Origin of the sequence: Sphingobium agri, assembly GCF_023051225.1 — a bacterium.
In the GTDB taxonomy this organism is placed as follows: Bacteria; Pseudomonadota; Alphaproteobacteria; order Sphingomonadales; family Sphingomonadaceae; genus Sphingobium; species Sphingobium agri.
In genome coordinates this window covers 566,170-674,939 of the sequence record NZ_JALKHS010000006.1, presented here as the reverse complement: position 1 = coordinate 674,939, position 108,770 = coordinate 566,170, and the positions used below count along the sequence as shown (strand labels likewise).

The following is a 108,770-nucleotide window of genomic DNA, read 5'->3' as shown; positions in this document are numbered from 1 at the left end:
GGCTTGAGGGTTTGTTCAGCACGATGGAAAACTAACCTGCCGTCATCCTGAACTTGTTTCAGGATTTATCTCGCTATCGGCCGGAGCTGAGTGCGGGGCACGATAGATCCTCAGCCAAAGGCCAGCACAGCTAACGAGGTCAGTATGACAAGGGTTTGTAAGGAGCCACGCAGCGTGTCCCTCTCTAACCCCTTTTCGTCTCGCGGTGCAGCATGAACGGGGTGGGCATTGTAGCTTCAGTGCGTTAGTCGTCGGGCAGCGGCTATCCCCACGCTCGTCATCCTGAACTCGTTTCAGGATCCATCTCGCCTTCGGCTCCGCCTGAGTGTGGAGGCACCATGGATCCTGAAACAAGTTCAGGATGACGGAGGATGAACGCCCGATTCTGTCAGAGGAAATCCTATTCTATGAGCGAAAAGCCCACGGTTCTGGTCACGGGTGGTGCCGGTTATATTGGAAGCCATGCGGTGCTGGCCCTGCGCGATGCGGGATATGGCGTCGTGGTGATCGACAATCTGGTGACGGGTTTTCGCTGGGCGGTGCCGGACGATGTGGCTTTCGTCGAAGGCGATATCGCCGATCAGCCGCTGGTGCAGAAGGCTCTGCGCGATCATGACGTCAAGGCGATCATGCACTTTGCCGGGTCGGTGGTGGTGCCGGAATCGGTGGAGAACCCGCTCAAATATTATCACAACAACAGCGCCAAGACCCGCGACCTGATCGAAAGCGCGGTGACGGTCGGCGTGCCGCATTTCATCTTTTCCTCCACCGCCGCGACCTACGGCATTCCGGAGGAAAGCCCGGTCAAGGAGACGACGCCGCAGCGGCCGATCAATCCCTATGGCATGTCCAAGCTGATGACCGAATATATGCTGCGTGACGTCAGCGCGGCGCATCCGATGAATTTCTGTGCGCTGCGCTATTTCAACGTCGCTGGCGCCGATCCGCAGGGGCGGACGGGGCAGTCGACGGCCGGCGCGACGCACCTTATCAAGGTGGCAGTCGAGGCCGCGCTTGGGAAGCGGGAGTTTGTGTCGGTGTTCGGGACGGATTTCGATACGCCTGACGGCACGGGCGTGCGCGACTATATTCATGTCACTGATCTGGCGGCGGCCCATGTTCTGGCGCTGGACTCGCTGATGGCGCAGCCGGAACAGAATTATCTGCTGAATTGCGGCTATGGGCGCGGTTTTTCGGTGCTGGAAGTGCTGGATGCGGTCGATCGGGTGACGAACATCAAAATCGAGCGGCGGATGGAAGGACGGCGCGCGGGCGATCCGGACTCGCTGATCTCCGACAATCGCGCGATCATGGCGGAATTCCCGTGGCAGCCGCGCCATGCCGATCTGGACCAGATCGTCGCGCATGCGCTGGCATGGGAGCGTAAGTTGACCGACATACGGGGCGACCGCGATGCCCACTGAGCATCTTTTCGTTGATGGCGCGCTTGCCGCTGCCGACATGGCGCGGCGGATCGCCGTGGTGCTGGGCGATGCAATCGCGGCGCGGGGCGTGGCGACGATTGCGCTGTCGGGCGGGCGGTCGCCCCGGCCGGTGCTGGAGGCACTGTCGGGCGCTGCGCTGGAGTGGGACAAGGTCGTCGTGACGCTGGTCGATGAGCGATGGGTGGCGGCGGATCATGCGGACAGCAACGAGCGGCTGGTGCGTGAGACGCTGTTGCAGGGCGCGGCGGCGAAGGCGCGGTTTGTTGGCATGAAGAATGACGCGGCGGATGCCTATGCCGGGCAGGCCGCTTGCGAGACGGCGCTGGCGGAGTTGCCCTGGCCGCTTGATATCGTGCTGTTGGGGATGGGCGAGGATGGGCATACGGCTTCGCTGTTTCCGGAGGCGAAGGAATTGGCAGAGGGTCTTTCCACCCATGCGCTGACGGTGGCGGTCACGCCGCCTGCCGCGCCGCATCAGCGCATGTCTTTGAGCGCCAGGGCGATCCTGAAGAGCCGACATATCTTCTTGCAGATTGGCGGGGCGGCGAAGAAGGCGGTCTATGACCGGGCGCTGGCTGGCGGGCCGGTCGAGGAGCTGCCGATCCGGGTGGCGCTGTGCCAGCATGGTGTGTCGGTCGAGGTCTGGATTTCGGAGTGAGCCAGCGCATGATTGCGCAGATCGATCCTTTTCATGCCATCGCGATCGGGGTGGAGGCGCATCGGCTGGAGGCCGAGGGGCGCTCGATCCTGCATATGGAATTCGGGCAGCCTTCTACCGGCGCACCTGCCGCTGCGATAGCGGAGGCGCATCGGGTGCTGGACAGCGACCCGATGGGCTATTGGGAGAGCCCGGCGCTGAAAGAGCGGATCGCGCTGCTGTATCGGGAACGCTATGGCGTGGCGGTGACGGCGGAGCAGATATTGCTGACTTGTGGCGCTTCTCCGGGGCTGGTGCTGGCGCTCAGTTGTCTGTTCGCGCCGGGCGCGCGGGTGGCGACGGCGCGGCCGGGCTATGTGGCTTATCGCAATACGTTGAAAGCGCTGTATCTGGAGCCGGTGGAGGTCGATTGCGGGCCTGCCGAGCGATATCAGATCAGCGCGGCGGCGCTGGAGGCGATGGAGCCCGCGCCTGATGGCGTGATCATTGCGAGCCCGGCCAATCCTACGGGCACGATCATCCCTGCCGACGAGATGGCGCGAATCGCGGAGGTCTGCGCGCGGCGCGGGATCAGGATGGTGTCGGACGAGATTTATCACGGCCTTTCCTATGGCGAGGCGGCGCATTCGATGCTGGAATTCGCGCCCGATGCGGTGGTGGTGAACAGCTTTTCCAAATATTTTTCGATGGCCGGGTGGCGGCTTGGCTGGGTCGTGTTTCCAAGGACGCTGGTCGAGGCGGCGCGGGCGCGGATGGGGAATTTGTTCCTGACGCCCCCTTCCCTCGCGCAGCATGCGGGGTTGAAGGCGTTCGACTGCCTCGACGAGCTGGAGGGGCATGTCGCGAACTACCGGCGGAACCGGGAATTGCTGTTGGCGGCGCTGCCAGCGCTTGGCCTCAAGGAAATCGCGCCGCCGGATGGGGCCTTCTACATCTATGCGGATGTGGGGCATTTGACGGATGACAGCCTGGGCTTTTGCCAGAAGTTGCTGGAGGAGACCGGCGTCGCGACCGCGCCGGGGATCGATTTTGATCCGGTGGATGGGCGCCGGCATATCCGGATCAGCTTTGCCGTGTCGACAGACCGGGTGGAGGAAGCGATCCGGCGGCTGGTGCCGTGGTTCGAGGCGCAGCGGCGGGTGGTTTAGGATTTCACGCGGAGGCGCGGAGACGCGGAGGAAATTGAGAAAGATTCATGTCATCGCAGCGAAGGCTGGGATCTCGTGAGGTTAGGCCGTGCCCTATCGCCTGAGATGCCAGCTTTCGCTGGCATGACGTGGAGTTCTTTTAGTTCTGCTCGGAAAACGGCAATGTGAATGTTGACCGGCCATCCGACGCTGTTTGATCCATTACGGATCGACCGCCGCCGATTAACTGGAATTGTCATCTTTTTACGCTAGGGAAGCCGCGCGACCCGAGGCTTTTACCTGGTGAAAGCCCCCCTTGGCCCGGCGGCTTCATGCTGCCGGGTCTTTCTTTTCCACTATATGGAGAGTGGTGCGGGCGGTCGGAATCGAACCGACACTCCTTTCGGAACCGGATTTTGAGTCCGGCGCGTCTACCAGTTTCACCACGCCCGCATGCATGGCCTGCCCGCGCCAAATGGCAAAATCAGCTGCCAGCGTCCAGACAAAAATCAGACCAGGTGCAGGATAAGTCTGCCGGGCGGTTGCAGGGGCGGCTGTGCGCCGATAGCCTGCTTGCGTAACGAAACCGGACCGCTATAGGACCGTTTCGTGCAGACCTGAACATTTCCTCCAAACGGAAAAGGGCATCCTTTGACCGATCCGTCTGCCACATTCCTGCTTTTTGGTGCCACCGGCGATCTGGCGCACCGCATGATCTTTCCCTCGCTCTACAATCTGCTGAGCGACGGCTTGCTGCCCGATGACTTCATGATCGTCGCGTCAGGCCGCACGGAGATGGATGACGAGGCGTTCCGGGCCGACATCGACAAGGCGCTGCAAAAGTTCGTCGGCGCTGATCGCTATGACGCGGAAGTCGCGGCGCGGCTGAAGGCGATGATCGGCTATCAGCCGGTCGAGGCAGGGAAGCCGGAGCAATTCAGGAAGCTGGCGGAGCGGCTCGATGGACGGGCGGAGCGCGGGCTGTCGGTCTATCTGTCGACGCCCCCTTCCCTCTTCGCGCCCACCGCGCAGGGGCTGGCCGAAGCGGGGCTGATCACGCCGACGACGCGGATCGCGATGGAAAAGCCGATCGGCAAGGATTTGGCCTCTTCCAAGGAAGTCAATGACGGCATCGGTGCGCTGTTCGACGAGAGCCAGATTTTCCGGGTCGACCATTATCTGGGCAAGGAAACGGTGCAGAATTTGCTCGCCCTGCGATTTGGCAATGTGATGTTCGAGCCGCTGTGGAACGCGACGGCGATCGACCATGTGCAGATCACCGTGGGCGAAACGGTGGGACTGGAAGGTCGGGTTTCCTATTATGACGGCGTGGGCGCGCTGCGTGACATGGTGCAGAACCATGTGCTGCAAATCCTGTCGATTATCGCGATGGAGCCCCCTGCCCGCATGGACCCGACCGCCGTGCGCGACGAGAAGGTGAAGGTGCTGCGGTCGCTGCGCCCAATGACGGCGGAGACGGTGAAGACCAACAGCGTGCGCGGGCAATATTCGCCGGGCGCGGTCGGCGGCGAGATCGTGACCGGATATAGTGACGAATTGGGGCAGCCGTCCGACACCGAAACCTTTGTGGCGCTGAAAGCTCATATCGACAATTGGCGCTGGCAGGGCGTGCCCTTCTATCTGCGCACAGGCAAGCGGATGCCTGCGCGCCAGTCGGAAATCCAAATCCAGTTCAAGCCGGTGCGCCATTCGATCTTTGGCCGCGCTGGCGGACTGGAGCCCAATACGTTGATCATCCGCCTTCAGCCCGAGGAATATATCCGCCTGCTGATCATGAGCAAAAGGCCGGGGCTGGAGCGCGAAGTGCATCTGGAGGAGGTTACGCTGGACGTGTCGCTGACCGCTGCCTTTGCCGGACAGCGGCGGCGTATCGCCTATGAGCGTCTGATCCTGGACCTGCTGGCGGGAGACCAGACGCTGTTCGTGCGCCGGGACGAGGTCGAAGCGCAGTGGACATGGATCGATTCCATCATCGACGGCTGGAAGGAAGCAGGGGTGAAGCCATCGCCCTATGCTTCGGGGAACTGGGGGCCGTCTTCGGCCATTGCCCTGATTGAACGAGACGGAGCCAGCTGGCATGACTGACCTTCATCCGGTGATCGCCAAGGTCACCGAACGCATCGTGAAGCGGAGCGCGCCGCGCCGCCGCCAATATCTTGACCTGATCGAACGTGGCCGTGACGCCGGGACCAACCGCGCGCAACTGTCATGCGGCAACCTTGCCCATGGCTTTGCGGCGAGCGGCGAGGACAAGCCGGTGATCCGCACGGGCGCGGCGATGAACATCGGCATCGTCACCGCTTACAATGACATGCTGTCGGCGCATCAGCCCTATGGCCGCTATCCCGAAGCGATCAAGATCGCGGCGCGCGAGGTCGGCGCGACGGCGCAGGTAGCAGGTGGCGTCCCCGCCATGTGCGACGGCGTGACGCAGGGTCAGGCAGGCATGGACCTGTCGCTATTTTCCCGCGACACGATCGCGCTGGCAACGGCGGTGTCGCTGAGCCACGCGATGTTCGAGGGCGCGGCGCTGCTGGGCATATGCGACAAGATCGTGCCGGGCCTGCTGATCGGGGCGCTGCGTTTCGGGCATCTGCCGACGATCCTGATCCCCGCCGGGCCCATGCCATCGGGCCTTGCCAACAAGGAAAAGGTGCGCATCCGCCAGCTTTATGCCGAGGGCAAGGTCGGCAAGGAGGAGCTGCTGGAATCGGAAAGCGCCAGCTATCATGGCGCGGGCACCTGCACATTCTACGGCACGGCCAACAGCAACCAGATGATGATGGAAGTGATGGGGCTGCACATGCCTTGCGCATCCTTCGTCAATCCGGGCACCAAGCTGCGCAGTGAATTGACGCGGGCGGCGGTGCATCGGCTTGCCAGCATCGGATGGGATGGCGATGATTACCGGCCGCTTGGCCATTGCGTCGATGAGAAGGCGATCGTCAATGCCATCATCGGCCTGATGGCGACGGGCGGATCGACCAACCATGCCATCCACCTACCCGCGATCGCGCGCGCGGCGGGGATCAGCATCGACTGGACCGATTTCGCGGAGATTTCCGATGTGGTGCCGCTGCTGGCGCGGGTCTATCCCAATGGCGCGGGCGACGTGAACAATTTCCATACCGCTGGCGGCATGTCTTTCATCATCCGCGAGTTGTTGGATAATGGACTGCTGCACCGGGACATCATGACGGTGGCGCGTGCAGACCTCACCGATTATGGCAAGGAGCCGGTGCTGGAGGACGAGGCGCTGCAGTGGCGCGACGTGCCGGTGTCGCGCGATGAATCGATCCTGCGGCCGGTATCCAGCGCGTTCAATCCCGATGGCGGCATGCGCCTGCTGGCGGGCAACCTCGGCCGCTGCGTCATGAAGGTGAGCGCGGTGGACAAGGAACGTTGGACCATCGAGGCTCCGGCGGCCGTCTTCCATGATCAGGATGATGTGCTGCGCGCGTTTAAGGCGGGAGAGCTGGAGCGGGATGTCGTCGTGGTGGTCCGTTTCCAGGGGCCGCGCGCGAATGGCATGCCGGAATTGCACAAGCTGACCCCGGCGCTCGGCGTGTTGCAGGATCGGGGTTTTCGCGTCGCGCTGGTGACCGACGGGCGCATGTCGGGGGCTTCGGGCAAGGTGCCTGCGGCCATCCATCTTTCGCCTGAAGCGCTGGGCGGCGGGCCGATCGCCAAGCTGCGCGATGGGGACATGGTGCGGGTGTGCGCGGACAAGGGTGTGATCGAAGCGCTGGTCGATGCGGCGGAGTGGGATGCGCGGGACATGCCCGTGCCGCCGCCCCCGCCCTATGACACAGGCCGCGAGCTGTTCGCGCTGTTCCGCCATCATAGCGATCTGGCGGAAAGTGGCGCTTCGCCCATCCTGGCGGCGATGGAAACTGAACTTTGACTAGCCGTCATCCCGGCGAAAGCTGGGATCTCGTGAGGCTGGGCCGCGCCCCCTCGCCTGAGATGCCAGCCTTCGCTGGCATGACGTAGAATATGGGATGCCTCGAATGACCGACATCATCGCTGCCGATATCGGCGGCACAAATGCCCGTTTCGCCCGTGCGAAGCTCGATGCGCGCAACGTGCCTACATTGGGCAAGGTGCGGAAGTACAAGGTCGCCGACTTTCAAAGCCTGCAGGCCTGCTGGGCCGCATTCGTGCGGGACGAGGGCGGCGACCTGCCCAAGGCGGCTTCCATCGCCTTTGCCACCGCGATCGGGCGCGACGTCATCAAGCTGACCAACAGCAGCTGGATGATCAGGCCCGAGACGCTGGACGAAGAACTGGGCCTCAAGCAGATGCGGCTCGTCAATGATTTCGAGGCCGTGGCCCATGCCGTCGCGCGCCTGCCCGACGACAATCTGCCGCTGCTCTTCGGGCAGGACCGGCCTTTCCCGCGCGACGGCGGCGTGACGGTGGTGGGTCCGGGCACGGGCCTGGGCGTCGCGATGATCGCGTTCGATGATGGCGAGCCGCATGTGATCGCGACCGAGGGCGGCCATCTCGACTTCGCGCCGCTCGACACGCTGGAGGAAAAGATCCTCGCCTATCTGCGCGACAAGTTCCTGCGCGTGTCGACTGAGCGGGTGGTGTCGGGGCCGGGGCTCAACAATATCTACAAGGCGATGGCGACCATCGGCCATGAACGCGTGATGCTGATGGAAGATGCCGAATTGTGGCAGGCGGCGATCGACGGGACGGACGAGTTCGCCCGCGCGGCGTTCGACCGCTTCTGCCTTTGCTATGGATCGGTCGTCGGCGACCTGGCGTTGGCGCAGGGGCCGAACGCGGTCGTGCTGGCCGGGGGACTGACGCAGCGAATGCGCGCATTGCTGCCCCAGAGCGGCTTTCACCGGCGCTTTACCGCCAAGGGGCGGTTCGAAAGCCTGATGGCGACGGTGCCCATTCGTCTCGCCGTGCATGAAGAGATTGGACTTTACGGGGCGGCCGCCGCCTTTCGGGAGAAGAAATGATGTCGCTCAGCGTTGAACAAGTGATGGAGCTGGCGCCGGTCATCCCGGTGCTGGTGGTGGAGCGAGTGGAGGATGCGCTGCCGATCGCGCAGGCTTTGGTGAAGGGCGGGCTGCCCGCGCTGGAAGTGACGCTGCGCACGCCCGCCGCGCTGGATGTGATCCGCGAGATGGCGAAGGTCGAGGGTGCGGTCGTCGGTGCTGGAACGGTGCTGAACCCGTCGCAGCTGGACGCGGCGATGGAGGCAGGCGCGCGCTTCATCGTCAGCCCGGGCCTTACCGAGCCGCTGGGCAAGGCGGCGGTCGCGGCGCGCGTGCCTTTCCTTCCGGGAACGGCGACGGCGGGCGACATCATGCGCGGGCTGGAGCTGGGCCTCACGCACTTCAAATTTTTCCCGGCGGAGACTTCGGGTGGACTGCCTGCGTTGAAGGCGCTGGCGGCGCCGTTGCATGTCGCACGCTTCTGCCCGACCGGGGGGATCACGGCGGAAAATGCGCCGAAATGGCTGGCCGAACCCTTTGTGAAATGCGTCGGCGGCAGCTGGGTCGTGCCCAAGGGGCCGGTCGATGGGGCGAAGATCGAGGCGCTGGCGCGCGAGGCGGCGGCGCTGGCCCGCTGACGAGGATGGTTGACGCCATTGCGCGGCGGGATTTCCCGTCCTAGATCAACCCCATGATCCTGCGCCGGCTGCTGCCCTCCCTCGCCCTGTTCCTCTCCGGCTGTGCGGAGACGCTGACGGGCTATCCTTCGCTCGCCAAGCGGGCGGTGGAGAATGCGCCGGTTGCGGAGCCCGTGGCTGCTCCCGCTCCGGTCGAGGCCGATCCGGCGTTGCAGGCGCAGGTCGATCGGCTTGCTGCGCAGGCGCAGACGGGAAGCGCGGCTTTCGATAGGGCCTGGCCTGCGGCGGACCGCGCGACAAGGTCGGCTGCGGGCGCGGCGGTATCGAGCGAGGCGTGGGTTGCGGCGCAACTTGCGATCAGTGCATTGGAGGCGGCGCGGAACGATAGCGTGTCGGCGCTGGCCAGCCTCGACACGCTCTATGTCGAGCGAAGCAATGCGGTGGCCGAGGGCAAGGCTCGGGGCGGCGTGGAGCAGATCGACGTGGCGCGCAAGGCGGCGCTGGAGATCGTGGATTCGCAGAATGACCGGATCGACGCAGTGAAGGCGCGCCTGGCGCAGCCTTGATATCAGCCCCGCCCGGCAGGAGTTAGCCGTCGGCCTTCAGCGCGCCCTTGTGGGCTTTTGCATTGTGGACATAGCGGTCAACGCCCTCCCGCATGCGGATGAGCGCTTCGTCGGTGAGATCGCGGACATATTTGGCGGGGCGGCCGGTCCAGAGCTGGCGGTGAGGCACCGTGCGATTGGGGGATAGCAGCGCCCCGGCGGCCAGCATGGCGTCACTCTCGATAACGCAGCCGTTCATCACCACGGCGCCAAGGCCTACAAAGGCGCGGTCCTTGAGGTCGCAACCGTGGATCATCGCCATATGGCCGATCAGAACATCCTCGCCGATGATGGTGGGCCAGCCTTCCGGCTCTGATGGATCGGGGCCGTCGCAATGGATGACGCTGCCATCCTGAATATTCGTGCGCGCGCCGATTCGGATCGCGTTCACGTCTCCGCGCACGACGCAATTATACCAGATGCTGCTGTCCGGCCCGATCTCCACATCGCCGATGATCCGCGCGCCCGGCGCGATGAAGGCGCTGGGATGGATGACCGGGGTCTTGCCGCCAAAGCTCAGGATGGTGGCACCCGGATGATCGGCATGCGCGGCGTGCGGATGGTCGGGCATGGCGTCAGGCTCCCAGCAGGCGCGCGGCGTGGAGCGCATGATAGGTGAGGACGCCCGAGCAACCGGCACGCTTGAACGCAAGCAGCGTTTCCAGCACCAGCGCGTCGCGATTCCCAACTCCCGCTGCGACGGCGGCTTCGATCATCGCATATTCGCCCGACACCTGATAGGCGAATACGGGCACTTCGAACCGGTCCTTCACCCGGGCGATGATGTCGAGATAGGGGAGACCCGGCTTCACCATGACGCTGTCCGCGCCCTCGGCCAGGTCGAGCGCGACTTCACGCAGGGCTTCCTCGCTATTGGCGGGGTCCATCTGATAGCTTTTCTTGTCGCCCTTCAGCAGGCCGCTGGAGCCTACCGCGTCGCGGAACGGGCCGTAGAAGGCGCTCGCATATTTGGCGGCATAGGCCATGATCTGGACATTGGCGTGGCCCTCTTCCTCCAGCGCCTCGCGGATCGCGCCGACGCGTCCGTCCATCATGTCGCTGGGGGCGATGATGTCCGCGCCCGCCGCGGCCTGATTGAGGGACTGGCCGATCAGCACGTCGATGGTGGCGTCGTTGATGACATAGCCTTGCTCGTCGAGCAGGCCGTCCTGCCCATGGGCTGTATAGGGATCGAGCGCCACGTCGGTAAGGATGCCGATGTCCGGCACGGCGTCCTTGATCGCGCGGATGGCGCGGCACATGAGATTGTCGGGGTTGAGGGCCTCTTCCCCATCATCGCTGCGGCGGTCGGCCTGCGTATTGGGGAAGAGGGCAAGGCAGGGAATGCCTGCGTCGCGCGCTTCCCGGGCGCGGGCGACGATGCCGTCTACCGACCAGCGCGAGACGCCGGGAAGCGACGAGATCGGTTCCTCCTCCCCCTGCCCTTCGGTGACGAACAGCGGCCAGATGAGGTCGCTCGGGTGCAGGCGATTTTCGGCGTGGAGCGCGCGGGTCCAGGCGGCGGCGCGGGTGCGGCGCAGACGGAGCGCCGGATAGGAAGCATGGGTCATGGACGGGGTTTAGGCCGCGGAGCCGAGGGGATCAAGGTTCCGGCGGCCGGTGCAACATGCTAGTGCACGCTCCATGCGGGGCATCCACCATATCGCCATCATCTGTTCCGACTATCAGCGATCGCGGCGCTTTTACACGGAGATACTGGGCTTTCCTGTCGTGCGTGAAGTGTGGCGCGAAGAACGGCAATCGTGGAAATGCGACCTGGACGCCGGAAATGCGCAGATCGAGCTTTTCTCGTTTCCCGCCCCTCCCCGCCGTCCGACGCGTCCAGAGGCGTGCGGGCTGCGGCACCTGGCCTTTTGCGTGCAAGACCTGGACGATGAAGTCGCGCGGCTTGAAGCGGCAGGGATCGAGTGCGAGCCTGTCAGGGTCGATCCTTATACGGAACGGCGCTTTACCTTCTTCGCTGATCCCGATGCGCTGCCGTTGGAGTTATATGAGGACGCGCGCTGACCGGAAGCTGGCCTTTTTGGCAAGGCTCCATTGACCATCATCGCGATAATGCCACGCCGCAAGACCCGCTATCCGGAGGGGGCGGGGCCGAAACCCGGCCTTCAACTGATCGGCGAGGGCACGGGCGACAGGTGGTTCAACCTTGTTCTGGATCGTGATGTGCAGGCGAGGGCGCGCTTGGTCCTGTGGGGTGAGCAGCCCTCTAAAAGCATCGGCCAGTTCGTCGCGGATGGCGAGCAGGCCGTCACTGCGCAGGTCGAAGGCGACGCCACGGCCGAGCAGCCTGATCCCGGTTATCAGGCCAAGCGGCGGTGGACCGGCGCATGACGCTTTCAAGCGGTCGCTGAGTTCAGGGAGCAGAGACGGCGGCAGATGGTGGAAGAGCGAAATATGCGCCGGGACCTTGTTGCGTTCCGGCGGAAAATGGGCGCGGCGGAGGCCATCCGCCCAAGCGAAGTCCTCCGCCCCCATGAGCGCCGTCACGACGATCGGCGCGCCGCCTGCGGCATCAGGCAGCCGGATGTTCCTTCAGCCATTCCAGCACCGGCTCCGGGCTTGATTGGCCGTAGGGATCATCGTCCTCGCCAATATCATTTATGCCGGGCTCTTCGAACCAGGCGACCACCTGACCATCATCGACGACCATGGCATAGCGCCAGCTGCGATCGCCAAAGCCGAGATGATCCTTCTTCACGAGCATGCCCATGCGCCGCGTGAAGTCACCCGAACCATCTGGCAGCAGCTTCACATTCTTGACGCCAAGATGCTTGCCCCATTGGTACATGACGAAAGCGTCATTGACCGAGATGCAATAGACATCGTCCACTCCCAGTGCCTTAAACTCGTCGTAGAAGCGTTCGAAGGCGGGGCATTGTTCGGTGGAACAGGTGGGCGTGAAAGCGCCGGGCAGCGAGAACACGACCACCCGCTTCCCCTTGAACAGGTCGCCGGTCTGGATGTCCTGCCAACGGAAAGGATTGGGGCCGCCGACGCTTTCATCGCGCACACGCGTTTTCAGCGTCACATCAGGTACGGAACGTCCGAGCATCTCTTCGTCTCCCGGTCAGCATGCTTTCCCACGGTCGGGTGCATCTATAAGGTCGCCCTGCCGCGTGGCAAAGATTTGAGAGAGGGGAAACTCCTATGGGCGCGTCGCGATCCTTCAAAATCATCGCAATCGGCCTGCTGATCTGGAATCTGATCGGCGTGGCGGCTTTTGGCATGCAATATGGAGCCGATCTGGCGGTTCTGGCGAAAAGCGATCCTTATACGGCGCGCCTCTTTGCAGAAATGCCGGGATGGGCCTGGGCTGCTTACGCGGTCGCAGTGGGTGCAGGGACGGTCGGCGCGCTGCTGTTGTTGCTGAGGAAGGCGGCGGCGGTGGCGTTGTTCGCGCTGTCGCTGGCCGCCGTCGTGGTGCAGTTCGGCTACAGCTTTCTGGGAACGGATTTGTGGGCCGTCAAGGGCGCGGGGGCGGCGGTGTTTCCGGCGGTGATCGTCGCCATTGCAGTGGGGCAGCTGCTCTATGCCGCGCGGTTGCATGCCAAGGGCGTTTTGCGGTGAAGTGAGTGTACTAAGCCTGGCGGACGAGATCCCAGCTTCCGCTGGGATGACGAGAAATCAGGTTTAAATCGCCTTAGAGTTCTCCGCGCGCGCGGCGGATTTCGAACCATTTGCGGACATTCTCATTATGCTGCTGGAGCGTGTCGGCAAAGATATGGCCGCCCTTCCCGTCAGCGACGAAATAGAGCGCCTTCGTTTCGGCGGGATGCAGAACAGCGAGGATCGACAGTCTGCCGGGGTTGGCGATCGGGCCCTTGGGCAGGCCGGTCATGGCATAGGTGTTATAATCATTGACCGCGGCGATCTCCGACTTCTTGATGCGGCGGCCGAGCGGTTTGCCCTTGGTGATGGGGTAGATGATCGTCGGGTCGGCCTGAAGCATCATCCCGGCTTTCAGGCGGTTGCCATAGACCCCCGCGACCGTGGGCCGTTCAGCGGGCACGGCGGTTTCCTTTTCGACGATGCTGGCGAGGATGATGGCCTCCCTGGGCGACTTCGCCACGCTGTTGGGCGCGCGTTCGGCCCATAGCTTGGCGAGAGCGCGGGTCATGGCGTCCTGCATGCGCTTCAGCACAGCGGCGCGGCTTTCGCCTTTGTCGAATGCATAGCTGTCCGGCAGTACGCTGCCCTCGGCAGGGACTGGCACATCGCCAGTCAACTCTTCATTCGCCATCAGCCGTTCGTGGACCATGATGGAAGGCATGCCTTCGGGTATGGTCACCAGTCGGGTCAGCGTCTTTCCGCCCTGAAGGATCGAGAAAATGTCGGCGTTGCTCGCGCCTTTGGGAATCAGGAACTCGCCCGCCTTGATCGACTTTCCACGCCCGAACACCTTGGTGCGGGTGAGGAATGCGTCTGCGGAACGCACCGCGCCCGCCTGTTTCAGGAGGACGGCGGCATCGGCAACGGTGGCGCCATCGGGCACGACGACGCTTATGTCGCGTGGCGCAGGCCCCGCTTCGGTCCAGCCATAGACGAAGCGAAACGCCACGAAGGCGGCGACGGCCAGGCCGATCGCTAGGATAACCAGCCCGAACCGCCGCATGGCCCTGTCCTTAGATCGCCTTCATGATGAGCGAGGCGTTGGTGCCGCCGAAGCCGAAGCTGTTGTTGAGGACGGCACGCACCTTCCGCTCCTTCGCCACATGCGGGACGAGGTCGACGCCCGCGCAGCTTTCGCTTGGTTCGTCGAGGTTGAGCGTGGGCGGTACGATCTGGTCACGGATGGCGAGGATGCAGAAGATACTTTCCACAGCGCCCGCGCCGCCCAGCAAGTGGCCGATGGCCGACTTGGTGCTGCTCATCGACATGGTCGAGATATTGTCGCCGAACAAGCGCTTGACCGCGCCCAGTTCCAGTTCGTCGCCGAGCGGGGTCGAGGTGCCGTGCGCGTTCACATAGTCTATGTCGGCGAGGCTGAGGCCCGACTTCTTGAGCGCCATTTCCATCGAGCGGTAGCCGCCATTGCCCTCCGGATGGGGGGCGGTGACGTGGTAAGCGTCGCCCGAGAGGCCGTAGCCGATGACCTCTGCATAGATATGCGCGCCGCGCTTCTTGGCATGCTCATATTCTTCGAGCACGACGACGCCTGCGCCTTCGCCCATGACGAAGCCGTCACGGTTGATGTCATAGGGGCGGCTCGCCTTTTCCGGCGTGTCGTTGAAGGCGGTCGAAAGAGCGCGCGCCTGGGCGAAACCGGCGATGCCGATCGGGCAGATCGCGCTTTCCGCGCCGCCCGCCAGCATGACATCAGCATCGTCCATCGCGATCATGCGCGCGGCGTCTCCGATCGAGTGCGCGCCGGTCGAGCAGGCGGTGACGACGGCGTGGTTCGGACCCATGAGGCCGTATTTGATCGAAACCTGACCCGAAATCAGGTTGATGAGGCGTCCATGGACGAAGTGGGGCGACACGCGGCCGGGGCCTTTGTTCGCCAGCACCAGCGATTCGCTCTCAATGCCCGGCAGGCCGCCGATGCCCGAACCGATGGAGCAACCGGCGCGCAGACGCTCTTCCTCGCTCATATTGTCGAGGCCCGCGTCGCGCAGCGCCTGGCTGGCGGCGGAAATGCCGTAGACGATGAAAGGATCGACCTGACGCTGAATCTTGTGATCGACGTCCAGGTTGGGATCATAGCCATATTCATGGTCCGCGGGCTTCACTTCGCAGGCGATGCGGCACTTATATTCGCTGGCGTCGAAGCGCGCGATCGTCGCCGCGCCGGACTTCGACGCGAGGATGTTCTTCCAGGTGGTTTCGACATCCCCGCCAAGCGGGCTCACCATGCCGAGGCCGGTTACGACTACGCGACGCATATATCTGCTCCGAAAATCTTCATAGGTTTGGGCCGCTCCTTAGCTGCTTCGAGAGCGCTTGTGAACGGTAGGCCAGATACGAAAAGGCTCCCCAAGACCGGATTCGCCGGACAGGAGGAGCCATTTCCTTCAAAAACGTCAGGCAGCCAACCCCCTGGTCAGCCGCGCGACATTCTTACTGCTTGCTGTCGATATAATCGATCGCGTCCTTGACGGTGCCGATCTTCTCAGCCGCGTCGTCGGGAATTTCCACGCCGAATTCTTCTTCGAACGCCATCACCAGCTCAACGATGTCGAGGCTGTCTGCGCCCAGATCATCGATGAAGCTTGCATCCTCGGTCACCTTTTCGGCTTCGACGCCCAGATGTTCGACGACGATTTTCTTAACGCGATCCGCGGTCTCACTCATGAGTGGTCCTTTTTACTGGGTATCGTTGAGGTTGTGAATATTTGTTAAGGCATGCCCTAGAGGCAAGCCCCGGCAGAGGCAAGAGGCAAGAAAAGATCGAAACGCATGATTTACGCCCTTCCCTGCGCCTGAATGGCACAGGCCGTCCAATTGCAATGAACGAGCGTCCGCTTCCGAGCCCCTCCGGGTTCAGATCATCGCCATGCCGCCATTAACATGCAGCGTCTGGCCAGTGACGTAACCCGCTTCACGGCTGGCGAGATAGACGACGGCGGCGCCGATATCTTCGCCATTGCCGAGGTCGCCTGCGGGGATCTTCTGCAGGATGGCGCCCTTCTGCGCGTCATTGAGCGCGTCGGTCATGGCGGACCGGATGAAGCCGGGCGCCACGCAGTTGACGGTGATGCCCCGGCTCGCCAGTTCTTGGCCAAGCGACTTGGACATGCCGATAATGCCTGCCTTAGACGCGGCATAATTGGCTTGGCCGGGATTACCGGTGACGCCGACGACCGACGTGATCGAGATGATGCGGCCGAAGCGTGCCTTCATCATCGGCTTGGCGGCGGCGCGGGCAAGGCGGAATGCAGCTTCCAGATTGACCGAGATGACATCGGACCATTCGTCATCCTTCATCCGCATGATGAGGTTGTCGCGGGTGATGCCCGCATTGTTGACGAGAATGTCGATTTTGCCGCCCAGCGCTTCCACCGCCTGCGCTACGAGGCCGTCCACTGCCGCGGGATCGGACAGGTTGCAGACCAGTGTCTTATGATCCCCGCCCAGCTCCGCCGCGAAAGCCTTGAGCTTTTCCTCATTGCTGCCGGAAAGCGCGAGCGTCGCGCCCTGAGTCGCCAGCGACCGGGCGATCGCGGACCCGATACCACCCGAAGCGCCCGTCACCAGCGCGGTCATGCCTGTCAGATCGAACATAGCTTTTATCCTTATCTTCAGAATGTCGCGAGCGCGGCTTCGATGTCGTCCATGGTGACGACGCTGCGCACGGTGGCGTCGGGGGCGATCCGCTTGGCCATCGGGCCGAGCACCTTGCCGCCCAGTTCGACGAAATCGGTGACGCCTGCTTCCCACATGGCGGCGACGGATTCGCGCCAGCGGACGCGGCCGGTCACCTGTTCGACCAGGCGGCGCTTGATCTCTTCGGGGTCTGCGATGGGAGCAGCGAGGACATTGGCGTAGACCGGAAGCAGCGGCGTATTGATCGCTGCCTTGGCCAGCGCCTCTTCCATCGCTTCGGCGGCGGGCTGCATCAGTGGGCAGTGGAACGGGGCGGAGACGGGCAGCAGCACGCCGCGCTTGATGCCATGGTCCTTCACCAGGGCGACTGCGCGCTCGATCGCGCCGCGATGTCCGGAAATCACCACCTGGGTCGGATCATTATCGTTCGCGACAGTGCAGACTTCACCTTCCGCGGCTGCATTGGCCAGTGCCTGCGCCTTTTCGATGTCGGCGCCAAGCAAGGCCGCCATCGCACCCTCCCCCACGGGAACCGCAGCCTGCATTGCCTGGCCGCGTAGCTTGAGGAGGCGCGCGGTCGTGCCGATGTCGAACGCTTCGACGGCACACAGTGCGCTATATTCGCCAAGGCTGTGGCCAGCCACGAAATAGCCCTTTTCCGCCAGCGAGAAGCCGCCTTCCTTCTGCATCACGCGCAGCGTTGCCAAGGCGTTCGCCATGATTGCGGGCTGCGCGTTTTCCGTGAGGGTGAGGTCGCTTTCCGGACCTTCCACCATGATGCGGAACAAATGCTGCGACAGGGCGTCATCGACCTCCTGAAACAGTTCCTTCGCCGCCGGGCTCGCTTCGGCCAACGCCTTGCCCATGCCAACCGACTGGCTACCCTGCCCCGGAAACAGAAATGCCCTCATCATTCACCTTCTGACGCAAGGACGCCCACAAAAGCGCCGTTTTTCAACATCGTTACACTTTGAGACACAAATGCCGTTGAGACATCCGGTCCCTTTCGGCAGTTTCCCCGACCGGACCGCCTCAACCCCCAAGGTGGCGTCCCTTTAACGACGACGGAGTGCAAGGAAAAGGTGCGATATCGCATTGGCTGGATCAGCGGGACGGCGTTGACGCTCTCGGCTTGCGCGGCGGGGCCTGACTATCGGGCGCCGCAACCGGCTGCATTGGGGGTGCCGGGCAGCTATTATGCGGCATCGACGAGTGGCGCATTGAGCGAGGCGGAGCTTGCGCGTTGGTGGACGCGGTTCAATGATCCGGCGCTTACAGGACTGATCGACCAGGCGGTGGCCAGCAACCTCGACATCGTGCAGGCCCAGGCGCGACTGCGGCAGGCGCGGGAGTCGCTGGTGCAGGCGCGGGCGGCGTTCCTGCCACAGGTCAACGCGTCGGGTTCGGGCGGGCGCAACTATTCCAATCGGGGCGGCGGTACGCGCGTCATCGACGGCAATGTCGTGTCAACCGGATCGGACCGCTGGAGCAGCAGCTATTCGCTGGGCGCCAATGCAAGCTGGCAGATCGACCTGTTCGGCGAATTGTCCAGATCCGCCGAGGCAGCGCGCGCGGATCTCGCCGCATCCGGCTATGACCTCGCCAATGTGCGCATGACCATCATCGCCGAACTGGTCACCAACTATGTTCAGGCCCGGCAGGCGCAGGAGCAGCTGCGCATCGCCCGCGAAACGCAGGCGATCCAGCAGGATAATTACAACATCGCGAACTGGCGGCTTCAGGCGGGGCTGGTTTCATCGCTCGACGAGCAGCAGGCGCGTGCCCAGTTGGCCCAGACGAATGCAACGATCCCGCAGCTGGAGGCGAGCCTGCGCGGCAGCCTGAACCGCATTGCCGTGCTGACCGGGCAAGCGCCGGGCGAAGCCACCCGCTCGCTGGAGGTCCCTGTTCCTATACCGGCCGCTTCGACGGCGATCGCTGCCGGAATCCCCGCCGACACCCTGCGCCAGCGGCCCGACGTACGGGCGGCGGAGCGGGCTCTGGTTGCGGCAACGGCGCGGATTGGCGTTGCGCAGGCTCAGCTTTACCCCTCGCTCGGGATCAGCGGGAATATCGGCACCAACGCCACCAGCATCAAAAGCCTGTTCGACATTATTACAGGCGGCGTCTTCGCCAATGTCGCGCAGGTCATCTTCGATGGGGGACGGCTCGCGTCGCAGGTGCGGTCGCAAAGGGCGGCGACGGATGCCGCCTTCGCCGCATACAAGCAGAGCGTGCTGACCGCGCTGGAAGATGTGGAAAATGCGATGGCGTCCCTGAACAGCGCGCGACAGCGCAAAGCCGAGTTCGCCACCGCGTTCGATGCGTCCAACAATGCCGCCCTGCTGGCGCGCAGCCAGTATCAGTCGGGGCTCATAGATTTCCAGACGCTTTCCAACACCGAAACCACGCTGTTGAACGCGCGCAACAGCCTTGCCTCCGCGCAAGCCGACGAGGTCCTCGCCATCGCCCAGCTGTACAATGCGCTGGGTGGCGGCTGGCAGAATATGGACAACCGCCCCAATGAGTGAAGATGTGAGCACGGATAAGGACCTGGACGAATTTCTCGGCGCGCGCCCTGAACGCCCGTGGCGCAAATGGCTGGTGCGCGGCGCTGTCGGGCTGGCGCTGCTGATCCTGATCCTGCTGCTCGCGCGTTGTTTTTCTGGCGAGGACAAGCCGAACTTCGCCACGCGAGAGGTGCGGCGCGGCGACCTGACGGTGACGGTATCGGCAACCGGCAATCTGAAGCCGATCAATCAGGTGGATGTGGGCTCTGAACAATCGGGGAAGATCACGCGCGTCTATGTCGATGTGAACGATCGCGTGACGAAAGGGCAGCGGCTGGCGGAACTCGACACGCGGCGCTTGGTGGATTCGGTCACCCAGAACCGGGCGCAAGTAGCGGCCTCTCAGGCCAGCGTCACACAGGCGCAGGCGCAAGTTGCGCTGGCCAAGGCGACGCTCGACCGGCAACTGAACGTCTTCCGTCTGTCGGGCGGCCGCGTGCCTGCCAAGACGGAGCTGGACGCGGCCCGTGCCGATTATCAGTCCGCGATCGGCAATTTGCGAGCGCAGCAGGCGCAGGTCAGCGTGTCGCGGGCTCAGCTTGCGACGGCGCAGACCAACCTGTCGATTGCTCAGATCGTGTCGCCGGTGACCGGCGTCGTCCTGTCGCGCGATATCGAGCCCGGGCAGACGGTGGCGGCTTCCTTCAATGCCCCGGTGCTGTTCACCATCGCCGAAGACCTGACCAAGATGGAGGTGGAAGTCGCGGTGGACGAGGCCGATGTCGGCCAGGTGAAGGAAGGCCAGGCGGCGACTTTCGCCGTCGATGCCTTTCCGGGCCGCAGCTTCCCCGCTCGGGTGACGCGGGTCAATGTCGGCTCCAATGCTTCGAGCAGTTCCTCCTCATCCTCCTCTTCGGGTAGCAGCACGGCCGCCAGCGCCACTGGGACCGTGGTGGCGTACACGGCGGTGCTTGCCGTTGATAACAAGGGGGAGACGCTGCGCCCCGGCATGACCGCGACTGCCGACATCGTGACGCAGCAGCTGAGCAACGTCCTGCTGGTGCCAAACGCGGCGCTCCGGTTCAAGCCGAACACAGGCGCTGGTCAGGGCGGTGGCATCACCAGCCAGATCGTACCCGGCCCTCGCCGCTTCCGCCGTGGCGGCGCCAACCGGCAGGTCAGCTTCGGCATCGGCAGCAGCCAGACCGTCTATGTCGTGGGCGAAGACGGCAATCCCAAGCCTTTGCAGGTGACCGTCGGCGCCAGTGACGGCGCGCGCACGGCGATCACGGGCGGCGCGTTGAAGCCCGGCATGCGGGTCATCACGGGCCAACTGGCAGCCGGGCAGGAACAGCCTGCCGAGGAGAGCACAAATGGCGGGGGTCAGCGGCGCGACCGCTCCGGCGGCGGTGAGCCGCGCGGCACCGGGCGGCAGAATGGAACCTGACGCAGTGGCTGATCCGATCATTTCCCTGCGCGGCGTGACCAAGATCTATGGTTCGGGCGCTACCGCCTTTCAGGCGCTGAAGGGCATCGACCTCGACATCAAGGAAGGGGATTTCGTCGCGGTCATGGGGCCTTCGGGGTCGGGCAAGTCGACGACGATGAACATCCTTGGTTGCCTTGATGTACCGAGCGGCGGCGAGTTCCTGTTCAAGGGGCGCCATGTCGAAAGGCTGGATCGTGATCAGCGGGCCCTGCTTCGCCGCCGCTATCTTGGCTTCGTGTTTCAGGGCTTCAACCTCTTGTCCCGAACAAGCGCGCTGGAGAATGTGGAACTGCCGCTGCTCTATCGGGGCGAGGACAAGAAGAGCCGTTATGATGCGGGGATGGCGGCGCTCGACAAGGTGGGGCTCAAGCAATGGTGGGACCATACGCCTGCTGAATTGTCCGGCGGGCAGCAGCAGCGCGTCGCCATCGCGCGGGCGATCGTGACGCAGCCTGCCGTGCTGCTGGCCGACGAACCGACCGGCAATCTCGATTCGGAACGGTCGGTGGAGATCATGGAGTTGCTGACCGATCTCAACAAAAATAGCGGCATCACCGTGCTGATGGTGACGCATGAGCCCGACATGGCCGCCTATGCGCGGACGGTGGTGCACTTCAAGGATGGGCTGGTGGAACGGATCGACGCGGGGGCGGAGGCGTGAGAGGGGCCTCTTTCAAACCTTCGCCCCTCCGGGGAGAAGGATACGCAGCCTTGGCGACGAAGGCGCCTAGGCGGAGTTGGATGAGGGGGTGTTGCGTATCCCCTCCCCCTCTCCGAGTCCGCCTAGCTGCTGAAGCATCAAGGCTCCCTATCCTCTCCCCTGAAGGGGTGAGGAGACTGGGATGCTAGGCACCACTGTCATCCTCGCCTTCCGGGCGATCAACCGGCACAAGCTGCGCAGCTTCCTGACGACGCTGGGCATCATCATAGGCGTGGCGGCGGTGGTCACCATGGTGACGCTGGGCAATGGCGCGACGGCGGCGGTGCGGGAGCAGATCAGTTCGCTGGGCGCCAATGTGTTGCAGCTGCGGCCGGGGCAAGGCTTTGGCCGGGGCGGCGGCGGGCCGAGGCCCCCCGACTTCAAGCCAGCGGATGTGACGGCCATCGAGAACCAGCTGACGGGCGTGCGCGCCGTCGCGCCGCTGGTCCAGTCGAGCGGGACCGCCATCTATGAGGGCAGCAACTGGTCGACGACCGTCTATGGCACGACCGCTGCCTATTTTGAGGTGCAGAGCTGGAAGGCAGATGCCGGCCGCCTCTTCATGCCGGAGGAGGAAGAGGCCGGGAAAGCCGTCTGCATCATCGGCAATACGGTGCGCACGAACCTCTTCCAGGGAACCGATCCGACTGGCAAGCGGCTGCGCATCAAGGGTGTTTCCTGTCAGGTGATCGGCGCGCTCGCAACGCGCGGCCAAGGCGGCTTTGGTGATCAGGATGACGTCGTCGTCATGCCAATCAAGTTCGTCCAACGCCGCTTCACCGGGGATCGCGACATAAGCCAGATCATGGTCGCGGTGGACGATGCCTATGACACCTCGACCGTGCAGGCGAGCCTGGAAGAATTGATGCGCGAGCGGCGCAAGGTGAAGCCGGGGGCGGACGATAATTTCAACGTCTTCGATACGAAGCAGATCAGCGACACGCTGACCGGGACGACCACCATCCTGACGCAGATCGTGGCGGCGGTCGCGGCCATTTCTCTGCTGGTGGGCGGGATCGGCATCATGAACATCATGCTTGTGTCGGTGACGGAGCGTACCCGCGAGATCGGCATCCGCCTTGCCATCGGGGCGGTCGCGCGTGAGGTGCTGATGCAATTCCTGGTCGAGGCGATCGTTTTGTCCTGTCTGGGCGGGCTGATCGGGCTGGGCCTGGCGTTGATCGCGTCGGTAGCGATAGCGCCGTTGATGCAGGTGCCCTTCATCTTCGACGTGAAGGTGAACATGATCGCCTTCCTCTTTTCCGCGGCGATCGGGGTGGTGTTCGGCTATTTCCCGGCGCGGCGCGCGGCGGCGCTCAATCCCATCGACGCGCTGCGGCACGAATAGAGGCTGTTACAATTTCGGACAGTTGACCCGTCTCACCGGCACAAGCTTGCGACAAGTCCGCCTTAAATCTGTCTTCAACGCCGAAGCAAAGGCGCGACAGATAAAGGAGCAAGTGAGATGATCAAGAAACTGCTGATGAGCCTGGCCGCAACGACGATGGTCGCAAGCCCGATGGTCGCAGCGCAGGCGCAGGCCGCCCCGCATCGCGAAGTCACCCGCGTCGTGCATCAGGGCCCGCATGGCCGCACTGTGGTCAAGCAGAAGACGGTCGTGCGCAAGAACGACTATCACCGTTGGGGCAAGGGTCAGCGCTTCGACCGCCGCTATGCCCGCGATTATCGCGTGATCAACAATTATCGCGACTATCGCCTGAACGCCCCGCCGCGCGGCTATCACTGGGTGCGCTCGGGAAATGACGCGGTGCTGGTCGCGATAACAAGCGGGATCATCGGCGCGGTGATCGGCAGCGTGATACGCTGATATCCCACTTCTTGCAGAACAGAATTGCCCCGGCGGAGCGTCGCTCTTCCGGGGCTTTCCATGATCCATGTCAAATACGATATATAAAGTGTTGGACGTTAAAATGGCTGGTTGGGGGTCAGTCATCCAGGAAGCACCATGTCCTTGTACCAGATCATGTATATCAGCAGCGCGACGGGCGACGTTTCGTACAGCCAGTGCGCAACGATCGCGCAGACAGCAGCGCAGAAGAACAGCAGCGAGGACGTCACTGGCCTGCTGCTCTACAATGGCAAGCGTTTCCTCCAGGTCCTCGAAGGACCCAGGGAAAATGTCGAGCGGGTCTATGAGCGGATAGGCCGGGACGGCAGGCACCGCGCACTGGTCATGCTGCGCAAGCAGGAAATCGACGCCCGCGAGTTCGGCAATTGGGGCATGGCCTATGATGATCCGGCACGGCCATCATCGAACCTGAAGAGCAAGGTGGCAGCCCTGCTCGAACAGGCGGGACCTTCCACGCGGGCGCACTTCATCGGCACGGCCGAGATGCACCGCAACTGAAGAAGTCTCCCTTGCCAAGCTGGCGCATTTCCGCCATAGGCGCCGCTTCGCGTGGGCCGGGGTGACTCGGCGGCCGCGCGGATGAATGCTTGAGACGACAGCCGGAGGGGCGTTCCACATGGGGTGGGCGTCAGCGATCGGCCAACAGATGAGGCAATACCCATGGCTCTTTACGAGCATGTGTTCCTTGCGCGCCAGGACCTGGCACAGGCGCAGGTGGACGCGCTGGCGGAAACCGCCACCAAGATCGTCGAGGATAATGCTGGCAAGGTGACCAAGGTGGAAACCTGGGGCCTGCGCAGCCTCGCCTACAAGATCGCCAAGAACCGCAAGGCTCACTATGTGATGCTGAACATCGACGCCCCTGCTGGTGTCGTCGCGGAACTGGAGCGCCAGACGCAGATCAACGAAGACATCATCCGCTACATGACCGTCAAGGTTGACGAGCTGGAAACCGGCCCGTCGGTGATGATGCGCAAGCAGGAACGCGCCGAGCGTGGTCCGCGCGGTGATCGTGGCGACCGTGGCCCGCGCCGCGAGCGCGAAGAAGCCCCGGCTGGCGAATAAGGAGATCTGAACAATGGCACGCCCGTTTTTCCGCCGCCGCAAGAGCTGCCCCTTCGCCGCCAAGGATGCGCCGAAGATCGATTACAAGGACGTCCGTCTGCTGCAGGGCTTCGTGTCCGAACGCGGCAAGATCGTCCCCAGCCGCATCACGGCTGTATCCGCAAAGAAGCAGCGTGAGCTGGCCCAAGCCATCAAACGCGCCCGTCACCTGGGCCTGCTGCCCTACATCGTGAAGTAAGGGAGAAAGACCCATGGAAATCATTCTCCTTGAGCGCATCGAAAAGCTGGGCGCCATCGGTGACGTCGTCACCGTGAAGGACGGTTACGCCCGTAACTTCCTGCTGCCCAACAAGAAGGCGCTGCGTTCGAACGCCGCCAACAAGAAGGTCTTCGAGGCCAACCGCGCGAAGATCGAGGCCGACAACGCCGCCCGCCGTGGCGACGCTGAAAAGTCTGCCGAAGGCGTCAACGGCAAGCAGATCGTCCTGATCCGCCAGTCGTCCAACGCTGGCCACCTCTATGGTTCGGTCGCCGTCCGTGACGTCGTCGAAGCGCTGCAGGCCGAAGGCATCACCAACGTCACCAAGGCGATGGTCGTGCTGGAACGCCCGATCAAGACGCTCGGCCTGTTCGACGTCAAGGTCGCGCTGCACCCCGAAGTCGCTGTCACCATCCAGGTGAACGTCGCCCGTTCGCCTGAAGAGGCCGAACTGCAGGCGCAGGGCGTGGACGTGATGGCCGACCTGTTCGAAAAGGACGAGAGCGGCTTCACCGAAGATTATGATCCGAACGCTGAACCCGGCGAAATCGCCGCTGAAGCAGAAGAAGCTCCGGCTGAAGAAGCCTGAGTTTTCGCTCCGGACAAAACAAGAAAGCCGCCCCTCACCGGGCGGCTTTTTTGTTGGCGTAGTTATGATTGCTGGCACCTTGGTTTGCCTGAACTACTTGCCCTCATCTACATCCCTAATGGTCGTTCGGGCCGAGCCTCAATTGAGAGGTTCGCGATGGGTATCGACACCACCTCCCATTCCGTTCGCCCTGAACCTGTCGAAGCCTGTCTTGAGCGCCTGTCCGCAAGCAGCAGTTGAACGAGGCTCTTTTCAGAAAGACATGGGCTTCGACAAGCTCAGCCCGAACGGGTTGAGGATCTAAGATCGAGGCGCGCCGCTCTGAAGAGAGATAAGGGTCGGCAAATGGTCTCCTGCCTTCACAAAGGCAGAACTCATGTCATCACGCCAGAGAAGCTCATCACATAGGTGGAGATTAAAACTGCACCCACACGCGGTGCTTCAATAATCGATGCGGATTTGCACCTGCGAGACATCGACGCCTGCATGTTTGGCGATTTCACGCTTGGCCGAGTCGATCACGTCATGAAGCTGCTGCCCCGGACGGGCCGTGCCTGTTATTGCGGGATCATGTGACGCAACCGGGGGCTCACCAACGAGCAACTGCTGCTCTGTCAGGCCGAAAGCCTGTGCAAGCGCAACCAGGCTTCTGCGCCGGGGCATGGTCTTGCCCACTTCCCAGGCCCATAGCGATGGTTTGCTGAAACCGGTGAGCTGAGACAGTGCCTCTCGGCTAAGGCCGCGTTCACGGCGCAGCCGGCGGAGGCGCGCCGGGAGCATCTCCGGTCCCTTGGCATTGGCCACATGATCGACCGGCCTGCCATCGCCGCGCATCGTGCTGCGAAGGCGGGTCGCACTGACGGCGGCTTGCGGCAGCGGCTCGTCAAAGCGGCATCCAAAGAGCGGCTCATCTTGCCACACCACATGAGCGGAAACGGAGCCAGCTTCAGGCAGGGACAGCAGCAGCGCCTGCCCCAGTTTCAGCTGCGAGCTGGTTTCTATCAGCATCCCCGCCGTGGAGATATCGTGGACCACAACGTCAGTGGCACCTTCGCCAACCGACCCGGGCGCCTCAAGACGGATGGGCCAGCGGACATCGGCGCGCTTGTCGCCACGTTCCTGAGTTTGCTCCAAAATTGGTTCGATAGCCATGGCACCATACTCGCATTGAGGGGTTTCCAGCGCGTTAATAGCATCAGGTGAGATCAGCCAATCCGGCTCATTCCCACCCTGAACCCCATTTTGTTCAGCCATCATCCAAAACCTGCGCCAAAATGATAGCCCCCTTTCCTCCTTACCCTATCCTGCTCTATGGCGAAGGCCATATTTCCGAAGGGGAGCTACAATTTGATCCTTGACCTTGCCGCCGCGGCTGCGGGCGCAATTCGCTTCGATCAGCTGGGGCTCAGCCCGGTCGCGCTCGACCTCGGCTTCTTCACGCTCAAATGGTACAGCCTCGCCTATCTCGCGGGCATTTTGATCGGCTACTGGTATCTGCTGAAGCTGATCGCCCAGCCCGGTTCACCGATGGCGCGGCGGCATGCCGACGACATGATCTTCTACGCGACGCTCGGCATCATCATCGGCGGGCGGCTGGCCTATGTCTTCTTCTACCAGCCGGAAATCCTGCGCAATCCGCTCGACATCTTCAAGCTGTGGAACGGCGGCATGTCCTTCCATGGAGGAGCGATCGGCGTGTCGCTCGGCATCCTCTACATGGCGCGCAAGGAAAAGCTTTCCTGGCTACGCATCCATGACTTCGTCGCCTGCTGCGTACCCTTTGGCCTGTTCTTCGGCCGCCTCGCCAATTTCGTGAATGGGGAATTGTGGGGCAAGGAAACGGACGTGCCCTGGGGGATCATCTTCCCGACCGGCGGCCCCTTCCCACGCCATCCGAGCCAGCTTTACGAAGCCTTTTTCGAAGGCATCATCTTGTTCCTGATCCTGGCCTTCGCCTTCTGGAAGACGCGGGCGCGCTACAAGCCCGGCATGCTCGTGGGCCTATTCCTGTTCTTCTACGGCATCTTCCGTTTCGGTATCGAATATTATCGCGAGGCGGACGCGCAGCTGATGGAATTTGCCGCGCGAACCGGCCTGCACATGGGGCAGTGGCTGTGCATTCCGATGATCCTGGGCGGGCTTTACCTGATCATGACCGCCAGGGGCCGCAGGGTGCGGGTGGAGCCGATCGCGGGCAGCGCGAGTGTCAGCTGAACCACTGACCCTCGCCCAGCGCCTCGCGCGGCAGATCGATGCCGGCGGCCCGATTTCGGTCGCCCATTATATGGCCGAAGCGAACCAGCATTATTATGGCACGCGCGATCCGCTGGGCGCGGCAGGCGATTTCACGACAGCACCCGAGATCAGCCAGATGTTCGGCGAATTGATCGGCCTTTGCCTCGCTGACGTGTGGATGCGATCGGGTAGCCGGCAAAATGCCGTTTATGCAGAGTTGGGGCCGGGGCGCGGCACGCTGGCTTCAGACGCGTTGCGGGCGATGGGGAGCACAGGCTTTGCGCCCCAATCCTATTTCGTGGAAACCAGCCCGACGCTGCAGGAGCGGCAGCGCGCGCTCATCCCCAATGTCTTCCACCGCGACAGTGTCGGCGGGCTGCCGGACAATGCGCCGTTGCTGGTGGTCGCCAACGAGTTTTTCGACGCCCTGCCCGTTCGCCAGATCGTCCGTTCTGGCGATGAATGGCGTGAGCGTGTGGTGATCTGCCCCGACGAAGATCAGCCGGACCGGTTCGAAGCCTTGCCCGGATACCGGCGGGTCGAATCGGGCATACCGGCCATCGCCGACGATGCGCCTGACGGAGCGATCCTTGAAATACCACTGGCGGGCACGGCCATCGCGCTCGACCTGGCGCAGCGCATTGCTCGACAGGGCGGCGCTGCGATCATCATCGACTATGGCTATGAGGGTCCCGCGATCGGCGACACGTTGCAGGCCGTGCGCGAGCACCGATTTGCCGACCCCTTTCTGGAACCGGGGGAAAGCGACCTGACCACCCATGTCGATTTCACGATGATCGGCAATATGGCGCGGCAGGCTGGGCTGCGGGTGATGGGCCCGATAGGCCAGGGCGAATTTCTCCGGCAACTGGGCATCGATGCGCGGGCGGATCAGCTGGTCCGCACCACTCCCGCGCGCGCTGCGGAAGTGGAGGCGGCACGGCTGCGGCTGACTGATGGCAATGCCATGGGGACGCTGTTCAAGGCGATGGCCTGGGTGCATCCGGACTGGGCGGAACCGGCGGGATTTGAGAGATAAGCTCAACCTCTCTCGAACAACCCTGATTGAGAAGACAGCGGCTTCTTCAATCTTCCTGATAATAGCGGCTCAACCGGCGGATGAAACCGATGAGGCCAGTCTGGCGGCTGCGCTTCATGCGTTCGGCATGCAGGATCGTCTGGACTCGCTGGAAACAATCCTCGGCATCGACATTGCAGAGCACATAATCATAGCCGTCCCAATGCGCGATTTCATTGGCGGCACGGGACATTCGGCCCTGAATCACTTCCTCGCTGTCGGTCGCCCTGCCACGCAGGCGGCGCTCCAGCTCCTCCATCGAGGGTGGCAGGATGAACACGCGCACGACATCGCCCCCTGCGATCTGGTGCAGCTGCTGCGCGCCTTGCCAGTCGATGTCGAACAGGACATCGCGTCCGCTCTTCAGCATCGCTTCCACAGGCGCGCGCGGCGTGCCGTAGCGTTGGCCGAAGACATGCGCCCATTCGAGGAATTCATGGTCCGCCGTCATCCGGCGAAACTCCTCCAGATCGACGAAATGATAATCCTTGCCCTCTACCTCACCCGGACGCATCGGCCGCGTGGTCGCGGACACCGACATGGCAAGGTCGGGCTCTGCGGCCAGAAGCTTGCGCGCGATGGTGGATTTGCCCGCGCCCGATGGCGAGGAGAGAACGAAGAGCACGCCACGCCGCTTGAAATCGGGCGTCTCAATGGGGATGCTGTCGGCCATGGCCGCTAGTGACGCCGTGGAACGCGTTTGGCAAGAGGGGTGACAAGGGCGACGATAGTTGAGACGCAAGGCATTACGCAATCGCCGGGGCTTCGTGGCCGCCGGGATCATCGTGCTGCTGACCTGTGCGCTGCTGTTCCTGATGGCGCGGCCGCCGATCTGCACGTGCGGCCATGTCGATCTGTGGCATGGAGCGCTGGACAGCGGCAACAGCCAGCATATCGCCGACTGGTACAGCCTCAGCCATGTGATCCACGGCTTCATCTTCTATGCGGGCGCCTTGGCGCTGATGCGGCGGCAACCGCTTGGGCCACGCTTCGCACTTGCCGTGCTGGTCGAGTCTATCTGGGAAATATTAGAGAATTCGCCGATCATCATAGACCGCTATCGGGCCGCGACCATTGCCTTGGGCTATAGCGGCGACAGCATCCTCAACTCCATGAGCGACATCGGCATGATGGCGCTTGGCTTCCTGATCGCTGCCCGTGCTCCAGTGGCGGTGACGGTTTGCCTCGGCTTGGCGCTCGAACTCATCGCGCTCCTAGCGATACGAGACAATCTAACGCTGAACGTGCTGATGCTTGCCTGGCCGATCGAGGCGGTAAAAAGCTGGCAGTCGGCCGTTTAAACCTTCTTGGCGCGCGCTTCGCGGGCTTCAGTGATGGGGACAGGTTCGTTGCTGAGGTCGGGGAGCGCCTTCACCGCGCGCTTGCGGTCGACCTCGCGCTTGGTTTCATAGGCCTTGCCCGCGAGATAAGCGCCAGTGACGAACAGCGCGCCCAGCGGATAGCGCATGATCAACCGCTTTGCGCCTAGGCCAGCGACGAGGCCGACAGCACCTTTCTTGCCCGTCGCCGCAGCGACACGAGCGGCCACCACGGCCGCGCCCAGACGCGCCGTCTTTCGCAACAGCCCCGCCTTGCGCGGCGGGCGGATGGTGACGAGCGGCTGATTGGAAGTGATCTTCTTCATGAAGCCTTAATGTATCGCAAGAGCGGCGGTTCCGCCAGTTCACACCATATTTTCAGGCCGAACGAGCCGGTCGAAGCTTTCTTCATCGACAAGGCCAAGAGCGAGGCCCGCTTGCCTCAGCGTCAGCCCGTGGGCATGCGCATGTTTCGCGATCTTGGCGGCATTGTCATAGCCGATCTCGGGCGCAAGGGCGGTGACCAGCATCAATGACCTGTCGACCAGTTCGGCAATGCGTTTTTCATTCGCTTCCAGCCCCTCGACACAGCGCTCGGCGAAGCTTTGCATGCCGACGCTGAGCAGATGGATCGAGCGCAGCACGGCCGCACCGATCATCGGTTTAAAGACGTTCAGCTCCAGATGACCCTGAAGACCGCCGACGCTCACCGCCTGGTGATTGCCGATCACCTGGCCCCCGACCATGGTCAGCATCTCGCACTGGGTTGGGTTGACCTTGCCCGGCATGATGGAACTGCCCGGTTCGTTGGCGGGAAGGTCCAACTCGCCAAGTCCCGAACGCGGCCCGCTGCCCAGCAGGCGGATATCGTTGGCGATCTTGGTCAGTGCCACCGCCAGTGTGGCGAGGGTCGAAGAAAGATGGACGAGCGGATCGTTGGAGGCGAGCGCTTCGAATTTATTATCGGCGGTCCGGAACGGCAGGCCGGTAATGGCCGCGATCTCCCTTGCCATGGCGATGCCGAAGCCCTCCGGCGCGTTGAGCCCCGTCCCCACCGCCGTTCCACCCTGAGCCAGCGCCATCATGCCGTGCATCACGGCTGGCTCTATCCGATGACGGCAGCGGTAGAGCTGGTGCGCATAGCCGGAAAATTCCTGACCCAACGTCAGCGGCGTTGCGTCCTGTAGATGCGTGCGGCCGATCTTCACGATATCGCCCCAGGCCTGCGCCTTGTCATCCAGCGCCTTGTGCAGGCGATCGAGCGCCGGGAAGAGCTGCTCCGTCGCGGCACGCGCGGCGGCGATGTGGAGGGCGGTCGGGAAGCTGTCGTTGGACGACTGGCCCATATTCACATGATCATTGGGATGGACGGGCGACTTGCCTCCCCGCTTGCCCGTCAACGCTTCGTTGGCGATGCCCGCGATCACCTCATTGACGTTCATGTTGGACTGGGTGCCGCTGCCCGTCTGCCAGATGACGAGGGGGAACTGGTCGTCATGAGCGCCAGCGATCACTTGACCGGCGGCAGCATCAATCGCTTCGGCGAGTTCCGGCGCCAGTCCCTCCGTGCGATTGACCCGAGCCGCAGCCTGTTTGACGATAGCGAGCGCGTGAACGATACCGATCGGCATGCGCTCCATCGCACCGAAGGGGAAATTTTCGATACTGCGTTGGGTCTGCGCGCCCCAATAGGCGCTGGCGGGCACCTCTATGGCGCCGATGCTGTCGGTTTCGGTGCGGCTTTCCATGCGAAGGCTCCCAGGACATGAGGTCCGGGAACCAATCTGGTAATAGCGGCGGCTATCCGCCAGCCATTATTTCTTCTTGCCGAAATCCACGGTGACGACGTTGGAGCCGTCTTCGGTCGTTACCTGTGGCGCGTCATTCTCCGCTTCCTCATGCGGTTCGGGCGGAACGTCCGACTGCACCTGGAACTGGAGCGCGAAATTCACGGCCGGATCGACAAAGGCGGTGATCGCAGCGAAGGGAATCGAAAGATGCGCTGCAACCTGGTTGAAGGTCAGGCTGACGCCAAAGCCATCGTCCCTCACCTTCAGGTCCCAGAATTTATTCTGGAGGACGATGGTCATCTCGTCAGGGAAACGCTCGACAAGCTGCTTGGGGATCTCGACACCCGGTGCCTGCGTCTTGAAGGTGATGTAGAAATGATGCGTGCCCGGCAGGCCGCCTGAATGCTCCACTTCACCCAGCACCCGGCCGACCACCGCGCGCAGGGCCTCCTGCACGATTTCGTCGTAGGGAATCAGGCTGTCAGGCAAGTCATCGCTCATCCCCCACTGTCCTAACGGCGCGGCGCGGCTGGTCAAGAGCAGGCCACACATGCAACGCCACATTGCAAGGTGCCCCCACTTCGGTATAGGGCGCAGCCATGCGCACGGGCGAAATTCACCGCAACACTGCGGAAACGCAGATCGACGTTACCGTCAACCTCGACGGCACGGGGGTCTATACCGTCTCCACCGGAATCGGCTTCCTCGATCACATGATCGAGCAGCTGTCGCGGCACTCGCTGATCGACATGGAAGTGAAGACGGTCGGCGACCTGCATGTCGACCAGCATCACACGACCGAAGACACCGCGATCGCCATTGGCGAGGCTGTGGCAAAGGCGCTGGGCGACAAGCGCGGCATCACCCGCTACGGCAGCGTCTATTCGCCGATGGACGAGACGCTCACCCGCGTGTCGCTCGACATTTCCGGCCGCCCCTGGTTGGTGTTCAAGGCGCCCTTCACCGTGCAGCGGCTGGGCGAATGGGATACCGAGATGATCGAGCACTGGTTCCACAGCTTCGCACAGGCTGCCGGGATTACGCTGCATGTCGAAAATCTCTATGGCAGCAACAATCACCATATCGTCGAAAGCTGCTTCAAGGGGCTTGCCCGCGCGCTGCGCCAGGCAGTGGAGATCGACCCGCGCAAGGCGGATGCGATCCCGTCGACCAAGGGGATGTTGTGACCACCCTCGCCCTCATCGATTACGGTGCAGGCAACCTTCATTCCGTCCATAATGCCCTGCGCAAGGCGGGAGCGGAGGATGCGGTCATCACCGCTGATCCTGCACTGGTGGCGAAGGCCGATCGCATCGTCCTGCCGGGCGTCGGAGCTTTTCGCGCGTGCATGGATGCGCTTTCCGCCATCCCCGGCATGATCGACGCGATGAACGAAGCTGTGGGCGAGCGCGGCACGCCCTTCCTGGGCGTGTGCGTCGGCATGCAGTTGCTCGCGGACGCGGGCGAGGAGTTCGGCCGGCATGAAGGTCTGGGTTGGGTGCCCGGCACGGTAAGGCGGATCGAGCCGACTGATCCCACGATCAAAGTGCCGCACATGGGCTGGAACAAGGTGACGCTGAATGGAGCGCCGCCGCTACTGGAAACGGGCGAGGCCTATTTCCTGCACAGCTATCATTTCGAAGCCGATGATCCTGCTCATGTCGCTGCGGTCACCGATCATGGCGGCCCGCTGGTGGCAGCGGTTGCCCGCGACACGATCATCGGTTGCCAGTTCCATCCGGAAAAGAGCCAGACCTATGGCATCTCCTTCCTGTCCCGTTTCCTGAAGTGGCGGCCGTGACCCCCCTTCGCCCGTTCGGATATTGATAATGAGCCTGATCGTTTTTCCTGCAATCGACCTTAAAGGTGGACAGGTCGTTCGCCTGGCCGAAGGAGACATGAACCGAGCCACCGTCTATGGCGACGATCCCGCCGCGCAGGCGCTGATCTTCGCTGAAGCGGGCGCGGAGCATCTGCATGTCGTGGATCTGGACGGCAGCTTTGCGGGCCGTGCGGTCAATGCCGAGGCGGTGGAGCGCATTGTCGAGGCCTTCCCCGGCCATGTCCAACTTGGCGGCGGCATTCGCAATCGTGAGGCGGTGGAGCGCTGGTTCGACCTTGGCGTGTCGCGCATCGTCATCGGTACGGCTGCATTGAAGGATCCGGCTTTCGTGAAGGCGGCGGCGCGCGACTTTCCCGGCGGGATCGTCGTTGCCGTCGATGCGCGGGACGGGTTCGTCGCGACTGACGGCTGGGCCGAAAAGTCCGACATGCCGGTCGCGGACCTCGCCCGCCGGTTCGAGGATGCGGGCGTCGCAAGCCTGCTCTTCACGGATGTCGGCCGCGATGGCTTGCTCAAGGGTTGCAATATCGACGCAACCGTCGAGTTGGCGCGCGGAACGGACATTCCCGTGATCGCCAGCGGCGGCGTGGCAGGGATCGCGGACATTCGCGTGCTCAGCCTGCATGCCGATGAAGGCATTGAGGGTGTTATCACGGGACGCGCGCTATATGACGGACGGCTGGATTTGAAGGCGGCGCTGGCGATTGCAAAGGCGGCGGCGTGACCGTCTGCACCCGCGTCATCCCTTGCCTGGACGTCGCAAATGGCCGCGTGGTCAAGGGCGTGAACTTCGTCGATCTGCGCGACGCGGGCGATCCCGTCGAACAGGCCCGGGTCTATGACGCGGCTGGCGCGGACGAGCTGTGCTTCCTTGACATCACCGCGACCCATGAGGCGCGCGGCACCATATTGGACGTGGTGCGCCGCACGGCCGAGGTCTGCTTCATGCCCGTCACCGTCGGCGGCGGCGTACGCAGCCCGGAAGATGCGCGGGCGCTGTTGCTCGCAGGCGCGGACAAGGTGGCCGTCAATAGTGCCGCAGTGGCGCGCCCTGAGGTGGTGGCCGATATAGCCGATCGCTTCGGCAGCCAGTGCATCGTCGGGTCGGTCGATGCCCGGCGCGTCGGGGACAAGCGCTGGGAAATCTTCACCCATGGCGGCCGCAAGCCCACCGGCATCGATGCGGTCGAACATGCTGTAAGGCTGGCCGAACTCGGTGCTGGCGAGTTGCTCGTCACGTCGATGGATGGCGACGGCACGAAGCAAGGCTATGACCTCGCCCTAACCCGCACCATTGCCGACGCGGTATCCGTGCCCGTCATCGCGAGCGGCGGCGTGGGCACCTTGCAGCATCTGGTCGAAGGCGTGCTCGAAGGTCATGCGAGCGCCGTGCTGGCCGCGTCCATCTTCCACTTTGGCCAGCATACTGTCGCCGAGGCGCACCAGGCGTTGGCCGCTGCCGGCGTGCCGGTGCGTTCGCGGTGAGCAACTTTTCATTGACGGGCCGTGCGGTGAAGGCTTGATGGACCCCATGCGCTCGACCTTCCACGATCTTGAAAAGACCATCCGGCGGCGGCGGACGGCTGACCCCTCGCAATCCTATGTGGCCAAGCTGACGGCTCGGGGCCGGGGAAAGATCGCGCAGAAAGTGGGCGAGGAAGCGGTGGAAACCGTGATCGCCGCCATGGCCTCCGACCGGGAAGGTGTAGTTGGCGAGAGCGCTGATCTGATCTTCCACCTGATGGTCTTACTCGCGGATCTCGACATCCCGCTCGACGCCGTGCTGGATGAGTTGGACCGCCGGGAGGGTGTGTCGGGCATCGCCGAAAAGGCGGCCCGGCCAAAGGACTGACCGGCTGCCGGAAAGAAATCTGCCCATCCGCGTTTCCTGATCTGCTTTAAGCCGAACAGGGAGACCACGGCATGGTAAGAACGATCGCGGGCGGCATATTGGGCGGCTTCGCTCTTTTCGTGATCCGCTTCCTATTCTGGCAGACGCCGCTGAGCGCCCTTGCCCTCCATCGCGCGGGTGAAGCGCCCGGCGCCAACCTCCAGGCAGCGCTGGCCCAATCACTGACGCAGACCGGAACGGGCGTCTACATCGTCCCTGACCCGGCCACCGCGCAAGGCACGATCCTGTACGGAAAGGGTCCGATCGCGACCATCTTCTACAACAATAGCGGCTTTCCAGTGACCGACAGCGCCGCGCTGATCGGTGGCCTGGTCCTCGCCCTGATCGCAGGCGTCGTCATTGCACTGGCGCTGAGGTTCGCGGCGGTGGACTTTGGCAGCCGCGCGCGCATCGCCCTGCTTTCGGCACTGGCCGCGGTGTTATGGCTGGACATCGGGCAGGCCGTGTTCAACCACGCGCATTGGGGCTACATCCTCTACCTCGCCTTCAGCGATTTTATCGCGCTGGCCGCAGCCGGGCTTATCGCCGCCCGGCTGATCGCTACGGCTCCGGTTGCTTCGCCCAACGCTACAACGATGCACTGAAGCCGCTACCCGCCTCCTCAGCAAGCCGGATCATGCAGGCGGCATGACGCTCCGCCACCGCCATCCTGTCCTCGCCATAACCGCCGCCCATGGTGCTGGCGAGCGGGATGCCGCGGCGGCGGGCTTCCCGCATGACGGCGCGGTCGCGCGCATCCAGCCCCGCATCGCTGAGCGCCAACCTTCCCAGCCGGTCGTCGGCATGGGGGTCGACACCCGCCTGGTACAGGATCAGGTCGGGGCCGAAGCTATCGAGCGCCTGCGGCAACACCTCCATCAGCGTCGCGAGATAATCCGCGTCACCCACGCCGTCAGGCAATGCGACGTCGAGCGAGGAACGCATCTTGCGTGCGGGGAAGTTCTTCTCCGCGTGGATCGAGAGGGTGAAGACATCATCCCGCCCAGCCATCAACTGCGCGGTGCCGTCCCCCTGATGAACGTCAAGATCAAGGATGAGCACGCGCTGCGCGTCCCCTTCCCTGATCAAACGATTCGCAGCGATGGCGAGATCGTTGAACACGCAATAGCCCGCGCCGCTGTCATAAAGCGCATGATGGCTGCCGCCTGCCGCATTGGCGGCATAGCCATGCGCCATCGCCAGCTTCGCCGCCGCCCAGGTTCCGCCAGGCGAAAGCATCGACCGCCGCATGGTCCGTTCATTGACGGCAAAGCCGATCCGCCGCTGCTTGTCGGGCGGAACCGTCAGGCTCGCGACCTCTGCGACATAGGCGGGGTCGTGCACCGCCTCTATCCAGAGACGGGGCATGGGCGCGGGTTCATGGAGCGTAAAGGCAGCGCCGCTTAGCCTAAGTGTTTCCATAACCAGCCCATATTTATCAAAATGAAAGCGGCTGCCTGCTGTTGCAGGAGAAACATAGGCAGGATGGTGAACAACGTGGAGCATCATCTTTTTTCCGCGATGATAAGTTTGAACGATGAGGGCTTTGCGCTATCTGGTCCAGCATGAACCGTCCCGATTTGATCCGTTTTTGCCTCAGCCCCCTCATCGGCCTCGCCGCCGCGCCTGCGATTGCGCAGCCGCCTGCGGTTGTGCCGACGCTGCCACCCTCCGCGCCGCCGGTCATCGCGCCGCCCGCTGTGGTGACGCCGCCCGTGCCCATCCCGCCGCTGTCGGCCGCGCAGCAGGCCTGGCTCAACAACTGGCTGAAGGGCGGCGCCGAGCAGGGCCTGATGGCCCGCAGCAAGGCGACGGCATCGCTTTCCGGCGATGCCCTGGTGTCCGCTGTGCTGGACCGGGCGAAGGCGCTCAGCACGGGAAGGGTGGATACCGCAGACTTTCTCGACATCTGGGCGCTTCGCCCGGCCGCTTTTGATCCGCGCCCCGGGCTCGCGCGCGCGATTGCCGAAGACCGCCTGCCCCAATGGGCGTCCAGCCTGACGCCGCCTTATTCCGGCTATGATGGCCTGCGCCGTGGGCTTGCCGCCTATGAACGGATTCGCGATGCGGGCGGCTGGCCTGTCCTGAATGCCAAGTCCACGCCCGACGCGGTGCGCAAGCGTCTCGCGATCGAGGACAAGAGCGTGCAGCCGGGCGAAGCGCTGACCGACGTGCTGCAACGGGCACAGCGGCGCTATGGGTTGAACCCGACTGGCCTGCTCGATGCGCGTACGCTCAAGGAACTTAATGTTCCGGTCGAGGACCGTATTGCCGCCATCATGGCGAACATGGAACGCTGGCGCTGGATGCCGCGCCAACTGCCGGTCAATCGCGTTCAGGTGAACATCGCCGCTGCCGTACTCACCGTCTTCGAAGGCGATCAGCCGGTCACCTCCATGCGCGCCGTCACCGGGTCGCCCGACAATGCGACGCCGATGCTGACGTCCAGCATCCATTCCATCGTCGTCAATCCGCCATGGAATGTCCCGTCTTCCATCGCGAAGAAGGAATTGTGGCCAAAGGGGCGCGCGGCGTTGCTGCGGCAGGGCTACAAGATCGTGGGCACGCCGGAAAGCGGGGAGCGGATCGTTCAGCCCGCAGGGCCCAGCAGCGCGCTTGGCCGGTTGAAGTTCGACTTCAACAATCCCTTCGCCGTATACCTGCATGACACGCCCGCCCGCGCGAAATTCTCCAGTTATGACCGGCTCGCCAGCCATGGCTGCATCCGGCTTGAAAAGCCGGTGCCGCTCGCGGAACTGATGGTGCAGAGCGATCCCAAGCTGGCGGGCAAGGTCCAGTCGCTGATCGACACCGGCAAGACGCAGCGCGTGCAATTGCCCAAGGAAGTGGCGGTCTATCTGCTTTACTGGACCGCCTTTGCCAGCAGTAACGGCACCATGAATTTCCGGTCCGATCCCTATGGCTGGGACAAGCTTCTCGCCCGGAAGATCGAAGCATCCAGCCGCCGCCTTGATCCCACCGCCGCACCTGCGCCAACCATCGCATCGAAGGACTAAGACCCCATGCGCAAGATTGCCCTCGCCGCCCTTGCTGGCGCGCTCGCCCTGTCCGCTTGCGGGAAGAAGGAAGAGCAGGCGCCCGCGACCAACAACATGGTCGAACCCCCGGTTGAAAATGTGATCATCGAGGAACCGGAAGCGCCGCTGCCGCCAGCCAATAATGCCGTGGCCGCGCCGGAACCTGCGCCGCCGCCAAGCATTTCCGAGCAGCAGCAAATCCAGGATGACGCCGAAGCGACCGGCATGACCGCACGGTTGGACCAGTCGTCCGAGGCGAGCAACTCGACCGATTGAGCCGAAGGATGGCCGCCTTCGGACGAGTGGCGGCCGCCTGTCTTCGCCCCGCCCTTTAAGCGAGCGCGGAGCTTTGCTATATTGCGATTCATGGATCGCCGCAGTTTTACGAAGGCCGCTTTGAGCGGACTTGCCTTTTCTTTTCTGGCAGATAGCGCGGGTCGCGCGGCTTTGACGGCCAACCTACAGCCCGCCGCGCCTGTGCCGCCACCCGTTACGCCTCACCCGGTAACGCCATTGGCGCGGCAGCCCTATGCGCGGCTGCTCGATCGGGCGAAAGCGGCACTGGACGAACATGCGCATATGTTCGAACTGCGCGACCGTATCGCGCTGGCCGATTTCAACGCCCCCTCGCGCGAGTTGCGCTTCCACATCGTCGATCTGCTGGGCGGGCACGCCAGTTCCTACCTTGTGTCTCATGGCCGGGGATCCGATCCGGGGCATTCGGGTTGGCTGCAAACATTTTCCAACGAACCGAATTCGCTCGCCAGTTCGGCGGGCGCGTACAAGACGGGCCAGATTTACGAGGGTCAGCATGGCCGGGCCATGCGGCTCGCGGGTCTGGACGCGCAAAACAACAATGCCGAAATGCGGGCGATCGTGATCCACGGCGCGGATTATGTCAGCGAAGACCATATCGCGACATGGGGCAAGATCGGCCGGAGCGAAGGTTGCTTTGCCGTTGCCCGGCATATGCTGCCGCAGTTGCTGGGCCTGCTCGGGCCGGGCCGCATGATCTACGCGAACAAGCTCACCGCAATGGGGGCTTGAGGTCGGGCGTACCCCGCCAAGCGCAATTACCGCCCTTTCTCAAGCAGAATGTGCTTAATCCTACACACGCGACCGTTCAGGCGAACGGGGTCAGAGGTTATGCCAGTTTAGGGTGATCCAGCTCTAAACCTATTGCGCCACCAACTCGCAGAATTGGCGGGCCATTGCGAACTCTTCCCGCCGCCGTGCTGCCCGGGCCGCAGCTTCGGCGTCCTCGCCCCATTGCTCGACTTCCCAAGCCTCGTCGATTTCCGAAGCGGTCCAGATCGCGTCGGCGTCATGCCCGCCTTCGACGATCGCCAGGCCACAGACCAGCGATCCAGACAGCGTCACCAAAGTCGACAAGCCTGCCAGCGTGAAGGGATCATAGGCTTTCACCGCTGCGTCCAGCCGCTCCAGAGTCTCTGGCGGCTGATCGACGGGAATAATCCCCTGCGTCACCCGGAAAGTGACGTCATAACGCTGCCGCGCCCAATCCAGCAACGGGTCCCAGGCCGCCGCTTCCCGCGAAACCAGTTCCGCCGGTCCTTCGGCGCGGTAGCAGAGGAGGTCGCTGGTCCCGTAATTGGCTATACCCGCCGCGAAGCTTTCGCGATTGGGCGCGATCTGATCGATCGCACCGTTGGCGAGGCCGGTAAAGGGCATGGAACGCGGATCGACGGCATCACCCTGCCGCCGCCATTCATCCGCCACCGCCTCCGCCAGCCCCACCGTCGGCAATGCCAGGGCAGCGCGCGCAGGCGTGCGTACCGGGCGGCCATCAAGCTGGATCTCATGCCCGGCCCCGCCGGAAATCACCGCGACATCCTTGTAAAAGCGTTTCATTGCGGCGGTCTCCGGAACAGGCTCAGCAACAGGCGCGGCACGATGACGAACTGAAACAGGCCGACCAGCACGAAGATCATGCCCATCGCCTTCGCCTTGCCGCCTTGAACCCAGCTGAAACGCTCCATCAGGATCAGGAAGCCGAACATCACGAGCAAGGCGCCCGAGAGGCGGAATATGCCGAGCGCGAAGTGACGCTGGCGTGCGACCTTTTCAGGATCGACGGGAGGCGGAGGAGGAAAGTCGGTCATGCTGCGCGGATATGGGCATTGAGTTCGTCACTGTCCATCGCCACGCCATGCGCGCCCGCCGCGATCAGGTCAGCGGGCGGATGATAGCCCCAGCCAACGCCCAGCGCCCTTGTGCCAGCGTTAAGCGCCATGTCGATGTCATAGCTGGTGTCGCCGATCATCACCGTCGTCTCCGGAACCGCCCCTGCATCCGCCATCGCAGTCAGCAACATGGAAGGATGCGGTTTCGACGGATGCCGATCAGCGGTTTGCAACGTCACGAAATGCGCATGAATGCCATGATGCGACAGGCAGAGGTTCAGCCCGCGATCCGACTTGCCAGTCGCCACCCCCAGCAGCCATCCATCCGCATCCAGTTGCCGGATCAACTCCGCGATGCCGGGATAGAGCGGTTCCGACACGGCATTGTCCCTGCGCATCTGCTGAAAAGCGCGCTTGTAGCTTTCCGAAAGATGGTCGTGGAAATCAGCCTCCGCTTCGGGCAGCAGGCGCGCGATCGCCAGCGGCAGCGACAGACCGACCACGGACAATATAGTTGTGCGGTCGGGCACCGCCAGCTTCTCGCCCTCGAACGCCAGCGTCATTGCCGTGCAGATGCTGTGCTGGCTGTCGACCAGAGTGCCGTCGCAATCGAAGACGGCCAGGCGATTGCTCATTTCTTGCGCGGCCCGCCCGCCCCTCTGGACCGCCGCTCGCCCCGCCGCCCCTTTCGCAGCTGCTTGGCGTGAGCGCGCGCGGCCTTCTTCTCATCCTCGCGGGTGGGCGCGCGCGCGATTTCCTCGTCCAGCGGCAGGTCGCCTGCGTTGATGTCGAAACCGAGCGAGACTAGGCTCGTCGCGAAATGCTCGGGTAGTTCGGCGCGCACGTCGACCCGGCCGCCATCGGGATGATCAACCCGAATGCGGCGCGCGTGCAGATGCATCTTCCGGCTGATCGTGCCCGACAGAAAGGCTTCCTTGCCGCCATATTTGCCATCGCCGACGATCGGATGGCCGATCGCCGCCATATGCACACGCAACTGATGCGTGCGGCCGGTATGGGGTTGCAGCTCTACCCAGGCGGCGCGGTTGCCCGCGCGTTCGATGACGCGATAACGCGAGCGGGCGGGCAAGCCCTCCTCCTCATCGACATGCATCTTCTCGCCACCCGTGCCCGGCTGCTTGGCGATCGGCAGTTCGATCATGCCGTCCTCGATCGACGGCACGCCCATGACGATCGCCCAATAGACCTTGCGCGCGGTGCGGCTGGAAAAGGCCTTCGCAAAATAGGCGGCTGACCGGGCCGTGCGGGCGATCAGCAGCGCGCCGGACGTATCCTTGTCCAGCCGGTGGACAAGCTTCGGGCGCTGGTCCAGTTCGAACTCCAGAGCGTCGAGCAAACCGTCGACATGGTCGTCGGTCTTGGTCCCGCCCTGCGTCGCGAGGCCCGGCGGCTTGTTGATGACGATCGCCTGCGCGTCGCGATGGATCACCATATTCTGTGCGAAGCTGATCTGGTCTTCGCTAAGCTCCGGCCTCACCCTGCGGGGCTTGGCGGTCTCGGCAGCTTTGGGCTCGGCGGGGGGAACGCGGATCAGCTGGCCTTCAGTCACGCGGTCGCCCGGCGCAGCGCGTGCGCCATCGACCCGCAACTGGCCGGTGCGTGCCCAGCGAGACACGCTGTTGAAGCCGATGTCGGGCAGGTGGCGCTGGAACCAACGATCCAGCCGAATGCCGTCGTCATCTGCCCCAACACGGAATTGACGCACGTCCAGCGAGACGCCCTTGGGCGCAGCAGTCTTGGGCGTCGCGGTCTTTGGAGCAGCGGTTTTGGCGGCAGCAGGCTTGGAGGCAGGCTTTGCAGGTGACTTGGGCCCATCCGGCTTGCGGGCGCGCGCCGCCTTCGCACCACCACGGGCGCGACCGGGCGCGCCGCCACCGGGCTTGCCCCCGCGCGACGGACCGGAAGGCTTGCTGGGAGGACGACCCTTCATGCCACGCTCCGCATCATGCCAAGGCCAAGGACCAGCGCGCCGACGGCCGCGATGACGGACAGGACGGTATAGCTCATGGCCATGACGAATTGTCCGCGCTCGATCATCAGCACGGTTTCCAGGCTGAAGGAAGAAAAGGTGGTGAAGCCGCCAAGCAGACCAACGGCCAGCAACAGCCGCAAGGCCTCGCCCGACGCGCTGCCGAACCGCGCCAGCCATCCGGCGAGCAGTCCCATGGCAAAGCCGCCGAGCACATTGGCGGCAAAGGTTCCCCAGGGCCACAGCGCACCCGGCAGCATGTGACCGGCAAAGCGGCCCAGCTGATAGCGCGCCAGCGCGCCCACCGCGCCGCCGCCCATGACTAGGAGGATATTGTTCATCCCGCCCGCCCTAGAGGCAAATCGCGGTAAAGAAAATGGCAGCGCGTGCCTTTCTGCGCGCTTACTGCCCCTTGTCGGCGATTATATCGACGTTCGTGCGTCCGCCAGGCGCTGCGGTGAAGATCATGAGGTAGGCTGCGCCATCATCCTTGCGCGTGCCGCCCAGCACATGATCACCACCCATGATCCGATATTCTGCGTCGAAGCCGGAACGGCGCGCCTGGGTGTAATAATAGTCCATGACGTTCTGGCGCGGCACTGGCGTGACGAAAGTCGCAGCCCGGAGCGTACAGCCATTCTTGTCCGCGCCCGCAGCTTCCTTCAACTGAGCGCCGGGATAGACGCCGAAAGGATCGGGCATGCGGCTTGCCCATTGCATGCCGTAGGCCAGTTGCTTGCGGCAGAAGATGTTGCCGCCGGGCTTATCCTGATCCTTCGCCATCGCAGCGAGCATGGCGGGGTTTTCCTTCCCGGGACCTTCCACAGCAGCAGGCGTCGCGAGCAGCTTGCCGCCCGCGAGCTTCACCGATTCGGCAAACGCCTTGGCTGCCTCGCCGCTCAGTTTCGGCGCATTCGCACTGGCGGGTTGCCCGGACTGATCGGCATATTTGGGATCAACCCTGATCTTCCCATCCAATGCCTCCTGCAGGCCCGGATCGATGGCATTGTTGGTCAGCTGAGCGTCAAGCGCGTTCAGATCAGCGTCCTTGTCCCCTTTCCCACAGGCCGCGAGCGGCAGCGCGAGCAATAGGGCAGTGGCATAAACTGAACGGAAAGGCGGCATGACTTCACTCCTTCGTAAACAAGGGGTGAATGTCAGGAGTTAATTTTTCGTTAGGGGTTGTGGTAAATCGCTAAATATTCCCATGCCATTCAGACGCGAATGGCATCCGCCGCCATCTTGCGCCAAGCGGCTACAAGGTCCATTTCAGGGCGATGCTGAACGTCCTCTCTGTCCTTATCGGCCTCTTCGCCTTCCTGCTGATGATCCCGGCATTCCTGCCGCTTTTGGGGATCGCCAATTGGCTTTTGGTGCCGATCGCCCTGTTCGGCGCCCTGATCGGCATCTTATCCACCCGCAACAGCGGCCGCAACCTGTGCCTGATTGTTGCGGCGATCGGCGCATTCCGGCTGTTCCTGGGCGGAGGCATTTTCTGAATCCGCATGATCAGCAGGTCAGGGCCGGACTGTTCGCCGCGCTCGGCGCCTATGGCGTCTGGGGCCTGCTGCCTATTTTCTTCAAGCTGCTCCACAGCGTCAATGCGGTGGAGGTCGTGTCGCAGCGCGTCCTCTGGTCGCTGGCGCTGATCCTTGGCGTACTTGCCGCACGGCGCAGCCTTGGGCAACTGGCGGCGGCGTTGCGCGAGAGGCGGATCGTGCTGCCTCTCATGGCCTCGGCGGCCTTCATTGCGGTCAACTGGCTGGTCTATGTGTGGGCGGTGAATGATGGCCATGTCATCGCCGCCAGCCTTGGCTACTTCCTCAATCCGCTGGTCAACGTCGCGCTCGGCGTGCTGGTGTTGAAGGAAAGGCTGCGGCGGGGGCAGGCCATCGCTATCGCGATCGCAGCCGTCGGCGTGGCGATCATGGCGGCGGCCGCCTTCACCACCTTGTGGATCAGCGTGGGCCTCGCCGTCAGCTTCGCACTCTATGGCCTCATCCGCAAATTGACCCCGGTGGCGCCCATGGTCGGATTGGGCGCGGAAACGCTACTGCTCGCCCCCCTCGCCCTTGTCTCGCTGCTATGGCTGTGGGGGCATGGCGCCCTCAGCTTTGGACAGGATGGCTATATAAGCAGCCTGCTCATCCTCTCGGGCGGATTGACCACCATTCCGCTGATCCTGTTCGCCATGGCGGCACAGCGCCTGCCGCTCACGGTGCTGGGCCTGATCCAGTATATCGCGCCCACGCTGCAATTCCTGTGTGGCGTGCTGCTTTATGGCGAGAAGCTGGCGCAGGGCCAGATGATCAGCTTCGCCTTCATCTGGCTTGGTCTTCTCCTGTTCGCGACCGACAGCCTCGCCGCCGCGCGCAAGAACAGGCTTGCGACGGCGTAAGGCTTACGGCGTCAGGCGAACTCGGTCGCTTCGAAGCGCACCGCCTCACCCACGGCCTCATTGGCAAGTGCGTCTTCCCACATGACCCTGTTGCCGCGCACGATGGTGCCCACCGCCTTGCCGGTCAGTTCCATGTCCTCGAACGGCGACCAGTTGCAGCGCGACGCCAGCCAGTCGCTGCCCACCGTCCACCGCTTCTTGAGATCGACGACAGTGAAGTCCGCATCATAGCCGAGCGCGATCCGGCCCTTGCCGACCAAGCCGAACACGCGCTGCGGCCCGGATGATGTCAGTTCGATGAACCGGCGCAGCGACAAACGCCCCTCCGCTACATGGTTGAGCAGCAACGGCACCAGCGTCTGGACGCCGGGCATGCCGCTGGGCGACGCCGGATAGGCCTTCGCCTTCTCCTCCACCGTATGCGGGGCATGGTCGCTGCCCAGCACATCGGGCACGCCCTGATTGAGCCAGTGCCAGAGCCCCTCGCGATGCGCTGCCGACCGGATCGGCGGGTTCATCTGCGCATAGGTGCCAAGCCGGGGATAGGCATCCTCGGCGGCGAGCGTCAGATGCTGCGGCGTCACTTCGCAGGTCGCGATATCCTTGTGTCCCGCAATATATTCCAGTTCCGCCGGAGTTGTAACGTGCAGGATATGGATGCGCCGCCGCGCCCGGCGGGCAAGGCCAATGATGCGCTTCGTGGCGATCATCGCGCTTTCATCGTCGCGCCAGACGGGGTGAGACGAAGGGTCGCCCTCGACCCGCAAATCCTTGCGAGCGTTCATCCGCGCCTCGTCCTCGGCATGGATGGCAACGCGCCGGGTGCCGCTCGCCAGCACGCGGGAGAGAGCCGCGTCATCGTCCACCAGCAGGCTGCCGGTCGACGCGCCCATGAAGATCTTCACGCCCGCCGTGCCGGGAATACGCTCCAGTTCCTTCAGCGCTTCGGCATTGTCCGCCGTCGCGCCGACATAGAAGGCATGGTCGCACCACATGCGGTGATGGGCGCGGGCCAGCTTGTCATGAACGCGCTCGGCACTGTCCGTATTCGGGTTCGTGTTCGGCATCTCGAACACGGCCGTGATCCCGCCCAGCACGGCGGCGCGGCTTCCGGATTCAAGATCTTCCTTATGCTCAAGGCCCGGCTCGCGGAAATGCACCTGGCTGTCGATGCAGCCGGGCAGCACGTCCAGCCCCGTACAGTCGATGACATCGCCCGCATCGCCCAGCGACGATCCGATCGCCACGACCTTGCCGCCGCGGACGCCGACATCGGTCTGTTCAGCGCCTCCAGGCGTGTGGACGGTGCCGTTCTTCAGGATCAGGTCGAAATTCTGGGACATGATTGCTCGCCGCTTGGATATGATCGGCGTCTGTCCTACCTAAAGCCGATGACCGGCACCACCCTAACCGACCGCGCACTCATCAGAATTTCAGGCGAAGAGGCGCGGCCCTTCCTTCAGGGCCTCTTCACCCGCGACGTCCTGACGCTCAGGGCAGGCGAACCGCGCTGGACGGGCCTGCTCACGCCGCAAGGCAAGGCGCTCTACGACTTCATCCTCTGGGCGGATGGCGACGATGTGCTGATCGATGGCGAGGCGGCGCAGGCCGAAGCGCTGGCCAAGCGGCTCACCCTCTACCGCCTCCGCCGCAAGGTGGTGATTGAACGGGAGGATGCGCTCGCCGTCCACTGGTCTCTTGAAGCCCCCGGAAAGCCCGCCGATCCGCGCCTCGCCGCCCTCGGCCATCGCTGGCTCGCTCCGCCAGCACCCGGCGACGCCGCTGCTGCTTTCCGCGCACACCGCCTGTCGCTCGGCATCTTCGAAGGGGCGGGCGAGCTCGGTCAGGACCAGACACTATGGCTGGAGACCAATGCGGGCGAACTGCACGGCGTGGACTTCGACAAGGGTTGCTATGTCGGTCAGGAAAACACGGCCCGCATGCATTATCGCAGCAAGGTGAACCGCCGCCTCGTCGCTGTGCCCTTGACGCAAGCCGACGAGAAGCGCCAACGCGCCACCCTTCCCGAACTTGGCCTGTCGATCGAACTGCGCCGGGTCGAGGACATTGATCCTGCAACGCTCCCCCCATGGCTCGCTGCGGCGATCGCGGAGCATGCCGCCGGATGAAGGGCCTACTGCTCGCCCTGCTCGGGGCCCTCAGCATTGCCGCCCCCGCATGGGCCGACACCCCCTGGACGCTGGTCAAGGCCTACCCCCATGACCCGAAAGCCTTCACCGAAGGCCTCTTCTTCCATGACGGCATGCTTTACGAGAGCACCGGCCTTGAGGGCCGGTCCGACATCCGCAAGGTCTCGCTCGAAGACGGCAAGGTGCTCGAAAGCCGCACCCTCGCTCCGCAATATTTCGGCGAGGGGATCGTCAACTGGAAGGATCGCCTGATCAGCCTCACCTGGCGTCATCGTCAAGGTTTCGTCTGGAAGCTCAACGGCTTCAAGCCGCTGTCGCAGTTCCGCTATGAAGGCGAGGGCTGGGGCCTGACCCAGGATGGCCGCAACCTCATCATGAGCGACGGCACATCGCAGCTGCGCTTCCTCGACCCCGACACGCTGCGCGAAGCCCGCCGCATCACCGTGACCTTCAACGGCCGCCCGGTCGATCGCCTGAACGAACTGGAATATGTGAAGGGAGAGCTGTGGGCGAACATCTGGTACGACACACGCATTGCCCGCATTGACCCTGCGACCGGCCAGGTGATCGACTGGATCAATATCGCCCCATTGATGCGCGAAAGCGGCGTCACGGATAGTGAGGGCGTGCCCAACGGCATCGCCTATGACCAGAAACGCGACCGCATTTTCGTCACCGGCAAATATTGGCCCAAGCTGTTCGAGATCCGCCTGAACCCCAAGGGGAGCGCGTCGACGGGGAAGTAAGAGCCCGGGGGCTCAGCTCGCCGCCCTTTTGCGCCGCGTTTCCCATCCCTTCTTCGCCGCAGCGGACCGATCAGCCGCAGACCGCCGCGCCGACGCCGCACCACCTTTCCGGCCACCCTTGCGCGAAGACACATGCGTGTCTGGCTTCCCGCGTCCTGACCCCGACTTGTTGCCGCCGCCCGACTCCTTGTTCACCGTCGCCCAGGCTCGCCGTTCGGCTTCCTTGCGCGAAACGCCACGCTCCTCATAGCCTTCCTCGATATGTTCGGCCTTGCGCTTCTGCTTGTCGGTATAGCTGCTCTTGTCGCCACGCGGCATGATTGACCTCCTGTCAGCATCTTCTCCTGCCCTACCAACGATCGCCAGCCGATCCCGTTCACTGCCGCATGAGTTCGGCGGAACGGAAGGCAAGCAGCACGCGTTCCCCGGCCATGGAAGAGCGCACCCTTATAGAACGGCTCGCCCGTCACCTCGCCGTCGACGATCCGGATCAGTGGCACGCGCGGGTCGCCGACGCCGCCAGCATCCTTGCCATCATAAAGGATCCTGATCCTGCCATGCGGGAGGCCGGCGATCAGGCGCAATGGCGCGCGATGATCAATGCAGCGCTGCGGGAGCGGTGGGTCGTCGCGACGCATCCCGGCGGCGACCATGCCGAACCCGGCACCGACGAAGAAGGCGAATTTTCGCTTCACCCGCACGAAGTGACCCGCGACCGTGCCGACTGGTATCATGTGCATGACAGGCAGGAGAAATCATCATGAAGGGGTTGTTGAAGCTCGCATTCATCGGCGGGCTGAGCGCCGTCGCATGGCGCGCCTGGCAGGACCGGCATGCTCCAGCGCCCGCGGATGACCGCGGCCCCGTCGGATCGTCGGGGATCGTCAGGGATGCAGGGCCCGAGGAACAGCATATCGACGCCAGCGACTGGGACATGGTCGATGAGCAGGTCGACGAGTCCTTCCCCGCAAGCGATCCGCCGGGCAACTATTGAGGCATCAGCTGATCGGTCCTGACGTGCGGGTCATTGCCCCTGCCCCGCCCCGTCTCTATGAGCCTGGGCGGTAACGGCTCGCGCTTGTGCCTAGGGCCTGAAACAGGGGAAATCTAGCCAATGCCTTCGGGTCTCATCGCGCTGCTCGACGATGTAGCGGGAATAGCCAAGCTCACTGCCACCTCGCTGGACGATGTTGCCGCCGCCGCGGGCAAGGCCGGGTCAAAGGCGGCGGGTGTCGTGATCGATGACGCGGCAGTGACCCCGCGCTATGTCGTTGGCCTGACGCCCGATCGCGAACTGCCCATCATCTGGAAGATCGCGCGCGGTTCGCTGCGCAACAAGCTGCTTTTCCTGTTGCCCGCCGCACTGCTGATGAGTGCCTTTGCGCCGTGGCTTCTCCCGCCGCTGCTGATGCTGGGCGGTGCATTTCTCTGCTTCGAAGCGGTCGAAAAGCTGCTGGAAGCGGTGCAAGGCGGCCATGACGTGGCGGAGGAAGCGCTGGCCACGCACAGTTCGCAGGAATTAGAGGATCAGAAGGTGTCCGGCGCCATCCGCACCGACTTCATCCTTTCCGGTGAGATCATGGCGATCGCGCTCGGCACCGTTGCGGCGGAACCGCTCTGGGAACAGGCGCTGATTCTGGTCGTCGTGGCGGTCCTCATCACGGCGGGCGTCTATGGGGTCGTCGGCTTCATCGTGAAGATGGACGATATCGGCTTGCACCTGGCCGAGCGTTCTTCATCGGTGGCGCGCGCCGTGGGACGCGGGCTGGTCCATGCCATGCCTGTCCTGATGAAGATCCTCTCGGTGGTGGGCACCGCGGCCATGCTGTGGGTCGGCGGCGGCCTGATCGTCCATGGCCTGCATGAATTTCACTGGGACTTGATCCCCGGCGCCATCCACCACGCTGCTGAGAGCGTGGCAGCGGCCGCGCCTGCGATCGGGCCCTTCCTTGATTGGACCGTGAATGCAATCGGGGGGGCCATCGTCGGCCTGGTGATCGGCGGGATCATCGTCGCGGTGCTGCACTTGTTCAAAAGACATTAAGCACGCGACTGCGTTCGAAGCTTGGTTGCCTGCCAGGTAAACCTTACCTCAGTTTGGTTCGCCGAACTCGGGGCGAACGGCGCAAAGCCTGCCGAACAAGGCGAACTGAAGATGGAAATGCTCCAACCTCCGTCCCCTTGGCGCGTCGAAGCAAGCGCCCTGCTCGCGCTTGCCCTACCTATGATCGCGGGCAACGTAGCGTGGGCAGGAATTGCCGCAACCGACCTTCTGCTGATCGGCCGCCTGGGCGCAAAGGGCGTGGCGGCGGGCGCGCTTGCCATCAACCTATTCCATGCCCTGCTCATCTTCGGCATGGGCCTTGTCACAGCCGCCGCGCCGCTCATCGCCAACGAGCGAGGCCGCCGCCGCCATTCCGTTCGCGATGTTCGCCGCACGGTTCAGCAAACCCTGCGGGCCGCCTTTTTCTTTGTCCTCCCCGCCTGGCTCCTCCTCTGGCAGAGCGAGGCCATCCTGCTCGCCATGGGCCAGCAGCCGGACCTCGCCCATCAGGCAGGCCTGATGATGCGCGGCCTGCAATGGGCCCTGCTCCCGTTCCTGGCCTTCACGACGTTGCGCAACTTCATATCCGCGCTGGAACGGCCGATCTGGGCCGTTGTCATCATGCTGCTCGCCATCCCCTTCAACGTCCTCGCGGGATGGGCGCTCATCTTCGGCAATTTCGGTTTGCCGGCGCTCGGCCTTTTGGGCGCGGGACTAGCCAGCACCCTTTCCTCCTGCTTTCTGTTCCTCAGCCTGCTTGGCGTCATACTGATCGACCGCCGCTTTCGTCGTTATCGGGTGATGGGCCGCTTCTGGACCCGCGACCGCGAGCGGCATCGTGCCGTCTGGGCCTTAGGCCTGCCGATCGCCATCACCGTGGGGTTTGAAACCACCGTGTTCAACGCCTCGGCTTTGCTCATGGGCCTCATCGGTCAGGCTTCCCTCGCCGCCCATGCTGTCGCCATCCAGATCGCCGCGCTGCTGTTCATGGTGCCGATGGGCATCGGGCAGGCAGCGACCGTGCGCGTCGGCCTTGCCTACGGGCGCGGCGATTCAGCGGCGATCGGACGCGCGGGGTGGCTCGCGCTTCTTCTCGGCTTCGGCTTTGCGCTGGGTGCCGCCATCCTGCTCATCACCGTTCCCCGCCGGCTGATCGGCGCTTTTCTCGACCTGACCGATCCTGCCAACAGCCAGACAGCAGCGCTTGCAGTGAGCTTCCTCGCGGTCGCTGCGCTGTTCCAGCTGGTCGACGCCACCCAGGCCGTGGCTGCAGGCGTCTTGCGCGGCCTGCACGACACGAAAGTGCCCATGATCTTTGCGCTCGTCGGCTATTGGATCATCGGCGTCGGCGTGGGGACCATCCTTGCCTTCCCGCTCGGCATGAAGGGCCTGGGCATCTGGTTCGGGCTAGCGAGCGGCCTTGGAGTGGTAGCGGTGCTGCTGCTCGCGCGATGGATGATGCGCTACCGGCTGGGCCTCGTCGGCTCACCCTGAAAAGCGCCCGGATGCACTTTAGGAGCATGCTGCGGCGCACAAAGCAATTGAAGACAGCCTGCGAATCGGTAATGACGACAATCATGACTGCCCCAACGACCATTTTCGAAGCCATCGCGCTCCAGAAATGCCTCAAGGCGACCTATAACAAGATGGTCGTCAAGCTGGCGCCCCACATCCTCTACACGCGCCATGATGAGATGTTCATCGACGCTGTCACCGTGGAGCGTGAAGGCGGCCCACCGCGCGAATTGAAGCTCGGAACGTTCAAGCTCGCGGGCCTCAACGACGTCTCCATCCTCGATGAGCCGTTCGAGGCCATGTACGGCCTCTACAATGAGGATGACGACAAATATAAGGGCGTGACCCTGTTCGCCGTCGCGCCTGAAAGCGCAGCCGCCTGACAATTTAAGGAGCGGCCAGGCGGCGCCGCTCCGGTCATTTCTTCAGCCGGTAACCTGTCCGGAAAACCCATCCGATGGCGGTCAGACACACTGCCAGCATCGCGGCGATGAAGAGCAGGCTGAACTCGATCCCCACATCGCCCCGACCGAAGAAGGTCCAGCGGAAACCCGACACCAGATAGACGATCGGGTTGAACAAGGTGATCGTACGCCAGGGCTCGGCCAGCATATGGACAGAGTAGAAGGCGCCGCCCAGGAACGTCATCGGCATGATCAGCAGCATCGGGATGACCTGCAACTGCTCGAAGCTTTGCGCCCAGATGCCCAGGATAAATCCGAACAGGCAGAAACTGACCGCGATCAGCACCATGAACGCCGCCATGGCGACAGGATGTTCGACATGGACGTCGACAAACAGATGGGCCGTCACGAAGATGATCGTTCCGACGCTCAATGACTTGGTGGCCGCCGCGCCTACATAGGCGATGACGGTCTCGGTCGCCGACACAGGCGCGGAAAGCAGCTCATAGATGGTGCCCGCGAATTTCGGCATGTAGATACCGAAGCTCGCATTGAAGATGCTCTCGGTGAACATCGACATCATGATCAGACCAGGCACGATGAAGGCGGCATAGTCGATGCCGTCGATCTGCGTCATCCGCGATCCGATCGCCCCGCCGAACACGACGAAATAGAGCGATGTGGTAATCACCGGCACCAGCAAGCCGGTCAGCAGGGTACGGCTGAACCTGTGCAACTCGAACTTGTAGATCGACCAGATGGCCCGATAGTTGAACCCGCTCATGCCGCCTTCTCCTGATGGACCAGGCTGACGAAGATATCTTCCAGGCTGCTCTGCTGCGTGTTGAGATCCTTGTAGCCAATGCCAAGGTCGCCAAGCCTGCGCAGCAGCGACGATACGCCAGTCCGCTCCGCCCGCGTATCGAATACATATTCGATCTCGCTTCCATCGGACTTGAGCGCCAAAACCCATTCGCCAAGTTCCGGCGGGATCTGCGTCAGCGGCTGGGCCAGCGTTACCGTGAGGCTCTTCTTCCCCAGCTTCTTCATAAGCGCGGTCTTCTCTTCGACCAGGATCAGCTCGCCCTTGTTGATCACGCCCACCCGGTCGGCCATTTCCTCGGCTTCCTCGATATAGTGGGTCGTGAGAATGATGGTGACGCCGGTTTGCCGCAACTCACCGATCAGCTTCCACATGTCGCGGCGCAGTTCGACGTCGACGCCAGCCGTCGGCTCATCCAGGAACAGCACGCGCGGCTCATGGCTGAGCGCCTTGGCGATCATCACGCGCCGTTTCATGCCACCCGACAGTTCAAGCATCTTGTTGTTGCGCTTGTCCCACAAGGACAGGTCGCGAAGCACCTTCTCGATATAGGTGTCGTCGCGCGGCTTGCCGAACAGCCCACGGGAAAAGCGCACGGTGTCGATCACCCGCTCGAACGCATCGGTGTGCAGTTCCTGCGGCACCAACCCGATGGCTGAGCGCGACCCACGATAGCTGCGCACGATGTCATGCCCGGCGACCGTCACCGTGCCTCCGGTTGGCCGCACATTGCCGCAGATGATGGAGATCATCGTCGTCTTGCCCGCGCCATTGGGGCCCAGCAGGGCGAATATCTCGCCCTCCTCAATTTCCAGATCGATGCCCTTGAGTGCTTGATATCCCGAAGCGTAGCTTTTCTTCAGCCCGGACACGGTAATGATGGACGCCATGCGCGCGAATGCCCCTCTTTATCTGCACGCCTAGATAAGGTCGCACGGCCTGTGCGCAACCGGACTATTCGCCGCGGCGGTGAAAGCGGAAGACGGTGGCGGGCGGAAAGTTGCGCACGGTCTGTCCCACGCGCGCGACCTCAAGGTCCAGCGCGTGCAGCACGTCGCGGCTGACAGGCGGGCGTGTCGAATAGGTGAACTGGATGAAATTGCCGCCCGGGCGCAGCATGCGGAAAGCCTCGGACAAAATGTCAGCGTGCATATGCCGGTCCATCGCCAGCAAGGGCAAGCCGCTCACCACCGTCTGATATTGGCCCGGTTCACCGGCCGCCGCCGTCGAAACGATCTGGGCGGGCGTTTCCAGCACCGACACATGAGGAAAGTGCCGCCGCAGGCCGCGCGCAAAGGCCGGATTGATTTCCACCACTTCAAGCTTCTCAGGCGCCAGGCCCGTTTGCAGGATCGCGCGGGTGAACACGCCGGTGCCGCCGCCCAGCTCCATCACCCGGCCATCCGACGGATCGATATGGGCCACCATCAACCGCGCGAGGTAGCGGCTGCTCGGCACCACTGACGCGGTCTGGCGCGGCTTCTTTACCCAGGCCGCGAGGAAATCGAGATACTCCGTCGCCCGCGCGCGAAATTCGCTTCGGGGCATGGTGATGGCCCGGCCACGTTTGGACTTGTCATGCATGGGCGATAGTTGACCGGGAACATGTCATCGCGACTCCCCTTAGCGAGCCCGGCGGGCGCCGTCGATTGGCTTTAACATGTCTGTAGATCGCAAATTTTTCACTTGCGCGGCACCCGTCGCATTTTTCGTGAAAGTCGTCGGGTAAACTCCCTTAATAAGAGCATCGGACCAGACACGCAGGCGCTGAACTCCACTATCCAGCCGATTTATGGCTCCCGATCGCCGCATTGCGCTCAACCAGCCACATTTATCCGAAAAATTTCATTTCTATTTCAGCAGTTTAGCTCGTTGCCGCAGGTTCATGCAACCTCGTCCACTATCAGCGGGTTCAACAGCAAATCATTGTTTCGGAGGAGAATTATGCGCAAAGCCATTATCGCCCTGTCGGCCCTTTCGATGGCCATCCCCGTGTCCATGGCTATCCCCACGGATGGCGCCAGCGCCCGCGACGGTTACCGCTATCGCGAATGGCGTGGCCGTGACGGACGCATGTATTGCCGCAAGTCGAACGGCACGACTGGCCTGATCGTCGGCGGCGTGGGCGGCGCGCTGCTCGGCCGCGCCATCGATACCCGTGGCGATCGTGCGACCGGCACGATCCTCGGCGCTGCCGGTGGCGCGCTGCTGGGCAAGGAAATCGACAGCAAGCGCCGCTGCCGCTAATCTATTAATGCACAGCAAAGGGCGGTTCCCCGACCGGGAGCCGCCCTTTTCATATATGGTAAGGATGGGCGCTTATTTTGAAGCGGCGCCGCGGGCTTCTTCAACCTTGAAGGCAACCGGCTGGCCGCCGGACACGCCAGACACCTTGCCCTTGCGAACCGCCAGGTTGAACGCCACGGCATCGGGATAGCGGCGGCCGGAAATCTGCTGCCCGGTCTTGGTATCCTTCACCTCATACACATAGGTGTAGCCTTCGTGGGTGAAGCGCTGCTTGGCTTCTTCAGCTTGAGCGGGTGCCAGAGCGGCAGCGATGGTGGCAACTGCACCGGTAAGAATGAATTTCGACAGCATTCGCATAGGTTTTCTCCTTGTGAATGCCGATCAAACACCTCTGCATCTTCTTGTTCTGTTGGCCGCCAGCCTATGCGCAAGCCACAGCCCTGCAATCGCAAAAAACGGATCACCAGTTGCGGTTGACGCAACCGGCGGGACTTCACGCCTCGGACAGGGAAAGGATGTGACGGAACTGAGCTTCGGTGAGGGGAGCAACCGACAGACGCGATTGGCGTAGCATTACCATATCGGCCAGCGCCGGGTCGGCCTTCATCGTCTTCAACGTCACGGGCTTGTTGAGCTTCCGCTCCGGCGCGACATGTACGGCGATCCACTTGCCGCTGTCATCGGTACTGTCGGGAGCCGCTTCCTCGACGATCTTCATGATGCCGACCGCTTCCACGCCGATATTACTGTGGTAAAAGATCGAAAGATCGCCCTTGCGCATCGCCTTCATGTTCAGCTGCGCCGCATGGTTGCGCACGCCATCCCACTCGGCCTTTCCTTTCTCGACTAGGTCGTCATAGGAAAAGACATCGGGTTCAGATTTCATGAGCCAGTAGTTCATGACCGCCTCCTTGCCTCAGCCGAAGGGGACGATCAAGGATCGGACCGTCATTCGAAGGGAAAGTCGAAACTTGCCGCACGCAACCCTGGACCAGGTCCCGCTGCTGTCGATGACAGCCATGACGAAGCAGGATTTTGCGGCGGCGCTCGGCGATTCGTTTCGGGAGTTCGGCTTTGCCATGGTGAAGGACCACGGCATGGACGCCGCCCTGATCGAGGATGGCTGGCGGATCGCCCGCGCCTTCTTCTCTCTGCCAGATGATGTGAAGCGCCGCTATGACGCCAGCGGCAATGGCGGCCAGCGGGGCTACACGGCGTTCGGACGAGAAATCGCCAAGGGCGCGAGCGAAAATGACCTGAAGGAATTCTGGCATGTCGGCCGCGATCTGCCCGGCACACATCGGCTGACCGCCACCATGCCCGCCAACATATGGCCGAAGGAAATTCCATATTTCCAAGAGCTTTTCATCCGTCTCTATGATGAGTTCGATCGTATCGGCGCTGAACTGCTGACTGCGATCGCCCTTGATCTCGGGCTGTCGGAACGCTGGTTCGATGATGCTATCGAAGACGGCAATTCTATCCTGCGCCTGCTGCACTATCCACCTGTTTCGGCAGAAGCTCCGGGCATTCGTGCTGCCCCGCATGAGGACATCAACCTTATCACCCTGCTGCTCGGCGCAGAAGAAGGCGGGCTTGAAATCCAGGACCGACAAGGCAACTGGCTGCCCGTCATACCCCCGCCCGGCGCGCTGGCGATCAACGTCGGCGACATGCTCCAGCGGCTGACCAACCACCGCCTGCGATCAACCAGCCACCGCGTCGTCAATCCTCCCCCGGAAAGGCGCGGCATGGCTCGCTATTCCATGCCCTTCTTCCTGCACCTGCGCCCAGATTTCCTGATCGATCCGCTGCTGCAATGCGTCGATGCCGACCACCCCCGCCGCGATCCGCCCATCACCGCGCACGACTATCTGGTCGAGCGGCTGCGCGAGATCGGACTGGTGAAAGGCTGAGCGCCTGCCAGCCTATTTGCGCCACCGGCCCAAGGTGATGCCGATTTCTTCGCCCTTCTCGCTCAGCGCTAGTTTTATGATCTTAACTTCGACCTGCAACACCTTGTCATCCTGAAGAAAAATGGTGTCGATAATATGATCGGCTACCGCTTCGATCAGCGTGAAATGCTGCCCCTCCGGCAACGCAGCCGTGGCCGCATGCTTCAGGTCCATGTAATTTTTCGAGCGGGATAGGGGCGTATCCAGCTCATAATGATCGGCGACCTTCAACCGCGCGCGGATGGATATGCGCAGCGGCTGCGGCAAGTGGGTTTCTTCCGAATAGATGCCCGTCAGGACATCGACGTCCAGATGATTGACCTCCAGCGTCAGAAAATCGTCAAATCCGCTGTTCATGGCTTTCCTGCTGCTGGCGATGGCCAGAATAGACTTTAATTTTGTGGAGCAGGCGCTAATCCCGCCGCTCCCGGCGCGGTCCATGCGCCATTGATGGCGGATCGGCAAGACGTGTCTCATATTGTGCCCCTCAACATCGTGGCGGAAGAGGCGATCGAGCGGCTGCTCGACGCAGCCTTCGGCCCCGACCGGCACGGCCGCACCGCCTATCTGATCCGGCAAGGCATGCCGTGGGTGCCGGAGCTTTCCTTCGGCATGATGGACGAACATGGGGAACTGGTAGGATCGCTGCAAAGCTGGCCGGTCGCCCTCACCCATGCCGACGGAACGCAGACGCCCCTCATCATGGTGGGTCCCGTCGCCGTGTCACCGGCACTTCAGCGGACCGGCCATGGCCGTGCTTTGATGGACGCGGTCGTCAATGCAGCCCGCGCCCATCATAGCGAGCCGCTGATGATGATCGGCGATCCGGAATATTATGGCCGCTTCTGGGGCTTTTCCGCCGCGGCCACTGGCGGCTGGACATGTCCTGGCCCGTATGAAGCGCGCCGCCTGCTCGCCCTTTCGGCCGATGGCGCGGCGATCGGGGGAGTAGGCATGCTTGGACCGCGAATCACCGCACCGGTTTGATTTCCCTTTTGCCTTCCCCGCCGCGTGATCCTATCTCGGCGGCATGCCGATGGACCCACTGCCCGATCTCGCAAGCCTGTCTCTCGCCGACATAGTTCGCCTGGCGGAGGAAAAGCGGCTGCCGCCGGTCGACAAGTGGAACCCCGATCATTGCGGCGACAGCGAAATGCGCATCGCCCGCGACGGCACATGGTTCCATCAAGGCTCGCCGATCGGCCGAGAGACGATGGTGCGGCTCTTTTCCACCATCCTGCGGCGTGAGAGCGATGGCTCCTATGTTCTTGTCACTCCGGTAGAAAAACTCTCCATACAAGTAGAGGACGCCCCGTTCCTCGCGGTCGAGCTCAAAAGCGAGGGCGAAGGCCGCAGCCGCGCTCTGGCCTTTCGCCTCAACACCGGTGACCTCATCGCCGCAGGGCCCGAACACCCTCTGGTCATCCGGGAAACACCAGACGGCCCGCACCCCTATCTTCATGTGCGCGGCGGACTAGAGGCATTGGTCAACCGCAGCGTCTATTATGAGTTGATGAACCTTGCGCTTGATGAAGCGAACGATCATGTCGGCTTGTGGAGCAATGGCGCCTTCTATCGGCTGGACGGTTGCGCATGAGCCTGGCCGACCGGCTGCGATCCGCGCTGGCGCAAGGACATGCGCGTGAAGTCGGGCTGACGACATCGGACACGCGCGATCCCCGCATCGACGGAGAATTAGTGCTCGCGCCTGCCGCCGTGCTCGTCGCCATCACCGACCGGCCGGAGCCCGGCCTTATCCTCACAGAGCGCGCGGCTTCCCTGCGCAAGCATGCGGGGCAGATCGCCTTCCCGGGCGGCCGCGTGGATCAGGAAGACGCCAGCGAGATCGCCGGTGCGCTGAGAGAAGCGCAGGAGGAAATAGCGCTGGCTCCCGAAGTGGTGGATGTGATCGGCACGACGGACCGCTATCATACCTTCACCGGCTTCGACATTGTCCCCGTGCTGGGCGTGATCCCCCCGGACCTGCCGCTGACGCCTCAGGCGGACGAGGTTGCCGATTGGTTCGAACTGCCCCTCTCTTTCGCTCTCGACCCCGCGAACCGTATCAAACATGCCGTTCAGTTTCAGGGGGTTGAGCGGCATTATTATGAAATCATGTGGAACGGTCGCCGCATCTGGGGCATCACCGCCGCCATCCTTGCCAATCTGTCGCGGAGGCTCGACCTTGACCGCCTTGTTGCCTGACGCCGACTGGCGCCACCGGCCCGGCCTCGATGGCCTGCTCGCCGCGCTTGGGGCCGATCAGGGCCTTGCCCGCTATGTCGGGGGAGCGGTGCGCGACGGGCTGCTGGGGCTTCCCGTCAACGACCTCGACATCGCCACCGCGCTGGAGCCGCAGCAGGTGGTGGATCGCCTCAAGGCCGCCGGGATCAAAGCGGTGCCCACAGGCATCGACCATGGCACCGTCACCGCCGTGATCACGGGATGGCCTGTTGAAATCACCACCTTGCGCCGCGACGTCAGCACGGACGGACGCCGTGCGACTATCGCCTATACCGCGGACTGGCGCGAGGATGCCGCCCGGCGTGACTTCACGATCAACGCCCTTTACGCCGATCCCTACACCCATGAAGTGACCGATTTTTTCGGCGGCGTCGATGATCTGCGCGCAGGCCGCGTCCGCTTCATAGGCAGCGCCGCTGAACGCATCGCGGAGGATCATCTGCGCATCATGCGCTACTTCCGCTTCCTCGCCCGCTTCGGACGCGGCACGCTGGACGAAGACGCCTATGAGGCCTGCCGCGCCGCCGCCAACAGCCTCATGGCTCTGTCGCGCGAGCGGATTGCCGACGAACTGCTGAAGCTGCTTGCCCTTCCCGACCCGCTCGCTTCGCTCCACCTGATGGTCGAAGGCGGCATTTTTCGTCCCGTACTCCCCGAAATCGGCACGGATGGGCTTGCGCGGGTAGAACAGCTTGTGGCGCGCGAGATCGAGGCGGCTGTCCCGCCCGCCGCCCTGCGGCGCTTGGCCGCCCTGCTGCCTCCCGACGCGCGAACGGCCGATGCGGTAGGCGCACGGCTGAAACTGTCCAACAAGGCCCGCAAGCGTCTCAGCGTGGCTCTTGAAGCGATGGCTCCCACAGTTCCGGCCAGGGCACTTGCCTTCCATGTCGGTGTGGAAGGCGCGATTGATCGACTCCTGCTCGACCCCTCATCACCGATCGACAGCATTGCCCAAATCGAAGGCTGGACCCCGCCTCAACTGCCGATCGGCGGGGGCGCCCTCATCACGCGCGGCCTGACGCCCGGTCCTGACGTGGCCAAAGCCTTGGGGGAAGTCCAACGCATCTGGGTAGAGGAAGACTTCCCGGAGGAAGGCCGGGTCAACCAGATCGCGGATCAGATCGTTTCGAAATTCCAGCGCGCCCGCCAATAATCGAACGCCTCATTTTCCGGCATCGGGCGCGCAAAATAAAAGCCCTGCCCATGGCCGCAGCCCATGGATTGCAGCGCGTGGGCCAGTTCCTGCGTCTCTATGCCCTCGGCCGTGACATGCAGGTTCAGTGATTCGGCCAAGGACAGGATCGTGCGGACGATCGCCTGCTTGTCTTTATCCTCCAGCATGGTGGACACGAAGCTGCGGTCGATCTTCAAAATGTCGATCGGCAGGCTGTGCAAGCTGGCAAGGTTGGAATAGCCCGTGCCGAAATCGTCCATCGCGATCGGCATCTGGAGGTCTTTCAGGGCCACCAGCAGCTTGCGCGCCTTGTCCGGGTCGGCGATGATCGCGCTTTCCGTCAATTCGACGGTCAAGCGCTTGCCCGACACGCCAGAATAGCGCAGCGCTTCCTCGAACATCGACGCCACATCGTCGCGCGCCATCTGGATCGGGGACAGGTTCACATTGATGCCGACCGGCAGAGCCTGCCCGAACTTGGCGTCCCACCGGCTGAGCGCCTGCGCGGCCTCATAGGCCGCCCACCGCCCAAGCGGCGTGATCAGGCCGCTTTCCTCTGCCACCGCTATGAACTCGCAAGGCGACACATTGCCTAGGTCAGGATCATTCCAGCGGGCGAGTGCCTCGAACCCCGTGATCTCGCCCGTCTGCAACTGGATCAACGGCTGATAGGCCAGCGTCAGATCGCCCTGCGCCAAGGCCGTCCGGAGACGGCTTTCAATCGAAAAACGCCGCTGCGCTTCCTTCAGCACCCCGTTACGGTAGATTTCCACCTTGCCGCTGCGCTTGGCGATCTTCACCGCCGCCTGCGCCTTGCGCACGACATCGTCAGGATCATCATCAAGGCTGGTCGAAAGCGCACAGCCGATCGCGCAGTCCACCCGGATCTGCAAATCACTCAGGCGGATCGGCGAGTTCAGCGCATCCTTGACCCTCTGAACGATATGAAGACAGTCCGACAAGCCATTGTTCAAACGCGCGAATATGGCAAAATCGTTGCCGCCGATCCGGGCCAGCACATCGCCCTGCCGCAGGTTGGACTTCAACCGTTTGGCGACCGTGATCAGCAGCTCGTCGCCAGCCATGGGACCTAGGGATTCGTTGACGCGGCTGAACCGGCTGAGGTCGATCGCGATGATCCCGAACTGCGAATTGCCCGCCCAAGGGGTATTGCGCAGCCGGTCGTCAATCTCTTCGCCGAAACCTGTCCGGTTGGGCAACGCTGTCAGCCCGTCCGACAATAATTCCCGCCGCAGGTTGCGTTCGGTGACGCGGTCGCTCGTCCGGTCCATCGCCGTGAACAGGATGAGGTTCACCCCCTCCTCATTCGAAGGCAGCAGGCCAGCCGTACAGGAGAAATATTCCGGCCCCAACGGCCCATCACGCCGCAGTTCAAACGATGAAGAGACATTGTCGGCGAGCGCAACCTCAAGGATTCGCTCTCGCCAATCCTGGCAATAGGGCATTTCCGCGTCGGGATCGCTGCTTTCCAGGAAGCTGCTATAGAAAGTCTTGTTGACAGAAACGAGCTGCAAGTCATTGCCTTTGAAGCACAACATGGCCGCTGCATGCGGCACGGCCTCCAGCCAATGCTCCATTTCAGCCCGGCACCGCAGATGCGTGCGTTCGAACCTCGCAAGGAGGTTGTCGTCCAGCCTTTGACTTGGCCGAATACGCACAGGGACCGATTTCATACCCCCGGATTACGCACCAGTGGTAAATTTTCAGGAAACGACGGGATGTCATTTCAAGCAGATAAGCGGATTGTTACGCGATCGTCAAAAGCGGTTGTCTCGCGGAAAGCCGACCGGCGGCATCCGGCCTGCCGCGCCGCGCGCCACGCGCCACGGCGTCATATCCGCTTCGGTGCGCGTCCGGCCGCTTTCACCACCCATCGTCCAACTCAAACCATCGCTCATGCGAAAAGCGACCGCATCCGATAGCCCGCCGTCACGATAGCGCTGCATCTGAACGCCCTGCCCACGCGCCATGCGCGGCATCTCCACCAGCGGAAATACCAGCAGCTTGCGATTTTCGCCCACCACGGCAACGCTGTCCGCTTCGGCCGCTATGACATGCACCACCGTCAGCCGGGCTCCGGCCCGCACATTCACCACCTGCTTGCCCTTGCGCGTTTCGGCGATGACGTCCGCCACCGCGGCGACGAAGCCCCTGCCGTCTGACGCCGCCAGCAGCAACTCGCTTCCCGCGCGGGCAGGGAACAGTGCCACAATGTCCCCCTGATCATCCATGTCGACCAGCGACCGCACCGGATCACCAAAGCCGCGTCCGCCCGGCAGCTTGTCCGCACCCAGCGTGAAGACGCGCCCGCTCGCCGTCGCCAGCAGCAGCTTGTCCGTGGTCTGCGCATGGAAGGCGATCTTGGGCCCGTCGCCTTCCTTGAACTTCAGCGTGTCGGCCGAAGCCAGGTCGCGATGACCGCTCATCGCCCTGATCCAGCCCCGCTCCGACAGAATGACCGTGATCGGCTCACGTTCGATCATCGCCTCCAGCGGAATTTCGCGCGCAGGCGCCGCTTCCTCGACCAAGGTACGCCGCTTGCCCATTTCCGTTTCCGGCGAGTAGCGCTTGCGCAGTTCCGCCAGATCCTTCTTCAACCGGTTGCGCTGGCGCGTTGGGCTTTCGACCAGCTTCGTCAGTTCGTCGCGTTCCTTCAGCAGTTGCGAATGCTCGCGCCGCAGCTCCATCTCCTCCAGCTTGCGCAGCGATCGCAGCCGCATGTTGAGGATGGCTTCGGCCTGCCGGTCGTTGAGCCCGAACTCCTCCATCATTACGGCCTTGGGCTCATCCTCGGTCCGGATGATCTCGATCACGCGGTCGAGGTTTAGATAGGCGATGATATAGCCGTCGAGCAGTTCCAGCCGGGCCGCGATCTTGTCCAGCCGATGGCGCGCACGCCGCACCAGCACGTCGATCTGATGCTTCAGCCACTCGATCAGCACCGGCTTCAAGCCCAAAACGCGCGGCGTACGCGTGGCGTCCAGCACGTTGAGGTTCAGCGGAAAGCGATTCTCCAGGTCCGTCAGCCGGAACAGGCTGTCCATCAGCACATCGGGATCGACCGTGCGTGCGCGCGGCTCGATGACGATCCGTATCTCCGCGTCGCTTTCATCGCGGACGTCCGCTAATATCGGCAGCTTCTTGTCATTGATCAGCGCGGCGATCTGCTCGATCAGCTTGGATTTCTGCACCTGGAACGGGATCTGAGTAACGATCGCCACCCACGTCCCACGCCCGCCATCCTCCTTGTGCCAGCGCGCCCGCGTGCGAAAGCTACCTCGGCCGGTCGCATAGGCTTCCGAAATGATCGAGGGACTATCCACCAACACGCCGCCGGTCGGGAAATCGGGCCCACGCACGATCTGCATCAAATCGGCATGCTCAGCGTCGGGATTGTCGATCAGCAGGCTTGCCGCATCGATCAGCTCGGACACATTATGCGGCGGAATGCTGGTCGCCATGCCGACCGCGATCCCGCTCGCGCCATTGGCCAGCAAGTTGGGGAAAAGCCCCGGAAATACCTCCGGTTCTTCATCCTCGCCATTATAGGTCGGCCGGAACTCGACCGTTCCTTCGTCCAGCCCGGCCATCAGGTCGGCCGCCGCCTGGGTCAGCCGCGCTTCGGTATAGCGCATCGCCGCCGCGTAATCGCCGTCGATATTACCGAAATTGCCCTGCCCGTCGACCAGCGGCGTGCGCAGCGAAAAGTCCTGCGCCAACCGCACCATGGCGTCATAGACGGAGGTGTCGCCATGCGGGTGATATTTGCCGATGACGTCGCCCACCACGCGCGCGCACTTCTTGTAGGAAGTCGTATTGCGCGCAGGATTGGCGACCAGCACGTCGGGCGCAGCGCCACCCGGCTCCATCCGCAGCAGCCGCATGGCCCAGAGCAGGCGCCGATGCACCGGCTTCAACCCGTCGCGCAGATCCGGCAGCGACCGTGCGGTGATGGTGGAAAGGGCGTAGACGAGGTAGCGCTGCGACAGCGCCTCATCGAACGGGTGATCCTTGATAGCGTCGAACGGGTCGCGAAAATCGGTCATCGCGATCGGAATAGCAGCGCAACGACAAAACGGAAACGGGGATTGAGGGGTTCGCCCCACGTACGCAATCGGCGGTTCAAGGGAAAATATCTCATGGCTCCCTTGGGGACTTGCACATTTGCTGCGACGCGCCAATTTGCGCCCGTGTCCGATTCCACCCCCTCTCTCACCACCCTTCCCGCGCCGCCAGCTTCCCTGCTGACGGGCGCATCGCTCTTCCTTGATTTTGACGGCACCCTCGCGCCGATCGCGCCGACGCCCGACGGCGTCATCGTCGATGAAGAGTTGCTCGCCATGCTCGGGGATTTACGCGATGCGCTGGAAGGCCGTCTGGCGATCGTCAGCGGCCGATCGATTGCGACATTGCGCGATCTTGGCTTTGGCGGCTTTCTGCTTGCCGGAACCCACGGGCTGGAATTCGCCCAGCCCGGCGAACAGGTCGAAGCCCCTCCTCGCCGTCCGGCGGTGGACGATGCCGAAGCCGCTTTTCACGCATTTGCCCATGACAAGCCCGGCGTCCTCGTCGAACGCAAATCGATCAGCGTCGGCCTGCATTTCCGCGGCGCGCCTCAATGGGGCGAGCAGGCAGGCGAACTGGCCACCGACCTGGCCGAACGGCTCGGCCTCGCCGTTCAGCCGGGCAAGATGCTGTTCGAGCTGCGCCCCGGCGGCGCGGACAAAGGCAGCGCGGTTCACGCCCTGATGGCCCGTTCTCCCATGGCTGGCGGCCGTCCGCTCTTCATCGGCGATGACGTCACGGATGAGGAAGGCTTCGCCGCCGCCGCCGAATTGGGTGGCGCGGGCATTCTGGTCGGCCCGCCGCGCGCAACGCTGGCCGCATTCTCTTTGGAACAGGTTGCCGCCGTCAGGCATTATCTTGAAAAGGGGGTCGTCAGGCCGGGCTGAGCCGTGGCTGGCGCCCCTTGTTCGAACGAACCAGGGGGCAGAACGATAGTCAGGAACAGTCAAACGCACTTCGCCGGGAACGAACGCAATCTCGATCTCTGGCCGATCGGCAATTGCCAGGCATCCGCGCTGATCGATCGCGCGGGTCGGATGATATGGGCGTGTGTGCCTCGTGTGGACGGAGACCCCGTCTTTTCCGCGCTTCTCGATGACAAGGGTTGGGATCAGCCGGACGCACGCGGCTTCTGGGCGATCGAGCTCGAAAACTGCGTCACCGTCGAGCAACATTATATCCGCAACACGCCGATCCTCGTCACGCGGCAGACCGATGATCATGGCAACGCCATCGAACTTTATGATTTTTGCCCGCGCCACCGGCACCTTGGCCGTATGTACCGCCCTGTCGCCTTTTGCCGGATCGTGCGGCCCGTGGCAGGCAGCCCCCGCGTCCGCGTCCGGCTGCGTCCCACGACGTCATGGCATTCGGAGCAGGTGCCGATCAGCTATGGCTCCAACCATATCCGACTGGTCCTGTCCTACATGGCGATGCGCATGTCGACCAATGCGCCCATCGGCCTCATCAGCCAGGAAAGCTGGTTCCGGTTGGAACATGACATGCACTTCTTCCTCGGGCCGGACGAGAGTTTTTCCGACGCGCTACGTCCCGCGGTCGAACGCATGCTGGATGACACGATCCTCGAATGGCAGGTCTGGGTGCGCGGCCTCGCCATCCCGGCGGAGTGGCAGGAAGCCGTCATCCGCTCGGCCATCACCCTGAAACTCTGCCAGCATGAGGAAACCGGCGCGATTGTCGCCGCGCTCACCACCAGCATCCCGGAGCATGCCGATTCGGGGCGCAATTGGGACTATCGCTACTGCTGGATACGCGACGCCTATTATACGGTCGAAGCGCTCAACCGCCTCGGCGCGCTCGACGTGCTGGAAAGCTACCTCGTCTATCTCCGCAACATCGTCGACGGCGCGAAGGGCGGCCATATCCAGCCGCTCTACGACGTGCGCGGCAATGCGACGCTGGAGGAACGGGAGGCGGAAAATCTGCCGGGCTATCGCGGCATGGGCCCGGTACGCGTCGGCAACGCCGCCTATTCGCAAATTCAGCATGACGCCTATGGCCAGATCGTCCTGTCCTCGGTGCAGGGCTTTATCGACCAGCGCCTGCTGCGCATGGCGGGCATGTCCGACTTCGAAGCACTCGAAGCGGTCGGCGAACGCGCATGGTCTGTCTATGACCAGCCTGACGCCGGCCTCTGGGAACTACGTACCCGCGCCCATGTCCACAGCTACAGCGCCGTCATGTGCTGGGCCGCCTGCGACCGCCTCGCCCATGCCGCCGCCGCGCTCGATCTGTCCGACCGCGAAAGCCATTGGCGCGAGCGGGCCGAAATCATGAAGGCGCGCATCCTTCAGTCATCCTGGCGGACGGACAGCAACGCCATTTCCGCCAATTTCGAAGATGACGCCCGCGACGCTTCGCTGCTCCAGCTCCTGGACTTGCGCTTCCTCACCGCCGACAATCCGATGTTCATCGGTACGCTGAAGGCGCTGGAAAAGGATCTGCGACGCGGCAACAACATGCTCCGCTACAGCGCGCCTGACGATTTCGGTGAGCCGGTCACGGCGTTCAACGTTTGCACCTTCTGGCTGATCGAGGCGCTGCATCGCACTGGCCGCACCGAAGAAGCGCGGCTGCTGTTCGAAGAAATGCTGTCCCGCCGCACCGCTGCGGGTCTCTTGTCGGAGGATATCGATCCGGTAACCGGCGAATTATGGGGCAATTATCCCCAAACCTACTCATTGGTCGGCATCATCAACTGCGCCGTTCTGCTGAGCAAGCCGTGGAGCGTGATGCGATGAGCCGCCTGATAGTCATTTCAAACAGGGTGAGCAGGCCCAACAAGTCCGGCAATCAGGGCGGGCTGGCCGTCGCGCTGGCCCAGGCCCTGCGGGAAAGCCGGGGTATCTGGGTCGGCTGGTCGGGCGAAGTCACCGAAAATTTCACCGGCCATATCGGCTTTTCCGAGGACGAAGGGGTCAAGACGGCGACGATCGACCTCGAAGAGCAGGACGTCGACGAATATTATAACGGCTATGCCAACAAGACGCTCTGGCCGCTGTTCCACTTCCGCATCGACCTCGCCGAATATGCGCGCGATTTCGAAGGCGGCTATAACCGCGTCAACAAGCGTTTCGCCGACACGACCAGCCCGCTGATCGAGCCCGAAGACATCATCTGGGTGCAGGATTACCATATGATCCCGCTCGGTCAGATGTTGCGGGACAAAGGGCACCAGAACCGGATGGGCTTCTTCCTCCACATCCCTTGGCCGCCCACGCGCCTGCTCGTCTCGCTGCCCCATCATACCAAGCTGGTACAGACCCTGTTCGCCTATGACGTCATCGGCTTCCACACCGAGGAATGGCTGGAATCCTTCCGCCATTATGTGGAGCGGGAGATGAACGGCACCGTCGATGGCGACTTCGTCACGCTTGGCGACCGCACGATTCAGGCGATTGCCTGCCCGATCGGCATCAACGCGCAGGAATTCTCCAACGCGGCCGTCAGCGATCCCGCCAAGGAAATGTTCGAGAAGGTCCGCCGATCCTTGCAGGACCGGTCGATGATCGTAGGCGTGGACCGGCTCGACTACAGCAAAGGCCTGGAGGAGCGGTTCAGCGGCTATTCCCGCTTCCTCAAGGACCATCCGGAACATCATCGCAAGGTGGTCCTGACGCAGATCGCGCCGCCCTCGCGCGGGGAGGTGGAAAGCTACCAGCATATCCGCTCCACCCTCGACGCCATCGCCGGGCGCATCAACGGCGAATATAGCGACGTCGACTGGACCCCGATCCGCTACGTGAACCAGGGCTATCCCCGCGACAAGCTGGCCGGGATCTATCGCGCCGCCCGCATCGGCCTCGTCACCCCCTTGCGCGACGGCATGAACCTCGTCGCCAAGGAATATGTCGCCGCGCAGGACCCGAACGATCCGGGGGTCCTCATCCTCTCCCGTTTCGCGGGCGCCGCAACGCAGCTCAAGGACGCGCTCCTCATCAACCCCTACAGCCCGGAGGAAATGTCCGACGCCATCACCCGGGCGCTTGCCATGCCGCTCGACGAGCGCCAGCGCCGCTGGCGTTCGATGATGGACTGCGTCGAGGAACAGGATATCAGCTGGTGGCGCCGCTGCTTCACCGAACGCCTGATCGCGGCGCGGCAGGAAGACAGCACGGCCAGGGAGCAAATCGAAACCGCGCATTAGAAGGGCAAGGGTCCGAACGCCGCTGGCGTCAGCCCCCGCTCAGCCGCCTAATTGCACCCCCGCCAGCTTTGGTCTATGGGCCGTGCCCAGCAGCCCCGGCACCCGCTTATCCTTCTTGATTCGCGTTGCCGGGGCACATTCTTTTCTCGGGAAGACAGGAACGCGCATGGCCCGTCGCCGCCAGATCTACGAAGGCAAGGCAAAGATCCTTTACGAAGGCCCTGAGCCCGGCACGATCATCCAATATTTCAAGGACGATGCGACCGCCTTCAACGCGCAGAAGAAGGGCACGATTTCCGGGAAGGGCGTGCTCAACAACCGCATTTCCGAGCATATCTTCACCCTACTCGGCCAGATCGGCGTCCCCACCCATTTCATCCGCCGCCTCAACATGCGCGAGCAACTTGTTCGCCAGGTCGAAATCGTGCCGATCGAAGTCGTGGTCCGCAATGTCGCCGCCGGATCACTCAGCAAGAAGCTGGGGATCGAGGAAGGCACGCAGCTGCCCCGCACCCTGATCGAATATTGCTACAAGGATGACGCGCTGGGCGACCCGCTCGTGTCCGAAGAACATATCGCCTGCTTCGGCTGGGCCAGCCAGGAAGAGATGCACGACATCGCCGACATGGCGATCCGCATCAACGACTTCATGTGCGGCCTCTTCGCCGCCATCGGCATCCGCCTGATCGACTTCAAGCTGGAGTTCGGCCGCTTGTGGGACGGCGACTATAGCCGCATCATCCTGGCGGACGAAATCAGCCCGGACGGCTGCCGCCTGTGGGACATGAACACCGGCGAAAAGCTGGACAAGGACCGGTTCCGCCGCGACCTTGGCGGCGAAGTCGAAGCCTATCAGGAAGTCGCCCGCCGCCTTGGCCTGCTGCCCGAAGGCGCGGACACGACCGTCCTCGACCTCGACACCCACCGCAAGAAGCGCAGCAAGGACTGATTGGCCAAGCGCGTGGTGGGGTGAACCTCCTCACCCCACCACCGCATCCACCATCAGCTTGATCCCCAACAGCACCATCAACACGTAGATCAGCGTGTAGAATCGCGCCGGATCGACCCTGCGCACCAACAAAACGCCCGCATAGGTCGCCCCGATCGCCAGCGGCGCCAGCATCGCCGTCGCCATCAGGTTGGCGCGCGTAAACTGCCCCAGCGCCGCATAAGCGGGCACCTTGATCCAGTTCATCACGGCAAAGGCGATCGCGGTCGTGCCCACCAGCACGTCGCGCGCCAGCCGCTTGGGCAACACCCACATCTGGAATGGCGGCGCGCCTGCGTGCGCGATCTGGCTCGTAAAGCCGCTCGCGACCCCCAGCAAGGTCCCGACCCAGTCCGGCGAACTCGACGGCAGCACCACCTTCCCGCCCCGCTCGATCCAAAGCCGCTGCGCCCCGAACAGCGTCGAGATAAAGCCGAGCGCTCCCAGCACAGCCGTTTCCGGCACCTGCGCAGCGAACAGATAGCCCAGCCCCACGCCGACAACCATGCCGGGCATCATCACCTTCAATATATGCCGGTCCCAGCTGCGCCGGAACGACCAGACGCTCACTGCATCCTGCAAAATGAGGATAGGCAGCATGATCGCCGCCGCCCGCACCGGATCGATGCCCAGCGCCATGATCGGCATCGCCAGCGCTCCCGCCCCGGCAAAACCGCCCTTGGCAAGGCCCGAAAGGATAACCGCCAAAACCGCGCATGTGTAATAGAGATAGTCACCGCTCATGACCCCGCCCTAAAGGAAGGCGGGCCCCTGAGCGAACAGCATTTTTCGCAAAGGTTCAGGCGCTTGCCCGATATCCGATCAGAACGCCGAAAGCGAATGTGGCAAGCAGGGCCAACTGCACGCGGCCATGCGGATCGTCATAGCCGACGATCTGCTGCCCAAAGGCGAAAAGCCCCACAAACATCGCCAGTGCCAGACCAGCCATCTTGAAAACCCTCTATCCCTTGCCCAACCATAGCGGCCACTCGCTAAGAAAGGGATAATGCCTTGCTTGTCCCGCCCCACGCGACTAGGGGGTGCGCCATAGCAATCCACGGAGTTTTGGCCTCATGAAAGCCCGCATCTTCGTCACCCTCAAGGGCGGGGTTCTCGACCCGCAGGGTAAGGCGATCCACCACGCGCTCGACGGCCTCGGCTTTTCCGGCGTCAATGACGTGCGCGCGGGCAAGCTCATTGAGCTCGACCTTGCCGATGGCACCAGCGATGACGATATCGACGCCATGTGCCGCAAGCTGCTCGCCAATACCGTCATCGAAAACTACCGCATCGAAAAGGTGGCCTGAGCCATGAAGAGCGCCGTCATCGTCTTCCCCGGCAGCAATTGCGACCGCGACCTCGCCGTGGCTTTCGAGGCGGTGAGCGGTGAAAAGCCGGTCATGGTCTGGCACCGCGACACCGAACTGCCCGAAGGCATCGACCTGATCGGCGTACCCGGCGGCTTCTCCTATGGCGACTATCTGCGTTCCGGCGCGATGGCGGCGCGCTCGCCCGTGATGCAGGCGGTGGCCAAGGCGGCCGAGCGCGGCACCTATGTGCTGGGCATCTGCAACGGCTTCCAGGTGCTGACCGAAAGCGGCCTCCTGCCCGGCGCACTGCTGCGCAACGCAGGCGGCCATTTCGTCTGCCGCGACGCTTCCCTGACCGTCGAAAACGCCCAGAGCGCGTTCACCAGCCGCTATGCCGCTGGCGAACAGGTGACCTTCCCCGTCGCCCACCATGACGGCAATTATTTCGCTGACAGCGCAACGCTCGACCGCCTCGAAGGCGAAGGCCGCGTCGCCCTGCGCTACGCCGACAGCATCAACGGCTCCGCCCGCAACATCGCCGGCATCCTCAACGAAGCAGGCAATGTCCTGGGCATGATGCCCCACCCCGAACGCGTGATCGAACCAGCCCACGGCAAAACGGATGGCCGCCGCCTGTTCGAAGGTCTGGTAGAGGGACTGTTGGCCAACGCCTGACCCCGGCGCGCGCGACCTCTTCATGCGCCACCCTTTACGCCCCCGATCTGCCCCGTCACACCCATCATCCGAGCGAACGCTGAAATGATGATGTAGAGAATGTCGGCAACGAACAATAGCGGACGAGAACCCTTTCCATTATCAGGGCAGCATGTATCGGCCCCCCGCATTTCGTGAAGATCGGCTTGACATATTGCGGGAGGCCATCCGCATGCACCCGCTCGCAACCCTCATCACCTCTGGTTCGTCCGGCTTAATTGCGAATGTCGTGCCGTTCAGTCTCCGTACTGGACCCGATGGTGATGTGCTGTGCGCTCATCTCGCTAAAGCGAACGAGCAGACTGCTGACCTAAGCGAGCAAACAGCCGCGCTGGTTATGTTTCAGGGTCCTCAAGCATATGTGACGCCTTCCTGGTATCCGACGAAGCAGGAGCACGGAAGGGTAGTGCCTACTTGGAATTACGTCATCGTTCAGGCTTGGGGTATTCCCCGCGTGATTGATGACCGTGAGTGGATACATGACCAACTGACGGAGCTGACTGCTGCCCATGAAAGTAAACGAACTGAGCCATGGAGCATAGAAGATGCTCCAAAGGACTTCATCGAAGCGCAGATGAAAGGAATTGTGGGCCTTGAAATACCGATCGACCGTCTTGAGGGAAAGTGGAAAGCCAGCCAAAACCAACCGATCCCTAATCGCATCGGAGTCGCTCAAGGGCTAAAAGATGACGGCCATCGCGCTTTAGCCACCGAGGTCATCACGCGAGCCAGTGACAGTTAGCCACCCATCCAACACATCCCCCTCCCGCAAGCGGGAGGGGCTAGGGGTGGGCGCGAGCGAAGCGAGCTTTCTCGGCAGATTACATAACCAGGGCAGGTCCACACAGCCCAACCCCCGCCCTACCTCAACCCCCGTACAAACTCCGGCAGATGCGCCACGCCGCTGGGATTAGGCCCCACCATATACAGCGCCATCACCGTCCCGGCAGCGATCGCGACGCCATAGGGAATAGGCCCGCCCGCCGCGAATATCGCCAATGACGACCCTTCGCGCACCGCTTTGGGCACCATCCGCCGCCCCACCATGATCAGCAAGGCAAGCAGGCCGCCGCCCACCGTCACATAGACGAACCAAGGCAGCGCCGCGCCCCAATCGAACCACAGCGCGCACGCCGCCAGCAGCTTGACGTCACCCCCGCCCATCCACCGCATCCCGAACAGCAGGCATCCAAGGGCAAAGACGGCCAGGAACAGCGTTCCATTCTGCCAGATGTCATTCTCCCACCCGGTCACGGCGACCCAGGGCACGAACAACCCCAGAATCAGGAGCGGGAAGATGTTGGAAATCCTCAGCCGCGCAATATCCTCGATCGCCGCAGCCAGCAGGACCCCGGATACCGCCAGCAGGATGAGGTCCTTCATCATGGCCTCGCCCCCATCGCCGCCAGGGCGGCCGCCGCTTTGGGCTGATAGCTTTCCGCTTCCGTCATCGCGCGGCTCAGATAAGCGCGCGCCTTCACCGCATCCCCCATGCGCAGCGCCACCTGACCGGCATCGCCCAGCCGCTTGGCCCAGCTGTCGGCATCATCCTCGGCACGCCTTTCTATGTCACGTCCTGCCATGATCTGCGCCGCATCCCCGTTCGAGATGATCCGCGCATCGTCAGGCGCCATCCGGCGCGCCTGGTCGAATATCACGGCCGCCTTCTCCGCCTCACCCTGCGCCATCAGGGACAGCCCATAATTGTTGAGCACCTGAACGGGCCTGCCAGTAAGCTGAAAGGCCCGCTCATAGGCCGCCGCGCTCAGCGTCCACGACTTGCCCGCATCATAAGCGACGCCCAGTGCATTCCATGTCCGCCAGCTCCGATCGCAATGATCGGCGGCGCGGCGCAGAAGCTCTGTCGCCTGCTGAGGCCGTCCAAGCCGCAGCCGCGCGATGCCCAGCCCTTCATCGATCCGGCAATCCGTCATGCCGGCCTGAGCCAGCGCGGCAAATCGCGCCTCCGCCTCCGCATCCTGTCCCTTGGCCAGCGCCAGGCGCGCCTCGGCAATCGCGATACCGGCCTTGTCACCCGGCGCGGGGTCGGCCCGCCATTGTGCCAGCATCGTGTCGGCCTGAATGACCCGGTTCCCGTCGATCGCATTGTCGATCAACCGGCCATAATCCACCGGCGCACCGACTGTGGCTCCAGAGGCCTCCGCAACTGGCGCATTCGCCGCCGCCGCCAGCAACAGGAGCAGCAGGCTCATCCCTGCCCTCCGCTCCACTTCCACAGCTTCTCAAACAGCCGGTCCGGCTCATCACCGCCAGCCATCGCCGGACAACTGCCTCCGCTGCAGGAGGGCGCGTCCGCCGGCGCTGCAGATTTGACGATCGGCGCCTTCAGCTCGCGCGAGAGCGAGACAGCGGGGGAAACTGCCGCCGCATTCGCCACGGTGACGATCGCAGTATTCAGCTGCGCCGTGCGCCGCCCCGGCAGCACTGGCTGGCCGTTGCTCGCGGCCGTCGTGCGCAGCCGCACCTCGCTCATGGAAACGCGCTCCAGCTCCAGCCCGCCGGTCTGCACGGCGGCCGCAGGCTTCCCCGCTCCCGTCGCCGCCAACTGCGCCAGCGTGACCCGCCGCGCCCCGGCCAAGCCAGCCCCCTGCCCGATCTCCGCCAGCAGAGCATCGGCGTCATCCCGCAACCCTTGCGCCATCAGGCTTCGTGCAAAGTTGCGATGGACCCGCTCGTCCAGCGGCGCGCGGGCCAGAGCCAGCTCGAAATATTGTCGCGCCAGGTCATGCCGCCCCATCGCGGCATAGCTGATCGCCACGCCGTTCAGCGCAGTGGCGTTACCCGGCTCCTGCCGCACAGCCCGTCTGAATGCGTCCAGCGCCAGCGCATGCTCGCCACGGGAAAACAGCAACTGTCCGCGCGCCAGTGCCTCCGTCGCCGTTGCCACCGCCGCAGCATCGGCGTTCACCGGCCGGATCGCCACATCCCCGTTTCCAGAACTGCATGCCCCGCTCGCGAAGATGAGCGCGATCGCCACTATCCGTCTCATCATGCCTGTCCCCCCTCGTTCCCGCTACCGTGTCATGACCGGCAATATATCCCGCACCACGCGCACCACTGCGGGCAACATCAGCACGCCGATCATCACCGGCAGCATGCACGCGACCAGCGGCACGGACAGCAGCACCGGCAACCGATGCGCCTTCTCCTCCGCCCGCATCCGCCGCTTCTCCCGCATTTCCGCCGCATAGACGCGCAGCGTCTGCCCAACGCTCGACCCCAGCTGGTCCGACTGGATCAGCAGCGTTGCGAAGGACCGGATCTCATCCACATCGACATCGTCCGCCATGCGCCGCAGCGCGTCCGCCCGGCTCCGCCCCGCGCGCAATTCCAGCACGACCTTGCCCAGCGTCTGCGACACCAGCGGATGCGATATGGCAAGCTCCCGCCCCACCCGATCCATCGCCGCTTCCAGGCCCAGCCCCGCCTCCACGCACACCAGCATCAGATCCAGCGCATCGGGAAAGCCATGGACGATCGCCTCCTGCCGCCGCGCCGCCTTGGCGGAGATGAAGAGGTTCGGCAGATACAGCCCCATCACCGCTACGCCCATCGCCATGAAATAGAGCTTCATCGGGCTCGGCGGCTCAGGCTTGTTCAGCGACATCAGCACCAGCACCGCGGGCAGCGCGAGCGTCATAACCAGCCGGACGAATGTGAATATCTTCGGCGCCTCGGGCGAAGGATAGCCCGCTGCGATCAACCGCTTGCGCAAGGCATCATTCTTCGTGTCCGCCAGCGAAATGCCAAGCTTCTCGATCCGGTCGACCAGCTTCTTCCATTCGCTGTTGTTGCGCTCATTGCGCAGCGACTGCCCGCCGCCCTGCACGGCGCTGCCCGCCTCACTCACGATGTCGAGCCGGCTGCGCACCCGCGACGTGCGCGCGATCATCTCCGTCACGCCATAGACGATCGCCACGATCGCGACGAACAGCAGGACCAGCAGCACCGGCCGCAATTGCGAAATCAGGGCGAAATCCAGCATCAGGTCACACTTTCAAATCAACCATGCGGCGTATCGTGACAAAGCCGATGATGTAGAGGATGATGAGCGCGGAAAAGCCGAAGATGAACATCGGGTCCTGCGCGATATCCAGGTAAAAGGCGGGATTGAGCAGGAACAGCGCGACGAACGCCAGGATCGGCAACGCCGTCAGCATGACCGCCGTCATCCGTCCTTCTGAACTCAGCGCCCGCACCTTCATGAACAGGCTGGCCCGCTCACGGATCACCAGCGACAGATTTTCCAATATCTCGGCCAGGTTGCCGCCCGTTTCCGCCTGCACCGACAGCGAGGTTACGAACATGTGCATCTCGTTCATGTCCCACCGTTCCGCCATGCGCTGCAAAGCATCGCGCAGGTCGGACCCGTAGGTCACCTCATCGACGACGATGCCGAACTCGCTGCCGATCGGGTCCTTCATCTCCTTCGTCAGCAGGTCGAGCGCCGCTGCAATCGGGTGCCCGGCGCGCAGGCCACGCACGAACGTATCGAGCGCAACGGGAAACTGCTCTTCCATCTTCTTGCGCCGCCGCTGGCTTAATCGGCTGAGCACCATCACTGGCAGCAGCACGCCCAGCGAAACGGCAAAGGCGCCCGCCATCACGATCATGCCCGCCGTCATGCCATATCCCGCCGCCAGCGCGCCGATCACCACGATCAGGAACAGCACGCCCGTGCCAATCGCCATAAACGTCAGCACCGTGCGCGCGGGCACGCTCAGGCCAGCGCCATGCAGCGACCGTACGACGCCCAGAGCCATCCGCCCAAAGACGCTGTCATGGTTGAAGTTCATGCTGTCGTCATTGCGCCGCAACCGCGACAGCACCGTGCTCCGCTCAAAGCCCTGCGCGATCATCTTCAGCCGCTTGTTGACCACCCGCTCCTTGCCAGCGCGCGCCCGGAACCAGCCATGGACCCCCTCGATCGTCAGGATCACCGCCGCGAACAGCAGGACCAGCACGAATGCGCGGATGTAAAGCGGATTGATCATTGCACCACCGCATCGGGACGGAACAGGTCGGCGGGCAAATGAATGCCCCGGTCGGCCAGTTCGCTCATGAATTTGGGCCGGATGCCCGTTGCCTCGAAATGGCCGCGGACCATGTCATTCTCGTCCCGGCCGGTCATCTTGAAGCGGAAGATTTCCTGCATGGTGATGACCTCGCCCTCCATGCCGGTAATCTCCGAAATACTGAGCAAGCGCCGCCGCCCGTCCGACAAGCGCCCGACCTGCACGATGACGTTCAGCGCCGAAGCAATCTGCGCCCGCGCTGATCGCGGCGAAATGTCGATGCCGCTCATGCCGATCATCTGCTCGACACGGGACAGCGCATCGCGCGGCGTGTTGGCATGGACCGTCGTCATCGACCCATCATGCCCCGTGTTCATCGCCTGGAGCATATCAAATGCCTCCCCGGCGCGCACTTCGCCCACGATGATGCGGTCGGGCCGCATACGCAGCGCGTTCTTCACCAGGTCGCGCTGCGTGACCTCGCCTCGCCCCTCGATATTCGGCGGCCGCGTCTCCAGCCGCACCACATGCCGCTGCTGCAACTGAAGCTCGGCGGAGTCCTCGATCGTCACGATCCGCTCGGCCTCATCGATGCTCGCCGACATGGCGTTCAGCAGCGTCGTCTTGCCCGACCCCGTGCCGCCCGAAATGAGCACATTGCGCCGGGCAGCAACCACCGCCGCCAGCACCTGCGCCATCGGCGCGGGCACGCTGCCCAGTTCCGAAAGCCGCGCCATGCTGATCGGCACCTTGGCGAATTTGCGAATGGACAGCAGCGATCCATCGACCGCCAGCGGCGGCACCACCGCATTGACGCGCGACCCGTCGGCCAGACGCGCATCGACAAAGGGCGAAGCTTCGTCCACGCGCCGCCCGACAGCCGCCACGATCTTCTGGATGATGCGCAGCAGATGCTTCTCATCCTTGAAGCGCGCCGCCGTTTCCACCAGCCGCCCGCCGCGCTCGACAAAGACGATCTTGTGCCCGTTCACCAATATGTCGGTGACGCTCTGATCCTTCAGCAGCGGCTCCAACGGCCCCAGGCCCAGCAACTCGTCCAATATGTCGGACACCAGCCGCTTGCGCTCTTCCAGGTTCAGCGCATGCTTCTGCAACGCCAGCTGCTCATGGACGATTTCGCCCACTTCCGCTTCCACCTGCGCTCGCGACATATTTTCCAGCGCAGACAGGTTAATGAGGTCGATCAGCTTCTGGTGCAGCGCGACCTTCAACTCGGTATGCCGGTCCTCTTCCCAATGAACCAGCTCGGTATCGGTCGGTCCTACCTCGTCCCGCGTTTCAAACCGGCTGTCGCCCTTTCGGATCTGCCACATCAGCCCTTCTCCGCCGCCCGCCGCGCCTCGGCCGCCTGCACGGTGCAATCGACAATGTCGGCCATGTCCTTGCAGATGCGGCTCCGCGCCTTCAATTCCTGGATCAGCACGCCTTGATCCAGCGCAGAGCTGACCAGCGGAAAGTCGTTCGCGATGCTCAAGGTCACGGGATGATCCAGCGCTGCTGCCGCATCCTCCAGCCCGATTGCGCGGAACAGCTTCTTTTCCACCCGGTTCGCGATCACATGGATGCGCGCCGGATCGATATCCTGATCGCGCAGCAATGCGATCTGCCGTCGCGCCTGACGCAGGCTGGCGATGGTCAGCTCGCACACCAGGAATATGACTTCCGACCGCGCCACCAGCGACATCGACCAGTTGGTCCAATTGCCCGGCAAGTCCAGATAGATCGTGTCGAAGTTCCGTTGCGCCAGTTCGACCACACGAAACACCTGATCGGCATTGATCGCTTCCAGCGGCATGATCTCCGTGGGCGCGGTGACGACATGCAGCCCGGTCGGCGTTTCCACCGTGACGGAACCGAGCAACTCGGTATCGACCCGGTTCCCGGCCTGCAGCAAATCCGCCAGCGTCAGCGGCGAACTGATGTTCAGGAACGTCCCGGCATTGCCGAACTGCACATCAAAATCGAACAGGCACACCCGCTCGCCAGCCTGCTTCACCGTCCGCGCATGCAGGCTGGCCGCCTGCGTGGCGATCGTCGTTGCACCGACGCCGCCGACGCTCTTGATGATCGACACCAGAGCGCCCGTCTTGACGTCGCGCCCGCCCTTGGCGGCGATCTCCGCCCGCAGATGATCGATGGTCGCCGACAATTCGGCAGCCTGTAAAGGCAGCGCGACGACATCGTTGATCCCGCTCCGCAACAGCGCGCGCACCAGAGGGATCTCCGCATTGCGCACAGCCGCCACCACCAGCAAGGCTGGATTGGCCGCCCGCAAGGCGGAAAGCCGCCGCATGGACACCTCGTCATCCGGCTGCACCTCCAGGATGACAGCCTTCGCCTCTGCGACCAGTTGCGACGGCAAAGCCGCCCCGGCCGGCAGCATGGAAAGCGTCAACGAAAGCCCCCCCAACCGATCGCCCAGGATATCCGAAGCCGCGACCTCCTGCTCCGAAAGGATCAGATAGATGCCCTCATCCCCCACATTGAGGGTCCAACTCTCGGCCGCTTCCGTTGTGTTCACGATGCCCAAGATCTTGTTCCTCAATTTGACTGCGAGCCCTGGCCGTCTTCCATGGTGAGGGCGGCGCTGAAGCTGGGTAGGGGGACGGAGGCTCCGAAAAGTGAAAGGAGGATTGGACGAAAGGTCAGCGTGTTCGAACGTATGCTTACCCTCACGAGCGGCGAAACGTCCGATCCATTTGGGTCGCCTGCATAGCCGAGCCCCGAATAATCATAGTCGATTTGGACAGCGCTGGAAGTGATCTGAGGCATGAAGCGCCGCATACGATCAACGATGTTGTTGAACGCAGTAAGCGCCGTCGCGTTATTGCTGACGAGTGTTCCTGGGCAAGTTGCGCCGGTCTTGCACGAACAGCTCACCGCGCCTCCCGTAATGACACAGCTCGCTCCGCCAAAGGACGACTCTGGAATGGCATCACCTTGGGAAAGCCCTCCATTAATAGCGAAACTATAGGAGGCAAGGCCGTTTGGGATCATGTCCGTTGCGACGGCGTAACGCGCGCCCATCTGAGTAGCCTTCTCAGCCTCGTTCCATGTCCACATCAGGCGCCCGACATCAATGATGCCCAACAGCAGGATCAGCAGCAGCGGCAATATTAAGGCAAACTCAGCGGCAGAGGCGCCCTTTTTTTCACGGATCAGGCGAGCTACATGTCGCATCACAATCCCTGCACCGTAGCCTCGGATTCCGATACCAGATTCAATGTCGAACTGGTGAAACCGAGATTGTTGAACAGTGATCTGTAGGGCACAGTTGCAGAAACCTTTACCTTTGGTAGATCTACCATACCCTTGTATATGCCTGAATAATTCCCACCCGAAATAGTCGTGCAGCTCAATGTCACAGATACCGTTGCGGGCGTCGTCCAGTTTACCAGCCGCGCTGCGCCCCCATTGGCCACCTGACCTGTGCGGGTGACGTTTCGGGTCTTATCAACCACGTCGGTCGCAACGGAATTGGGACAGGAAAAATCGGTGAATGAGCGTCGTGCGGCGTAACGCGCGCCATCGCGCACCGCTTTCGCCACGACATGCTCACTCAGGAAATAATTGCCGAGCTCAAAGGAACCAAACATCAGGATAATAAGCATGGGCGTCACCAGCGCCATCTCGGCAGCAGCAGCAGCCATTTGGCATCGCACAAGACGGGAAAGGATTGCGTATACCATGCCCATCACTCAATCAAATAGGGCGTATATTTTTGGATATATTGCGGAGCGCTGGTCCCATTGGTCTGCGTGCCCGCACCTCCTATAACCTCAACATAAAGGTCATTTGAACTTGTGCGGCTTGGGTTACCTTTCGGTCGAACCAACGTGGGTTCGACAAGAAACACGTCAATCCAATCGATCACTTCGAGCGCAGGGCTTCGTCCTCGCACCTGCCCACCATTATTAGCACTGAGGCAATTGACCACAGCCACCGTCAGCCTTCGCCGATCTGCGCTAGCAGTTGGTGTCACCGCCGCTCCAGGCTGACACACCGGGGCGGTGAAACTGGACCGATCGCCCGACAGAGTACGCATTGGGAGCGAATTTTGGGCGGCTTCCCATCTATACACAGCGTAACGCGTCGGCTTCGTTGATGTCGAAGTTGTATAACCTAGAGCCTGTCCCGGTGTTTGCCCATTATAAGAAGTAGTGTCGGCATAAAGATTAACGCCTCCATGATTCACGCGCCAATAGGCATTTACATCCCAATCGCCATCACCAACTCGACTTTTTACAAGAGCCCCCCCACAAATGCCCTCATCGCTGACCGCATGACACTTATCGCGCGGCAGCCCCATGGCTAGCGGCGTTGTCGTAATGTCATTTGTATCGCTGGGTAGATAGGCGTCGGCATCGTCAACCAGTCGCCAGCCCGTACCGCCATTTCCACTCGAATAGGAAGCTGAAGGACAGTTGCCGCCATTACCATTACTATTCCTCTGCATAACAACATCTTTACCGACATTAGTCGATGGTGGGCAAAGACTACCGTCCGATCCGCAAACGCTGCTGATACTGCTATACATATCAAATCGCGTATTAAGGGCCTCGAACACGGAATTCGGAATCCCCGGCTCGGTTGTGACCCCATCGCCTTTCGTGCAATCAAAAGTCGTGGTGCCAAGACCCATCGCGTCGCGCAACGCATTGTTACCCGACATCCCGTTGGTTTCAAGAAAACCAAAGTTTCCTGGCGTGTACCCACCACCGTCATTAGCGATCAGCCTAAGGCCCTTACCGACCAAGGCACTTACATTGAAGCTGGTGTTGGTACTTGTTTCGCTAGGATTGCAGAGCATCAGCGGCGGAACCTTGCACACCGCTTCTCCCAATCCGGCATAGGCCGTGGCCGAAAGCGCGCCGGACGAAAATACCGAAACTATGGGCGTCAACGCAAAGAAAGCGGTGCGCGAATTGACTGTCACCTCGACAAAATTGGCTTTCGCATCGGTCAGCGTGCCCGTGTCGCTGCGGTCCTTATTCATGTAGAATTTGATGAAGCCGGTGCGGTCACAACTGGCTTCGTTCGCAATGGTTACGGCGAGACCATTCCTGTCATTAGCAAAGCGCGTGTTATTGCGGATCAGAGCACTGGCCGCGCTGGCGGCGCGACTGCAAGCATTAGTCTTCCCATCCAGCTGCGTTGCCGCCGCCAGTGCCGCTTGGTCAGCCGCAGTCTGCAACTCGGAATCCAGACTCGCCATCCGCGCATAATCGAACGCGATGCCACCCGCGGCAATCAAACCGAAAAGCGACAGGGCCACCGTTGGTGCCACCGCACCGCTGGTTGACCTCAGGAGGCTGTTCCGACGGGCAGACATGGATGAAGCCTCCCCTTACCGGCCGCCCGAACCGCCGCCACCAGACCCGCCGCCTGTGCCGGAGGTCGTGCTGATGGTCGCGGGCTTCTTCACCTTGTCGGTGCGGTAGCGTTCGATCGCGGCCGCGCTGCGGGCGCCGTCACCGCCTTCGGCTAGCGCTCCTTCATAGCGCGGCTCGGGGTTGATCACCTGCACCGCATAGTTGCTGCGCACCGCCCCGCCAAAGGTCGGGTCGTTGGCGGTACATCCCGCCAAAGCCGGACCAACCAGCATCGCCGCGACGATCAACCGGCCCATGGTCATCCTCTCCCTCATAGCTCATATCCACTCTGCGCCGCGCCCGCCGGTGCCGGATCAGCCGGAGCCGGAGCCGCAGGCCGCTTCGAAGACGGCGGCATCGCGTCGGGATTGATCGGATTGATCCCCACCGCCTTGTCCGTGCGCCCCATCAGGAACAGGTCCAGCTCATGCGGATTGCCCACGCGGTCGGTCGGCAGGCGCACATCCTCCGCCCGCATCGGCTTTACGAGGCGCGGCGTCACGATCATGACCAGTTCGGTCTGCTGCTTCTGGAAGCCGGTCGAGCGGAACAGCGCCCCGATGATCGGGATCGATCCCAGCACCGGCAGCTGCCGCACCGTATCCTGGAAGTCGTTGCGCAGCAGCCCCGCGATGGCAAAGGACTGCCCATCGCGCAGTTCCACCACCGTCTTGGCCCGCCGCGTCAGCAATCCCGGCACCACCAGCCCGTTGATCGTCACCGAAGCCGAAGGATCGATCGAGCTGACCTCCGGCTCCACCACCAGGTTGATGATGCCGTCGCTCAGCACCGTGGGCGTAAAGCCCAGGCTGACGCCAAACGGCTTGAACTCGACCGTGATGCCATTATTGCCATTGCCGCCCCCGCCGCCGCCATTCTGCACGACCGGGATCGGGAATTCGCCACCCGCCAGAAATGACGCAGTCTCACCAGAAAGCGCCACCAGCGTCGGTTCGGCCAGCGTCTTCACCAGCCCCTTGCGCTCCAGCGCATCCAGCGCGGAAAAGATGTTGAGGCTGCCGATCTTGTACGCCCAGGTCCCCACCCCGAAGGCATCGGACAGGCCATCCAGTGCGATCGTGGGCGTCCGCCCATTGTTCGTCGGCACGATCGAGTCAGCCGACAGATCGCCGATGCTGCCCGCGGTCCTGTTGCCGACAAAGCTGTGGTTCAACCCGATATCCTTCGCCGCCGACCGGTTCACCTCCGAAAAGCGCACCTCCAGCATCACCTGCTGCGAAGCACCAACCGACAGCATGTTGACGACCTTCTCGTCCCCACCCGCATAGGTCCTGGCGATCTGCACCGCGCGATCCACCGCCGAAGCGCTCGACACCGTCCCCGTCAGCACCACCGCGTCATTGGAAATGCGCGCGCCGATCTGCTCGCCCGGGATCAGCTCGGACAACTGCCGCTTCAACGTCACGACGTCCGGCCCCACCGCCACATCGACCACCGCGATCAGCATGTTGCGGCTATCATAGAGGGTAAGGCTGGTCGTCCCCACCTTCTTGCCCAGCACATAGAGCGACCGGTTGGTCATCGGCAGGATGTCGGCGACCTCCTGATTGCCCACCAAAGCCTTGGAAAAAGGCCGATCGACCGTCAGCACCTGGCTCTTGTTGAGCGGCACGTCCAGTTGGCCCGCATGATCCACATTGCTCGCGGTCAGCGAGGCGATCTGCGCCGGAGCGGACGTCGCCACCCCGAAAGCCAGCGCCGTCCCCAGCGCCAGCATGGACAAGGACTTAGCGGGAACCATAGCGCTTCACCTCATAGCTGGTGCCGGTCGTGCCACGGACGATCTCGACCGATGCGGTCGCTGGCAGAGCGGAAACATTCCTGGGAACAGCACGGCGCGGCGCACGCATCACGGGCACCGGAGCAGGCAGATAGGCCGCTTCGGCGATCCGGCCACGCGGAGCCGAAAAACCGCCGACATAAGCCCCGTCGCGCAGGTCCTCCGTCCCCACCGTCTGTACCGCCGGGTTGGGCTCATCGGTCACGTTGCGCAGAACCAATGTCAGCTGGCCGACCTGCTGGCCCAGAACCAGCTTCTGCGCATCGACCTGATTGACTTCCAGCGTGGCGGTCTTGCCGATTGCCGGATCTTTCGAACTGTCATTGGCATTCTGGTCGATCGCGATCACGCGGATATTCTGAAGCAGCACATCGGTGATCTGCTGACCGCCGCCGCCCATGCCGTCCTGCGCGGTCCGTGTGACGAAGACATCCACGGTGTCGCCCGGCAGCACAAAGCCGCCCGCCGCCGCCACGTCGCTCACGCGAACCGCCACAGCACGCATTTCGGGCCGCAGCACACCGGACATGGTGGCGCGGCCTCCCTCTGCGGACAGCTTGGATGTCAGGATCGGCTCACCCGGCTCGATCTGCCGCAGCACCACACGCTGCTTGCCGAGAGACGTGAGCTGGACCGGATCACGAAAAGCACCGGGAGGCACGGAAGCCGCAGGCCAATCGACCACCCTGATCTTTTCCGGCGTCACCGCCGTCCCAAAGGCCAGCGGCATCGACGCGACGACGACCTTGGCCATACCGCCTTGCGGCGTTGCCTGCGCCTGCTCCGCCCTGCTCAAATAGCTATTGGCGACAAATACCGCCGCCAGACCCAGCAAGATCGCGAAGCCAAGAAAGATTAGAGATCTGCGCTGCCCCACGACAACTCCCCCCGGAATTGTGGATTAAGTCTGGCCGGCCGCAGCGCGGCCGGCCCGTCTTCAGCTTAGGTTGCGGGCGCGCCCGTGGAGGAAGTTCCACAATCTGCAGCGGTCGGACCGCTCGTGCCGCCGACGCCCTTGATACAGGTCACCGCCTTGTTCATGGAACTATCGATCGCATCGCCCAAGTTCCATGCGGCAATCGCAATACCCGTACCCACAATCGCCAAGATCAGCGCATATTCCGCTGCCGAAGCACCGCTCTGATCATTCCAAAGCTTCTTGAAGAAAGTCATGTCTTTTACCCCTATTTGACCGGAAACCATTTTCCCGGCTGCTCTCGCACAGTTCTGCGGAGGGGCCTTTGCCACCTGGCGACCCTAGCGTTGGTGTTCCCCTTCGCCAGGCAGTTGGGCAGTTCCCGTAGAACTTGCGTTCAAAATGAACCAATGAAGGGGCAAGTCAACATGGTAAAAAATATGTCCATTTTTCAGTCCGTTAAGTCGATTTTTTGTTAACCATTTTCGTTTTCCCTACTTACCGCAGCAAGTAACCCGTAAATATTTTATAATATATCTTTGGTTATATATCGGTCGAAAAACAGAGAAATACTTTTATTTTCTTTCGCATTATAGGTCAAGTTAGGCAAATATAACTTACTGACCATATTTAAATGACCAATTTACTGATTCTCTATTGCAGTATTAATTCTAGTATAATCGCATAATTAACGATATATATCTATGGCCGCTCATGAAGGATCCTCTCCTAATTCAGATCAGATACACAGCCTGAGAGTCCACCCCTTCCCTCTTGTAGGACGCACCGCTTTGCGGCTGCACAGTCGGCCAGGGTCACGCTCCGGCGCGAATCAGCAACAGCTCGACGTCTCGAAAAACCGAATCATCTGCATGGATTTGCGCGCCGTAAAAGGAGCGCCAGCGCATCCCGTCAGGCGCTTACCCTGTTACGAAAAGTGATGTTCACCCGCTCGGACAACAACAGGTACGGCAACCACAGAGCGACACTGATCAGTACCTTTTTCACATTCCCGCTCAGCAGATCCGCCAGCGCCATTTCCACCGCCGGGGGAACATCTCCAACTCGAGCGACGAATTGCGCGATCCCCACTTGCGCCATCAGGTCCACGGCCCACACCATCGCCAGAAAGCGGGGGAATAGCGGCACCATCCGCAACGCCATCGCGAATGCGAACATGTAGAGGCATGACAGCAGCACGACGTCAGCCAGCATCACCGCATAAAGGCTGATGAACCAGGTCGGTGCATAGCTTCCCAGCGCAGGCACCGCACTTAAGAACTCAAGCGTGCGCACCGGCACATTGAGCGCGATGCCCAGCAGCAACGACGCCATCACGCCATATAGGCCGAACTGCGACATCTCGCGCGCTTCCAGGCAATCGACCTTGCGCCACCGGCCCAATTGCGCCAGCCGCAAACCAGGTTGCGCGTGCAAACGCCCCGCCGGAAACAACTTGAGGCCCAATAGCAGCGTACCCACCGGCGCACCGACGACGAGCATATAGGGCAGCAGGCCCAATCCACTTGCCCAGGGCGCATCGGCATAGGGCGTGGCCGGAAATGCCAGCCGCAGGCCGCAAGCAAAGGCGGCGATCAGGATCCACGTGCCGACGATGCGCTGCAAATTCAGCTGTAATGACAGCACCAGCGCCACGCTTTTGCGGTAAAGATGATCCTGAACCAATCGCACCATGGAAACCGGACCTCCGCTCACCGCATCATCGGAAGGGTCATCTATCAACCATTCTGGTTAACCCGGGGTAAAACGCCCCCGCCGCCTCAAAAGTTCTGCGAAGCCCCACGCAAGGACAATCGAACCGCAAGGTACAGCAGCGCCCCTTCCTATCACTTGCAGTCAGCCCTTTTCACTTCCGGGGCACGGTAATCTGGATCATCGTTCGCCCACCGATATTCCGTAGATATACTTCGCCGCCCAACGCCTGCACTCGCCGCATCAACGACCGGGATTGCACCGCGCCCGTGGACCCCAGCCTCGCAAGATTGGGCACGCCATCATCGGTCACATGCAACGCAATCCGGTTGCCCGCCGGTTGCAGCGAAAACTCCACCGCATGCGCGCCTGCGTGGCGGACCGCATTGGCGACGATCTCACGGACCGCGAAACTCAGTTCGCGTCCGATCATCGCGCTGGTCGCGCAATTGCCGTCCTCCACCCGCAGCTCGCATCTTATGCCCCATTGCTCCGCCAGCGACCGCACGACCATCGACAGCGTCTCGGGCAGATAGGCGAAATCCTCATCATCCTCGACCGGATTGATGATCCATCTGATGGTGCCGATCTGATCCTTGGCAATCCGATCCACATTCGCCAGCACTGGAAGGGGATTGTCGATCGTCCCGTTCAGCACCGGCGCGACCTGATAGCGGATACTGGCCAGCGCCTGCAGCACGCTGTCATGCAATTCCCGCTGCAACCGCTCGCGCTCACGCGCCCCGGCGATGACATGGGCAAGGTCCAGGCTGTTGCGGACCATCATCTCATCGCAGGCGCTTTCAAATACGCGCTGCGCGATCGCCGCTGCATCTTCATGCGTCGGATCATCCAGCTCGACGGCGCCCACGGCATCGAACGTGCCCAACGACACCCGCAGCGTCATCAGCGTTTCCGCGTCCAGCATGGCCGCCCAGGCCCGCCCTCCGGGGCTCAGAGGGGCGAGATGGCTTATTCCGTCCTGTGACAGGCCGATCGACGCGCCACGGCGGCAGTCATGCCAGCCCGTCTCCACCGCCAGCAATCCATTGCTGCCCTCGGGCCTGGTTTCGCCGAACCGGCTCGACGCAAATCGGTAGGCTTCGGTGCTCGCCGTACGGAACAGCACCGCCCCATTCTCGCTCCCCGTGGCGATCTTCAACGCCTGCAGCAGAAAGGGTTCGGAACCGCCCTTCACAAGCGGCAAACTGCCTTCCGTCAACCGCCTCGCCTTTTCCTCCTGCAACAACTTCTCACGGCGCGGGCCAAGCAGCATGCCCGTCACCACTATCACCACGGCAAGATAGAGCACGCGCAGCGCCACGCGTTCCGGGTCCGGCTCGGACGGCACCTCGACGATCTTGTCCATCCAGACCGTCAGCAAGGCCGTCATGGCCGCGAAAGCGCCGACCAGAAGGTGGAAGCGGCTGCGCACGATCAGCGCGATCTCGATGGCGACGAACAGGCTGCCGAAAAAATAGGGGCTGTCCGACGCGTTCGTCACCACCAGCAGCGACAGAAACAGCAGCGCGTCCAGAAAAACCACCGGCTTTCGGATACGCATCTCCGTCACCCACGACCGCGCCGACAGGATCAGTGCACCCAGCGCGAGCAGCAGCATGGCGAAGATGATGCCGTTCTCCGCAATCTCGGCCCAGGATCGCGGCGAAGCGAATGCAAAGCTCACCACCGTATAGACGAGGGCGAGCACAAGGCGTGTGACGTCCAGCATGCGCCACGGCCGAAGCGCGGAAAGGCCAGCCCGGGGCCGCCTTCTGAAAGCCCGCAACATCTCCGCATGTCCATTGGTCATGCTGTCACAACTCCGCCTTATTGGCAGTTATATTTTCAGATATATGCCTTTTGATAAGTATTCATTCACTTTACACAGTGAAGGTAAAGTGAACGCAGATTGCATCTGCTAAAAAGGATGATCATCAAATGACGTTGATGAGATATGCCGATGGAATATCTCCACGACATTGAACAAGCTCAAAGGCTTTTCCACGACCCTTCTCCTCCGACCCGCGCCATAATTGTCAGCGTCTGGAAAGATCATTGCAGGAGTGCAACCACAAGGCAAGAGCGGGAGGAAGAATCACGCCGAAATCAGGCACATATCTCCACGATCTCATTTCGATTCCGTAACAACATCGCGGAAAAACCGTGTTTTCCCGCTACTTCATTCATGAAAATAATCATAAATCTGCCGCGCCACAGCTTTCGAAACGCCCGGCGCCTTCAGCAAATCTTCCAACGCCGCACTCTTCACCGCCTTCGCCGTTCCGAAATGCATCAGCAGCGCTTTCTTCCGCGAAGGCCCGATGCCAGGCACCTCGTCCAGCGAGCTGGTGGAAATGGCCTTGCTCCGCTTCTGCCGATGCGCCCCGATCGCAAAGCGATGCGCCTCGTCCCGCAACCGCTGGAGGTAGAACAGCACAGGATGGTTGATCGGAAAGCTGATCTCCCGCCCGTCGGGCATATGGAATATCTCCCGCCCCTCCCGTCCATGATGCGGCCCCTTGGCAATGCCGATCATGCACACATCCTCGATGCCCAAGTCTTCCAGGATCGCGCGCGCCGAAGACAATTGCCCCTTGCCGCCGTCGATCAGCACCAGGTCGGGCCACTCACCACTGTCCCGATCAGGATCCTCCCGCGCCGCCCTCCCAAAGCGCCGCTCGAACATCTCCCGCATCATAGCGAAATCGTCGTTCGACGTCTCCGGGTTCTTCATGTTGAACTTGCGATAGGCATTTTTGCGGAACCCCTCCGGCCCCGCGACCACCATGGCGCCCAGGGCGTGGCTGCCCTGGATATGGCTGTTGTCATAAATCTCGATCCGGTCAGGCACTCCGTCCAGTCCGAATGTCTCGACCATCTCCTCAAGAACCTTCGCCTGGGTCGTCGTTTCCGCCAACCGTCGGTCCAGTGCCTCGACCGCATTGCGCTGCGCCTGCCGGATCAGCCGCGTCCGCGTGCCTCGTTGCGGCACCTCGATACGCACTTTCGCACCAGCCCGTTCGCCGAGCGCCTGCGCGATCAGTTCACATTCCATAGGCGTGCGATCGGACAGGATCAGGCGTGGCGGCGGCACTTCCTCATAAAATTGCGCCATGAAGCTCGCCAGCACCTCATCCTCCGCCACTTCGGCCGTATGGACCGGAAAGAAGCTGCGGTGCCCCCAATTTTGTCCCCCGCGAATGAAGAAGGCTTGGATGCACATCGCCCCGCCCTTGGTCGCCAGCGCGAAAATGTCGGCGTCACCCAGCCCTTCCGCATTGATCGCCTGACTACCCTGGATAAAGGTCAAGGCCTTCAGCCGGTCGCGCAAAACAGCGGCCTGCTCGAAATCCATGGCTTCTGAAGCGGCCTGCATCGCCTCGCCCAGCTTCTTCTGCACGGCCGTCGACTTGCCGCCCAGAAAATCCTGCGCATCCTTGACCAGCTCGGCATAACCAGCCTCGTCGATCCGCTGAACGCAGGGCGCGGAACAGCGCTTGATCTGGAACAGCAGGCAGGGCCGCGACCGGTTCGCGAAAAAGCTGTCGGTGCAACTGCGCAAAAGGAACAGCTTTTGCAGCGCATTGATGGTCCGCGTCACCGACCCGGCGCTGGCGAAGGGACCATAATAGCGCCCCTTATATTTCCGCGCGCCACGATGCTTCTGAACGCGCGGGAAGGAATGATCCTCCCGCAGCAGGATGAACGGAAAGCTTTTATCATCGCGCAGCAGGACATTATAGGGCGGCCGAAACCGCTTGATCAGCTGCGCCTCCAACAGCAGCGCCTCAGCCTCGCTGTTGGTGGTCACGATCGTCATGGACCGGGTTTGCGCCACCATCCGCTGCAACCGCTTCGGCAGCCGATCGACCTGAGTGTAATTGGCGACCCTATTACGCAGCGCGCGAGCCTTGCCCACGTAAAGCACGTCGCCGCGCGCGTCCTGCATGCGGTAAACACCAGGCCGCGTCGGCAGGGTCTTCAACGTGGTACGGATCGCTTCCACGCCCGCCTCGATGTCCGGGTTCCCTGCCCCCCTTACAGTGAAGCTGGCTTTATCCTCGTGAAAACGGTCGGGCGATTGGGGATGCGACATGGTTGCAGAGATAGCGGGGGCAGAGCCAAGCGCAATGGCCGAGCGCCCTCCTGATGCCTTGGGGGCATTGAAACAGCCGGGCGATTTCCCACCTAGCGCTCGCCACTCCACTCTCCTCGCGGTCAAAGTTGCAGGCAAGCCTCGGGGACCAGCAGAAAGTCATGAATATGGTGACAAAGGCCTATGGCGCTTATGCCGCTGACAAACCCGTGGAACCGATCGACATTGAACGCAGGGCGGTAGGTCCTCATGATGTGCAGATCGCGATAGCCTATTGCGGCATCTGCCATTCAGACCTGCACCAGATCCGTTCGGAGTGGGCGGGCACTCTCTATCCCTGCGTTCCTGGACATGAAATTGTCGGCCAGGTAACGGCCGTGGGTGAACATGTCACCAGCTTCAAGCCGGGCGATACCGTGGGCGTGGGCTGCATGGTGGACAGCTGCCAGCACTGCGCATCGTGCGAGGAAGGGCTGGAGCAATATTGCGAAACCGGCTTCGTCGGCACCTATAATGGCGCGACGCAGGACCCACCCGGCCACACGCTTGGCGGATATTCTCAGGACATCGTGGTGAAGGACAAGTTCGTCCTGAAGATTCGACACCCCGTCGACCAACTCGCCGCGGTTGCGCCGCTGCTATGCGCGGGCATCACGACCTACTCGCCTCTCCGACATTGGCAGGTAGGGCCGGGCAAGAAGGTCGGGATCGTGGGGATCGGTGGCCTCGGCCACATGGGCGTTAAGCTGGCCCACGCGATGGGGGCGCATGTTGTGGCGTTCACCACGTCTGAAGCAAAGCGGCAGGATGCACTGGACCTGGGCGCTCAGGAAGTCGTCGTGTCGCGCAACGCTGACGAAATGGCCGTTCACGCAGGCAGCTTCGATTTCATCCTGAATACCGTTGCCGCTAGTCATAATCTGGATCAGTTCACCGCTCTTCTGAAGCGGGAGGGGACGATGACGCTGGTCGGGGTGCCGGAACATCCGCACCCTTCGCCCAATATGGGCATGTTGATCTTCGGCCGCAAATCGATCGCCGGGTCTCTAATAGGCGGAATCGCGGAGACCCAAGAGATGCTGGATTTCTGTGCTGACAAGGGCATTGTCGCCGACATCGAGATGGTAGCGGCGCGCGATATCGAGACCGCTTATGAGCGAATGCAAAGAAGCGATGTCAAATACCGTTTCGTTATCGACAATGCGACGCTTGCTGGCTGACACCGACTTGCCGGGCGCGTCTGATCATCAGGCGCACCCAACCGAAGAGTTTCCAACAAGAAAAAAGGGCCGGTGCGGATTGCTGCACCGGCCCTTTTCGAGCAACACGGCTAGGGCTCAGACGGTTGGGCTCAGCCCCTTGATGGCGCTGTCCACCAGCTGACGATCGGCGCCAGCATCATGATTCTGTGCGATCAGCGTCGCGGCCGCGCTGGTGGCGGCGTTGACGGCCTTGGTGCGAATACCCGCAATGGCCGCGCGTTCGGCTGCTCCGATCTTGTCCTCCGCCATCTTCTGGCGGCGGGCGACCAGTGCCACTGCATTTGCCTTGGCATCTTCCAGCAGCGTTGCCGCTTCGCTTTCAGCCGACTTGCGCATCGCTTCAGCTTCACCGGCCGCATTGGCCAGCTTCGCTTCATACTCCGCCTTCAGCGCGTCGGCTTCAGCGCGCAGCTTTGCCGCTTCCGCCAGCTGTTCCTTGATCTGGGCAATTCGGCCGTCGAGCACATTGCCGATCAGCGCAGGCACCTTCTTGATCAGGAGGATGAGGATGAAGACTGCCATCGCCAGGCTGACCCAGGCAGTCGCGTCCATGCCAACAGCTTTCGGATCCGTGTGCGGCACCACGCCTTCATGCGCGACGGTGCCGACCGGCTCCATCCCCTCGGCGTGAATTGCTTCTTCGATATGCGGAGGCGAACCTTCGCTATGCTGTGCTGCTGCCTCAGCCATGGGCCAGTGCCGCCTTTACTGCGTTGCGGGCCGCTTCGTCCGACGCGTTCACGCCGGAGATACGGGCCACCATGTCGCGCGCCGCTTCGGCGGCGACGGTTTCAATTTCTGCCATAGCTGCCTGGCTGGCCGCCTGGATGCGGGCTTCGGCAGCGCCGATCCGCGTGGCGATTTCAGCGTCGGCGGCTGCAAGCTGTCCTTCGGAGGCCTTGGCAGCTTCCGCTTTCGCACGGGCAAGCGTCGCCTGGGCCGCAGCCCTGCTTTCCGCGTCACGGGTGCGATAATCGGCCTCTGCCTCATCGGCGCGGGCGAAGGCAGCCTTGGCGGCGTCCAGATCACCAGTGATCTTCGCGTCGCGCGCGTCGGCCGTCGCCTGAACCTTGGGGACCATGCCCCGGCCGATGACGAAGAAGACAAAGCCGAACGTCAGCAGCATCCAGAAGATTTGCGACGCATAAGTTTCGGCGATTTGCGCGATTTGAGGCATTTTGGGTCCGTCCGATCAGGGCACCGTCAATTCATAGCGAGCGAACGGGACGGCGAAGGCCGCCCTGCCCGCTCGCCAAGCGGTTGTCAGGCCACGAACACCAGGATCATGGCGATAACGAACGCCAGCAGACCCAGAAGTTCGGCCGCGGCGAAACCGATGAAGAGGCGGCCCTGCTGGCCGTCAGCGGCGCCCGGATTGCGCAGCGCGCCTTCCAGGAACGATGCGAACACGTTGCCCACACCGAGCGAAGCGAGACCCGCACCAATGGCGGCCAGGCCAGCACCGAGCAGCTTTGCGGCTTCTGCGTCCATGTCGTAAACTCCCTTTTCTAAACTCGAACAAATGGTTGGAAAAATAGCGGAAACTTAGTGAAGGTTCTCAGCGTCGTTCAGATAGACCGAAGTCAGCAGCGCGAACACATAAGCCTGGATCACCGCGACCAGCACTTCCAAGGCGCTGATACCGATCATCAGGATGAAGCTCGCCGACCCGACGGTCAGGCCATAGCCGACGCCAGCGTTCGAGCTGTTGATCACGAACCCGGCCAACACCTTGAGCAGAACGTGCCCCGCCGTCATCGCAACGAACAGTCGCAGGCCAAGGCTGAACGGCCGCACCATGAAGGACACCAGCTCGATCGGGAAGATCACCGGGATCATCGGCAGCGGCGTGCCATGCGGCACGAACAGCGAGAAGAAGTGCAGCCCATGCTTCCAGAAGCCGACGATCAACACGATCGAGAAGCTCAGGATCGCGAGTACGCCCGTGGCTGTGAAGTGGCTGGTGAAGGTGAACGGGTGCAGGCCGATCAGGCCGAGCGGCAGCAGGCCAAGCAGGTTCGCCAGCAGGATGAACATGAACAGCGAGAAGACATAAGGAACATACTTCTTGCCGCCCTCGCCCACATTGGCGATCAACAGGCTCTTGATGAAGCCGGTCATATATTCGACCGCCATCTGCCAGCGACCGGGCACCAGCTCGCGCTTCATGCCACCGATCACGAAGATCCACAGCACGACGGCAGCAGCCACCATGTAAAGCGCGCTGTTGGTGAACGCGATGTTATAGCCGCCGAGCGACAAGTGATCCGTACCGAACAGCGGTTCGATCGCAAACTGGTGCATCGGATCGATTTTGCCGGATTCTGCCACGTTGACCCCTGTAACGTCTGGTATTCGGACTAAGATAAAAGCGCCCCTATTCGCCGGGACGCTTCGTCGTCGTCAATCTGATGATGTTCCTGAAAGCCACCACGATCCCAAGACCGAGGAAAGCCAGCAGGAGCCATGGAGATGTCCGCAGAAAGTAGTCCAATGTCCCACCAACCACGGCACCACCGGCAAGACCACCGATCAGTTCTGCAAGAACCCTGTTGCCCAGGCGCGATCCATCGTCGGCCTGTTGCTTCGTGGTCCCCTGCCTGACCTTTTCGGCTCGTTCGGCCTTTGCGATCCGCTCCTCAAGAGAAGTGATGCGCGCGTCCTCATCCGCCGGGTCTTGCCCGGGTACATCCTCCGCCATGACCATTCCTTTCCGTTCAGGCAGATAAGCCCGCGTCAGGCGGCATGGCGCGTGCGGCTGCACCCGTCAAGGCGCGGCCCGTTTAGAAAGGGCTTTCGGGATAGTCAACCGTAGTTGGGCAGGAGAATCGTGCTTCGCCCGAACGCAGCAAAGAAACTCCGACGCCGCGCAGGAATTACCCCGCGGTCGCGCAGTAGCTGGGCAGCGCGATCGGCCCGGCGCCCTTGGTTTGCCAAGGCCCCGCGCCCACGCGATACACCTGTCCCTGCTTCACTCGGTTGCTCAGCGTCTGACAGCCAGTGGCAGCCGCCACGTCCTGAACCGTCACACCGCGCTTGCTTGCAAGGTCGGTATAGGCCGCCCGCCGCTTTATGTTGATCGATTCGACTTCCGATCGCACAGCCCCGCTGACCGACCCGGCGATGCCCAGATAGCCATCCGCCTGTTCGCCCACGGCGCCCTCCGCCATCGCCGCCGCAACCGCGCCCGACTGCGCGCGCGCAGGCGCGCTGGCGACAAAGCCGGTGGCCAGCACGACGGCGGCACCTGCGGCGATCATCAAAAGCTTGCGTGTCATTGCGGGAACAACTCCGGGTTATTCTGGATAAGATCCTGTGCATCGCGCTGAAGGCGAACGACCACCTCCTGCTGCACCTTTACGTTCAGGTTGATTTCGATCGGCTTGTCAGGTGCCTTCACCTGAATGCAGCCCGCCAAGGCCAAACCGGCGAAACCCGCCGCAAATATCGCTCGTTTTTTCATCGCTGTTCCCTGTTTCTCACAGTGTCGCTTTCCGCAGGCTTAACTGCAATGCCTTCGCGAATCTTCTCCTGCATCTGATCGCCTATGCTGTTCTGAATGAGGGTGGTGGGATCGATGAAAGATTTGGCGGTGCCCAGCAGGCCGCGGAACGGCGCGGCGATGCGCACATTGAAGATGAAGGGCAAGCCGGTCAGGCTGCGCGCCATGCCGTCTGGCACGTCCCCGAGCTTGCCCCGGTTGACGCCGTTGAACACCACATTCGTCACCATCTCGCCGTCTAACGCGCCGTCCATCAGGATGGTGAGGCACTTATATTGCAGGTTCTTGAGCGCATCGAAGGCGAGCTTGCCCATCACGCCAAGCTGCTCGTTGGAGACTGGCCCGACATAAGACAAAGTTCCGGATTGGCGGTTGGGATCGCACGGAACCGTCGGCAATACGCCTTCGGGCATGATAAGCGGCGGCATGCCCTGCTGCCGCGCGGCCAGCACGCCACCGGCGACGCGGCCGCCCTGCGAATTGAAGATCAGCGGCATCAGTCCATCGAACGTGCCGGTGGCCGAGATATTGTCCAGCTCCATCGCCTGGATGAAGGCTCCTGCGTCGATGCCGATCACACGGAACGTCAGATAACGGTCCACATCCGCACTGAAATCCATGGTCGTGGGCAAAAGAACGAGCTGTCCTCCGGAGAAGGGCCACCCCCCGCCCTCGATATGCACCTTCTGCCCCGGTTCCAGCCTGTAGCGAACGGTGCCGTCGCGCACCTCGATGCCTGGATTGACCATCCTGATCCGCAGCACCTGCCCCGGCGCGCTCACCAATCCGAGCAGATCGGTAAAGCGCAACTCGCCCGACAATCCTTCGACCGGGCCGAAAGCTGCCGCCAGCTTGGCATTGTCTGTACGGAACAGCCCATCGCTGGTCACCGCATTGCCATTCCACCGGATATGCCCTTCCCCCGTCACCGTCGCCTCGACATTGGCAACGACTCCCAGCGCCAGGCGCGTGACTTCTTCAGGCTGCAAAGTGGGACCAAATACCAACCCCGGCACGTTAAGGTCGGCCTTGCCCCGCCCTGAACCCAGATCATGCGCTATGTCCGCATGCGCCACCAACGCATCATTGCGCGGCACCCGCAGCGTTCCGGTCGCCGAAATCCTGCCCTCCCGCAATGTGAGGGCGAAGTCCGGCACCTTGAGCGGTTCGAACCGTCCCGGCGTCTGGGCATCGCGCACCATCATTGCAGCGGCGAGCCTCAGTGCGCCTTGCGCGAAGCTCCATTCGCCCGTGCCGTCTTCCACGATCAGCGGCACAGAACCGATCCGCGCATTCGCTCCGGCGAGTCTTCCCTTCAGCCCCTGGGCCGTAGCCTGGCCGGTCAGCGTTTCCGCCACCAGCCGTACCGGGGATGCCTGCGGCCCGATGGCGAACTCCGCGCGGGAAAGCGCAAAGCCCTCCTGCCCCAAAGCAACCCTCGCCCGCTCGGCCGACAGCCGCATCGGGCTCTGGCCGCTGCGGCCGCGCAGGTCGAGATTGCGGATCTCGGCACCCGCGCGCACTCCGCCCGGCCCTGTCGCCAGCAGCGCGCCTCCCCCGATCGGGCATAACGTCTGCCGGGTCCGGCCGATGGCGAAACTCCCGTAACGCGCCTCCTCCAGCGCCAATGGCACGCAGCGGCGGTTGATCGCGATGGCCCCGTTCGCGCTCAATTCTCCCGTCACCGGCATCGCGAGTCCGCGCAGCCGTCCACCCGGAAGCGGCCCGTCGAGCTTCACCACCGTAGAGAAGAAGGTATCCCCGCGAGGTCCCGCCGTGAAACGAACCGGCTCCAGCGCAAGCTTAGCATCTCCGGCAGCATAGGGGTCTATGAACAGCTGCCCGCCCAATCCGCCACCCGGCCGCCGCGCCAGTCTCAGCGCAGCCTTGGGCAGCCCGCCTCCATCAGTCGTGATGGCGCCATCCAGCGCCCAATCAATGGCCGCGCCACCTTTTCCGGGCCAGCTGATCATTATCTCGCCGTCTCCCGGAACGGCGATCCGGGCTCCACTACGCGCGTTAAAGCCGGTGCCCGTCAGTACGACGCTGCCACCCTTGCCGCTTTGAGCGAAGGCAAGGTTGGTCCGCAGCACATTATTCTCACCCGCATGGGCCACCGCATCCGCCAGTCGCGCAGCCAAAGGCGCCAGAGGCGTGCCGGCGGCAGATCGCTTCAACCCGGCCAGCGGGTCACGACCGGCCAGGCTCAGTTGATGTGCCGATAGCCGTGCGCTGGCTTGTGACGTGCCGCGACCGACGCGCCAGGCTCCGATAATCTCCGTCTCACCAGCCTTGATGCTTGCCAATCCAAGCGCCGCCACGCCGATCCGCGCCCGGCCAGCGGTCTCCGACGCGTTGCCGTTGAAATCGATCCGCCCTGCCGGTTTGGCCAGCACCATGCCAGAGGACTTCAACGCCTCTGCCCCCAGGGTGACATGCCCGTTCCACCGGTCGAGCGCCTTGCCCAGCCACACATCGATCTCAGCGCGCGGCGTCGCCGCCGCCGTCCTGCTTCCCCGGCAGCCAAGAGCCGCCGCCTGCACTGGTCCGATCAGATGGGGCCGCTCATTCCTGATCGCCACGTCCAGCAAGGCGGTCATGCGGGTTGCGCTGCATCCGGCGATTGCCGCACGAGGCATGGCGGCGGCGAGACGGCCGTCAAAGCCCGACTTCAACTTACCCTTGCCTTCGATCTGCATGCCGACCGTCCCAGCGTCGGTATCGAGCCGGATGCGCGCATCCCGCAGCGCCAATGCTATGTCGGGCAAGCTGAATGGCGCCTTCGAGGTGGGGTCGCCGAATTTGTCGAGTTCCCCCAGCCGGAGCACGCCGCCGCGGTAAGATCCCCGCAACCGCACACCTCCCGCCCTGACCTCCGCCACATGCGGGGAAAGACCGGTAAAGGCGAGGTCCACCTCCACCCAGCGAGCGGTCAGGTCCGGATTTTTAGGATCACCAAGAACGATATTCTCGATGCGCTGGGTACGCAGGCCGATGTCTTTCAGGTCATAACTCGCCTGAACGCCCCTGCGGTTCATTTCCCGCCCGATGAAGTTTTCGGCGATGGGCGCCCGCTGGGTCCACAAAGCAACAAGGATCAGCGCCAGGGATCCTGTCCCGACACCCAGCCAGCGTAACCAGCCACGGCGAGATTCCTCTTCGCCGTCCTCATCTTCGATGCTTATGGCCAACCCCGGCTCTCAACCCTTATCCGTAACGCCTGCATAACGTCTGAGCTGCCTTAAATATCCTTGCCCCGCATTTACGCAACGCATAGGTCCATTTCCCTGAACAGGGGATTATAAGGCATTGGCGGACAGGGATGTTGCGGTCAGCCATGATGGCGTGGGTCATCGCGCCCGGCTGCGGCAGAAGTTGGCGGAAAGCGGCGGCGAAGCGCTGCACGACCATGAACTGATCGAATATCTGCTCGCTCTCGCCATACCGCGGCGCGATACCAAGCCGCTCGCAAAGGCGCTGCTGCGGGAATTTGGCGGGATTGGGGGGCTGATGACGGCGGACTGGCAGGCAATCGCGCGGGTGCCCGGCATGGGCGACACCAGCATCGCAGCCGTCAAGATCGTGCATGCCACGCTGCTGCGCATGCTCCGCAGCGAAGTGGCCCAGCGGCCGGTTCTGGCAAGCTGGCAAGCGCTGCTCGATTATCTGCGCGCAGACATGGCCTATCTGCCGGTGGAGCGCGTCCGCGTGCTTCATCTCAACAGCCGCAACATGTTGATCCGTGACGAACATATGGGTGACGGGTCGATCGACCAAGCCGCCATCTACACGCGGGAAGTCATCCGACGTGCAATCGACCTCGGCTCATCCGCGCTCATTCTCGTCCACAATCATCCGAGCGGCTCTCCCGAACCGAGCCGTCAGGATATCGAGATCACCCGCCAAATCGCTGAGGCGGGCAAGCGCCTCAATATCGCGGTCCACGATCACATCATCATCGGATCTCAGGGCCACAGCAGCTTGCGTGCAATGGGGCTGCTGTAGAGTTTTCCCTTAGGCGTTGAATCCTACCGAAAGGAATTCAGGAACAGGACCGTTCCAGCCCTCGTCCGGACCATCGTCCTTGACCTCGGCCCGGCGCGGGCGCGCACCATTGCCTTGGCTTCTGGAGGCGCGCGGTTCTTCGCGGCGATCGTCGCGCCGCTTGCTGGAGCTGCGCTCCGCCTTCCGCTCACCCTCGCGGCGGGGCTCTTCCGCCTTTTCCGCTTTTGCAGCACCGGCAGGCGCATCGATCGTCTCGATCTTCTGCCCGATCAGCTTCTGGATATTGTCGATCGCTTCCGCGTCATCAGCCGTCACGAAGGTGAAGGCTGCCCCCTTCGCGCCCGCACGGCCCGTCCGCCCGATGCGGTGGACATAATCGTCGGGATGCCAGGGCGCGTCGAAATTGAAGACGTGGCTAACACCCTTGATATCGAGCCCGCGCGCCGCGACGTCCGACGCGACCAAGATATTCACCGTACCCGCACGGAACCGCTCCAGCTCGGCGATGCGCGCCGACTGGTCGATATCGCCATGGATCTCGCCGGACTTGAAACCGTGGCGCTGCAGGCTCTTGTTGAGTTCGCGCACCGTCGTCTTGCGGTTGCAGAAGATCACCGCGCTCTGCACGTCCTCGCCTTCGAGCATCGCGCGCAAGGCCTCGCGCTTCTTGCGCGAATCGACCTTGACCAGCCGCTGGGTGATGTTGGTGGACGCCGTTGCCGGACGCGCCACCTCGATCGACTTGGGGTTGCTCAGGAACCGATCCGCCAGCTTCTTGATCGGCGCGGGCATGGTCGCTGAAAAGAGCAGCGTCTGCCGTTGCGACGGCAGCTTCGTGCAGATTTCCTCGATATCCGGGATGAACCCCATATCGAGCATCCGGTCAGCCTCGTCGATCACCAGCATCGAACAGCCGTTCAGCAATATCTTGCCGCGCTGGAACAGGTCCATCAGCCGGCCTGGCGTGGCGATCAGCACATCGACGCCCTTTTCCAGCGCCTTGAGCTGATCCCCCATCTGAACGCCGCCGATCAGCAGCGCCATGTTGAGCTTGTGATATTTGCCGTACTTCTCGAAATTCTCGGCCACCTGCGCCGCCAGTTCGCGCGTCGGCTCCAGAATCAGCGAGCGCGGCATCAGCGCGCGGGCACGGCCATGCGCCAATATGTCGATCATCGGCAGCACGAAGCTGGCGGTCTTGCCCGTCCCTGTCTGCGCGATGCCGATGATGTCCTTCATCATCAACACGGGCGGGATCGCCTGCGCCTGAATAGGCGTGGGCGTGTCATATCCGGCCTCGTTAACGGCCTTCAAAAGTTCATCGGATAGGCCGAGATCGGCAAAAGTCATTCAATTGTCCGGGACAGAGGCTCTCCGCAACGCGCTCCTGCACCACGGAAATCGCGCGCGCCTTGCTGAAATATCGGCGTCTTGTCAAGAAATTCGCGCATTGCGGCCAGCTTAAACTCGGGTCAATCGTCCTGTTCCACCTCTTCCAATCGCCTGAAACTGTCGATCACACAGCTCAGGCCACTGCGGGCCTGCAATTCGTCCCTACCTGAACAAAGCGACCCGTCATCATCAGGCTCGACATAGAAACCCGAATAAAAGCCGGTAGAGCTGCACCCCCGCTCCAACCTCGCGCGGTAGCGGTGGTTATCCGCCAGCAGCAGATCGACTCCATGCCCCACCACGACGCTGGCCGACCGGATCGACCGCAGCGCGATACAGCGCGGCCCTTTCCTTTCCTTCCACTCACGTCCCGCCTGGGGAGCGATGCGCGCGGGCGCACGCCCTTTTTTCGCCATCGGCACGCGGATGATGACCCGTTGCTCGATCGACATCTGAGCCATCTGCACAGGCCCGGCAGTGGGTGCGACAAGGAGCAGCAGGACGGAATGAAGCAAATCGAACCCCTTTTGGGGCGGCACGCTATGGGCCGGTGGTTGAACCGTCGATGAATTCCGGGGCATAGCATCGTGTCATGATAGGACAAGAGATCATCGGCAGGTTCGCAGCGCTGCTGGGGCCAAAGGGCGTCATAACCGATCCGGAGGATATCGCGCCGTGGCTGACGGACTGGCGCGGCCGGTTTCATGGCGCCGCAGCGGCCATCCTCCAGCCCTCCAGCACGCAGGAAGTCGCCGCGATCGTCTCACTTGCTGCCGAACTCCGCGTGCCGTTGGTGCCTCAGGGAGGAAACACGTCGATGGTCGGGGGCGCGACTCCACCACAAGACGGGTCAGCGCTGATCCTCTCGCTGCGCCGGATGAACCGCATCCGATCGCTATCGCCGGACGACAACCTCGCCATATGCGAGGCCGGCGTCATCCTCTCGATTCTGCACGATGCTGCCGAGGAGGTCGGGCGCCGCTTCCCTCTCAGCTTAGGCGCGAAAGGTTCAGCAACCATCGGCGGCCTCATCTCGACCAATGCGGGGGGCACCCAAGTGCTGCGCCATGGCACGATGCGCGCCCTGGTGGAAGGGCTGGAGGCAGTGCTCCCGGACGGAAGCATCTTGAACGGCCTGGAAGCGCTCAAGAAGGACAATCGGGGCTATGACCTCAAGCAATTGCTGGTCGGCGCCGAAGGGACGCTCGGCATCATCACCGCCGCCGCGCTCCGGCTCGTCCCCGCGATCGCTGCCCGCGCGGTTGCATGGGTGGGCGTCGCCTCACCGGCCGACGCCCTCGCCCTCCTCCGCCTCACCGAAGCGCGGCTGGGTGACAGTGTCGAAGGTTTTGAGATCATCGCCGACGATGGTCTTGGCCATGTCCTCTCCCACATTCCCGGCACCCGCTGCCCGATCGAAACACGCACGCCCTGGCACGTCCTGATCGAAGTCGATCATGCCGACCTGTCGCCACCCTCCCCCGAAGAACGCCTGGAAACAGCACTGGCGGACGCTCTGACCCAGGGCATCGCGATCGATGCCGCGATCGCCGTCAATGAAGCGCAGGCCGCTACATTCTGGCGCCTGCGCGAATCGCTCTCCGAAGCCGAACGCGCACAGGGCCCGGCGCTGCAATTCGACATTAGCGTTCCCGTCGCGCGCATGCCTGCTTTCATGATCGACACGGCTGCCGCTGCGGAACGAACATTCCCGGGCACCACCGCCTCTTCCTTCGGCCATCTGGGCGACGGGAATGTCCATTTCCATGTCCGTGCGCCAAAAGGCTCGACAGACGGTCCAGCCTGGATCGCTGCGGACGGAAAAGCGATCAACGCCTTCGTCCATGATGCGGTCGCCGCCGCAGGCGGCTCCATCTCGGCGGAACATGGCATCGGCCAGATGAAGCGGGCGGAACTCGGCCGCCTCGCCAGTCCCGCGCGGCTGCATGCCTTGCGCGCGATCAAGGCCGCCTTTGACCCGCTCGGCCTCATGAACCCCGACAAGCTGATCCCGCGCCCCGAAGAGGGCTGAACGCCGCGGGCAAGACAAAGCAATTGCCTCCCATCGCCAAGGTCTTTATCGCCCTCTCCCAGTTTTTGGGAAAGGTGGCGCTTCCGCACGCGCTGCTTCGATAGAATGGAACAGATCATGGCTAGCGCGCCCGCCAATAACCTCCCTGTTTTCTACAACGACCTGCTGCCGCTCAGCAGCGTTGATCATGCAAGCTATCGCAGCCGGTCGGTGGAATCCGCTCCCTTCCTGACGAAGCAGCATGCCGTGCCGCTGACCGTCGACGAATTCGTCGCGGCCCAGCGTTTCGTGCCGATCATTTTTTCCGCAGGCGACGAAGCGGTGCCGCTGGCGCTGATGGGCCTTAACGAGGGCATCAACACCTTCCTGGACGATGAAGGCAAGCTGCGCGGCCCCGCCTATGTTCCTGCCTATGTCCGCCGCTATCCCTGGATGCTGGCGAAGCTGCGCCCGGACACTGACGAACTGTCGCTCTGCTTCGATCCCACCAGCGAAGCGATCGGCGAGTTCGAAGAGGGCCAGCCGCTGTTCGAAGATGGCAAGCCGAGCGAACTCACACAGGGCGTGCTCAAATTCTGCGAGGATTTCGAACAGGCGGCCGCGCGCACGGGCCAGTTCATGAAAGACCTCAAGGAACTCGACCTGCTGATGGACGGCGAGGTCGCCATCCAGGTGCCCGGTAACGATCAACCCTTCGTCTATCGCGGTTTCCGCATGGTGAATGAGGAAAAGCTGCGCGACATGCGTGGCGATCAGCTGCGCAAGATCAGCCAGAACGGCATGCTTCCCCTCATCTATGCCCATCTCTTTTCACTCCAGCTGATCCGGGAAGTGTTCGAGTCGCAGGTTGCGCAGGGCAAAGGACCGATTTCCATCCCGCAAGCGCCTCAGCCCGCCGAAGCCTGAGGAAGAAAAACAACCTGGATCAAGCATGTTAAGGAAAAGCTTTTCGCTCGCCTCTTGAAAGTGAGCGGGGCCTTCTTTATCTTTCGAACATACGGCGCACCTGCCCCCCTTTCGGGTGTGTCGTATGGGCGCCTCCCCCTTTTGGAGGCGTCTCCTCCCTGAACCTTGGCCACCCCATGTATGACATGGGGTGGTTTTTTATGGGTCGAAGGACAATGGCGAAAGGCCGAGCGAAAGCGGTTTCGCTTGACGGCAAGCCCCTTCTCCCCCTAAACGCCACCGCCTGCCAGCCGCCATGCGGCCACGGCCCCTTCGTCTAGCGGTCAGGACGCGGCCCTCTCACGGCTGAAACACGGGTTCGATTCCCGTAGGGGTCACCACCTTTTCGCACCGGAAATTTGCCAGCCTCAGTCGCTCACCCGCAAAGGGCCGCGTAGATTTGGCCATCGGCCTGACAAACGCGCATTTATATGTGTTTTCTGAAGCCTGCGCATCTTTGTCGCGCTTCGATCGAACAAACTGGCGTCTCTGTCGTTTCACACCTGTCGAAACTGGAGACCAACCATGCGTAACACAATTTTATTGATCGCCGGACTGGCAGCCGCAGCCAGCGTTGGCGGCTGCTCGCGTGAAACGACGCGCGATGGCTTGCGCGGCGCGGGCATCGGTGCGGTTGGCGGCGCGGTGGCTGGCGCGATCGTGCCTGGCCTTGGCGTTGCCGAAGGTGCAGCCATCGGCGCAGCAGGTGGTGCTGTTGTAGGCGCAGCGACCTCGGATGGCGATCGCCGGTGGGAACGCGATCGTCGCGGCCGGGAATATTATATCGATCGCAACGGCCGCCGCGTCTACCGCTAAGCTGTGAGGCTGCCGCGCAACATGCGCGGCGACAGGTAACATGGCCACAACTCAGGCGCAGCGATGGCAGGGTCGGGACAGGATCGTCCCTGCTGTCGCGGCGCTGTTGGTCAATGCCCTTATCGGCTATGCCCTGATCATCGGCCTGCGCGGACCGTCATTATGGCGCGCCGCGGTTGATCGTTCGCCACTCGCGCTGTTCGACCTGCAAACTTCCACGCCGGAACGTCCAGAACCTCCGCGCGAGGCTAAGCGAGAGGGCGGAAGCCCCTCGGCTTCCCCGGCAGCTCCCATGCAAAAGCAACCAGCGCCGCCGAAACCCGCCGCCATCACTGCGCCCAAGCCAGTCATCGTAACGCCTCAACCCGCTCTACCCGCCGCCCCGTCATCGTCTATGACCAGCGGCGCAGGCAGCGCAGGCGGCGGCAATGGCTTTGGCATGGGCCAGGGAAGCGGAACCGGCGGCACCGGAACCGGTTCGGGCTCCGGCGAGGGAGACGGCGAAGGAGCCTTTTCGAGAGCCCGCCAGACCGGCGGCCGATTCCGCAATTCGGACTTTCCCGACTCCCTGCGCGGCGTAGGCAGGGTGAAGATCGGCGTCCGCTACGCGATCGGTCCGTCCGGGCAAGTGGACAAGTGCGAGGTGATCGAAGGAAGCGGCTATCCCGAACTCGACGCGATGACCTGCCGCATCATCATGGAACGCTACCGTTTCCGCCCCGCCCGCGACCCTGACGGCTATGCGGTGACGGAGGTGCGGGAGGAAGATTATCGCTGGCGGGTCCGCTGAGCACGTCCATCAGCGGATCAACGCCAACACCCACCAGCCCGGCAGCGCAGCGACCGCAAGAAATGTCCCCAGCGGCACCCGCATGGCAGCCGTTATCCTGCGCCCCCCAACCATGCCGGAAAGCACTACCGACAACCCAAGGCTCGCCGCCATGAGCAATATGAACGGCAGCGCCTGCCAGCCAAACCATCCGCCCAGCGCGCCCATCAGCTTGGCATCCCCCAGACCCAGCCCCTCACGCTCCCGCACCGCGCGATAGCTGACGGCCACCAGCAGCAGCACGGCATATCCCCCCGCTGCGCCTATCAGCCGGTCCGCTAGCGTCACATCAGTCACCCACAGCCCCAGCGTCAGGCCAAGAAAGGCGAGCGGCAAGGTCAGCGCATCGGGCAGCCAGAAGTGCCGCCAATCCAGCACCGCGAGCGTCAGCAGCAGCCATCCGAACAAAGCCCAACCCGCGCCCGCCAGCCCCGGCGACGCCCCGCACGCCAGCGCTCCGATAACCGCGCAGCCCGCCTCCATCCACCCATGCAGCGGGTCGATCTTCGCGCCACATGTTCGGCATCGTCCCCGCAAGGCCAGGGCGCTGATCACCGGCACCAGGTCGATTGCGCCCAGCACCCGCCCGCACCCGTCGCAGGCCGACCGTCCGCCTGCGACGCCTCGCCCTTCCGGCCAGCGCAGCACCAGCGTCCCCAAAAAGCTGCCTGCGATCGCGCCCGCGGCCGCGCCCAGCACCCCCCACAGCGGATTGATCACAGCGTCCCTTCGACCGTCAAAACCCGCGCGCCGCCTGTCCCGGCAAAGCCAGCCTTCGCCAGCGCATCGCCAAGCGCCGCGTCTGCCGTCTCCACCCGCATCTCGGCGACATAGCGGCCGGACCGCCATATCCGCAGGTTGATCTTCTCCAACCCCGATTGGCTCACCAGCGGCAGCAGCAACGCCTCACCATCGCAGTTCGCCACGCCTGACAGCCCTTGCGTCAGGTTGAGGCCCGGAAACTGCCCCGCCATCTGCGCCCGTACCCGACCCTCGGCATGACCGCAGCGGTCGCCGGTAAAATAAGCCGTCACATCCTCCATCGCCAAACTCGCGATCGGAAGCGGCGCGAAGCTTCGGCCGAGCGGCACCGTCCCCGTCACATCATCGATGCCCACGCGACCGAACCCCACCGTCAGCGCGCCGCTCAGGTCATCCGCCGCGCCCTGCCGCCGCCAAATATCGAATCGCGCCCGTCCCATCAGCAACTGCACCGGCGACAAGGCGGCGTTGACCGTTCCGACCGGCATCGTGCCAAGCATAAGCTGGTCCATCCGCCCGCTCCAAAGCGTACCCCGCACCTCCCGTGCGGCGACGCCCAGCCGTTCAAGGCCGGATAGCCCCAGCGCGATCCGCATCGGCATGAACAGGATCAGCCCAAGGACGAACAGCAGCACGATCCCAATCCGCGTCCGCCGCGACCAGCCGAGCCGCGTCATTGCCCTGCCCCCCGCACCAGCACCGCCTGCACCGAAACGCTACCCGCCGTCGGCGAAGGCCGCGCGCTCATCGTCTCCGCCCGCACGCCCTGCGCCTCCAGCGCCGCCAGCCAGGAAAACAGCGCCACCGGCCGCACCGACGCCATCGCAATCTCGATGCGCGCGCCGCCCTGCGCGTCTGCCCGTTCCAGCGTCAACCCCGCTTCGCCCGCGCTCTGGCTCACCAGCTGATCGATCCCCACCGTCGCAGAAGCACCCGCCACCCCACGCGGCAGCGTCTTGAGCAGCTTGACCTTCGCCCGCATCGCCGCATTGCGGTCGGTCGCCTCGATCAGCGCCTCACGCGCCGACCGCTGCGCCGCCGCCAGCGGGTAAAGCACGCCCAGCCACAGCACCACCACCGCCAGCAGCGCGAACATCACGCCCAGCATCCATTGCTCGCGCGGCGATCGTTCGCCCCACATGGTTTTCACCGCGTCCATCATGATCGCACCGTTATGTCAGCGAGCGCGCGCCCGCCCGGGTCCTGCGAAGGCGTCGCCGTGATGGTGAAGCCCGCGCTTTGCAATGCCACCAGCACCGCGTTGATCTCCTCCACCTTCGCCGCCGCCAACGTCGCACGGATCATCCCATCGGGATCACGCGACAGCGCCGTCATCGACACGCCGGGCGCCTCCTGCAGGGCGTTCAGCAATCCCGCCACCGGCGCGGTAAAGGCATAGGCCCCCGCCCCGCGCGCCGCCAGCTGCCGCTCGATCTCCGCCTCGGCCTGGGCCAGGTCGCCCGCGCCCGGCACCACCTGCCGCGCCAGCGCCAGGCTCTCCGCGTCCAGTCCACGCGCCGCCACATGCTGCCGCACCAGCCCCGTCAGCGAAATAAGCAGGCTGACAAGCAGGATCAGCCCGCTCCACAGCACAATCCGCCGAAGCACGGCCTTGTCCGCGACCCGCCGCACCCGCTTGGCGAAGTCGCCCTGTCGCAGGTCGAGCGGTGGCCGCTCCAGCGCGTCGACCGCCCGCGCCTCCACCACATCGGCAGGCACGTCTTCGATCAGCGCGCCAGCCGCCAATATCGGCGCCAGGTCGCCACCGAATGCGACGCCCCGTCCCCTCAGCATCACCTCGCCGCCAAGCGAACCGCGCGCAAAGCCCTCATCCGGCTCCGGCAGAAGCAGCGGCGCAGGCACGATGATGTCGGGGTCCAGCCCATGATGCTGCGCCCAGAGCAGCCAATGCTGCATGTCGCTGCGCGCCGCGACCGCAACGACATGCGGCCGGGCCGGATCGTCATTCTCATCGGCTGCCGCGAAAAGCTGGTCGGCAGGCACGATCCCGCCCGCCAGCGCCGCCAGTCGCGCCGCCGCCCGACCCTGCCGGGGTGCGAGCTCGGGATATTCCGCCCAATGCAAAGTCACCATCGCAGCAGGCGGCACCAACATCACCACCGCGTCGGCAGGCAAGGCCGTCAGGCCGCATGCCGCCAACCAATTCGCCCCCTCGCCACGTTGCGTCACCGCACCATCGACGACCCGCATCCACAGCGGCTCGCCGTCTTCAGGCAGCGCAACGATCAATCCCTCCGCCACGCTCATGCGCCGGTTCCCCAGCTGCGGCGGATCAACCTGGCCGGGCTCTCCCGGGCATCGATCAGCGCCCGCTCAACCACTTGCGTACCCCCAACGTCCACCGTCACGTCCACCCCGAAAAATCCTGTGGTCAGCTTGACCTGATTGGCCGCTTCCTCGAGCGGATTGATGCCTTGGGCGGCGAGCGGCCCCCAGAACTGCACTGTGCTGCCATAGCCCTCGGCGGGCCGCTGCACCAAATATTGCCGCGCCTGGGCGACGCTCACCTGTCCTTGGAGCAGCATCGCGAACAGCACCGCCTGTCCCGGCAGCAGCGTATTGACGTTGATCGGCGACAGATCCGATGTCGGCAATGCGCACACCCATGGCCGCGCCAGATCATAAATGGCGGGCGTTACGCCATGCACAGCCCGCAACTCGCTCGCATCCACCATGAAGCGGTTGGCCGTGCGATAGGGCCGCGCCGCCTGCGCATAGGCGTCATCTTCCGCGC

At 63.0% G+C, this 108,770-nt stretch carries 125 protein-coding genes and 2 tRNA genes (2 of these 127 only partly in view); 61 read left to right on the top strand and 66 right to left on the bottom strand.

What is annotated here, in order from left to right:
- From MU848_RS06570 to MU848_RS06555, 4 genes are all read left to right on the top strand, one after another.
- Positions 1 to 7: the 3' end of a 3-hydroxyacyl-CoA dehydrogenase NAD-binding domain-containing protein gene (locus tag MU848_RS06570; protein ID WP_247230913.1), read on the top strand. Its footprint begins 2,171 nt before the window's first position; 7 of the gene's 2,178 nt are visible here — the last part of the coding sequence; the start codon falls outside the window, past its left edge; it ends in the stop codon at positions 5 to 7.
- 400 nt (positions 8 to 407) lie between these two features.
- Positions 408 to 1,424, top strand: coding sequence for a UDP-glucose 4-epimerase GalE (gene galE, locus MU848_RS06565; RefSeq protein WP_247230912.1), 1,017 nt, complete (start codon positions 408 to 410; stop codon positions 1,422 to 1,424).
- Positions 1,414 to 2,103 (top strand): 6-phosphogluconolactonase, encoded by a 690-nt coding sequence (gene pgl / locus MU848_RS06560; protein WP_247230911.1) that lies wholly within the window; start codon positions 1,414 to 1,416, stop codon positions 2,101 to 2,103. The genes galE and pgl overlap by 11 nt, the downstream gene beginning before the upstream one ends.
- A gap of 8 nt (positions 2,104 to 2,111) precedes the next feature.
- Positions 2,112 to 3,251 carry an aminotransferase class I/II-fold pyridoxal phosphate-dependent enzyme gene (locus MU848_RS06555; RefSeq protein ID WP_247231702.1) on the top strand — a complete coding sequence of 380 codons (1,140 nt, stop codon included), beginning with the start codon at positions 2,112 to 2,114 and terminating at the stop codon, positions 3,249 to 3,251.
- A 347-nt stretch (positions 3,252 to 3,598) separates the two neighbouring features.
- Here the strand turns inward: MU848_RS06555 and MU848_RS06550 are convergent.
- Positions 3,599 to 3,683, bottom strand: a tRNA-Leu gene (locus MU848_RS06550).
- 198 nt (positions 3,684 to 3,881) lie between these two features.
- Here MU848_RS06550 and zwf point away from each other — a divergent pair.
- The 5 genes from zwf to MU848_RS06525 all read left to right on the top strand — a co-directional run bounded on the left by zwf (position 3,882) and on the right by MU848_RS06525 (position 9,410).
- Positions 3,882 to 5,336: a glucose-6-phosphate dehydrogenase gene (gene zwf / locus MU848_RS06545; RefSeq protein WP_097091854.1), complete on the top strand. Its 1,455-nt coding sequence runs from the start codon at positions 3,882 to 3,884 to the stop codon at positions 5,334 to 5,336.
- A complete protein-coding gene (gene edd, locus MU848_RS06540) occupies positions 5,329 to 7,155 on the top strand; it encodes a phosphogluconate dehydratase (protein ID WP_097091855.1) in 1,827 nt (608 codons plus the stop codon). Before zwf ends, edd begins: the two co-directional genes overlap by 8 nt.
- A gap of 106 nt (positions 7,156 to 7,261) precedes the next feature.
- Entirely contained in the window at positions 7,262 to 8,227 is a 966-nt protein-coding gene (gene glk / locus MU848_RS06535) for a glucokinase (RefSeq protein WP_097091856.1), read from the top strand.
- The gene (gene eda / locus MU848_RS06530) at positions 8,227 to 8,844 is read left to right on the top strand and encodes a bifunctional 4-hydroxy-2-oxoglutarate aldolase/2-dehydro-3-deoxy-phosphogluconate aldolase (protein WP_097091857.1); all 618 of its coding nucleotides are present in this window, start codon (positions 8,227 to 8,229) and stop codon (positions 8,842 to 8,844) included. Before glk ends, eda begins: the two co-directional genes overlap by 1 nt.
- A gap of 53 nt (positions 8,845 to 8,897) precedes the next feature.
- Entirely contained in the window at positions 8,898 to 9,410 is a 513-nt protein-coding gene (locus MU848_RS06525; protein WP_201514459.1) for a hypothetical protein, read from the top strand.
- A 22-nt stretch (positions 9,411 to 9,432) separates the two neighbouring features.
- Here the strand turns inward: MU848_RS06525 and MU848_RS06520 are convergent, their stop codons facing one another.
- Both MU848_RS06520 and hemB read right to left on the bottom strand, forming a co-directional pair.
- Positions 9,433 to 10,020, bottom strand: a complete 588-nt coding sequence (locus MU848_RS06520) for a gamma carbonic anhydrase family protein (protein ID WP_247230910.1) — start codon at positions 10,018 to 10,020, stop codon at positions 9,433 to 9,435.
- 4 nt (positions 10,021 to 10,024) lie between these two features.
- Positions 10,025 to 11,020, bottom strand: coding sequence for a porphobilinogen synthase (gene hemB, locus MU848_RS06515; protein ID WP_201514463.1), 996 nt, complete (start codon positions 11,018 to 11,020; stop codon positions 10,025 to 10,027).
- A 73-nt stretch (positions 11,021 to 11,093) separates the two neighbouring features.
- On the opposite strand from hemB, the gene gloA2 reads away from it, so the two are divergent.
- Entirely contained in the window at positions 11,094 to 11,477 is a 384-nt protein-coding gene (gene gloA2 / locus MU848_RS06510; RefSeq protein WP_247230909.1) for an SMU1112c/YaeR family gloxylase I-like metalloprotein, read from the top strand.
- Here gloA2 and MU848_RS06505 read toward each other — a convergent pair.
- Together MU848_RS06505 and MU848_RS06500 are read right to left on the bottom strand one after the other, a co-directional pair.
- The gene (locus tag MU848_RS06505; RefSeq protein ID WP_247231700.1) at positions 11,457 to 11,948 is read right to left on the bottom strand and encodes a 2'-5' RNA ligase family protein; all 492 of its coding nucleotides are present in this window, start codon (positions 11,946 to 11,948) and stop codon (positions 11,457 to 11,459) included. The genes gloA2 and MU848_RS06505 overlap by 21 nt on opposite strands.
- Before the next feature lie 37 nt (positions 11,949 to 11,985).
- Positions 11,986 to 12,525 (bottom strand): peroxiredoxin, encoded by a 540-nt coding sequence (locus MU848_RS06500; protein ID WP_247230908.1) that lies wholly within the window; start codon positions 12,523 to 12,525, stop codon positions 11,986 to 11,988.
- Positions 12,526 to 12,620: 95 nt separating this feature from the next.
- On the opposite strand from MU848_RS06500, the gene MU848_RS06495 reads away from it, so the two are divergent.
- Complete coding sequence (locus tag MU848_RS06495; RefSeq protein WP_247230907.1) at positions 12,621 to 13,040, top strand: sugar transporter; 420 nt, start codon at positions 12,621 to 12,623, stop codon at positions 13,038 to 13,040.
- 73 nt (positions 13,041 to 13,113) lie between these two features.
- On the opposite strand, the gene mltG is transcribed toward MU848_RS06495, so the two are convergent.
- From mltG to fabD, 5 genes are all read right to left on the bottom strand, one after another.
- A complete protein-coding gene (mltG, locus tag MU848_RS06490) occupies positions 13,114 to 14,085 on the bottom strand; it encodes an endolytic transglycosylase MltG (RefSeq protein ID WP_097091864.1) in 972 nt (323 codons plus the stop codon).
- Positions 14,086 to 14,095: 10 nt separating this feature from the next.
- A complete protein-coding gene (gene fabF, locus MU848_RS06485) occupies positions 14,096 to 15,355 on the bottom strand; it encodes a beta-ketoacyl-ACP synthase II (RefSeq protein ID WP_247230906.1) in 1,260 nt (419 codons plus the stop codon).
- Positions 15,356 to 15,530: 175 nt separating this feature from the next.
- Entirely contained in the window at positions 15,531 to 15,764 is a 234-nt protein-coding gene (locus tag MU848_RS06480) for an acyl carrier protein (protein ID WP_006950224.1), read from the bottom strand.
- 189 nt (positions 15,765 to 15,953) lie between these two features.
- Positions 15,954 to 16,694 carry a 3-oxoacyl-[acyl-carrier-protein] reductase gene (gene fabG, locus MU848_RS06475; protein WP_247230905.1) on the bottom strand — a complete coding sequence of 247 codons (741 nt, stop codon included), beginning with the start codon at positions 16,692 to 16,694 and terminating at the stop codon, positions 15,954 to 15,956.
- Positions 16,695 to 16,711: 17 nt separating this feature from the next.
- On the bottom strand, positions 16,712 to 17,647 hold the full coding sequence (gene fabD, locus MU848_RS06470; protein WP_247230904.1) for an ACP S-malonyltransferase: 936 nt from the start codon (positions 17,645 to 17,647) through the stop codon (positions 16,712 to 16,714).
- Positions 17,648 to 17,818: 171 nt separating this feature from the next.
- Between fabD and MU848_RS06465 the strand changes: the two genes are divergently transcribed.
- From MU848_RS06465 to rplI, 9 genes are all read left to right on the top strand, one after another.
- Positions 17,819 to 19,267: an efflux transporter outer membrane subunit gene (locus tag MU848_RS06465; protein ID WP_247230903.1), complete on the top strand. Its 1,449-nt coding sequence runs from the start codon at positions 17,819 to 17,821 to the stop codon at positions 19,265 to 19,267.
- Positions 19,260 to 20,693 carry an efflux RND transporter periplasmic adaptor subunit gene (locus tag MU848_RS06460; RefSeq protein WP_247230902.1) on the top strand — a complete coding sequence of 478 codons (1,434 nt, stop codon included), beginning with the start codon at positions 19,260 to 19,262 and terminating at the stop codon, positions 20,691 to 20,693. The genes MU848_RS06465 and MU848_RS06460 overlap by 8 nt, the downstream gene beginning before the upstream one ends.
- Positions 20,683 to 21,396, top strand: coding sequence for an ABC transporter ATP-binding protein (locus tag MU848_RS06455; RefSeq protein ID WP_247231698.1), 714 nt, complete (start codon positions 20,683 to 20,685; stop codon positions 21,394 to 21,396). The genes MU848_RS06460 and MU848_RS06455 overlap by 11 nt, the downstream gene beginning before the upstream one ends.
- A 181-nt stretch (positions 21,397 to 21,577) precedes the next feature.
- Entirely contained in the window at positions 21,578 to 22,783 is a 1,206-nt protein-coding gene (locus tag MU848_RS06450) for an ABC transporter permease (RefSeq protein WP_247230901.1), read from the top strand.
- A 117-nt stretch (positions 22,784 to 22,900) separates the two neighbouring features.
- Positions 22,901 to 23,263 (top strand): RcnB family protein, encoded by a 363-nt coding sequence (locus MU848_RS06445; RefSeq protein ID WP_247230900.1) that lies wholly within the window; start codon positions 22,901 to 22,903, stop codon positions 23,261 to 23,263.
- A 138-nt stretch (positions 23,264 to 23,401) separates the two neighbouring features.
- The gene (locus MU848_RS06440; protein WP_236574969.1) at positions 23,402 to 23,803 is read left to right on the top strand and encodes a BLUF domain-containing protein; all 402 of its coding nucleotides are present in this window, start codon (positions 23,402 to 23,404) and stop codon (positions 23,801 to 23,803) included.
- Between the two features lie 162 nt (positions 23,804 to 23,965).
- Positions 23,966 to 24,370 (top strand): 30S ribosomal protein S6, encoded by a 405-nt coding sequence (gene rpsF / locus MU848_RS06435; protein WP_097091872.1) that lies wholly within the window; start codon positions 23,966 to 23,968, stop codon positions 24,368 to 24,370.
- 13 nt (positions 24,371 to 24,383) lie between these two features.
- Complete coding sequence (rpsR, locus tag MU848_RS06430; RefSeq protein WP_004212076.1) at positions 24,384 to 24,608, top strand: 30S ribosomal protein S18; 225 nt, start codon at positions 24,384 to 24,386, stop codon at positions 24,606 to 24,608.
- 13 nt (positions 24,609 to 24,621) lie between these two features.
- Entirely contained in the window at positions 24,622 to 25,218 is a 597-nt protein-coding gene (rplI, locus tag MU848_RS06425; protein ID WP_201514480.1) for a 50S ribosomal protein L9, read from the top strand.
- Positions 25,219 to 25,659: 441 nt separating this feature from the next.
- Here the strand turns inward: rplI and MU848_RS06420 are convergent, their stop codons facing one another.
- A complete protein-coding gene (locus MU848_RS06420) occupies positions 25,660 to 26,370 on the bottom strand; it encodes a PilZ domain-containing protein (protein WP_247230899.1) in 711 nt (236 codons plus the stop codon).
- Between the two features lie 159 nt (positions 26,371 to 26,529).
- Here MU848_RS06420 and lgt point away from each other — a divergent pair, with 159 nt between their 5' ends.
- Together lgt and MU848_RS06410 are read left to right on the top strand one after the other, a co-directional pair.
- A complete protein-coding gene (gene lgt, locus MU848_RS06415; RefSeq protein ID WP_247230898.1) occupies positions 26,530 to 27,432 on the top strand; it encodes a prolipoprotein diacylglyceryl transferase in 903 nt (300 codons plus the stop codon).
- A complete protein-coding gene (locus tag MU848_RS06410; RefSeq protein ID WP_247230897.1) occupies positions 27,422 to 28,492 on the top strand; it encodes a class I SAM-dependent methyltransferase in 1,071 nt (356 codons plus the stop codon). The genes lgt and MU848_RS06410 overlap by 11 nt, the downstream gene beginning before the upstream one ends.
- A 46-nt stretch (positions 28,493 to 28,538) precedes the next feature.
- Here MU848_RS06410 and gmk read toward each other — a convergent pair whose 3' ends face one another.
- A complete protein-coding gene (gmk, locus tag MU848_RS06405; protein WP_097091875.1) occupies positions 28,539 to 29,204 on the bottom strand; it encodes a guanylate kinase in 666 nt (221 codons plus the stop codon).
- A 94-nt stretch (positions 29,205 to 29,298) separates the two neighbouring features.
- Between gmk and MU848_RS06400 the strand changes: the two genes are divergently transcribed.
- Positions 29,299 to 29,832 carry a DUF2585 family protein gene (locus tag MU848_RS06400; RefSeq protein ID WP_315862421.1) on the top strand — a complete coding sequence of 178 codons (534 nt, stop codon included), beginning with the start codon at positions 29,299 to 29,301 and terminating at the stop codon, positions 29,830 to 29,832.
- On the opposite strand, the gene MU848_RS06395 is transcribed toward MU848_RS06400, so the two are convergent.
- The 3 genes from MU848_RS06395 to MU848_RS06385 all read right to left on the bottom strand — a co-directional run bounded on the left by MU848_RS06395 (position 29,829) and on the right by MU848_RS06385 (position 32,141).
- Complete coding sequence (locus tag MU848_RS06395) at positions 29,829 to 30,176, bottom strand: hypothetical protein (RefSeq protein ID WP_097091877.1); 348 nt, start codon at positions 30,174 to 30,176, stop codon at positions 29,829 to 29,831. The genes MU848_RS06400 and MU848_RS06395 overlap by 4 nt on opposite strands.
- 39 nt (positions 30,177 to 30,215) lie before the next feature.
- Positions 30,216 to 31,598: a class II fumarate hydratase gene (gene fumC, locus MU848_RS06390; RefSeq protein WP_247230896.1), complete on the bottom strand. Its 1,383-nt coding sequence runs from the start codon at positions 31,596 to 31,598 to the stop codon at positions 30,216 to 30,218.
- Between the two features lie 66 nt (positions 31,599 to 31,664).
- Positions 31,665 to 32,141 (bottom strand): SspB family protein, encoded by a 477-nt coding sequence (locus MU848_RS06385; protein ID WP_201514502.1) that lies wholly within the window; start codon positions 32,139 to 32,141, stop codon positions 31,665 to 31,667.
- A gap of 98 nt (positions 32,142 to 32,239) precedes the next feature.
- On the opposite strand from MU848_RS06385, the gene hisB reads away from it, so the two are divergent.
- From hisB to MU848_RS06355, 6 genes are all read left to right on the top strand, one after another.
- Entirely contained in the window at positions 32,240 to 32,827 is a 588-nt protein-coding gene (gene hisB, locus MU848_RS06380; protein ID WP_097091880.1) for an imidazoleglycerol-phosphate dehydratase HisB, read from the top strand.
- On the top strand, positions 32,824 to 33,441 hold the full coding sequence (gene hisH, locus MU848_RS06375; protein ID WP_247230895.1) for an imidazole glycerol phosphate synthase subunit HisH: 618 nt from the start codon (positions 32,824 to 32,826) through the stop codon (positions 33,439 to 33,441). Before hisB ends, hisH begins: the two co-directional genes overlap by 4 nt.
- Before the next feature lie 28 nt (positions 33,442 to 33,469).
- Positions 33,470 to 34,207 (top strand): 1-(5-phosphoribosyl)-5-[(5-phosphoribosylamino)methylideneamino]imidazole-4-carboxamide isomerase, encoded by a 738-nt coding sequence (gene hisA / locus MU848_RS06370; RefSeq protein WP_247230894.1) that lies wholly within the window; start codon positions 33,470 to 33,472, stop codon positions 34,205 to 34,207.
- On the top strand, positions 34,204 to 34,968 hold the full coding sequence (gene hisF, locus MU848_RS06365; protein WP_247230893.1) for an imidazole glycerol phosphate synthase subunit HisF: 765 nt from the start codon (positions 34,204 to 34,206) through the stop codon (positions 34,966 to 34,968). Before hisA ends, hisF begins: the two co-directional genes overlap by 4 nt.
- 46 nt (positions 34,969 to 35,014) lie before the next feature.
- Positions 35,015 to 35,335: a phosphoribosyl-ATP diphosphatase gene (locus MU848_RS06360; RefSeq protein WP_201514875.1), complete on the top strand. Its 321-nt coding sequence runs from the start codon at positions 35,015 to 35,017 to the stop codon at positions 35,333 to 35,335.
- Between the two features lie 71 nt (positions 35,336 to 35,406).
- On the top strand, positions 35,407 to 35,979 hold the full coding sequence (locus MU848_RS06355; protein ID WP_247230892.1) for a hypothetical protein: 573 nt from the start codon (positions 35,407 to 35,409) through the stop codon (positions 35,977 to 35,979).
- Here MU848_RS06355 and MU848_RS06350 read toward each other — a convergent pair.
- Positions 35,963 to 36,880: a histone deacetylase family protein gene (locus MU848_RS06350; protein WP_247231694.1), complete on the bottom strand. Its 918-nt coding sequence runs from the start codon at positions 36,878 to 36,880 to the stop codon at positions 35,963 to 35,965. The two genes, MU848_RS06355 and MU848_RS06350, sit on opposite strands and share 17 nt — an antisense overlap.
- Positions 36,881 to 36,939: 59 nt before the next feature.
- Here MU848_RS06350 and MU848_RS06345 point away from each other — a divergent pair, with 59 nt between their 5' ends.
- The 3 genes from MU848_RS06345 to MU848_RS06335 all read left to right on the top strand — a co-directional run bounded on the left by MU848_RS06345 (position 36,940) and on the right by MU848_RS06335 (position 39,459).
- Positions 36,940 to 38,391 carry a L,D-transpeptidase family protein gene (locus tag MU848_RS06345; RefSeq protein ID WP_247230891.1) on the top strand — a complete coding sequence of 484 codons (1,452 nt, stop codon included), beginning with the start codon at positions 36,940 to 36,942 and terminating at the stop codon, positions 38,389 to 38,391.
- Positions 38,392 to 38,397: 6 nt separating this feature from the next.
- The gene (locus tag MU848_RS06340) at positions 38,398 to 38,688 is read left to right on the top strand and encodes a hypothetical protein (protein ID WP_097091886.1); all 291 of its coding nucleotides are present in this window, start codon (positions 38,398 to 38,400) and stop codon (positions 38,686 to 38,688) included.
- Between the two features lie 90 nt (positions 38,689 to 38,778).
- Positions 38,779 to 39,459: a murein L,D-transpeptidase catalytic domain-containing protein gene (locus MU848_RS06335; RefSeq protein WP_247230890.1), complete on the top strand. Its 681-nt coding sequence runs from the start codon at positions 38,779 to 38,781 to the stop codon at positions 39,457 to 39,459.
- Between the two features lie 129 nt (positions 39,460 to 39,588).
- Here the strand turns inward: MU848_RS06335 and MU848_RS06330 are convergent, their stop codons facing one another.
- From MU848_RS06330 to MU848_RS06305, 6 genes are all read right to left on the bottom strand, one after another.
- Positions 39,589 to 40,284: an ATP12 family chaperone protein gene (locus MU848_RS06330; protein ID WP_247230889.1), complete on the bottom strand. Its 696-nt coding sequence runs from the start codon at positions 40,282 to 40,284 to the stop codon at positions 39,589 to 39,591.
- Positions 40,281 to 40,535: a hypothetical protein gene (locus MU848_RS06325; protein WP_097091889.1), complete on the bottom strand. Its 255-nt coding sequence runs from the start codon at positions 40,533 to 40,535 to the stop codon at positions 40,281 to 40,283. Before MU848_RS06325 ends, MU848_RS06330 begins: the two co-directional genes overlap by 4 nt.
- Positions 40,532 to 41,191: an HAD-IA family hydrolase gene (locus tag MU848_RS06320; RefSeq protein ID WP_247230888.1), complete on the bottom strand. Its 660-nt coding sequence runs from the start codon at positions 41,189 to 41,191 to the stop codon at positions 40,532 to 40,534. Before MU848_RS06320 ends, MU848_RS06325 begins: the two co-directional genes overlap by 4 nt.
- Positions 41,188 to 42,507, bottom strand: coding sequence for an RluA family pseudouridine synthase (locus MU848_RS06315; RefSeq protein ID WP_247230887.1), 1,320 nt, complete (start codon positions 42,505 to 42,507; stop codon positions 41,188 to 41,190). Before MU848_RS06315 ends, MU848_RS06320 begins: the two co-directional genes overlap by 4 nt.
- Positions 42,504 to 42,887: a fluoride efflux transporter CrcB gene (gene crcB / locus MU848_RS06310; RefSeq protein WP_247230886.1), complete on the bottom strand. Its 384-nt coding sequence runs from the start codon at positions 42,885 to 42,887 to the stop codon at positions 42,504 to 42,506. Before crcB ends, MU848_RS06315 begins: the two co-directional genes overlap by 4 nt.
- Before the next feature lie 61 nt (positions 42,888 to 42,948).
- The gene (locus MU848_RS06305; RefSeq protein ID WP_247230885.1) at positions 42,949 to 43,671 is read right to left on the bottom strand and encodes a hypothetical protein; all 723 of its coding nucleotides are present in this window, start codon (positions 43,669 to 43,671) and stop codon (positions 42,949 to 42,951) included.
- Between the two features lie 152 nt (positions 43,672 to 43,823).
- On the opposite strand from MU848_RS06305, the gene MU848_RS06300 reads away from it, so the two are divergent.
- Both MU848_RS06300 and rarD read left to right on the top strand, forming a co-directional pair.
- The gene (locus tag MU848_RS06300) at positions 43,824 to 44,045 is read left to right on the top strand and encodes a hypothetical protein (RefSeq protein WP_097091894.1); all 222 of its coding nucleotides are present in this window, start codon (positions 43,824 to 43,826) and stop codon (positions 44,043 to 44,045) included.
- Positions 44,042 to 44,944, top strand: a complete 903-nt coding sequence (rarD, locus tag MU848_RS06295) for an EamA family transporter RarD (RefSeq protein ID WP_247231692.1) — start codon at positions 44,042 to 44,044, stop codon at positions 44,942 to 44,944. Before MU848_RS06300 ends, rarD begins: the two co-directional genes overlap by 4 nt.
- 11 nt (positions 44,945 to 44,955) lie before the next feature.
- Here rarD and MU848_RS06290 read toward each other — a convergent pair whose 3' ends face one another.
- Positions 44,956 to 46,287: a dihydroorotase gene (locus MU848_RS06290; RefSeq protein ID WP_247230884.1), complete on the bottom strand. Its 1,332-nt coding sequence runs from the start codon at positions 46,285 to 46,287 to the stop codon at positions 44,956 to 44,958.
- Positions 46,288 to 46,335: 48 nt separating this feature from the next.
- Here MU848_RS06290 and ygfZ point away from each other — a divergent pair, with 48 nt between their 5' ends.
- Positions 46,336 to 47,073, top strand: coding sequence for a CAF17-like 4Fe-4S cluster assembly/insertion protein YgfZ (gene ygfZ / locus MU848_RS06285; protein WP_247230883.1), 738 nt, complete (start codon positions 46,336 to 46,338; stop codon positions 47,071 to 47,073).
- A complete protein-coding gene (locus MU848_RS06280) occupies positions 47,070 to 47,840 on the top strand; it encodes a glutaminyl-peptide cyclotransferase (RefSeq protein WP_247230882.1) in 771 nt (256 codons plus the stop codon). Before ygfZ ends, MU848_RS06280 begins: the two co-directional genes overlap by 4 nt.
- A gap of 12 nt (positions 47,841 to 47,852) precedes the next feature.
- Here the strand turns inward: MU848_RS06280 and MU848_RS06275 are convergent, their stop codons facing one another.
- Positions 47,853 to 48,158, bottom strand: a complete 306-nt coding sequence (locus MU848_RS06275; protein ID WP_247230881.1) for a plasmid stabilization protein — start codon at positions 48,156 to 48,158, stop codon at positions 47,853 to 47,855.
- A 113-nt stretch (positions 48,159 to 48,271) separates the two neighbouring features.
- Here MU848_RS06275 and MU848_RS06270 point away from each other — a divergent pair, with 113 nt between their 5' ends.
- The 5 genes from MU848_RS06270 (at position 48,272) to MU848_RS06250 (ending at position 51,782) form a co-directional block, all read left to right on the top strand.
- Positions 48,272 to 48,604, top strand: coding sequence for a hypothetical protein (locus tag MU848_RS06270; RefSeq protein WP_247231690.1), 333 nt, complete (start codon positions 48,272 to 48,274; stop codon positions 48,602 to 48,604).
- Positions 48,601 to 48,834, top strand: a complete 234-nt coding sequence (locus tag MU848_RS06265) for a hypothetical protein (RefSeq protein ID WP_097091899.1) — start codon at positions 48,601 to 48,603, stop codon at positions 48,832 to 48,834. Before MU848_RS06270 ends, MU848_RS06265 begins: the two co-directional genes overlap by 4 nt.
- A 120-nt stretch (positions 48,835 to 48,954) precedes the next feature.
- A complete protein-coding gene (locus MU848_RS06260) occupies positions 48,955 to 49,884 on the top strand; it encodes a DUF808 domain-containing protein (protein WP_247230880.1) in 930 nt (309 codons plus the stop codon).
- Positions 49,885 to 50,001: 117 nt separating this feature from the next.
- On the top strand, positions 50,002 to 51,378 hold the full coding sequence (locus MU848_RS06255; RefSeq protein ID WP_247231688.1) for an MATE family efflux transporter: 1,377 nt from the start codon (positions 50,002 to 50,004) through the stop codon (positions 51,376 to 51,378).
- A gap of 83 nt (positions 51,379 to 51,461) precedes the next feature.
- Positions 51,462 to 51,782 (top strand): hypothetical protein, encoded by a 321-nt coding sequence (locus tag MU848_RS06250; RefSeq protein ID WP_247230879.1) that lies wholly within the window; start codon positions 51,462 to 51,464, stop codon positions 51,780 to 51,782.
- A 34-nt stretch (positions 51,783 to 51,816) separates the two neighbouring features.
- On the opposite strand, the gene MU848_RS06245 is transcribed toward MU848_RS06250, so the two are convergent.
- The 3 genes from MU848_RS06245 to MU848_RS06235 all read right to left on the bottom strand — a co-directional run bounded on the left by MU848_RS06245 (position 51,817) and on the right by MU848_RS06235 (position 54,210).
- On the bottom strand, positions 51,817 to 52,587 hold the full coding sequence (locus MU848_RS06245; protein ID WP_097091901.1) for an ABC transporter permease: 771 nt from the start codon (positions 52,585 to 52,587) through the stop codon (positions 51,817 to 51,819).
- Complete coding sequence (locus MU848_RS06240; RefSeq protein ID WP_247230878.1) at positions 52,584 to 53,516, bottom strand: ABC transporter ATP-binding protein; 933 nt, start codon at positions 53,514 to 53,516, stop codon at positions 52,584 to 52,586. Before MU848_RS06240 ends, MU848_RS06245 begins: the two co-directional genes overlap by 4 nt.
- Positions 53,517 to 53,580: 64 nt before the next feature.
- Positions 53,581 to 54,210, bottom strand: a complete 630-nt coding sequence (locus MU848_RS06235) for a class I SAM-dependent methyltransferase (RefSeq protein WP_097091903.1) — start codon at positions 54,208 to 54,210, stop codon at positions 53,581 to 53,583.
- 360 nt (positions 54,211 to 54,570) lie between these two features.
- Here MU848_RS06235 and MU848_RS06230 point away from each other — a divergent pair, with 360 nt between their 5' ends.
- Entirely contained in the window at positions 54,571 to 54,873 is a 303-nt protein-coding gene (locus MU848_RS06230; protein ID WP_097091904.1) for a glycine zipper 2TM domain-containing protein, read from the top strand.
- A 72-nt stretch (positions 54,874 to 54,945) separates the two neighbouring features.
- Here MU848_RS06230 and MU848_RS06225 read toward each other — a convergent pair whose 3' ends face one another.
- Positions 54,946 to 55,224, bottom strand: coding sequence for a hypothetical protein (locus MU848_RS06225; RefSeq protein WP_097091905.1), 279 nt, complete (start codon positions 55,222 to 55,224; stop codon positions 54,946 to 54,948).
- Positions 55,225 to 55,366: 142 nt separating this feature from the next.
- Positions 55,367 to 55,774 (bottom strand): EVE domain-containing protein, encoded by a 408-nt coding sequence (locus tag MU848_RS06220; protein WP_097091906.1) that lies wholly within the window; start codon positions 55,772 to 55,774, stop codon positions 55,367 to 55,369.
- 109 nt (positions 55,775 to 55,883) lie between these two features.
- Between MU848_RS06220 and MU848_RS06215 the strand changes: the two genes are divergently transcribed.
- Positions 55,884 to 56,789: an isopenicillin N synthase family dioxygenase gene (locus MU848_RS06215; RefSeq protein WP_380800384.1), complete on the top strand. Its 906-nt coding sequence runs from the start codon at positions 55,884 to 55,886 to the stop codon at positions 56,787 to 56,789.
- Between the two features lie 12 nt (positions 56,790 to 56,801).
- On the opposite strand, the gene MU848_RS06210 is transcribed toward MU848_RS06215, so the two are convergent.
- Positions 56,802 to 57,185, bottom strand: coding sequence for a dihydroneopterin aldolase (locus tag MU848_RS06210; protein WP_201514541.1), 384 nt, complete (start codon positions 57,183 to 57,185; stop codon positions 56,802 to 56,804).
- Between the two features lie 93 nt (positions 57,186 to 57,278).
- On the opposite strand from MU848_RS06210, the gene MU848_RS06205 reads away from it, so the two are divergent.
- Genes MU848_RS06205 through MU848_RS06190 form a run of 4 tightly spaced genes read left to right on the top strand, consistent with a single transcriptional unit; the run spans position 57,279 to position 60,225 of the window.
- Positions 57,279 to 57,815: a GNAT family N-acetyltransferase gene (locus MU848_RS06205; protein ID WP_201514542.1), complete on the top strand. Its 537-nt coding sequence runs from the start codon at positions 57,279 to 57,281 to the stop codon at positions 57,813 to 57,815.
- 43 nt (positions 57,816 to 57,858) lie between these two features.
- On the top strand, positions 57,859 to 58,425 hold the full coding sequence (locus MU848_RS06200; RefSeq protein ID WP_247230876.1) for a DUF1285 domain-containing protein: 567 nt from the start codon (positions 57,859 to 57,861) through the stop codon (positions 58,423 to 58,425).
- Positions 58,422 to 59,033, top strand: coding sequence for a CoA pyrophosphatase (locus tag MU848_RS06195; RefSeq protein WP_247230875.1), 612 nt, complete (start codon positions 58,422 to 58,424; stop codon positions 59,031 to 59,033). Before MU848_RS06200 ends, MU848_RS06195 begins: the two co-directional genes overlap by 4 nt.
- On the top strand, positions 59,014 to 60,225 hold the full coding sequence (locus MU848_RS06190; protein ID WP_247230874.1) for a CCA tRNA nucleotidyltransferase: 1,212 nt from the start codon (positions 59,014 to 59,016) through the stop codon (positions 60,223 to 60,225). The genes MU848_RS06195 and MU848_RS06190 overlap by 20 nt, the downstream gene beginning before the upstream one ends.
- Here MU848_RS06190 and MU848_RS06185 read toward each other — a convergent pair.
- Positions 60,189 to 61,940, bottom strand: a complete 1,752-nt coding sequence (locus MU848_RS06185; protein ID WP_097091911.1) for a putative bifunctional diguanylate cyclase/phosphodiesterase — start codon at positions 61,938 to 61,940, stop codon at positions 60,189 to 60,191. The two genes, MU848_RS06190 and MU848_RS06185, sit on opposite strands and share 37 nt — an antisense overlap.
- 84 nt (positions 61,941 to 62,024) lie before the next feature.
- Positions 62,025 to 64,313, bottom strand: coding sequence for a DNA topoisomerase IV subunit A (gene parC, locus MU848_RS06180; RefSeq protein ID WP_247230873.1), 2,289 nt, complete (start codon positions 64,311 to 64,313; stop codon positions 62,025 to 62,027).
- Positions 64,314 to 64,457: 144 nt separating this feature from the next.
- Here parC and otsB point away from each other — a divergent pair, with 144 nt between their 5' ends.
- From otsB to purC, 4 genes are all read left to right on the top strand, one after another.
- Positions 64,458 to 65,219: a trehalose-phosphatase gene (otsB, locus tag MU848_RS06175; RefSeq protein WP_247230872.1), complete on the top strand. Its 762-nt coding sequence runs from the start codon at positions 64,458 to 64,460 to the stop codon at positions 65,217 to 65,219.
- 105 nt (positions 65,220 to 65,324) lie between these two features.
- On the top strand, positions 65,325 to 67,094 hold the full coding sequence (locus MU848_RS06170; RefSeq protein ID WP_268933194.1) for a glycoside hydrolase family 15 protein: 1,770 nt from the start codon (positions 65,325 to 65,327) through the stop codon (positions 67,092 to 67,094).
- The gene (otsA, locus tag MU848_RS06165; RefSeq protein WP_247230871.1) at positions 67,091 to 68,500 is read left to right on the top strand and encodes an alpha,alpha-trehalose-phosphate synthase (UDP-forming); all 1,410 of its coding nucleotides are present in this window, start codon (positions 67,091 to 67,093) and stop codon (positions 68,498 to 68,500) included. Before MU848_RS06170 ends, otsA begins: the two co-directional genes overlap by 4 nt.
- Positions 68,501 to 68,666: 166 nt before the next feature.
- Positions 68,667 to 69,449, top strand: a complete 783-nt coding sequence (gene purC, locus MU848_RS06160; RefSeq protein ID WP_097091915.1) for a phosphoribosylaminoimidazolesuccinocarboxamide synthase — start codon at positions 68,667 to 68,669, stop codon at positions 69,447 to 69,449.
- Between the two features lie 30 nt (positions 69,450 to 69,479).
- Here purC and MU848_RS06155 read toward each other — a convergent pair whose 3' ends face one another.
- Together MU848_RS06155 and MU848_RS06150 are read right to left on the bottom strand one after the other, a co-directional pair.
- Positions 69,480 to 70,232, bottom strand: coding sequence for a sulfite exporter TauE/SafE family protein (locus tag MU848_RS06155; protein WP_247230870.1), 753 nt, complete (start codon positions 70,230 to 70,232; stop codon positions 69,480 to 69,482).
- A 55-nt stretch (positions 70,233 to 70,287) separates the two neighbouring features.
- Complete coding sequence (locus tag MU848_RS06150) at positions 70,288 to 70,437, bottom strand: hypothetical protein (protein ID WP_176502204.1); 150 nt, start codon at positions 70,435 to 70,437, stop codon at positions 70,288 to 70,290.
- 124 nt (positions 70,438 to 70,561) lie between these two features.
- On the opposite strand from MU848_RS06150, the gene purS reads away from it, so the two are divergent.
- The 3 genes from purS to MU848_RS06135 all read left to right on the top strand — a co-directional run bounded on the left by purS (position 70,562) and on the right by MU848_RS06135 (position 72,254).
- Positions 70,562 to 70,795 (top strand): phosphoribosylformylglycinamidine synthase subunit PurS, encoded by a 234-nt coding sequence (purS, locus tag MU848_RS06145; RefSeq protein WP_097091917.1) that lies wholly within the window; start codon positions 70,562 to 70,564, stop codon positions 70,793 to 70,795.
- 3 nt (positions 70,796 to 70,798) lie between these two features.
- Positions 70,799 to 71,473 (top strand): phosphoribosylformylglycinamidine synthase subunit PurQ, encoded by a 675-nt coding sequence (purQ, locus tag MU848_RS06140; RefSeq protein WP_201514560.1) that lies wholly within the window; start codon positions 70,799 to 70,801, stop codon positions 71,471 to 71,473.
- 151 nt (positions 71,474 to 71,624) lie between these two features.
- Positions 71,625 to 72,254 carry an FMN-binding negative transcriptional regulator gene (locus tag MU848_RS06135; protein ID WP_281494310.1) on the top strand — a complete coding sequence of 210 codons (630 nt, stop codon included), beginning with the start codon at positions 71,625 to 71,627 and terminating at the stop codon, positions 72,252 to 72,254.
- A 119-nt stretch (positions 72,255 to 72,373) separates the two neighbouring features.
- Here the strand turns inward: MU848_RS06135 and MU848_RS06130 are convergent, their stop codons facing one another.
- From MU848_RS06130 to uvrC, 17 genes are all read right to left on the bottom strand, one after another.
- Entirely contained in the window at positions 72,374 to 72,898 is a 525-nt protein-coding gene (locus tag MU848_RS06130; protein WP_247230867.1) for an A24 family peptidase, read from the bottom strand.
- On the bottom strand, positions 72,895 to 73,725 hold the full coding sequence (locus tag MU848_RS06125) for a hypothetical protein (protein ID WP_247230865.1): 831 nt from the start codon (positions 73,723 to 73,725) through the stop codon (positions 72,895 to 72,897). Before MU848_RS06125 ends, MU848_RS06130 begins: the two co-directional genes overlap by 4 nt.
- Positions 73,722 to 74,525, bottom strand: a complete 804-nt coding sequence (locus MU848_RS06120; RefSeq protein ID WP_247230863.1) for a tetratricopeptide repeat protein — start codon at positions 74,523 to 74,525, stop codon at positions 73,722 to 73,724. The genes MU848_RS06125 and MU848_RS06120 overlap by 4 nt, the downstream gene beginning before the upstream one ends.
- Before the next feature lie 21 nt (positions 74,526 to 74,546).
- Positions 74,547 to 75,518 (bottom strand): type II secretion system F family protein, encoded by a 972-nt coding sequence (locus MU848_RS06115; protein WP_097091922.1) that lies wholly within the window; start codon positions 75,516 to 75,518, stop codon positions 74,547 to 74,549.
- Positions 75,519 to 75,522: 4 nt separating this feature from the next.
- Entirely contained in the window at positions 75,523 to 76,527 is a 1,005-nt protein-coding gene (locus MU848_RS06110; RefSeq protein ID WP_247230861.1) for a type II secretion system F family protein, read from the bottom strand.
- Positions 76,524 to 77,882, bottom strand: coding sequence for a CpaF family protein (locus tag MU848_RS06105; RefSeq protein WP_247230859.1), 1,359 nt, complete (start codon positions 77,880 to 77,882; stop codon positions 76,524 to 76,526). The genes MU848_RS06110 and MU848_RS06105 overlap by 4 nt, the downstream gene beginning before the upstream one ends.
- Entirely contained in the window at positions 77,882 to 79,090 is a 1,209-nt protein-coding gene (locus MU848_RS06100; RefSeq protein ID WP_247230857.1) for an AAA family ATPase, read from the bottom strand. Before MU848_RS06100 ends, MU848_RS06105 begins: the two co-directional genes overlap by 1 nt.
- Positions 79,091 to 79,110: 20 nt before the next feature.
- Positions 79,111 to 79,749, bottom strand: a complete 639-nt coding sequence (locus MU848_RS06095; protein ID WP_247230855.1) for a TadE/TadG family type IV pilus assembly protein — start codon at positions 79,747 to 79,749, stop codon at positions 79,111 to 79,113.
- Entirely contained in the window at positions 79,749 to 80,219 is a 471-nt protein-coding gene (locus tag MU848_RS06090; RefSeq protein ID WP_247230853.1) for a TadE/TadG family type IV pilus assembly protein, read from the bottom strand. Before MU848_RS06090 ends, MU848_RS06095 begins: the two co-directional genes overlap by 1 nt.
- Positions 80,220 to 80,263: 44 nt before the next feature.
- Positions 80,264 to 81,856: a pilus assembly protein TadG-related protein gene (locus MU848_RS06085; protein ID WP_247230851.1), complete on the bottom strand. Its 1,593-nt coding sequence runs from the start codon at positions 81,854 to 81,856 to the stop codon at positions 80,264 to 80,266.
- A gap of 60 nt (positions 81,857 to 81,916) precedes the next feature.
- Positions 81,917 to 82,198: a hypothetical protein gene (locus tag MU848_RS06080; protein WP_247230849.1), complete on the bottom strand. Its 282-nt coding sequence runs from the start codon at positions 82,196 to 82,198 to the stop codon at positions 81,917 to 81,919.
- A 14-nt stretch (positions 82,199 to 82,212) separates the two neighbouring features.
- Positions 82,213 to 83,703, bottom strand: coding sequence for a type II and III secretion system protein family protein (locus tag MU848_RS06075; protein WP_247230847.1), 1,491 nt, complete (start codon positions 83,701 to 83,703; stop codon positions 82,213 to 82,215).
- Entirely contained in the window at positions 83,690 to 84,619 is a 930-nt protein-coding gene (gene cpaB, locus MU848_RS06070; RefSeq protein WP_247230846.1) for a Flp pilus assembly protein CpaB, read from the bottom strand. Before cpaB ends, MU848_RS06075 begins: the two co-directional genes overlap by 14 nt.
- 65 nt (positions 84,620 to 84,684) lie before the next feature.
- Positions 84,685 to 84,915 carry a Flp family type IVb pilin gene (locus tag MU848_RS06065; RefSeq protein ID WP_247230844.1) on the bottom strand — a complete coding sequence of 77 codons (231 nt, stop codon included), beginning with the start codon at positions 84,913 to 84,915 and terminating at the stop codon, positions 84,685 to 84,687.
- A 655-nt stretch (positions 84,916 to 85,570) separates the two neighbouring features.
- Positions 85,571 to 86,314 (bottom strand): DUF2569 domain-containing protein, encoded by a 744-nt coding sequence (locus tag MU848_RS06060; RefSeq protein WP_247230842.1) that lies wholly within the window; start codon positions 86,312 to 86,314, stop codon positions 85,571 to 85,573.
- Between the two features lie 211 nt (positions 86,315 to 86,525).
- On the bottom strand, positions 86,526 to 88,184 hold the full coding sequence (locus MU848_RS06055; RefSeq protein ID WP_247230840.1) for a sensor histidine kinase: 1,659 nt from the start codon (positions 88,182 to 88,184) through the stop codon (positions 86,526 to 86,528).
- Positions 88,185 to 88,553: 369 nt separating this feature from the next.
- Positions 88,554 to 90,470, bottom strand: coding sequence for an excinuclease ABC subunit UvrC (gene uvrC / locus MU848_RS06050; protein WP_247230838.1), 1,917 nt, complete (start codon positions 90,468 to 90,470; stop codon positions 88,554 to 88,556).
- 167 nt (positions 90,471 to 90,637) lie between these two features.
- Here uvrC and MU848_RS06045 point away from each other — a divergent pair, with 167 nt between their 5' ends.
- Positions 90,638 to 91,690 carry an NAD(P)-dependent alcohol dehydrogenase gene (locus tag MU848_RS06045; protein ID WP_247231686.1) on the top strand — a complete coding sequence of 351 codons (1,053 nt, stop codon included), beginning with the start codon at positions 90,638 to 90,640 and terminating at the stop codon, positions 91,688 to 91,690.
- A 117-nt stretch (positions 91,691 to 91,807) separates the two neighbouring features.
- On the opposite strand, the gene MU848_RS06040 is transcribed toward MU848_RS06045, so the two are convergent.
- The 8 genes from MU848_RS06040 to MU848_RS06005 form a co-directional block, all read right to left on the bottom strand.
- Positions 91,808 to 92,422: a F0F1 ATP synthase subunit B family protein gene (locus tag MU848_RS06040; protein WP_097091936.1), complete on the bottom strand. Its 615-nt coding sequence runs from the start codon at positions 92,420 to 92,422 to the stop codon at positions 91,808 to 91,810.
- Positions 92,415 to 92,909: a F0F1 ATP synthase subunit B family protein gene (locus tag MU848_RS06035; protein WP_097091937.1), complete on the bottom strand. Its 495-nt coding sequence runs from the start codon at positions 92,907 to 92,909 to the stop codon at positions 92,415 to 92,417. Before MU848_RS06035 ends, MU848_RS06040 begins: the two co-directional genes overlap by 8 nt.
- An 86-nt stretch (positions 92,910 to 92,995) precedes the next feature.
- Positions 92,996 to 93,223, bottom strand: a complete 228-nt coding sequence (locus MU848_RS06030) for a F0F1 ATP synthase subunit C (protein WP_021240110.1) — start codon at positions 93,221 to 93,223, stop codon at positions 92,996 to 92,998.
- A gap of 54 nt (positions 93,224 to 93,277) precedes the next feature.
- On the bottom strand, positions 93,278 to 94,063 hold the full coding sequence (locus MU848_RS06025; protein WP_247230836.1) for a F0F1 ATP synthase subunit A: 786 nt from the start codon (positions 94,061 to 94,063) through the stop codon (positions 93,278 to 93,280).
- 46 nt (positions 94,064 to 94,109) lie between these two features.
- Positions 94,110 to 94,433 (bottom strand): AtpZ/AtpI family protein, encoded by a 324-nt coding sequence (locus MU848_RS06020; protein WP_097092837.1) that lies wholly within the window; start codon positions 94,431 to 94,433, stop codon positions 94,110 to 94,112.
- Between the two features lie 175 nt (positions 94,434 to 94,608).
- Positions 94,609 to 95,010 (bottom strand): DUF1318 domain-containing protein, encoded by a 402-nt coding sequence (locus tag MU848_RS06015; RefSeq protein WP_097091939.1) that lies wholly within the window; start codon positions 95,008 to 95,010, stop codon positions 94,609 to 94,611.
- On the bottom strand, positions 95,007 to 95,195 hold the full coding sequence (locus MU848_RS06010) for a YnbE family lipoprotein (RefSeq protein ID WP_097091940.1): 189 nt from the start codon (positions 95,193 to 95,195) through the stop codon (positions 95,007 to 95,009). Before MU848_RS06010 ends, MU848_RS06015 begins: the two co-directional genes overlap by 4 nt.
- A complete protein-coding gene (locus MU848_RS06005) occupies positions 95,192 to 98,413 on the bottom strand; it encodes an intermembrane phospholipid transport protein YdbH family protein (protein WP_247231684.1) in 3,222 nt (1,073 codons plus the stop codon). The genes MU848_RS06010 and MU848_RS06005 overlap by 4 nt, the downstream gene beginning before the upstream one ends.
- A 130-nt stretch (positions 98,414 to 98,543) precedes the next feature.
- Here MU848_RS06005 and radC point away from each other — a divergent pair, with 130 nt between their 5' ends.
- On the top strand, positions 98,544 to 99,239 hold the full coding sequence (radC, locus tag MU848_RS06000; protein WP_201514581.1) for a RadC family protein: 696 nt from the start codon (positions 98,544 to 98,546) through the stop codon (positions 99,237 to 99,239).
- 9 nt (positions 99,240 to 99,248) lie between these two features.
- Here radC and MU848_RS05995 read toward each other — a convergent pair whose 3' ends face one another.
- Positions 99,249 to 100,589, bottom strand: coding sequence for a DEAD/DEAH box helicase (locus MU848_RS05995; RefSeq protein ID WP_201514582.1), 1,341 nt, complete (start codon positions 100,587 to 100,589; stop codon positions 99,249 to 99,251).
- Positions 100,590 to 100,711: 122 nt separating this feature from the next.
- Entirely contained in the window at positions 100,712 to 101,146 is a 435-nt protein-coding gene (locus MU848_RS05990) for a hypothetical protein (protein WP_247230834.1), read from the bottom strand.
- Between the two features lie 77 nt (positions 101,147 to 101,223).
- Here MU848_RS05990 and MU848_RS05985 point away from each other — a divergent pair, with 77 nt between their 5' ends.
- The 5 genes from MU848_RS05985 (at position 101,224) to MU848_RS05965 (ending at position 105,214) form a co-directional block, all read left to right on the top strand.
- Entirely contained in the window at positions 101,224 to 102,663 is a 1,440-nt protein-coding gene (locus MU848_RS05985) for an FAD-binding oxidoreductase (protein WP_247230832.1), read from the top strand.
- Positions 102,664 to 102,780: 117 nt separating this feature from the next.
- Positions 102,781 to 103,569, top strand: a complete 789-nt coding sequence (locus MU848_RS05980; RefSeq protein WP_201514585.1) for a SapC family protein — start codon at positions 102,781 to 102,783, stop codon at positions 103,567 to 103,569.
- 305 nt (positions 103,570 to 103,874) lie between these two features.
- Positions 103,875 to 103,949: transfer RNA gene (locus MU848_RS05975), tRNA-Glu, on the top strand.
- A gap of 184 nt (positions 103,950 to 104,133) precedes the next feature.
- Entirely contained in the window at positions 104,134 to 104,424 is a 291-nt protein-coding gene (locus MU848_RS05970; RefSeq protein ID WP_141397829.1) for a hypothetical protein, read from the top strand.
- Positions 104,425 to 104,464: 40 nt separating this feature from the next.
- Complete coding sequence (locus MU848_RS05965; RefSeq protein ID WP_247230831.1) at positions 104,465 to 105,214, top strand: energy transducer TonB; 750 nt, start codon at positions 104,465 to 104,467, stop codon at positions 105,212 to 105,214.
- 9 nt (positions 105,215 to 105,223) lie between these two features.
- On the opposite strand, the gene MU848_RS05960 is transcribed toward MU848_RS05965, so the two are convergent.
- The 5 genes in view from MU848_RS05960 to gspK are tightly spaced (each overlapping or abutting the next) and all read right to left on the bottom strand, a layout consistent with a single transcriptional unit that may run on beyond the window.
- Positions 105,224 to 105,973 carry a prepilin peptidase gene (locus MU848_RS05960; RefSeq protein WP_247230829.1) on the bottom strand — a complete coding sequence of 250 codons (750 nt, stop codon included), beginning with the start codon at positions 105,971 to 105,973 and terminating at the stop codon, positions 105,224 to 105,226.
- A complete protein-coding gene (gene gspN / locus MU848_RS05955; RefSeq protein ID WP_247230828.1) occupies positions 105,970 to 106,692 on the bottom strand; it encodes a type II secretion system protein N in 723 nt (240 codons plus the stop codon). Before gspN ends, MU848_RS05960 begins: the two co-directional genes overlap by 4 nt.
- Positions 106,689 to 107,177, bottom strand: a complete 489-nt coding sequence (gene gspM / locus MU848_RS05950; RefSeq protein WP_247230826.1) for a type II secretion system protein GspM — start codon at positions 107,175 to 107,177, stop codon at positions 106,689 to 106,691. Before gspM ends, gspN begins: the two co-directional genes overlap by 4 nt.
- On the bottom strand, positions 107,174 to 108,283 hold the full coding sequence (gene gspL, locus MU848_RS05945; protein ID WP_247230825.1) for a type II secretion system protein GspL: 1,110 nt from the start codon (positions 108,281 to 108,283) through the stop codon (positions 107,174 to 107,176). Before gspL ends, gspM begins: the two co-directional genes overlap by 4 nt.
- A protein-coding gene (gene gspK, locus MU848_RS05940) for a type II secretion system minor pseudopilin GspK (RefSeq protein WP_247230823.1) crosses the window boundary here: on the bottom strand, positions 108,280 to 108,770 show its final stretch. 499 nt of this gene lie beyond the right edge of the window; only the last 491 of its 990 coding nucleotides appear in the window; its start codon lies off the right edge, out of view — the gene reads right to left on this strand; the stop codon is at positions 108,280 to 108,282. Before gspK ends, gspL begins: the two co-directional genes overlap by 4 nt.

Excerpts from the sequence above, each read along its gene's own strand:
- fumC (WP_247230896.1), bottom strand. The coding sequence starts at position 31,598 with ATGGAAAGCCGCACCGAAACCGACAGCATCGGCGCCATAGAGGTGCCC.
- MU848_RS06255 (WP_247231688.1), top strand. The coding sequence starts at position 50,002 with ATGCTCCAACCTCCGTCCCCTTGGCGCGTCGAAGCAAGCGCCCTGCTC.
- MU848_RS06200 (WP_247230876.1), top strand. The coding sequence starts at position 57,859 with ATGCCGATGGACCCACTGCCCGATCTCGCAAGCCTGTCTCTCGCCGAC.
- galE (WP_247230912.1), top strand. The coding sequence starts at position 408 with ATGAGCGAAAAGCCCACGGTTCTGGTCACGGGTGGTGCCGGTTATATT.
- MU848_RS06220 (WP_097091906.1), bottom strand. The coding sequence starts at position 55,774 with ATGAACTACTGGCTCATGAAATCTGAACCCGATGTCTTTTCCTATGAC.
- eda (WP_097091857.1), top strand. The coding sequence starts at position 8,227 with ATGTCGCTCAGCGTTGAACAAGTGATGGAGCTGGCGCCGGTCATCCCG.
- pgl (WP_247230911.1), top strand. The coding sequence starts at position 1,414 with ATGCCCACTGAGCATCTTTTCGTTGATGGCGCGCTTGCCGCTGCCGAC.
- MU848_RS05980 (WP_201514585.1), top strand. The coding sequence starts at position 102,781 with ATGGCTAGCGCGCCCGCCAATAACCTCCCTGTTTTCTACAACGACCTG.
- parC (WP_247230873.1), bottom strand. The coding sequence starts at position 64,313 with ATGACCGATTTTCGCGACCCGTTCGACGCTATCAAGGATCACCCGTTC.
- MU848_RS06450 (WP_247230901.1), top strand. The coding sequence starts at position 21,578 with ATGCTAGGCACCACTGTCATCCTCGCCTTCCGGGCGATCAACCGGCAC.
- MU848_RS06185 (WP_097091911.1), bottom strand. The coding sequence starts at position 61,940 with ATGAAATCGGTCCCTGTGCGTATTCGGCCAAGTCAAAGGCTGGACGAC.
- MU848_RS06080 (WP_247230849.1), bottom strand. The coding sequence starts at position 82,198 with ATGGGCCGGTTGATCGTCGCGGCGATGCTGGTTGGTCCGGCTTTGGCG.
- gspN (WP_247230828.1), bottom strand. The coding sequence starts at position 106,692 with ATGACGCGGCTCGGCTGGTCGCGGCGGACGCGGATTGGGATCGTGCTG.
- MU848_RS06275 (WP_247230881.1), bottom strand. The coding sequence starts at position 48,158 with ATGCCGCGTGGCGACAAGAGCAGCTATACCGACAAGCAGAAGCGCAAG.
- MU848_RS06460 (WP_247230902.1), top strand. The coding sequence starts at position 19,260 with ATGAGTGAAGATGTGAGCACGGATAAGGACCTGGACGAATTTCTCGGC.
- MU848_RS06015 (WP_097091939.1), bottom strand. The coding sequence starts at position 95,010 with ATGACACGCAAGCTTTTGATGATCGCCGCAGGTGCCGCCGTCGTGCTG.
- MU848_RS06120 (WP_247230863.1), bottom strand. The coding sequence starts at position 74,525 with ATGATGAGACGGATAGTGGCGATCGCGCTCATCTTCGCGAGCGGGGCA.
- MU848_RS06250 (WP_247230879.1), top strand. The coding sequence starts at position 51,462 with ATGACTGCCCCAACGACCATTTTCGAAGCCATCGCGCTCCAGAAATGC.
- MU848_RS06330 (WP_247230889.1), bottom strand. The coding sequence starts at position 40,284 with ATGAAACGCTTTTACAAGGATGTCGCGGTGATTTCCGGCGGGGCCGGG.
- fabD (WP_247230904.1), bottom strand. The coding sequence starts at position 17,647 with ATGAGGGCATTTCTGTTTCCGGGGCAGGGTAGCCAGTCGGTTGGCATG.
- MU848_RS06010 (WP_097091940.1), bottom strand. The coding sequence starts at position 95,195 with ATGAAAAAACGAGCGATATTTGCGGCGGGTTTCGCCGGTTTGGCCTTG.
- MU848_RS06075 (WP_247230847.1), bottom strand. The coding sequence starts at position 83,703 with ATGGTTCCCGCTAAGTCCTTGTCCATGCTGGCGCTGGGGACGGCGCTG.
- MU848_RS06230 (WP_097091904.1), top strand. The coding sequence starts at position 54,571 with ATGCGCAAAGCCATTATCGCCCTGTCGGCCCTTTCGATGGCCATCCCC.
- MU848_RS06125 (WP_247230865.1), bottom strand. The coding sequence starts at position 73,725 with ATGAGCCTGCTGCTCCTGTTGCTGGCGGCGGCGGCGAATGCGCCAGTT.
- MU848_RS06270 (WP_247231690.1), top strand. The coding sequence starts at position 48,272 with ATGGAAGAGCGCACCCTTATAGAACGGCTCGCCCGTCACCTCGCCGTC.
- crcB (WP_247230886.1), bottom strand. The coding sequence starts at position 42,887 with ATGAACAATATCCTCCTAGTCATGGGCGGCGGCGCGGTGGGCGCGCTG.
- gloA2 (WP_247230909.1), top strand. The coding sequence starts at position 11,094 with ATGCGGGGCATCCACCATATCGCCATCATCTGTTCCGACTATCAGCGA.
- MU848_RS06155 (WP_247230870.1), bottom strand. The coding sequence starts at position 70,232 with ATGAGCGGTGACTATCTCTATTACACATGCGCGGTTTTGGCGGTTATC.
- fabG (WP_247230905.1), bottom strand. The coding sequence starts at position 16,694 with ATGTTCGATCTGACAGGCATGACCGCGCTGGTGACGGGCGCTTCGGGT.
- MU848_RS06055 (WP_247230840.1), bottom strand. The coding sequence starts at position 88,184 with ATGACCAATGGACATGCGGAGATGTTGCGGGCTTTCAGAAGGCGGCCC.
- gspL (WP_247230825.1), bottom strand. The coding sequence starts at position 108,283 with ATGAGCGTGGCGGAGGGATTGATCGTTGCGCTGCCTGAAGACGGCGAG.
- mltG (WP_097091864.1), bottom strand. The coding sequence starts at position 14,085 with ATGCGGCGGTTCGGGCTGGTTATCCTAGCGATCGGCCTGGCCGTCGCC.
- gspM (WP_247230826.1), bottom strand. The coding sequence starts at position 107,177 with ATGATGGACGCGGTGAAAACCATGTGGGGCGAACGATCGCCGCGCGAG.
- MU848_RS05995 (WP_201514582.1), bottom strand. The coding sequence starts at position 100,589 with ATGACTTTTGCCGATCTCGGCCTATCCGATGAACTTTTGAAGGCCGTT.
- MU848_RS06445 (WP_247230900.1), top strand. The coding sequence starts at position 22,901 with ATGATCAAGAAACTGCTGATGAGCCTGGCCGCAACGACGATGGTCGCA.
- rplI (WP_201514480.1), top strand. The coding sequence starts at position 24,622 with ATGGAAATCATTCTCCTTGAGCGCATCGAAAAGCTGGGCGCCATCGGT.
- hisB (WP_097091880.1), top strand. The coding sequence starts at position 32,240 with ATGCGCACGGGCGAAATTCACCGCAACACTGCGGAAACGCAGATCGAC.
- MU848_RS06480 (WP_006950224.1), bottom strand. The coding sequence starts at position 15,764 with ATGAGTGAGACCGCGGATCGCGTTAAGAAAATCGTCGTCGAACATCTG.
- MU848_RS06245 (WP_097091901.1), bottom strand. The coding sequence starts at position 52,587 with ATGAGCGGGTTCAACTATCGGGCCATCTGGTCGATCTACAAGTTCGAG.
- MU848_RS06345 (WP_247230891.1), top strand. The coding sequence starts at position 36,940 with ATGAACCGTCCCGATTTGATCCGTTTTTGCCTCAGCCCCCTCATCGGC.
- rpsF (WP_097091872.1), top strand. The coding sequence starts at position 23,966 with ATGGCTCTTTACGAGCATGTGTTCCTTGCGCGCCAGGACCTGGCACAG.
- MU848_RS06500 (WP_247230908.1), bottom strand. The coding sequence starts at position 12,525 with ATGCTCGGACGTTCCGTACCTGATGTGACGCTGAAAACGCGTGTGCGC.
- MU848_RS05970 (WP_141397829.1), top strand. The coding sequence starts at position 104,134 with ATGCGTAACACAATTTTATTGATCGCCGGACTGGCAGCCGCAGCCAGC.
- lgt (WP_247230898.1), top strand. The coding sequence starts at position 26,530 with ATGGCGAAGGCCATATTTCCGAAGGGGAGCTACAATTTGATCCTTGAC.
- MU848_RS06440 (WP_236574969.1), top strand. The coding sequence starts at position 23,402 with ATGTCCTTGTACCAGATCATGTATATCAGCAGCGCGACGGGCGACGTT.
- gmk (WP_097091875.1), bottom strand. The coding sequence starts at position 29,204 with ATGGCCGACAGCATCCCCATTGAGACGCCCGATTTCAAGCGGCGTGGC.
- MU848_RS06205 (WP_201514542.1), top strand. The coding sequence starts at position 57,279 with ATGGCGGATCGGCAAGACGTGTCTCATATTGTGCCCCTCAACATCGTG.
- MU848_RS06035 (WP_097091937.1), bottom strand. The coding sequence starts at position 92,909 with ATGCCTCAAATCGCGCAAATCGCCGAAACTTATGCGTCGCAAATCTTC.
- MU848_RS06045 (WP_247231686.1), top strand. The coding sequence starts at position 90,638 with ATGGTGACAAAGGCCTATGGCGCTTATGCCGCTGACAAACCCGTGGAA.
- MU848_RS06260 (WP_247230880.1), top strand. The coding sequence starts at position 48,955 with ATGCCTTCGGGTCTCATCGCGCTGCTCGACGATGTAGCGGGAATAGCC.
- MU848_RS06335 (WP_247230890.1), top strand. The coding sequence starts at position 38,779 with ATGGATCGCCGCAGTTTTACGAAGGCCGCTTTGAGCGGACTTGCCTTT.
- edd (WP_097091855.1), top strand. The coding sequence starts at position 5,329 with ATGACTGACCTTCATCCGGTGATCGCCAAGGTCACCGAACGCATCGTG.
- MU848_RS06290 (WP_247230884.1), bottom strand. The coding sequence starts at position 46,287 with ATGTCCCAGAATTTCGACCTGATCCTGAAGAACGGCACCGTCCACACG.
- MU848_RS06115 (WP_097091922.1), bottom strand. The coding sequence starts at position 75,518 with ATGCTGGATTTCGCCCTGATTTCGCAATTGCGGCCGGTGCTGCTGGTC.
- MU848_RS06065 (WP_247230844.1), bottom strand. The coding sequence starts at position 84,915 with ATGACTTTCTTCAAGAAGCTTTGGAATGATCAGAGCGGTGCTTCGGCA.
- MU848_RS06385 (WP_201514502.1), bottom strand. The coding sequence starts at position 32,141 with ATGAGCGATGACTTGCCTGACAGCCTGATTCCCTACGACGAAATCGTG.
- MU848_RS06340 (WP_097091886.1), top strand. The coding sequence starts at position 38,398 with ATGCGCAAGATTGCCCTCGCCGCCCTTGCTGGCGCGCTCGCCCTGTCC.
- MU848_RS06130 (WP_247230867.1), bottom strand. The coding sequence starts at position 72,898 with ATGATGAAGGACCTCATCCTGCTGGCGGTATCCGGGGTCCTGCTGGCT.
- MU848_RS06020 (WP_097092837.1), bottom strand. The coding sequence starts at position 94,433 with ATGGCGGAGGATGTACCCGGGCAAGACCCGGCGGATGAGGACGCGCGC.
- MU848_RS06420 (WP_247230899.1), bottom strand. The coding sequence starts at position 26,370 with ATGGCTATCGAACCAATTTTGGAGCAAACTCAGGAACGTGGCGACAAG.
- MU848_RS06350 (WP_247231694.1), bottom strand. The coding sequence starts at position 36,880 with ATGCTCCACGTTGTTCACCATCCTGCCTATGTTTCTCCTGCAACAGCA.
- MU848_RS06325 (WP_097091889.1), bottom strand. The coding sequence starts at position 40,535 with ATGACCGACTTTCCTCCTCCGCCTCCCGTCGATCCTGAAAAGGTCGCA.
- MU848_RS06520 (WP_247230910.1), bottom strand. The coding sequence starts at position 10,020 with ATGCCCGACCATCCGCACGCCGCGCATGCCGATCATCCGGGTGCCACC.
- fabF (WP_247230906.1), bottom strand. The coding sequence starts at position 15,355 with ATGCGTCGCGTAGTCGTAACCGGCCTCGGCATGGTGAGCCCGCTTGGC.
- MU848_RS06300 (WP_097091894.1), top strand. The coding sequence starts at position 43,824 with ATGCTGAACGTCCTCTCTGTCCTTATCGGCCTCTTCGCCTTCCTGCTG.
- MU848_RS06305 (WP_247230885.1), bottom strand. The coding sequence starts at position 43,671 with ATGCCGCCTTTCCGTTCAGTTTATGCCACTGCCCTATTGCTCGCGCTG.
- MU848_RS06240 (WP_247230878.1), bottom strand. The coding sequence starts at position 53,516 with ATGGCGTCCATCATTACCGTGTCCGGGCTGAAGAAAAGCTACGCTTCG.
- MU848_RS05985 (WP_247230832.1), top strand. The coding sequence starts at position 101,224 with ATGATAGGACAAGAGATCATCGGCAGGTTCGCAGCGCTGCTGGGGCCA.
- MU848_RS06455 (WP_247231698.1), top strand. The coding sequence starts at position 20,683 with ATGGAACCTGACGCAGTGGCTGATCCGATCATTTCCCTGCGCGGCGTG.
- glk (WP_097091856.1), top strand. The coding sequence starts at position 7,262 with ATGACCGACATCATCGCTGCCGATATCGGCGGCACAAATGCCCGTTTC.
- otsA (WP_247230871.1), top strand. The coding sequence starts at position 67,091 with ATGAGCCGCCTGATAGTCATTTCAAACAGGGTGAGCAGGCCCAACAAG.
- MU848_RS06495 (WP_247230907.1), top strand. The coding sequence starts at position 12,621 with ATGGGCGCGTCGCGATCCTTCAAAATCATCGCAATCGGCCTGCTGATC.
- MU848_RS06135 (WP_281494310.1), top strand. The coding sequence starts at position 71,625 with ATGTATCGGCCCCCCGCATTTCGTGAAGATCGGCTTGACATATTGCGG.
- MU848_RS06280 (WP_247230882.1), top strand. The coding sequence starts at position 47,070 with ATGAAGGGCCTACTGCTCGCCCTGCTCGGGGCCCTCAGCATTGCCGCC.
- MU848_RS06315 (WP_247230887.1), bottom strand. The coding sequence starts at position 42,507 with ATGAAGGGTCGTCCTCCCAGCAAGCCTTCCGGTCCGTCGCGCGGGGGC.
- ygfZ (WP_247230883.1), top strand. The coding sequence starts at position 46,336 with ATGACCGGCACCACCCTAACCGACCGCGCACTCATCAGAATTTCAGGC.
- MU848_RS06095 (WP_247230855.1), bottom strand. The coding sequence starts at position 79,749 with ATGCGACATGTAGCTCGCCTGATCCGTGAAAAAAAGGGCGCCTCTGCC.
- purS (WP_097091917.1), top strand. The coding sequence starts at position 70,562 with ATGAAAGCCCGCATCTTCGTCACCCTCAAGGGCGGGGTTCTCGACCCG.
- MU848_RS06110 (WP_247230861.1), bottom strand. The coding sequence starts at position 76,527 with ATGATCAATCCGCTTTACATCCGCGCATTCGTGCTGGTCCTGCTGTTC.
- MU848_RS06505 (WP_247231700.1), bottom strand. The coding sequence starts at position 11,948 with ATGGGGGCGGAGGACTTCGCTTGGGCGGATGGCCTCCGCCGCGCCCAT.
- MU848_RS06355 (WP_247230892.1), top strand. The coding sequence starts at position 35,407 with ATGGTAAGAACGATCGCGGGCGGCATATTGGGCGGCTTCGCTCTTTTC.
- MU848_RS06235 (WP_097091903.1), bottom strand. The coding sequence starts at position 54,210 with ATGCATGACAAGTCCAAACGTGGCCGGGCCATCACCATGCCCCGAAGC.
- MU848_RS05965 (WP_247230831.1), top strand. The coding sequence starts at position 104,465 with ATGGCCACAACTCAGGCGCAGCGATGGCAGGGTCGGGACAGGATCGTC.
- hisA (WP_247230894.1), top strand. The coding sequence starts at position 33,470 with ATGAGCCTGATCGTTTTTCCTGCAATCGACCTTAAAGGTGGACAGGTC.
- MU848_RS06090 (WP_247230853.1), bottom strand. The coding sequence starts at position 80,219 with ATGGCTGCTGCTGCTGCCGAGATGGCGCTGGTGACGCCCATGCTTATT.
- MU848_RS06210 (WP_201514541.1), bottom strand. The coding sequence starts at position 57,185 with ATGAACAGCGGATTTGACGATTTTCTGACGCTGGAGGTCAATCATCTG.
- rpsR (WP_004212076.1), top strand. The coding sequence starts at position 24,384 with ATGGCACGCCCGTTTTTCCGCCGCCGCAAGAGCTGCCCCTTCGCCGCC.
- MU848_RS06150 (WP_176502204.1), bottom strand. The coding sequence starts at position 70,437 with ATGGCTGGTCTGGCACTGGCGATGTTTGTGGGGCTTTTCGCCTTTGGG.
- MU848_RS06360 (WP_201514875.1), top strand. The coding sequence starts at position 35,015 with ATGCGCTCGACCTTCCACGATCTTGAAAAGACCATCCGGCGGCGGCGG.
- MU848_RS06320 (WP_247230888.1), bottom strand. The coding sequence starts at position 41,191 with ATGAGCAATCGCCTGGCCGTCTTCGATTGCGACGGCACTCTGGTCGAC.
- MU848_RS06525 (WP_201514459.1), top strand. The coding sequence starts at position 8,898 with ATGATCCTGCGCCGGCTGCTGCCCTCCCTCGCCCTGTTCCTCTCCGGC.
- purQ (WP_201514560.1), top strand. The coding sequence starts at position 70,799 with ATGAAGAGCGCCGTCATCGTCTTCCCCGGCAGCAATTGCGACCGCGAC.
- MU848_RS06395 (WP_097091877.1), bottom strand. The coding sequence starts at position 30,176 with ATGAAGAAGATCACTTCCAATCAGCCGCTCGTCACCATCCGCCCGCCG.
- purC (WP_097091915.1), top strand. The coding sequence starts at position 68,667 with ATGGCCCGTCGCCGCCAGATCTACGAAGGCAAGGCAAAGATCCTTTAC.
- hemB (WP_201514463.1), bottom strand. The coding sequence starts at position 11,020 with ATGACCCATGCTTCCTATCCGGCGCTCCGTCTGCGCCGCACCCGCGCC.
- MU848_RS06265 (WP_097091899.1), top strand. The coding sequence starts at position 48,601 with ATGAAGGGGTTGTTGAAGCTCGCATTCATCGGCGGGCTGAGCGCCGTC.
- MU848_RS06105 (WP_247230859.1), bottom strand. The coding sequence starts at position 77,882 with ATGTGGCAGATCCGAAAGGGCGACAGCCGGTTTGAAACGCGGGACGAG.
- uvrC (WP_247230838.1), bottom strand. The coding sequence starts at position 90,470 with ATGTCGCATCCCCAATCGCCCGACCGTTTTCACGAGGATAAAGCCAGC.
- MU848_RS06030 (WP_021240110.1), bottom strand. The coding sequence starts at position 93,223 with ATGGACGCAGAAGCCGCAAAGCTGCTCGGTGCTGGCCTGGCCGCCATT.
- MU848_RS06555 (WP_247231702.1), top strand. The coding sequence starts at position 2,112 with ATGATTGCGCAGATCGATCCTTTTCATGCCATCGCGATCGGGGTGGAG.
- MU848_RS06040 (WP_097091936.1), bottom strand. The coding sequence starts at position 92,422 with ATGGCTGAGGCAGCAGCACAGCATAGCGAAGGTTCGCCTCCGCATATC.
- MU848_RS06215 (WP_380800384.1), top strand. The coding sequence starts at position 55,884 with ATGACAGCCATGACGAAGCAGGATTTTGCGGCGGCGCTCGGCGATTCG.
- MU848_RS06225 (WP_097091905.1), bottom strand. The coding sequence starts at position 55,224 with ATGCTGTCGAAATTCATTCTTACCGGTGCAGTTGCCACCATCGCTGCC.
- MU848_RS06195 (WP_247230875.1), top strand. The coding sequence starts at position 58,422 with ATGAGCCTGGCCGACCGGCTGCGATCCGCGCTGGCGCAAGGACATGCG.